At 57.5% G+C, this 115,343-nt stretch carries 99 protein-coding genes, 1 pseudogene and 1 riboswitch (2 of these 101 running past the window's edge); of the genes and pseudogenes, 76 read left to right on the top strand and 24 right to left on the bottom strand.

What is annotated here, in order from left to right; all coding sequences use genetic code 11:
- The 8 genes from PSTEL_RS24755 to PSTEL_RS24720 all read left to right on the top strand — a co-directional run.
- Positions 1-643, top strand: partial view of an NAD(P)-dependent oxidoreductase gene (locus tag PSTEL_RS24755; protein ID WP_052098968.1) — the 3' portion only. The gene continues 749 nt to the left of window position 1, outside the view; the window shows 643 of its 1,392 coding nt (coding positions 750-1,392); the start codon falls outside the window, past its left edge; the stop codon is at positions 641-643.
- 28 nt (positions 644-671) lie between these two features.
- Complete coding sequence (preA, locus tag PSTEL_RS24750) at positions 672-1,961, top strand: NAD-dependent dihydropyrimidine dehydrogenase subunit PreA (RefSeq protein WP_038699504.1); 1,290 nt, start codon at positions 672-674, stop codon at positions 1,959-1,961.
- Between the two features lie 3 nt (positions 1,962-1,964).
- A complete protein-coding gene (gene hydA / locus PSTEL_RS24745) occupies positions 1,965-3,389 on the top strand; it encodes a dihydropyrimidinase (protein WP_038699502.1) in 1,425 nt (474 codons plus the stop codon).
- Positions 3,389-3,622, top strand: coding sequence for a hypothetical protein (locus PSTEL_RS24740; protein WP_038699500.1), 234 nt, complete (start codon positions 3,389-3,391; stop codon positions 3,620-3,622). The genes hydA and PSTEL_RS24740 overlap by 1 nt, the downstream gene beginning before the upstream one ends.
- A 304-nt stretch (positions 3,623-3,926) precedes the next feature.
- A complete protein-coding gene (locus PSTEL_RS24735) occupies positions 3,927-4,724 on the top strand; it encodes a methionine ABC transporter ATP-binding protein (protein ID WP_038699498.1) in 798 nt (265 codons plus the stop codon).
- On the top strand, positions 4,721-5,389 hold the full coding sequence (locus PSTEL_RS24730; protein WP_038699496.1) for a methionine ABC transporter permease: 669 nt from the start codon (positions 4,721-4,723) through the stop codon (positions 5,387-5,389). Before PSTEL_RS24735 ends, PSTEL_RS24730 begins: the two co-directional genes overlap by 4 nt.
- A gap of 95 nt (positions 5,390-5,484) precedes the next feature.
- Positions 5,485-6,366 carry a MetQ/NlpA family ABC transporter substrate-binding protein gene (locus PSTEL_RS24725; RefSeq protein WP_038699494.1) on the top strand — a complete coding sequence of 294 codons (882 nt, stop codon included), beginning with the start codon at positions 5,485-5,487 and terminating at the stop codon, positions 6,364-6,366.
- A 216-nt stretch (positions 6,367-6,582) separates the two neighbouring features.
- Positions 6,583-7,446, top strand: a complete 864-nt coding sequence (locus tag PSTEL_RS24720) for a transglutaminase family protein (RefSeq protein ID WP_038699492.1) — start codon at positions 6,583-6,585, stop codon at positions 7,444-7,446.
- 1 nt (position 7,447) lies between these two features.
- On the opposite strand, the gene PSTEL_RS24715 is transcribed toward PSTEL_RS24720, so the two are convergent.
- Positions 7,448-8,008, bottom strand: a complete 561-nt coding sequence (locus PSTEL_RS24715; protein ID WP_245625025.1) for a GNAT family N-acetyltransferase — start codon at positions 8,006-8,008, stop codon at positions 7,448-7,450.
- 157 nt (positions 8,009-8,165) lie between these two features.
- On the opposite strand from PSTEL_RS24715, the gene PSTEL_RS24710 reads away from it, so the two are divergent.
- Together PSTEL_RS24710 and PSTEL_RS24705 are read left to right on the top strand one after the other, a co-directional pair.
- Entirely contained in the window at positions 8,166-8,762 is a 597-nt protein-coding gene (locus tag PSTEL_RS24710; RefSeq protein ID WP_245625024.1) for a TVP38/TMEM64 family protein, read from the top strand.
- Between the two features lie 5 nt (positions 8,763-8,767).
- Positions 8,768-9,676, top strand: a complete 909-nt coding sequence (locus tag PSTEL_RS24705; protein WP_038699488.1) for an aldo/keto reductase — start codon at positions 8,768-8,770, stop codon at positions 9,674-9,676.
- Between the two features lie 536 nt (positions 9,677-10,212).
- Here the strand turns inward: PSTEL_RS24705 and PSTEL_RS24700 are convergent.
- From PSTEL_RS24700 to PSTEL_RS24685, 4 genes are all read right to left on the bottom strand, one after another.
- Complete coding sequence (locus tag PSTEL_RS24700; protein WP_052099367.1) at positions 10,213-11,730, bottom strand: aminotransferase class V-fold PLP-dependent enzyme; 1,518 nt, start codon at positions 11,728-11,730, stop codon at positions 10,213-10,215.
- Positions 11,731-11,868: 138 nt separating this feature from the next.
- On the bottom strand, positions 11,869-12,345 hold the full coding sequence (locus PSTEL_RS24695) for a DsrE/DsrF/DrsH-like family protein (RefSeq protein ID WP_038699486.1): 477 nt from the start codon (positions 12,343-12,345) through the stop codon (positions 11,869-11,871).
- Positions 12,346-12,633: 288 nt separating this feature from the next.
- Positions 12,634-14,775 (bottom strand): bifunctional diguanylate cyclase/phosphodiesterase, encoded by a 2,142-nt coding sequence (locus PSTEL_RS26545; RefSeq protein ID WP_169744629.1) that lies wholly within the window; start codon positions 14,773-14,775, stop codon positions 12,634-12,636.
- A 188-nt stretch (positions 14,776-14,963) separates the two neighbouring features.
- Positions 14,964-15,632, bottom strand: coding sequence for an acetate uptake transporter (locus PSTEL_RS24685; protein ID WP_084065311.1), 669 nt, complete (start codon positions 15,630-15,632; stop codon positions 14,964-14,966).
- 304 nt (positions 15,633-15,936) lie between these two features.
- On the opposite strand from PSTEL_RS24685, the gene PSTEL_RS24680 reads away from it, so the two are divergent.
- The 5 genes from PSTEL_RS24680 to PSTEL_RS24660 all read left to right on the top strand — a co-directional run bounded on the left by PSTEL_RS24680 (position 15,937) and on the right by PSTEL_RS24660 (position 21,954).
- On the top strand, positions 15,937-16,869 hold the full coding sequence (locus PSTEL_RS24680) for a prenyltransferase (protein ID WP_038699484.1): 933 nt from the start codon (positions 15,937-15,939) through the stop codon (positions 16,867-16,869).
- Between the two features lie 55 nt (positions 16,870-16,924).
- Positions 16,925-17,668 (top strand): DUF6081 family protein, encoded by a 744-nt coding sequence (locus tag PSTEL_RS24675; RefSeq protein ID WP_038699482.1) that lies wholly within the window; start codon positions 16,925-16,927, stop codon positions 17,666-17,668.
- A gap of 13 nt (positions 17,669-17,681) precedes the next feature.
- The gene (gene menA / locus PSTEL_RS24670; protein WP_038699480.1) at positions 17,682-18,635 is read left to right on the top strand and encodes a 1,4-dihydroxy-2-naphthoate polyprenyltransferase; all 954 of its coding nucleotides are present in this window, start codon (positions 17,682-17,684) and stop codon (positions 18,633-18,635) included.
- Positions 18,636-18,707: 72 nt separating this feature from the next.
- Entirely contained in the window at positions 18,708-19,709 is a 1,002-nt protein-coding gene (locus PSTEL_RS24665; protein WP_038699478.1) for a Gfo/Idh/MocA family protein, read from the top strand.
- 199 nt (positions 19,710-19,908) lie between these two features.
- Positions 19,909-21,954, top strand: coding sequence for a putative bifunctional diguanylate cyclase/phosphodiesterase (locus PSTEL_RS24660; RefSeq protein WP_038699476.1), 2,046 nt, complete (start codon positions 19,909-19,911; stop codon positions 21,952-21,954).
- A gap of 76 nt (positions 21,955-22,030) precedes the next feature.
- Here PSTEL_RS24660 and pdxR read toward each other — a convergent pair whose 3' ends face one another.
- Entirely contained in the window at positions 22,031-23,434 is a 1,404-nt protein-coding gene (gene pdxR, locus PSTEL_RS24655; RefSeq protein ID WP_038699474.1) for a MocR-like pyridoxine biosynthesis transcription factor PdxR, read from the bottom strand.
- A gap of 119 nt (positions 23,435-23,553) precedes the next feature.
- Here pdxR and PSTEL_RS24650 point away from each other — a divergent pair, with 119 nt between their 5' ends.
- Positions 23,554-24,525 (top strand): DMT family transporter, encoded by a 972-nt coding sequence (locus PSTEL_RS24650; protein ID WP_052098961.1) that lies wholly within the window; start codon positions 23,554-23,556, stop codon positions 24,523-24,525.
- Positions 24,526-24,620: 95 nt separating this feature from the next.
- On the opposite strand, the gene PSTEL_RS24645 is transcribed toward PSTEL_RS24650, so the two are convergent.
- On the bottom strand, positions 24,621-26,318 hold the full coding sequence (locus PSTEL_RS24645; protein ID WP_038699472.1) for a methyl-accepting chemotaxis protein: 1,698 nt from the start codon (positions 26,316-26,318) through the stop codon (positions 24,621-24,623).
- Between the two features lie 273 nt (positions 26,319-26,591).
- Here PSTEL_RS24645 and PSTEL_RS24640 point away from each other — a divergent pair, with 273 nt between their 5' ends.
- A complete protein-coding gene (locus tag PSTEL_RS24640; protein ID WP_052098959.1) occupies positions 26,592-27,023 on the top strand; it encodes a MarR family winged helix-turn-helix transcriptional regulator in 432 nt (143 codons plus the stop codon).
- Between the two features lie 272 nt (positions 27,024-27,295).
- Here PSTEL_RS24640 and PSTEL_RS24635 read toward each other — a convergent pair whose 3' ends face one another.
- Positions 27,296-29,104: an LTA synthase family protein gene (locus tag PSTEL_RS24635; RefSeq protein ID WP_052099364.1), complete on the bottom strand. Its 1,809-nt coding sequence runs from the start codon at positions 29,102-29,104 to the stop codon at positions 27,296-27,298.
- A gap of 298 nt (positions 29,105-29,402) precedes the next feature.
- Between PSTEL_RS24635 and PSTEL_RS24630 the strand changes: the two genes are divergently transcribed.
- Entirely contained in the window at positions 29,403-31,691 is a 2,289-nt protein-coding gene (locus tag PSTEL_RS24630) for an ATP-dependent DNA helicase (protein WP_038699470.1), read from the top strand.
- A gap of 51 nt (positions 31,692-31,742) precedes the next feature.
- Positions 31,743-32,711, top strand: a complete 969-nt coding sequence (locus PSTEL_RS24625; protein WP_038701628.1) for a Gfo/Idh/MocA family protein — start codon at positions 31,743-31,745, stop codon at positions 32,709-32,711.
- 189 nt (positions 32,712-32,900) lie between these two features.
- Here the strand turns inward: PSTEL_RS24625 and PSTEL_RS24620 are convergent, their stop codons facing one another.
- Both PSTEL_RS24620 and PSTEL_RS24615 read right to left on the bottom strand, forming a co-directional pair.
- Positions 32,901-33,584, bottom strand: coding sequence for a CidB/LrgB family autolysis modulator (locus PSTEL_RS24620; RefSeq protein ID WP_038699468.1), 684 nt, complete (start codon positions 33,582-33,584; stop codon positions 32,901-32,903).
- Positions 33,529-33,951, bottom strand: coding sequence for a CidA/LrgA family holin-like protein (locus PSTEL_RS24615; protein WP_052098956.1), 423 nt, complete (start codon positions 33,949-33,951; stop codon positions 33,529-33,531). The genes PSTEL_RS24620 and PSTEL_RS24615 overlap by 56 nt, the downstream gene beginning before the upstream one ends.
- Before the next feature lie 114 nt (positions 33,952-34,065).
- Between PSTEL_RS24615 and cidR the strand changes: the two genes are divergently transcribed.
- The 6 genes from cidR to PSTEL_RS24585 all read left to right on the top strand — a co-directional run bounded on the left by cidR (position 34,066) and on the right by PSTEL_RS24585 (position 42,214).
- Positions 34,066-34,989: a cidABC operon transcriptional activator CidR gene (gene cidR, locus PSTEL_RS24610; protein WP_038699467.1), complete on the top strand. Its 924-nt coding sequence runs from the start codon at positions 34,066-34,068 to the stop codon at positions 34,987-34,989.
- Positions 34,990-35,068: 79 nt separating this feature from the next.
- The gene (locus tag PSTEL_RS24605; RefSeq protein WP_038699466.1) at positions 35,069-35,335 is read left to right on the top strand and encodes an aspartyl-phosphate phosphatase Spo0E family protein; all 267 of its coding nucleotides are present in this window, start codon (positions 35,069-35,071) and stop codon (positions 35,333-35,335) included.
- Positions 35,336-35,611: 276 nt separating this feature from the next.
- Positions 35,612-36,091, top strand: a complete 480-nt coding sequence (locus PSTEL_RS24600; RefSeq protein WP_038699464.1) for a MarR family winged helix-turn-helix transcriptional regulator — start codon at positions 35,612-35,614, stop codon at positions 36,089-36,091.
- Positions 36,084-37,856, top strand: coding sequence for an ABC transporter ATP-binding protein (locus PSTEL_RS24595; RefSeq protein WP_038699462.1), 1,773 nt, complete (start codon positions 36,084-36,086; stop codon positions 37,854-37,856). The genes PSTEL_RS24600 and PSTEL_RS24595 overlap by 8 nt, the downstream gene beginning before the upstream one ends.
- Positions 37,853-39,748 (top strand): ABC transporter ATP-binding protein, encoded by a 1,896-nt coding sequence (locus tag PSTEL_RS24590; RefSeq protein WP_038699460.1) that lies wholly within the window; start codon positions 37,853-37,855, stop codon positions 39,746-39,748. The genes PSTEL_RS24595 and PSTEL_RS24590 overlap by 4 nt, the downstream gene beginning before the upstream one ends.
- 249 nt (positions 39,749-39,997) lie before the next feature.
- Complete coding sequence (locus tag PSTEL_RS24585; RefSeq protein ID WP_038699458.1) at positions 39,998-42,214, top strand: MMPL family transporter; 2,217 nt, start codon at positions 39,998-40,000, stop codon at positions 42,212-42,214.
- Between the two features lie 303 nt (positions 42,215-42,517).
- On the opposite strand, the gene PSTEL_RS24580 is transcribed toward PSTEL_RS24585, so the two are convergent.
- The 4 genes from PSTEL_RS24580 to PSTEL_RS24565 form a co-directional block, all read right to left on the bottom strand.
- Complete coding sequence (locus PSTEL_RS24580) at positions 42,518-42,829, bottom strand: antibiotic biosynthesis monooxygenase (protein WP_038699456.1); 312 nt, start codon at positions 42,827-42,829, stop codon at positions 42,518-42,520.
- Positions 42,830-42,881: 52 nt separating this feature from the next.
- Complete coding sequence (locus PSTEL_RS24575) at positions 42,882-43,601, bottom strand: 3-ketoacyl-ACP reductase (protein ID WP_038699454.1); 720 nt, start codon at positions 43,599-43,601, stop codon at positions 42,882-42,884.
- A gap of 92 nt (positions 43,602-43,693) precedes the next feature.
- Entirely contained in the window at positions 43,694-45,241 is a 1,548-nt protein-coding gene (locus tag PSTEL_RS24570; RefSeq protein WP_038699452.1) for an FAD-dependent oxidoreductase, read from the bottom strand.
- Positions 45,242-45,686: 445 nt separating this feature from the next.
- The gene (locus PSTEL_RS24565; protein ID WP_169744628.1) at positions 45,687-46,718 is read right to left on the bottom strand and encodes a GGDEF domain-containing protein; all 1,032 of its coding nucleotides are present in this window, start codon (positions 46,716-46,718) and stop codon (positions 45,687-45,689) included.
- 320 nt (positions 46,719-47,038) lie between these two features.
- Here PSTEL_RS24565 and PSTEL_RS24560 point away from each other — a divergent pair, with 320 nt between their 5' ends.
- The 9 genes from PSTEL_RS24560 to PSTEL_RS24520 all read left to right on the top strand — a co-directional run bounded on the left by PSTEL_RS24560 (position 47,039) and on the right by PSTEL_RS24520 (position 57,983).
- Positions 47,039-47,434, top strand: coding sequence for a Fur family transcriptional regulator (locus PSTEL_RS24560; protein ID WP_038699448.1), 396 nt, complete (start codon positions 47,039-47,041; stop codon positions 47,432-47,434).
- Between the two features lie 305 nt (positions 47,435-47,739).
- Positions 47,740-49,824 (top strand): methyl-accepting chemotaxis protein, encoded by a 2,085-nt coding sequence (locus PSTEL_RS24555; protein ID WP_052098954.1) that lies wholly within the window; start codon positions 47,740-47,742, stop codon positions 49,822-49,824.
- Positions 49,825-49,932: 108 nt separating this feature from the next.
- On the top strand, positions 49,933-50,745 hold the full coding sequence (locus tag PSTEL_RS24550; RefSeq protein ID WP_038699446.1) for a uroporphyrinogen-III synthase: 813 nt from the start codon (positions 49,933-49,935) through the stop codon (positions 50,743-50,745).
- 175 nt (positions 50,746-50,920) lie between these two features.
- Complete coding sequence (locus tag PSTEL_RS24545) at positions 50,921-51,565, top strand: ThuA domain-containing protein (RefSeq protein WP_038699444.1); 645 nt, start codon at positions 50,921-50,923, stop codon at positions 51,563-51,565.
- A gap of 86 nt (positions 51,566-51,651) precedes the next feature.
- Positions 51,652-52,020, top strand: a complete 369-nt coding sequence (locus PSTEL_RS24540) for a phasin family protein (RefSeq protein WP_038699442.1) — start codon at positions 51,652-51,654, stop codon at positions 52,018-52,020.
- A 3-nt stretch (positions 52,021-52,023) separates the two neighbouring features.
- Positions 52,024-53,691: an ABC1 kinase family protein gene (locus tag PSTEL_RS24535; protein ID WP_038699440.1), complete on the top strand. Its 1,668-nt coding sequence runs from the start codon at positions 52,024-52,026 to the stop codon at positions 53,689-53,691.
- A 118-nt stretch (positions 53,692-53,809) separates the two neighbouring features.
- Positions 53,810-55,624, top strand: a complete 1,815-nt coding sequence (locus PSTEL_RS24530; protein ID WP_038699439.1) for a DEAD/DEAH box helicase — start codon at positions 53,810-53,812, stop codon at positions 55,622-55,624.
- 268 nt (positions 55,625-55,892) lie between these two features.
- Positions 55,893-56,699 (top strand): M15 family metallopeptidase, encoded by an 807-nt coding sequence (locus PSTEL_RS24525; protein ID WP_038699437.1) that lies wholly within the window; start codon positions 55,893-55,895, stop codon positions 56,697-56,699.
- 258 nt (positions 56,700-56,957) lie between these two features.
- Positions 56,958-57,983, top strand: a complete 1,026-nt coding sequence (locus PSTEL_RS24520; RefSeq protein ID WP_038699435.1) for an LLM class flavin-dependent oxidoreductase — start codon at positions 56,958-56,960, stop codon at positions 57,981-57,983.
- Between the two features lie 308 nt (positions 57,984-58,291).
- On the opposite strand, the gene PSTEL_RS27790 is transcribed toward PSTEL_RS24520, so the two are convergent.
- Entirely contained in the window at positions 58,292-58,555 is a 264-nt protein-coding gene (locus PSTEL_RS27790) for a hypothetical protein (RefSeq protein WP_156995958.1), read from the bottom strand.
- A gap of 300 nt (positions 58,556-58,855) precedes the next feature.
- On the opposite strand from PSTEL_RS27790, the gene PSTEL_RS24515 reads away from it, so the two are divergent.
- The 3 genes from PSTEL_RS24515 to PSTEL_RS24505 all read left to right on the top strand — a co-directional run bounded on the left by PSTEL_RS24515 (position 58,856) and on the right by PSTEL_RS24505 (position 63,417).
- Positions 58,856-60,490, top strand: a complete 1,635-nt coding sequence (locus PSTEL_RS24515) for a formate--tetrahydrofolate ligase (RefSeq protein ID WP_038699433.1) — start codon at positions 58,856-58,858, stop codon at positions 60,488-60,490.
- Positions 60,491-60,845: 355 nt separating this feature from the next.
- Entirely contained in the window at positions 60,846-62,207 is a 1,362-nt protein-coding gene (locus PSTEL_RS24510; RefSeq protein ID WP_038699431.1) for an FAD-dependent oxidoreductase, read from the top strand.
- Between the two features lie 385 nt (positions 62,208-62,592).
- Positions 62,593-63,417, top strand: a complete 825-nt coding sequence (locus tag PSTEL_RS24505) for a formate/nitrite transporter family protein (RefSeq protein WP_038699429.1) — start codon at positions 62,593-62,595, stop codon at positions 63,415-63,417.
- 124 nt (positions 63,418-63,541) lie between these two features.
- On the opposite strand, the pseudogene PSTEL_RS24500 reads toward PSTEL_RS24505, so the two are convergent.
- Positions 63,542-63,893, bottom strand: a pseudogene (locus tag PSTEL_RS24500) (VOC family protein).
- 188 nt (positions 63,894-64,081) lie between these two features.
- On the opposite strand from PSTEL_RS24500, the gene PSTEL_RS24495 reads away from it, so the two are divergent.
- From PSTEL_RS24495 to PSTEL_RS24480, 4 genes are all read left to right on the top strand, one after another.
- Positions 64,082-66,148: a molybdopterin-containing oxidoreductase family protein gene (locus PSTEL_RS24495; RefSeq protein ID WP_038699427.1), complete on the top strand. Its 2,067-nt coding sequence runs from the start codon at positions 64,082-64,084 to the stop codon at positions 66,146-66,148.
- Positions 66,149-66,239: 91 nt separating this feature from the next.
- Positions 66,240-67,460 (top strand): MFS transporter, encoded by a 1,221-nt coding sequence (locus PSTEL_RS24490; RefSeq protein WP_038699425.1) that lies wholly within the window; start codon positions 66,240-66,242, stop codon positions 67,458-67,460.
- Positions 67,461-67,566: 106 nt separating this feature from the next.
- Complete coding sequence (locus PSTEL_RS24485; protein WP_038699423.1) at positions 67,567-68,067, top strand: GNAT family N-acetyltransferase; 501 nt, start codon at positions 67,567-67,569, stop codon at positions 68,065-68,067.
- Positions 68,068-68,098: 31 nt separating this feature from the next.
- Positions 68,099-68,740: an MOSC domain-containing protein gene (locus PSTEL_RS24480; RefSeq protein ID WP_038699421.1), complete on the top strand. Its 642-nt coding sequence runs from the start codon at positions 68,099-68,101 to the stop codon at positions 68,738-68,740.
- Between the two features lie 101 nt (positions 68,741-68,841).
- On the opposite strand, the gene PSTEL_RS24475 is transcribed toward PSTEL_RS24480, so the two are convergent.
- Together PSTEL_RS24475 and PSTEL_RS24470 are read right to left on the bottom strand one after the other, a co-directional pair.
- Positions 68,842-69,390, bottom strand: coding sequence for a GNAT family N-acetyltransferase (locus PSTEL_RS24475; RefSeq protein WP_038699419.1), 549 nt, complete (start codon positions 69,388-69,390; stop codon positions 68,842-68,844).
- A gap of 56 nt (positions 69,391-69,446) precedes the next feature.
- The gene (locus tag PSTEL_RS24470) at positions 69,447-69,698 is read right to left on the bottom strand and encodes a DUF2164 domain-containing protein (protein ID WP_038701622.1); all 252 of its coding nucleotides are present in this window, start codon (positions 69,696-69,698) and stop codon (positions 69,447-69,449) included.
- Between the two features lie 152 nt (positions 69,699-69,850).
- Here PSTEL_RS24470 and PSTEL_RS24465 point away from each other — a divergent pair, with 152 nt between their 5' ends.
- The 5 genes from PSTEL_RS24465 to PSTEL_RS24445 all read left to right on the top strand — a co-directional run bounded on the left by PSTEL_RS24465 (position 69,851) and on the right by PSTEL_RS24445 (position 75,530).
- Positions 69,851-71,536: a glutamine--tRNA ligase/YqeY domain fusion protein gene (locus tag PSTEL_RS24465; RefSeq protein ID WP_038699417.1), complete on the top strand. Its 1,686-nt coding sequence runs from the start codon at positions 69,851-69,853 to the stop codon at positions 71,534-71,536.
- A 312-nt stretch (positions 71,537-71,848) separates the two neighbouring features.
- A complete protein-coding gene (locus tag PSTEL_RS24460; protein WP_038699415.1) occupies positions 71,849-72,367 on the top strand; it encodes a sigma-70 family RNA polymerase sigma factor in 519 nt (172 codons plus the stop codon).
- Between the two features lie 114 nt (positions 72,368-72,481).
- The gene (locus PSTEL_RS24455) at positions 72,482-73,705 is read left to right on the top strand and encodes a hypothetical protein (RefSeq protein ID WP_038699413.1); all 1,224 of its coding nucleotides are present in this window, start codon (positions 72,482-72,484) and stop codon (positions 73,703-73,705) included.
- Positions 73,702-74,646: an ABC transporter ATP-binding protein gene (locus PSTEL_RS24450; protein WP_038699411.1), complete on the top strand. Its 945-nt coding sequence runs from the start codon at positions 73,702-73,704 to the stop codon at positions 74,644-74,646. Before PSTEL_RS24455 ends, PSTEL_RS24450 begins: the two co-directional genes overlap by 4 nt.
- Complete coding sequence (locus tag PSTEL_RS24445) at positions 74,643-75,530, top strand: ABC transporter permease (RefSeq protein WP_038699409.1); 888 nt, start codon at positions 74,643-74,645, stop codon at positions 75,528-75,530. The genes PSTEL_RS24450 and PSTEL_RS24445 overlap by 4 nt, the downstream gene beginning before the upstream one ends.
- A 186-nt stretch (positions 75,531-75,716) precedes the next feature.
- Here PSTEL_RS24445 and PSTEL_RS24440 read toward each other — a convergent pair whose 3' ends face one another.
- A complete protein-coding gene (locus PSTEL_RS24440) occupies positions 75,717-76,940 on the bottom strand; it encodes an MFS transporter (RefSeq protein ID WP_052098948.1) in 1,224 nt (407 codons plus the stop codon).
- A gap of 148 nt (positions 76,941-77,088) precedes the next feature.
- Here PSTEL_RS24440 and mobA point away from each other — a divergent pair, with 148 nt between their 5' ends.
- The 5 genes from mobA (at position 77,089) to PSTEL_RS24415 (ending at position 82,461) form a co-directional block, all read left to right on the top strand.
- On the top strand, positions 77,089-77,745 hold the full coding sequence (gene mobA, locus PSTEL_RS24435) for a molybdenum cofactor guanylyltransferase (protein ID WP_052098945.1): 657 nt from the start codon (positions 77,089-77,091) through the stop codon (positions 77,743-77,745).
- Positions 77,746-77,806: 61 nt separating this feature from the next.
- On the top strand, positions 77,807-79,690 hold the full coding sequence (locus PSTEL_RS24430; protein WP_038699405.1) for an ABC transporter ATP-binding protein: 1,884 nt from the start codon (positions 77,807-77,809) through the stop codon (positions 79,688-79,690).
- On the top strand, positions 79,620-80,294 hold the full coding sequence (locus PSTEL_RS24425; protein ID WP_038699403.1) for a response regulator transcription factor: 675 nt from the start codon (positions 79,620-79,622) through the stop codon (positions 80,292-80,294). Before PSTEL_RS24430 ends, PSTEL_RS24425 begins: the two co-directional genes overlap by 71 nt.
- Positions 80,291-81,346 carry a sensor histidine kinase gene (locus PSTEL_RS24420; RefSeq protein WP_038699401.1) on the top strand — a complete coding sequence of 352 codons (1,056 nt, stop codon included), beginning with the start codon at positions 80,291-80,293 and terminating at the stop codon, positions 81,344-81,346. Before PSTEL_RS24425 ends, PSTEL_RS24420 begins: the two co-directional genes overlap by 4 nt.
- A 158-nt stretch (positions 81,347-81,504) precedes the next feature.
- Entirely contained in the window at positions 81,505-82,461 is a 957-nt protein-coding gene (locus PSTEL_RS24415; RefSeq protein WP_038699399.1) for an alpha/beta fold hydrolase, read from the top strand.
- Between the two features lie 63 nt (positions 82,462-82,524).
- On the opposite strand, the gene PSTEL_RS24410 is transcribed toward PSTEL_RS24415, so the two are convergent.
- Complete coding sequence (locus PSTEL_RS24410; protein ID WP_156995957.1) at positions 82,525-84,039, bottom strand: aminotransferase-like domain-containing protein; 1,515 nt, start codon at positions 84,037-84,039, stop codon at positions 82,525-82,527.
- A 206-nt stretch (positions 84,040-84,245) separates the two neighbouring features.
- Between PSTEL_RS24410 and PSTEL_RS24405 the strand changes: the two genes are divergently transcribed.
- A complete protein-coding gene (locus tag PSTEL_RS24405) occupies positions 84,246-84,872 on the top strand; it encodes a LysE/ArgO family amino acid transporter (protein WP_038699389.1) in 627 nt (208 codons plus the stop codon).
- Here the strand turns inward: PSTEL_RS24405 and moaA are convergent.
- Positions 84,869-85,870, bottom strand: a complete 1,002-nt coding sequence (moaA, locus tag PSTEL_RS24400) for a GTP 3',8-cyclase MoaA (protein WP_038699387.1) — start codon at positions 85,868-85,870, stop codon at positions 84,869-84,871. The two genes, PSTEL_RS24405 and moaA, sit on opposite strands and share 4 nt — an antisense overlap.
- Before the next feature lie 317 nt (positions 85,871-86,187).
- Here moaA and PSTEL_RS24395 point away from each other — a divergent pair, with 317 nt between their 5' ends.
- Positions 86,188-86,880 carry a TorD/DmsD family molecular chaperone gene (locus PSTEL_RS24395; RefSeq protein ID WP_038699385.1) on the top strand — a complete coding sequence of 231 codons (693 nt, stop codon included), beginning with the start codon at positions 86,188-86,190 and terminating at the stop codon, positions 86,878-86,880.
- A gap of 216 nt (positions 86,881-87,096) precedes the next feature.
- Positions 87,097-88,716: a gluconokinase gene (locus PSTEL_RS24390; protein ID WP_038699383.1), complete on the top strand. Its 1,620-nt coding sequence runs from the start codon at positions 87,097-87,099 to the stop codon at positions 88,714-88,716.
- Positions 88,717-88,979: 263 nt separating this feature from the next.
- Here PSTEL_RS24390 and PSTEL_RS24385 read toward each other — a convergent pair whose 3' ends face one another.
- Entirely contained in the window at positions 88,980-92,210 is a 3,231-nt protein-coding gene (locus PSTEL_RS24385; RefSeq protein ID WP_038699381.1) for an efflux RND transporter permease subunit, read from the bottom strand.
- Positions 92,211-92,292: 82 nt separating this feature from the next.
- Positions 92,293-93,204: a TetR/AcrR family transcriptional regulator gene (locus PSTEL_RS24380; RefSeq protein WP_052098940.1), complete on the bottom strand. Its 912-nt coding sequence runs from the start codon at positions 93,202-93,204 to the stop codon at positions 92,293-92,295.
- Between the two features lie 234 nt (positions 93,205-93,438).
- On the opposite strand from PSTEL_RS24380, the gene cls reads away from it, so the two are divergent.
- The 4 genes from cls to ychF all read left to right on the top strand — a co-directional run bounded on the left by cls (position 93,439) and on the right by ychF (position 98,859).
- Positions 93,439-94,947: a cardiolipin synthase gene (gene cls, locus PSTEL_RS24375; RefSeq protein ID WP_038699379.1), complete on the top strand. Its 1,509-nt coding sequence runs from the start codon at positions 93,439-93,441 to the stop codon at positions 94,945-94,947.
- Between the two features lie 179 nt (positions 94,948-95,126).
- On the top strand, positions 95,127-96,197 hold the full coding sequence (fni, locus tag PSTEL_RS24370; protein ID WP_052098938.1) for a type 2 isopentenyl-diphosphate Delta-isomerase: 1,071 nt from the start codon (positions 95,127-95,129) through the stop codon (positions 96,195-96,197).
- Positions 96,198-96,306: 109 nt separating this feature from the next.
- On the top strand, positions 96,307-96,777 hold the full coding sequence (locus PSTEL_RS24365) for a GNAT family N-acetyltransferase (protein ID WP_038699377.1): 471 nt from the start codon (positions 96,307-96,309) through the stop codon (positions 96,775-96,777).
- 981 nt (positions 96,778-97,758) lie between these two features.
- On the top strand, positions 97,759-98,859 hold the full coding sequence (gene ychF / locus PSTEL_RS24360) for a redox-regulated ATPase YchF (protein WP_038699375.1): 1,101 nt from the start codon (positions 97,759-97,761) through the stop codon (positions 98,857-98,859).
- Positions 98,860-98,962: 103 nt separating this feature from the next.
- Here the strand turns inward: ychF and PSTEL_RS27785 are convergent, their stop codons facing one another.
- A complete protein-coding gene (locus tag PSTEL_RS27785; protein WP_156995955.1) occupies positions 98,963-99,271 on the bottom strand; it encodes a hypothetical protein in 309 nt (102 codons plus the stop codon).
- A gap of 105 nt (positions 99,272-99,376) precedes the next feature.
- On the opposite strand from PSTEL_RS27785, the gene prfA reads away from it, so the two are divergent.
- From prfA to atpA, 18 genes are all read left to right on the top strand, one after another.
- Positions 99,377-100,444, top strand: coding sequence for a peptide chain release factor 1 (prfA, locus tag PSTEL_RS24355; RefSeq protein ID WP_038699374.1), 1,068 nt, complete (start codon positions 99,377-99,379; stop codon positions 100,442-100,444).
- A 4-nt stretch (positions 100,445-100,448) separates the two neighbouring features.
- Positions 100,449-101,609: a N5-glutamine methyltransferase family protein gene (locus PSTEL_RS24350; RefSeq protein WP_245625022.1), complete on the top strand. Its 1,161-nt coding sequence runs from the start codon at positions 100,449-100,451 to the stop codon at positions 101,607-101,609.
- Positions 101,610-101,728: 119 nt separating this feature from the next.
- On the top strand, positions 101,729-102,913 hold the full coding sequence (locus PSTEL_RS24345; protein ID WP_038699373.1) for an FtsW/RodA/SpoVE family cell cycle protein: 1,185 nt from the start codon (positions 101,729-101,731) through the stop codon (positions 102,911-102,913).
- Positions 102,914-103,087: 174 nt separating this feature from the next.
- The gene (gene spoIIR, locus PSTEL_RS24340; protein ID WP_084065304.1) at positions 103,088-103,879 is read left to right on the top strand and encodes a stage II sporulation protein R; all 792 of its coding nucleotides are present in this window, start codon (positions 103,088-103,090) and stop codon (positions 103,877-103,879) included.
- Between the two features lie 120 nt (positions 103,880-103,999).
- The gene (locus PSTEL_RS24335; RefSeq protein ID WP_038699371.1) at positions 104,000-105,133 is read left to right on the top strand and encodes an L-threonylcarbamoyladenylate synthase; all 1,134 of its coding nucleotides are present in this window, start codon (positions 104,000-104,002) and stop codon (positions 105,131-105,133) included.
- Positions 105,134-105,405: 272 nt separating this feature from the next.
- The gene (locus tag PSTEL_RS24330) at positions 105,406-105,981 is read left to right on the top strand and encodes a manganese efflux pump MntP (RefSeq protein ID WP_038699370.1); all 576 of its coding nucleotides are present in this window, start codon (positions 105,406-105,408) and stop codon (positions 105,979-105,981) included.
- Positions 105,982-106,022: 41 nt separating this feature from the next.
- Positions 106,023-106,610 (top strand): low molecular weight protein arginine phosphatase, encoded by a 588-nt coding sequence (locus PSTEL_RS24325; RefSeq protein ID WP_038699369.1) that lies wholly within the window; start codon positions 106,023-106,025, stop codon positions 106,608-106,610.
- A gap of 238 nt (positions 106,611-106,848) precedes the next feature.
- Positions 106,849-106,930: riboswitch (ZMP/ZTP riboswitch) on the top strand.
- A gap of 148 nt (positions 106,931-107,078) precedes the next feature.
- Positions 107,079-107,672 carry a TIGR01440 family protein gene (locus tag PSTEL_RS24320; protein WP_038699367.1) on the top strand — a complete coding sequence of 198 codons (594 nt, stop codon included), beginning with the start codon at positions 107,079-107,081 and terminating at the stop codon, positions 107,670-107,672.
- 32 nt (positions 107,673-107,704) lie between these two features.
- Positions 107,705-108,952: a serine hydroxymethyltransferase gene (locus PSTEL_RS24315; protein ID WP_038699365.1), complete on the top strand. Its 1,248-nt coding sequence runs from the start codon at positions 107,705-107,707 to the stop codon at positions 108,950-108,952.
- A gap of 450 nt (positions 108,953-109,402) precedes the next feature.
- The gene (gene upp, locus PSTEL_RS24310; RefSeq protein WP_038699363.1) at positions 109,403-110,032 is read left to right on the top strand and encodes a uracil phosphoribosyltransferase; all 630 of its coding nucleotides are present in this window, start codon (positions 109,403-109,405) and stop codon (positions 110,030-110,032) included.
- Between the two features lie 40 nt (positions 110,033-110,072).
- The gene (wecB, locus tag PSTEL_RS24305) at positions 110,073-111,254 is read left to right on the top strand and encodes a non-hydrolyzing UDP-N-acetylglucosamine 2-epimerase (protein ID WP_038699361.1); all 1,182 of its coding nucleotides are present in this window, start codon (positions 110,073-110,075) and stop codon (positions 111,252-111,254) included.
- Between the two features lie 227 nt (positions 111,255-111,481).
- The gene (locus PSTEL_RS24300; protein WP_235775592.1) at positions 111,482-111,676 is read left to right on the top strand and encodes an AtpZ/AtpI family protein; all 195 of its coding nucleotides are present in this window, start codon (positions 111,482-111,484) and stop codon (positions 111,674-111,676) included.
- Positions 111,669-112,046: an ATP synthase subunit I gene (locus PSTEL_RS24295; RefSeq protein WP_038699357.1), complete on the top strand. Its 378-nt coding sequence runs from the start codon at positions 111,669-111,671 to the stop codon at positions 112,044-112,046. The genes PSTEL_RS24300 and PSTEL_RS24295 overlap by 8 nt, the downstream gene beginning before the upstream one ends.
- A gap of 29 nt (positions 112,047-112,075) precedes the next feature.
- On the top strand, positions 112,076-112,897 hold the full coding sequence (gene atpB, locus PSTEL_RS24290) for a F0F1 ATP synthase subunit A (RefSeq protein WP_038699355.1): 822 nt from the start codon (positions 112,076-112,078) through the stop codon (positions 112,895-112,897).
- A gap of 75 nt (positions 112,898-112,972) precedes the next feature.
- On the top strand, positions 112,973-113,203 hold the full coding sequence (gene atpE, locus PSTEL_RS24285; protein ID WP_038699353.1) for a F0F1 ATP synthase subunit C: 231 nt from the start codon (positions 112,973-112,975) through the stop codon (positions 113,201-113,203).
- 110 nt (positions 113,204-113,313) lie between these two features.
- Entirely contained in the window at positions 113,314-113,802 is a 489-nt protein-coding gene (gene atpF / locus PSTEL_RS24280; RefSeq protein ID WP_038699352.1) for a F0F1 ATP synthase subunit B, read from the top strand.
- Complete coding sequence (locus PSTEL_RS24275) at positions 113,799-114,350, top strand: F0F1 ATP synthase subunit delta (protein WP_038699350.1); 552 nt, start codon at positions 113,799-113,801, stop codon at positions 114,348-114,350. The genes atpF and PSTEL_RS24275 overlap by 4 nt, the downstream gene beginning before the upstream one ends.
- A 12-nt stretch (positions 114,351-114,362) precedes the next feature.
- A protein-coding gene (gene atpA / locus PSTEL_RS24270) for a F0F1 ATP synthase subunit alpha (RefSeq protein WP_038699348.1) crosses the window boundary here: on the top strand, positions 114,363-115,343 show its 5' portion. 531 nt of this gene lie beyond the right edge of the window; only the first 981 of its 1,512 coding nucleotides appear in the window; it begins with the start codon at positions 114,363-114,365; the stop codon falls past the right edge of the window.

Below are 115,343 nucleotides of genomic sequence, written 5' to 3'. Positions count from 1 at the left end.
CATCAAGCTGGTGGAATCGACGAAGACAGGCGTGTCCGACATCCGGCTGCTGGGACAGCGCGTTGCCGTTATCGGCGCGGGCAACACGGCGATTGACGCCGCGACCTGCTCGGTGCGACTCGGCGCAGACAACGTGAAGATGGTCTACCGCCGCACCCGGGAAGAGATGACAGCTTACGACTTCGAGTACGAATTCGCGAAGCAGGAAGGTGTGGAATTCAGCTGGCTGACACTGCCGAAGCGCATTATCGGCGACGATCTGGGCCGCGTGACCGGCCTTGAATGCGTCAGTATGGAGCTGTCCGGCGAGGCGGGAGGCGACGGCAGGCTCAAGCCGGTGCCGATCGAAGGCTCGGAATTCATCATGCCGGTCGACGCTGTCGTACTGGCTATCGGGCAGAAGCGGCATAATAGTCTGATCGAGCATCTGGGTCTCGAACATGACTGGGGCGTCGTCAAGGTAGACTGGGAGACTCACCGCACCTCTGATCCGATGATCTTCGCCGCAGGCGATATCGTATTTGGCTCCGGCAAGGGCGAAGCGATGGTTGTATCCGCTGCACAGCAGGGTAAAATCGCCGCCCACGCGATTGTGAAGCAGTTCATGCCGCAGCAAGGCGGCGTTGTAGGCTCAGCCGTCTAATCTATACCGATCAGGGAGGGAATAACTTATGGCAGATTTGAGTATCGATCTCGCAGGGATCAAGTCGCCCAATCCATTCTGGCTGGCGTCCGCGCCGCCTACCAATACCGGATATCAAGTACAGCGCGCCTTTGAGGCGGGCTGGGGCGGAGCCGTCTGGAAGACGCTCGGCGACCCGATCATCAATACATCTTCCCGCTTCGCAGCCGTCAATTTCAACGGCCAGCGCGTGGCGGGCTTCAACAATATCGAGCTGATTACGGATCGTCCGCTGGATGTGAATCTGAAGGAAATCTACGAGACGAAGAAGCGGTTCCCGAATCATGCGGTGATCGCCTCCCTGATGGTCGAGCCCAAGCAGGAGAAGTGGCATGAAATCGTCAAGCGGGTCGAAGACGTTGGCGTTGACGGTCTGGAGCTGAACTTCGGCTGTCCGCACGGGATGGCGGAGCGCGGCATGGGCGCGGCTTCCGGCCAGCAGCCCGATCTGGTGGAAGCCCAGACGTATTGGGTGAAGGAGGTCGCGAAGACGCCGGTTATCGTGAAGCTGACGCCGAACATCACCGACATTACGGTGGTCGCCCGTCACGCGGTTAAGGGTGGCGCCGACGCGGTCAGCATGATCAACACGATCAACAGTCTGGCCGGCGTGGACATTCATACCTGGAACACCATTCCCCATGTCGGCGGCATGGGAGCCCACGGCGGCTACTGCGGACCGGCCGTCAAGCCGATCGCGCTGAACATGGTCGCGGAATGCGCGCGCAACCTGCAGGTCGGCGTGCCGATCTCCGGCATCGGCGGCATCTCCACCTGGCAGGATGTGGTCGAGTTCATGCTGATGGGCGCGACCGGCATTCAGGTCTGTACCGCCGTCATGCATCACGGCTTCCGGATTGTAGAAGAGATGATCGACGGATTGAACAATTACCTCGACGAGAAGGGCCTGGCTTCCGTCACCGAGCTGATCGGCAAATCGGTGGCCAAGTATTCCAACTGGGGCGATCTTGATCTTAACTATAAAGTTGTCGCCCGCATCAATGAAGACAACTGCATCAATTGCAACAAATGCCATATCGCCTGCGAGGACGCCTCGCATCAATGCATCGACATGCTGACAAGCGCGGACGGCAAAGCGGTTCTGAAGGTTCGCGAGGAGGACTGCGTCGGCTGCAACCTGTGCTCGATCGTCTGTCCGGCTGATGGCGCGATCGATATGGTGCAGATCGACAGCGGCCTTCCGCCGATGACCTGGAATGAGCGTCAGCGCGTCGTCGGCAATCTGAGCGGTTCCTATTCCGAAGCGGAGGTGGTTTGAGGGATGAAGAAGATCATCAAGAATGGAACAGTGGTAACGGCGGCGGATACGTTCACCGGCGATATCGCCATCGAGAACGGAGTTGTTACGGAAATCGGCCTGAACCTGGAGGCGGAGGGCGCCGAAGTGATCGACGCTTCCGGTTGTTATGTCTTCCCTGGCGGCATCGACCCGCATACGCATCTCGATATGCCGTTCGGCGGCACCGTTACGGCGGATGATTTCGAGACCGGAACAATCGCGGCGGCTTACGGCGGCACGACGACGGTCATCGACTTCTGCCTCACCAGCAAGGGCCTGCCGCTTCAGCAGGCGGTGGATACGTGGCATGCGAAGTCCGTGGATAAAGCGGTGATCGACTACAGCTTCCACCTGATGGTGTCGGAGCTGAACGACAAGGTGCTCGGAGAGCTGCCGGAGATCATCGAGAACGAGGGCATCACGTCGCTGAAAGTGTTCATGGCGTACAAGAACACCTTCCAGGCTGACGACGGCACGCTCTACAAAACGCTGCAAGCCGCCAAGAAGGAAGGCGCGCTCGTCATGGTTCATGCCGAGAACGGCGACGTGATCGAATACCTCGTGGATAAGGCGCTGGCCGAAGGCAACACCGATCCGATCTACCATGCGCTGACCCGGCCTCCGGAGCTGGAGGGCGAGGCGACCGGACGCGCAGCTTACTTGACGGAGCTGACCGACTCCCAGCTCTATGTCGTGCATGTCACCTGCGCCGAAGCGGCCTGGAAGATCGAGGAGGCCCGCAAAAAAGGCCTGCGCGTCTACGGCGAGACTTGTCCGCAGTATCTGGTGCTGGATCAGACGGCTCTGGAGAAGCCGAATTTCGAGGGAGCCAAATATGTGTGGTCGCCTCCGCTGCGGGAGCAGTGGAACCAGGATGTGCTGTGGAAATCACTCTGGAACGGCAGTCTTCAGACGATCGGCTCCGACCAATGCTCCTTCAACTTCAAGGGACAGAAGGACCTGGGCCTTGGGGATTTCTCCAAAATCCCGAACGGTGGTCCGACGATCGAGGACCGGTTCACGATTTTGTATTCCGAGGGCGTGGAGAAGGGCCGCATTTCCCTGAACAAGTTCGTGGATGTCATCTCGACGTCCAGTGCCAAGCTGTTCGGCCTGTTCCCGCAAAAGGGCACGATCGCCGTCGGCAGCGACGCCGATATTGTTATTTTCGACCCGAACGTGAAGCGGACGCTTTCCGCAGAAACCCACCATATGAATGTGGACTACAACGCCTTTGAAGGCTTTGAGGTAAAAGGCGAACCGGTCTCCGTGCTGAGCCGGGGCGAGTTCGTCATCAAGGATAAACGGTTCGTCGGCAAGGCGGGAGCAGGCAAATACCTGCAGCGCAAGCGGTTTGGAGCGGCGGGCGCTCTTCCGGCGAAGCCGAAAGCCGAAGGAGTGGTCTGATGTCTGCGTACGATGATTTTCTCAAGGAGAAGCTGGAGATCGATGGACTGCTGTCCCGGGGCTATGCCGTGGATGGCATGCTGGAGACGCTGGACGGCGCCAAGGTGAGGTTTCGTCAGGCGCAGCCAGCGTCTGAAACCGCCGAGCTGTTCCTGCAGACGGCCGACGCGCGGAAATATGTGACGACGCTGGTGTTCGCAGAGCTTCAGGAGAAGGCAGCCAGGGGCGCTTGAGCCTCCGCGATCCCTAATCGCAGGGTCAAGCCGAATATGACTTCCAAAACAATAAAGGCGCGCATCCCTTCAATCGGGATGCGCGCTTTTATTGTGTGGCTGCGAACCGCTGCTTATCGAAGGGGAAAATGAAATTACGGATTGACAGTATCTTGCAACTGCTCTATATTATTAAACATCAATTAAACACATTGAAATAATCAGAATTATGATTGACCAGTTAACTGGAAATCAAGCTGCGAAACCGCCGGAAGACGGGGAAGGCTTGATTTTTTTTATTTTCCCGAAGAAGGAGGGCGGTTCGATGATTACCGTCACCAACCTGAACAAGAGCTATCGGACCCGGGGAGGCGTGGTTCCCGCGCTTCAGGATATCAATCTGCAGATCGAAAAAGGAGAGATCTTCGGCATCATTGGATTCAGCGGCGCCGGCAAGTCCACGCTGATCCGCTGTCTCAACCGGTTGGAGGAGCCCGATTCCGGCACCATTGCGATCAACGGGAAGCCAATCACCGGACTCAAGGAGCGTGAGCTGCGGCTCGCCCGCCGCAAGATCGGCATGATATTTCAGCAGTTTAATTTGTTTGATTCCAAAACGGTCTTTGCGAACGTCGCCTTCCCGCTGAAGACGGCGGGCTATTCGAAGGCCGAGATCGAACGCCGTGTCGGAGAAATTCTCGATCTGGTCGAGCTGGGTGAAAAGGCCGGCAGCTATCCGTCGGAACTGAGCGGCGGCCAGAAGCAGAGAGTCGGCATCGCCAGGGCGCTGGCGGGAGAGCCGGACGTTCTGCTGTCGGATGAGGCGACCTCGGCGCTTGATCCGCAGACCACCTTCTCCATTTTGGAGCTGCTTGGCGACATTAACCGGAGGCTTGGCCTTACCATTGTGCTGATTACCCACGAAATGGATGTGCTGCGGCATATTTGCGGCAGAGCGGCCGTCATTGAAGGGGGGCGGATCGTGGAGAATGTCCCTGTCGACCAATTGTTCTCTCATCCGCAGAGCGATACGGCCCAGCGGTTCGCCGGAATCTTCAATTTCTACAAGAACGGCTACCGCGAAGAGCCAGGGCGGAAGGAAAGAGAGGCGGTGCTGCGATGAGAGATGATGTACCCGGCCTGTTGTGGGAGGGCCTTCGGCAGACGCTGTATATGACCGCATGGTCGTCGGTATTCGCGCTGCTGCTGGGCACTCTGCTCGGCATTACGCTGGTGGTTACGGAAAAAGGAGGAATTCTTGCCGCGCCCGCAGTCAATCGTATCATCGCTACCGCGATCAACGGGGTCCGTTCGGTCCCGTTCATCATTTTGATTGTGCTGCTGCTGCCGTTGTCACGGCTGATTGTAGGCACTACGCTCGGCCCGACAGCGGCGATTGTCTCCCTGTCGATCGGCGCGGCGCCTTTTCTCGGCCGCATCATCGAGAACGCGCTGCGCGAGGTGGAGAACGGAAAGATTGAGGCAGCCAAATCGGTCGGCGCCGGCCCGTTCACCATTATCGGCCGGGTACTGATCCCGGAGGCGCTGCCCGCCCTCATCCGGGGCATGACCATCGCCGTAATCTCCATCACCGAATTCACGGCGGTCGCAGGCGCGATCGGCGCGGGAGGGCTGGGCAGTCTGGCGATCCGCTTCGGGTACCAACGGTTTCGAACCGATATTTTGCTCGGAACAGTTCTGCTTATCATTTTGATTGTTCAAATCGTGCAGTGGTCCGGGGATTTTATCGCCCGTTCCATTGACCGGAAACGCTGCAAGAGCGGTTGATCCGCGGGATCTTGATAGACGCTTAATGCAGCCGATTTTTCCAAACGGGTAGTACTTATTTTTTACATATAATCTAGGGGAGAGAAGGGATTAAGATGAAGAGAAGAGGAAGCTTGTTGCTGGCCGCGGTCATGGTGTTGACGGGGATTTTGGCAGGCTGCGGATCGCAGAACGGAAACGGGGAATCGGCGGCAGCCACCGCGAAGTCCAGTCCGGCAGCGGAAAGCTCGGCAGCAGCCAGTCCGGCCGCAGCCAAGGAGGTAACGCTGAAGGTTGGGGCCTCGGCGGTGCCGCATGCCGAAATTCTGGAGTTCATCAAGCCGAAATTGAAGGAAGAGGGCATTAACCTCGAAGTGGTTGTACTGGATGATGACGGCCAGCTCAATCCGGCGCTGCAGGAGAAGCAAATCGACGCCAACTACTTCCAGCACGTTCCGTACCTGGATTCCATCAAGGGTGAGAAAGGCTATGATTTTGTCGTTACGACCAAGGTGCATGTGGAGCCGATCGGCTTCTACTCCAAAAATCTGAAATTCAAGGATGAGATAAAGGACGGCGCCAAGATCGGCATTCCGAACAACCCGTCCAATGAATACCGGGCGCTCGTACTGCTCCAGCAGCAGGGGCTGATCAAGCTGAAGGACGGCCTAACGACCTACGAGGCTACGCCGAAGGATATCGCCGAGAATCCGCATAAACTGGAGTTCGTTGAAGCGGATGCGGCTACGCTGCCCCGTTCACTGCCTGATCTCGACGGAGCGATCATCAATACCAATGTCGTCCTTGAAGCGGGTATCGATCCCAAGTCGGCGCTGTTCCGTGAAGACGCCAACTCGCCTTACGCGAATGTTGTAGTCGTCCGCAAGGGAGACGAGAACCGTGAGGAAATCAAGAAGCTTGACGAAGCGCTGACAAGTCCTGATGTCAAAAAATTTATCGAGGACAAATACGGCGTGGCTGTTGTTCCCGCATTTTAAGTTGGCGGCACAATTACGCTGAATGAACTCAGAATTCTGTTAACCAAGAGTCCTGCCGACTGCGGCGGGATTCTTTTTTTTGCAAATGAAGAGGTGTGGCGGGCTAATTCCGGCGGGGAAGGGGGAAAATGGCGGTATAACGCTCTATCGGCGTTTGCATGCCGTTCTCCAGTGGGTAATGTACCCTCAGAGTCTTCCAAAGGAGCCCTGCCTGTTATGAAATATGAAATTGTGCATACCAATACCTTTCAGTACGAGACAAAGGTCGATCAGAGCCTGAACACGATCAGGCTGAAGCCTCTGACGGATGAGGTCCAGCGGCTGCTCGTCTACCGGGCGGACATTACGCCGGCCTCGCTAACCCGGGAATATACGGATGTCTGGGGCAACCAGGTGGAGACGTTCTTCATTCCGGAGAAGCATGATTCGCTGGAGGTGAAGACGACTTCGGTTGTCAGTGTGCAGCGGAGCCCTTTTATCCATGAGCTGCGGTATTCGGGGCGGATGCGGGAGATTTTTCATACGGGGCTGTTCCGGCAGCATTATCTGGCCTATCTGAATGAGACCGATTATACGCTTCTGGACAAAAAGCAGGTGAAGGAGGCGGAACGCGTCCTCGGCGAAATGGACAATCCGGTTGCCTATGCGCTGGAAGTGATGAAATACGTCTATGAGACCTTCACTTACAGCGGAGAAGCGACGAATGTGGACACGCAGGCCCGTCAGTCCTTCGACCTGAAGCAGGGCGTCTGCCAGGATCTGGCCCATGTGATGATCGGCATCCTTCGGGCGGCCCGCATTCCGGCCCGGTATGTCAGCGGCTATCTATATGTCGGCGAGGATTCCGCCCTGAAGGGCGATGCCGCGACCCATGCCTGGGTTGAAGTGATGGTGCCGGGCATCGGCTGGATCGGGCTGGACCCGACGAATAATGTGGAGGCGCTCGCCAATCATATTCGCGTCGGAACGGGACGGGATTACGCCGATGTCAGCCCCCTTCAGGGGGTGTACCGGGGTGGCGGCGGCACAATGGAAGTATCCGTGTCGGTGAAGCTTCTGGAGCAGCCGGGCAGTCTATAGTCTATAGCAGCCGCTCGTATTCTTCTCTCAGGATCGACATGATTTGAAGCGACTCGAAGGTATCCTGAACCTTGATGCATTCCCGGAGGATGCCTTCCGCCCGGAATCCGGCGCGCTCATACACATGCTGCGCTCTCGCGTTATGGGTCTTCACATCCAGCCACAGCCGGTGTACGCCCGTATTCTGGAAGAGCCAGTCGCGAAGACTCCGCAGCATCTCGGAGCCGTAGCCCTTGCCCTTCGCTTCTATCGCAATCCGCTTGATGCATACGGACAGATTGGGGTCCCGGAGGCCGGTCACGATCACATAGCCGATGCGTTCGCCGCCGGGTTCCTGGACAATCAGGTGCAGCAGATCGGGATCTGTCAGCGCTTCGTGGTGCTCATCCAGGCTCCACTGCCCGATAAACGGCTTGTTCTCCGGGCTGCTCTCCGCCTCTGCGACAAAAGCCAGGTCGCGCTCTTCCGTTCTCCGCAGGATTAGCCTGGCCGATTCGATCAACACAGGCATGACTATCTCAGGCTCGATTATCTTAAGTTCAATCTTTTCCGATTCAGACATTATAATCACCCACCCTTTACCGAAATTTACATCAGTATAGGGCATAAGTGGCGATCTGTCTCTATCAGGCCATCCGCCTCCCGATCGTGTATAATGAGTGGGATAGAATCGAAACCGAAGAGGGGCGCGGTCTGCCGTTATGTATGCACTGGATATCATGTCTTGGGTTACGGAAGAAAATTTGCGGGACTGGCTGGAGCGATACCGCTCCTTGGGTCCTTTTCCGGGGATCGGACTTACCTTCCTGAAGTCGTTCGTTCCGCCGCTGCCCACCATTGTAATCGTCGGGATGAACGCCGCCGTCTACGGGCTGTGGCTCGGCTTCCTGTATTCCTGGCTGGGTCTTGTGGCGGGCTGCCTGACCGCCTTCCTGATCATCCGGCGCATCGCCTCCCATCACCGTCTGCGGAAATGGGCGGAACGGCCGAAGGTGGCCCGGGGCATGGAATGGGTCCGGCGCAGCGGCTTCAGCTATGTATTCCTGCTCAGCCTGTTCCCGGTCGGGCCGTTTGTCGTCATCAATCTGGCTGCCGGACTCGCCGGCATGCGGCTGCGTCCCTATCTTCTGGCTCTCGCCTCCGGCAAAGCCATAATGGTTCTCGCTGTCTCCTATATCGGCAACGACGCGGGCCGGTTCCTCCGAAACCCGCTGGAGCTGCTGGCTGTCGTCCTGCTTGTGCTGCTGTCGCTGTGGGGCGTCCGGTCGGTGGAGGGGTATTTGTCACGGATCAAATCCATTAAAGAAAGAGGTTGAAGATAATGAAATACCGCAAGCTCGGCAGTACGGAATTGAATGTCTCGGTAATCGGAGTCGGCACCTGGCAGTTCGGCGGCGAATGGGGCAAGGATTTCACGCAGGATGAAGTGGACGCCATGTTCGACAAGGCGGCTGAGCTCGGCATCAACCTTATCGATACGGCGGAATGCTACGGCGACCATCTGTCCGAGAAGCTGATCGGCGGCTACTTGAGCCGGCGCAAGCGGGAAGACTGGATTGTTGCCACGAAGTTCGGTCATCACTTTGACGGACATCTTCAGCGGGAGCAGCTGTGGAGCGCCAGCGATGTTCTGAAGCAGCTCGACGATTCGCTGCGCGCGCTGCAGACAGAGTATGTCGATCTGTACCAGTTCCACTCCGGAACGGACGCCCAGTTCGATAACGACGGGCTATGGACAATGCTGGACAAGCAGAAGCAGGCCGGCAAAATCCGCCATCTCGGCGTCTCCATCAGCACCGCGAACGACGGCGTACATCAGACAAGCGCGGCTCCGGGGATCGGCGCCGAAGCGATCCAGGTCGTCTATAATCGGCTGGACCGGGCGCCGGAGGAGAGACTGTTCCCGCTCGCGGATGAGCATCGCCTCGGCGTGCTTGCCCGCGTACCGCTCGCGAGCGGCTACCTGAGCGGCAAGTACAAGGCCGGCGCGACGTTCGCCGAAGGCGACGTGCGGGCGAACCATGACGCGAAGAAGCGGGAGGAGCAGCTTCGTCTCGTCGCCGAGATTGCGGCTAACGAAGTGCCGCATGGATTGAACATGGCGCAGTGGGCGCTCGGCTGGTGCCTGCAGCATCCGGCGGTGACCAGCGTCATTCCAGGCTGCAAGGATGTGAACCAGGTGATCTCGAACGCGCAGGCGGCCGACCTCGATATGGTAACCGGGGTGTAAATCTGCTGCTGCTGCGTTATGGAACAACGCATAGAAGCCCGCTGATGGAAGGGAGATGTACAGCCTTCCGTCAGCGGGCTTTTTGCCATGCCAATACAGCCGGGTCACGCATGATAACGATTGGAAGTCCCGCAAGAACGCCCTGACGTACTTGTCGGACAGCGCCTGCCGGATAGAGCATGTCGAGCGGCATCTGTGGGCAGGCACCCGTGGACGGCATTTGTCGAGCGGCTGGCATCTGTCGGGCAGGCACCCGTGGACGGCACATGTCGAGCGGCATCTGTGGGCAGGCGCCCGTGGACGGCACATGTCGAGCGGCATCTGTGGGCAGGCACCCGTGAACGGCACATGTCGAGCGGCATCTGTGGGCAGGCGCCCGTGGACGGCACATGTCGAGCGGCATCTGTGGGCAGGCACCCGTGAACGGCATTTGTCGAGCGGCTGGCACCTGTCGGGCGACATCTATGCGGCAGCACCGGTTGGGCAGCGTCAGCCTAGCGGCATCTGTGGTCAGCACCTGCCGGATAGGCAGCTGGCTACAGCTCGAACATCGCCGCTGTCTCCGCTTCCGCTGCGGATATCGTCTCCGCATCTCCCCGGGAATGATGAATCCAGCAGTTCGTCTTCCGGTTATACCGGTACGCGGCCTGCCATTCCGCCTTCCGGCCGATCAGCGTCCGGAGGGCTTCAACGATATAGTCGACCTCCTTCAAGGTCATGACGGGGTGCACGGACACCCGAACCCAGCCCGGCCGCAGCGACTGGTCGCCGGTGCGGATGGCGCTCTCCATCTCAAGAGAGGCCTTCCGGTCGATCGACAGCAGGTAATGGCCGTAGGGGCCGGCACAGGAGCAGCCTCCCCGGGCCTGGATGCCGAAGACGTCGTTCAGCAGGCGGACGACGAGATTATAGTGCATCTCCCGGACGGTGAAGGAGACGATGCCGATCCGATTGGTGGCCTCGCCCTCCAGGACGGTAATGTCCGGGATGCTGCGCAGACCGGCGAGCAGGCGCCCGCCGAGGATGCGCTCGTATGCACCGATCTTGTCTTGGCGCATCTCTTCCTTCAGCCGCAGGCAGAGCGCGGCCTTGATCCGCTGCAGGAAGCCCGGCGTGCCGCCGTCCTCTCTCGCCTCGATTCCGGCGAAATAGCGGGGGCCGTACCACGGGCTTACCCAGGACACCGTGCCTCCGCCGGGCTCGTCGGGGCGGAGGCTTCGGTACAGGCCGGTATCGAATACGAGGATGCCGCTCGTGCCCGGGCCGCCCAGGAACTTGTGCGGCGAGAAGAAGATGGCGTCCAGCTTCTCCTCGGACGCTTCGGGGTGCATGTCGATTTCCGTATACGGCGCGCTCGCCGCGAAATCGACGAAGCATAGTCCGCCGTGGCGGTGCATGACGGCGGCCAGCTTCCGGTACGGCGTCTCGATGCCGGTCACGTTCGAGCATGCGGAGAAGGAGCCGATCTTGAGCCGCCGTCCCCGGTAAGCCTGCAGTGCGGCGTCCAGCTCCCGGGGGTCCGGGGCGCCGCCTTCGCCGGGAGGCAGGACGACCACTTCGCCGATTGTCTCCTGCCAGGGCAGCAGATTGGAATGATGCTCCATATGGGTGACGAAGATAACCGGCCGCTCTTCCGGCGCCAGAACGGCCGGGCTCAGCCACTCGGGCAGCCTGAGCCCGAGCAGACGCTGGAGCTTGTTGACCGCTCCCGTCGTGCCGTTGCCGCATGACAGCAGCACGTCGCGCGGACCCGCGCCCACATGGCGCTTGATGATCGCACCGGCCTCCTCATAGGCCCGGGTCATCGTCATGCCCGTTGCGTTCGCTTCCGTGTGCGGATTACCGACGAGGGGACCGAACCGCTCCAGCATGATCCGCTCGATCGGCTCATACAGACGGCCGCTGGCGGTCCAGTCGGCGTATAGCAGGTTTTTTCTGCCGTATGGGGTCGTAATGGGGTGCCCCAGTCCGACCGTGCGTTCGCGGTATGGGCGAAAATGCGCCTCGAGCCGTTCCTCCGCTTCCAAGGCCGGTACGGGGGTAGAAATAAGCACAGGCAATCCCTCCAGCAAGGTGGTTCCGTTTGCCTCAGTATATGCCGGTGCCTGAAATAGGTTAATGCCCATGCCCAACCCGCCGCAGCTTAAAGAGGCAGTAGAGGGAGCCGCCGCCTCTTTAAGCTGCCTTACGCCTTAGATGAACAACTGCATGTCGCTGTCCAGCGCGTCCTTCAAATAAGCCGCGGCGTCGATGATTTCCACTTCCGGCAGCAGTTCCTCCGGCTTGAAGCCCATGATTTCCACGGACAGCTTGCAGGCGTAGAACTTGATGTTCTTCTTGCGCGCCCCCTTCAGAAAATGAATAAGCTTCGGCGCATCCTGATCCTCGATCATCTCCTCCAGCATCCATTTGCCGAGACCGCTGAAGTTCATGCGGGAGAGCGGCAGCTGCTCCGGTCCCTTCGGCGTTATGACATCCATCAGCTTTTTGTAGATGCTTTTGTCCTCCAGCGTCATTTTTTCGGGGTCCCGGATCAGAAACAGACCCCAGAACGCGAAGAACATCGTCACCTCCACCTCGATATCCCGAGCGCTGTTGGCCAGGATCAGCCCGGCCATCGCCTTGTCGTATTCACCGCTGAACATCAGCAGGTTCATTTTCCGGCTCATATGTCCATCGCCACCTCCGTAACAGAATGACCTTAGTATGAGCCAGCGGAAGAAAGCTATCCCTGCGTACCCTGTTTTTGGGCAGAAAAAAAGACCGTCCGCCAATCATGGCGGTCCGGTCTTTCGGATGACGATCTCATTCCTTGGCGTTCGGCTTCTGGGCACCAGCGCCCTTATTCATCCGATATGCGCTGCTTCCGGCCCTCGGACGGTGACGTTCCTCCAGGGACGAAGCCGCTTTACATTTTCAAGAAGCGGCCCGGCGGCTTAGGGTAACATCCGCCTTCGCTATAGCGAGCCGATCCGGCCGGCTCGTCCATCCGTATGCCGCATGAGCAGCTCCCGGATTTCGTCGGCCGGAAGCGGACGGTAGAACAGGTAGCCCTGCACATTCATGCAGCCGAGCGACATCAGGAAAGCCGCCTGCTCTGTGTTCTCCACCCCTTCGGCGACGAGGTCGTAGCCGAGCTGGGAGGCGACGAATACGATCGACTTGATGATCGTCTCGTCGATGGGGCTTATGCCGATTCCGGTGATGAAGGTGCGGTCGATTTTGATTTTGCTCACGGGAAAATGCTTCAAGTAATTGAGGGACGAGTATTTGGTCCCGAAATCGTCGACCGACACGATAATGCCGCGGTCCCGCATTTCCTGAAGAAGCGGATAGTGCTCTTCCAGGAGAGCGGTGCTCTCCGTGATTTCGAATTCCAGCACTTCGGGCGGAAGTTCGTATTCCTCCAGGATGGACATCAGCCCCGGGAGCAGATTGCGGTTGTAGAACCAGCTGTTCGAGATGTTGATGGAGATGCGCGGGATGTCTAGTCCTTCCTGCTTCCAGTCGGCCAGCTGCCGGCAGACTTCGCGGATGACCCAATCGGTCAGCTGCGTCATCAGCCCGGCTTCCTCGACAGCCGCAATGAAGGCTCCGGGAGGAAGCAGCCCCTTCTCCGGATGATTCCAGCGGATCAGCGACTCCATGCCGGTCAGCCTGCCTGTGGCGGCATGAACCTGCGGCTGGTAGTGAAGGACAAATTCATGCTTTCTCAGAGCGGTAAGCAGGTACTTGCTGATCATCGTCTTCTTCTGAAGCTTCTCGTGAAGCTGCTCATTGAACACGAAGTAGCCCTGCCCGTCCTGGGACTTCGCCTGGTACATCGCCATATCGGCGTATTTCAGCAGATCTTCTTTCTTGGTGGAATGCTCGGGATACAGGGAAATGCCGATGCTTGTGGAGAGGGCCAGATACGTTCCCGAGATCTCCAGCGGCTCCGCCGCGAGGTCAGCCAGCCGCTCGGCTATTTCAGGGATGCGATCCCGGGGAAGATCCTCGAAGAGCATGACGAATTCGTCCCCGCCTGTGCGGGCGAACAGCCGGCAGGGGAGCCGGGCGTCGTGAATCCTTCTGGCCAGAACCCGGATCACCTTGTCTCCGGCGGAGTGGCCAAGCGTATCGTTAATCTCTTTGAACCGGTTGAGATCGAAGAAGAGCAGGGTGAAGGTCTGACCGGGCTCGGCCGTCTGGAGCAGCCGGTCGAACTCCTCCATAAAGAACCTGCGGTTCGGAATTTCCGTCAGGCTGTCATAGTGGGCCAGCTTCTCATAGAGCCGTTCGGAGATTCGCAAATCCTGTGTCCGCATAGTGACGGTATGCTCAAGCTCCCGGCTGAATTTTTTTTGCCGGCTGAGTGAGTACAGGATGGAAATGATAACGGACAGAAAGGCGAGATCGATAAGGAATACGCTGAGAAGCATCCTGCCTTTATTTCCCGGAGTCAAGCTGGTGTGGAGCACCCAGTCCTGGTTGTAGAGATGAACCGGAAGACTGATGAGGGTTCCCCCGCTCTCCGGCCGGGCGCCGAACAAATACGTATTGTCGTCCCGGGTGACATACACCTGGGCGCCGCCGGTCATGAAATGGCTGATAATATCGTCTACCCGCAGCGTTGCGGATACGATGCCGAGAAAGGTGTTGCCTTGGAACAGCGCCTGCCGGATAACGAGACCGTAATCGCCCTGGGCAAGGGTGCGGGGACCGTCGATGGTGATGGCGCGCGAGCGGATGGTCTCCTGGATCAGACCGGGCGAGGCCAGTTCGGGATCGAGCAGCAGGTTTTTGTTATACACAGCTGTATTTCCGGTGAGAGGATACAGATATTTGATAATGCCGCCGGGAGCGACGACGATATTCATCAGGTGATTGGTGCTTCGGTATGCGGTGGACAAATAGCTGTCGATGACAGCAGGCTCCGCGTCGAAGCCAACGGTCTGAATAAAGGAGCTGATGCCGCTGACGATGGACACCCGTTCCTCGATGTTTGAGGTCAGCATAGAGGCCTGGGATAACAAATCGGCCCTGATGGTCCGTATTTCCTGTTTGACTGACAGGGAGTAGTAGTAAAATAGCAGAATTTGAAGCAAGGCGATAAACACAGCAAGGGTAATGAAGGGCTTTTTCCTAAGGAGAGCCATGAACTGCCTCCGATACAATAAACTCGTACTCAATTAATAGTGATTATTATATAGAATGTCTCAAGCGGGCGGGGGCGTCAACAAGATTTTAGCGGCGGAAAATGGAAAGCGGACCGTCTCTTCGAAGAAGGGAGACGATCCGCCATGGACTATTTCTTGAAGATGCGAAGCGGCGCACCCATAGGGAGGAATACCCGCCCGAAATGTGCGTTCAGCACCGAGGCGCCGCAGCCATACAGGGATACGATGCCGATGCACAGCTCCGAAATGGCGGCCAGCTTGTGGAAGGCTTCAGCAGCGATGCCGAAGGAGTCGAAGGTCAGACCCAGGAACAGCAGATCGATCAGTGCAAAAATGAGCAGCAGCACTTTGTTCGCCTCGGTAGCGCCAAGCGTCATGAAGAGCGTGAAGACGAGGTAGCCGAGGAAGACAAAGCCGAGCTGCTTCGGATCGACGGCTTCAGCAAGGGCGGTTCCGAACACGCCGAGCTTGATCAGCCAGCTTCCCGCCATGCCGAACCAGAAGAAGGCGTAAGCGGCGAAGGCGGTCATGCCGAAGGTGTTGTTATGCTTCGCATCCTGAATGCTGGCGAAGAGCTGGGCGAAAGCGCCAAGGAAGACTGCCCAGGGAATCACATAGCTGAGGCCGCTTGTGATTTCAAGCTTTTGCGAGGATGCGACCAGGGTCACGATGGCGAGACCGAACAGGCCGATTGCGCCGGGATCGGCGGTAACGATCTTGACCGGCTGGGCCGCCGGGTGGTGGTTCGTGCCGTCGGCCGTTTTGGCGGAACGGGATGACGAGGGTTGCGATGACATGAACAATAAAGCCTCCATTTTATCAATATTATGATTCCAGTACGCGTTCACGCCTAACAGTAAGGAATTCAACCGCTTCTACAGCGCGAACAGCGTCGCACGAACTCCACAGATTTAGTGTTGCAGGCGTACCAGCAGCTAATCATATCACATCGTCCTGGGCTTGCCTATCCTTGGAATTCTCGTATGCCGTCGAAATTTGGTGGAAATTGTGACATTCGTTCGGAGGGGCGTGTATAATGAGGTAGATTGGAATTATTCTTAACTGGCAGCAGGATAAGGCCTGAAGGAGAGAGTTATGGCAATGAATAAATGGACATTTTTCAAAAAAGCCTCCCGGTTCGGCGTCATTCCTGTAATGATCGTGCCGGTTGTTCTCGGGGCGCTGGGAGCTTTTGTCTGGGAGGATGTGTTTCATCCTTTTTTATTTATCCTCACCTTTATCGGCGCTGCTGCGGCCCACCTGTTCTCCAATATGGTGAATGATCTGTGGGACTATCGCAGCGGCGCGGATATGGAGGCGAAGAATACACCCGGCGTTATTACGACCAATTCAGGCTTCCTGTCCGGCGGGCTGATCTCCGAGCGGAGATTCGCGCTGCTGACCTGGGGGCTGCTTCTGCTTGCCGTTCTATGCGGGGCGGCGCTGGCGTTCTATGCGGGCTGGCAGGTGCTGTGGTTCGTCGCCGGAGGGGCCTTGCTGGCCTATTTCTATGTGGCGCCCCCGCTGCGCTTCGGTTACCGGGGCAAGGGATACAGCGAACTGGCGATTTTCGTCGCGTTCGGCCTGATGCCCGTGCTCGGCTCGTATTTCGTGCAGACCGGGCATTTCGGAATCAAGCCGGTGCTTCTGTCGCTGCCCGTCGGTCTGCTGACGACGCTGCTGCTGTTCAATCACCACTTCCTGCATTGGAGTGCGGACAAGCAGGCCGGCAAGCAGACGCTTGTCGTCGTGCTCGGCGAAGCGCGGGCGCTGGTCTTCTCGCGCATTCTGCTGTACACGGCCTACGTCTCGCTTGTCGTCTGCGTCGGCATCGGGGTGCTGCCTGTCTACGCGCTGCTTGCGCTGCTTACTGCGATTCGGCCGATCGGCGTCTACCGCGGGCTGAAGCGGCATAACGCTTCTCCCGCCTATCTGCCGCTCATGGGCGCTTCGCGGCAAGCGTCGATCCGCTGCGGCACCATTATGGCCGCCGCCCTTCTTATTCAGGGTCTTGTCGGGAACTATTGGAGCTAGCCTGATCGGGAAACATAAATGCTAACTTACATTATACGGAAAGAAGATGAAGACGATGGAAAAGCGGGTTATCGGCGATTTTCATACCATTCTGAATGAAGGCGAGGTTTGGAAGACCGGGGGCTTCGCTCTGCCGGACGGCTCGTTCTGGGCATACCGGGAGCCGAACGCCGTCGTCATCGTGCGCGGCGGCATCCTGTATGTGCGGGCCCCGCTCAGCCGCCAGCACCATCAGGTGCAGATTTTGGACAACGCGAAGCATATGTATTATTCCGCCGAGGAGTTCGACGTTCCCGAGGCGGGTGAAATCTCATTCGAGCTCCAAATACGCGCCCGGACTTCGGGAACGGCGCCGGGGGACCTGTATGACGGCTATGTGTCGCTGAACCTGCTTGATTTCACGACAGGGGCCGCTCTGGACTTCTTCGCCGGCAACGATACGTACGCCACGGTCTACGGCATTCTGCCTTTCCCCGGGGTTACGGTGCCGGAGACGGACCGGACGAAGTATTTCTGCATTTTCAGGGAAGACACAGATTTCAAGCCGCGGGAGTTCAATACGTACAAGATCACCTATCACCGGGGCAAGGACGAGGCGGTATTCTTCCTCAACGGACGCGAGGTGCGCCGGGAGACCGGGATTCCGGTCAAGCTGAACAAGTTCACCGTGGCGCTGGGCATCATGACGGAGAAAGACTTGTCTCCGGAAGGCAGCGTATCGGTGCATGGACAGACCGTGATCGGGGAATGGACGCCGGTTACGATTACAACTTCAACGATTACGACCTCAGAGGAATAGGCCGGGTGAAGCGGTGAATATCAGAAGTTTTCTCAGACTGGTGGAAATCCAGACAAAGGCCGCCAGCATGATTCCATTCGCCCTGGGCACGCTGTACGCGCTGTACCGGTTCCACAGCTTCGATGCCGGGAAGTTCCTGCTCATGCTGGTGTCTCTGCTCAGCTTCGATATGGCGACGACGGCCATCAACAACTATTACGATTTCAAAAAAGCGCAGCGGACTCATGGCTACGGCTATGAGACGCATAATCCCATCGTCCGCCACAAACTGAAAGAGGCCGTAGTTGTCGGCGTCATACTAATTCTGCTGGTCCTTGCGGTGGGCTGCGGCCTGCTGCTTGTGGCCCGGACCGGACTGCTCGTCCTGGCGCTGGGCGGGCTCTCCTTCATGATCGGCATTCTGTATTCCTTCGGCCCGGTGCCGATTTCCCGGATGCCGCTTGGCGAGCTCTTCTCGGGACTCTTCATGGGCTTTGTCATTATCTTCATTTCGGCCTACATTCACGCGGGGGATGCGCTCGCCGTGCTGTCCCTGGACTTGCAGGGAGGCTGGGTGCATTTCGATCTGAACCTGCTTGAGGTTCTCTTCCTGTTCGGGTTCTCGATTCCGGCCGTGCTCTGCATCGCCAACATCATGCTGGCCAACAACATCTGCGATGTGGAGGAAGATATCGAGAACCGGCGTTATACACTCCCGGTCTATATCGGGAAGCCGAATGCGCTGCTGCTGTTTAGCACGCTGTACTATGCCTCTTACGCGGATCTTGTTATCCTGCTCATTCTCGGCGTACATCCGCTGCTACTGCTGCTGGTGCTGCCAACGCTGATTCCCCTGCGCCGCAACCTGGCGAAGTTCGCCGAAAGGCAGGAGAAGGGCGCCACTTTTATTTTGGTGGTGCGGAATTTTATGCTGCTGAATGGTTCCCGGATCGTTGTTCTGCTGATGGCGCTGCTGTTTCGGTTATAGCCTGCCGCCCTTGGACTGGCTTATAATGAAACGGATACATGCAGCCATTGAGATCAGGAAGGAGTGGATGGTATGGCCACAAGGCGCAAACTGAGATTCGGTATTCTGGGCTGTGCCCAGATCGCAACGGGGAGCGTGATTCCTGCAATCGCGGAATCAGAGTCCGCTGTTGTGCAGGCGGTAGCCAGCCGGGGGCTGGACAAGAGCGGGCGCGTAGCGCGCGAGTTCGGCATCAAGAGCGCTTACGGAAGCTATGAGGAGCTGCTGCAGGACCCGGAGGTGGATGCGGTGTATATTCCGCTGCCCAATCATCTGCACCGGCAGTGGGCAATCCGCGCGGCGGAAGCGGGCAAGCATGTGCTGTGCGAGAAGCCGATAGCACTGAATGCCGCAGAGGCGGAGGAGATCGTTCAGGCCTGCCGGAAGGCCGGCGTCCATCTGGCGGAAGCGTTCATGTACCGTCATCATCCGCGATATGAGGAGATCCGAAACGTTCTGCAGTCGGGAGAAATTGGAGAGCTGCGGGCGATCCGGGGATCTTTTACGTATAATGACGCCTCCGACACTTCCAATATCCGGTTCCGTTCCGAGTGGGGCGGAGGATCGCTGTATGATATCGGATGTTACCCGCTTACGGCTGCGCGTATGCTGTTTGATGCCGAGCCGGAAGCCGTTACGGTGCATTCCCTGTTCTCTCCGGATCACGGCAACGTGGACATGATGTCCTCAGGGCTGGTCGAATTCCCGGGAGGCCTGAGTCTGCTGTTCGAATGCGGAATGTGGGCCTATAACCGTCAATTGCTGGAAATCATCGGGACGAAGGGGCTCATCGAGATTCCGATGCCGTTCAACGCCCGGACGGAAGATGCCGGTTTCATTGTCCACGGGGAGAATGGCCGACGAGAGGCTGCCGCGCCCGGCGCCAACCCGTACACCCGGCAGGCCGACCAGTTTGCCGCCGCCGTATTCGGCGAAGCGCCGCCGCTCTATGAGCCGGAGGATGCGATTCAGAACATGAAGCTGCTGGGTGCCTGCCTCGCTTCGGCGACCGGCAGAAGAAGGGTCGAATTGTGAACGTGTTTCTAAATTCCGACATTGCTTTCTGCTGTCCGAAAAAAGGGCACAAGTTCCATTATTTACTTAGACAGCCTATCGGATACAAGGTAGAATAAGCTAACTACTTATATATTGCAGCTTTCCGGCCAAATCGGATAGCGGGCATTTCAACGCAGCGACAATCCAGCCTATAACTAACCGGTAAAGAGGTCGTCCTATGGACCATTTGGGAATCCACTACAATATTTGGATCGTACTGCTGTCGTTCGCGTTAGCGGTCACGGCATCCTATTCCGCGTTGAATCTGATCTGTCAGGTGCCCTCCTCATCCCGGCGGACGCGCAGCCTCTGGCTGCTGTCGAGCGCCTGTGTGCTCGGATGCGGCATCTGGTCCGCGCATTACGTTGGCATGATGGCCAGCCGAATGCCGTTCGATGTTCGCTATACCCCCGGCAGAGCCATTTTGTCCATGATGGTCGGCATTGCCGTCTGTTACCTGGGACTGGCCTTCTGTCTGTCGTCACGCAGAACATTTTGGCGCTATACCGGAGGCGGTCTCCTGCTTGGAGCGGGGATTGCCATTATGCATTATATAGGCATCTATTCCATGGTGATGGAGGCGAGATTCGACTACCAGCTGGCCTTACAAAGCCTGGCTGTGCTGATCGGAGTGGCCGCCTCCTGGATGAGCCTTATGCTGTTTGGAAGATTCAGAGGAACGACCGGCTTCAGCCGCTGGAAGCTGCTCGCCGCGCTGCTGCTTGGGCTGGCGATCGGCGGAATGCATTATACGAGCATGGCGACGAGCCGTTTTACCTATGACAGCTGGCCTGGCACCGAGCCTTCGCTAATTCAGACCGATGTCATACTCCTGCTGGGCGTATCCCTTGTCACGCTGTTTATGTTCGGCATTTCGGGAGGCGCCGTCTTTCTGGACCGGAATGTGCTGGAACGGATGGCTTACAGCGATCCGCTTACCGGGCTGCCGAACCGGCACGGGCTGGAGCGCTACTTCAAGGAATCGTTTCTCGCTGGGAAGTCGGGGGCGGTATTCTTCGTCGATCTGGACCGGTTCAAATCGATCAACGATACGCTTGGTCATGATATCGGCGATATGCTTCTGCAGGAAGTAGCGGAGCGGCTGAGGCAGAGCGTAAGTCCGAAAGGGAATGTATTCCGGCTTGGGGGCGATGAGTTTCTGGTCGCCGAGCCTTACTTCAGCTCCGAGGACGCGGCTGAGGAAGCCCGGCATATTTTGCAGGAGATCAAGAAATCATACAAGATTCAAGGCAACGAGCTCTATGTGACGGCGAGCGTTGGCATCAGCATGGCGCCTGCTCACGGCACGGACCGTTCTTCGCTGATGAAGGCGGCCGATACGGCGCTCTATACTTCCAAGGACTCCGGCAAGAACAAATTCAGCATCTTCGACCAGGAGATGAACCGTCATCAGCTGCGGCGGATGTCGCTGGAGAAGGATTTGCGCAAAGCGCTGGCAAGATCGGAATTCATGGTCGTCTATCAGCCCAAATGGGATTCGCTTATGAACGTGACCGTCGGTCTGGAGGCGCTGCTGCGCTGGAGGCATCCCGAGCACGGCATCATTTCACCCGGCGAGTTCATTCCGATTGCGGAGGAGACGGGACTGATCGTGCCGATCACCTACTGGATGCTGCATGAGGTGTGCAGCCAGAATGTGCTCTGGCATAAGGAGGAGGTCGCCTCCGTCGCTGTATCGATCAACATGTCCGCCCGGATGTTCGAGACGGAAAATTTGTACGAAGTCGTAGAGGAAGCTTTATCGCGTTCAGGATTGCCGCCACATTTCCTGGAGCTGGAGATCACGGAATCCATCGCCATGAACAATATGGAGGAGACGGTCGCCCAGTTGTCCAAGCTTCGCAGTCTTGGCGTAAGAGTATCGCTGGATGATTTCGGTACGGGCTTCTCCTCGCTCGGGAATCTCGATGAAATTCCGGTCAACACACTCAAGATCGATCAGGTCTTCATCCGCAAGAGCAAAATGCATTCCAAAAAAGCGATTATCAGCAACATTATCGCCATCGCGGGCAACCTGAATATGGAGGTTGTCGCAGAAGGCGTGGAGACGCCGGAGCAGATCGAGCTGCTGCAATCACTTGGCTGCCGGGTCATGCAGGGTTATTATTACGGGCGTCCGATGCCCGTGAGTGAGCTGGGACAGTGGTTCACGGAGAATACGGCCGCCATCTATAGCGTGAGGCCGCATTTCACCCATACATAGAAGAGGAAGACCCGAAGCGATCGCTTCGGGTCTTTTTTGCGGCATCACTCAAGCTCATGCTGATACTTACTGCGGCTCAGCCCTCCGCAATCGCGGAATGAATTCGCCGAATACCTTCGGCAATCTCATCCTTCTCCAGATGGCCATAGCCCAGAACCAGCCGTTGACCCGGGATCTGGGAGGCGAAGACCCCCTCCTGCTCGAGAAGCCGGGGGAGAGCGTCTGGCAGCGGGGTACGAAGCTCGACCGTCAGATGCAGTCCGGCTGCCCTTCCGAGAATGCGGTGTTGGTCTGGAAAATGGGTCTCCAGGCTTTCGAGCAGGGCGTTTCGCCGGGCACGGTAAATTTTTCTCATCCGGAAAATATGGGTATGCAGTTTCCTCTCCTCGATGAACCGGGCCAGGGCGATCTGTTCCAGAACGGGCGTATGATAATCGGCCAGCTTCTTCAGCGCTGCAAATCGTTCGAAAAAGGCAGGAGGTATGACTGCGTAGCCGATTCTCAGCGCCGGGAACATCATCTTGCTGAAGGTTCCGATATAGAATACCCGTTCCGGTGCAAGACTCTGAAGCGAATGGGCCGGGGCGCTGTCGAACCGGAACTCGCTGTCATAATCGTCCTCGATGATGAAGCTGCCGGTTTCCCGGGCGTAGCGAATAAGCTCAATCCGCCGCTGGATGGGAAGGATGCCCCCAAGCGGGAACTGGTGGGACGGGGTTACGTAAATCAGGCTGGAACGTCCGGGCCGCGGCAGAGCTTCGGTAACCAGCCCATAGTCGTCCACGGGAACCCCCTGCAGGACCGCTCCCGTGGAGGCAAGGATGGACTTAAGCTCGGCGTTGGTGGGCTCCTCGATCAGGGCTTCATCTCCTGGTTGGAGCAGCAGTCTGGCGGCAAGCTGGATACCCTGAACGGCTCCGCTTGTAATCGCCAGCCCGCCTGCAGGAACGCAGACGCCGCGTGATTGCAGGAGGTAGCGGGATAATGCATCCCGGAGCTGAGGCTCGCCTGCAGGATCTCCATAGCCAAATGCAAGATCCGGCAAATCGAGCGCGGCGGTGCGCAGCAGATCGCCCCACGTCCTGCGGGGAAAATGACCGATTTCAGGCAGTCCGGTTCTGAACGAAATGACAGCCCGCCCTTCACGCCTCCCGGCATCGGGAGAAGCGGTAACAGGAACGGGGGAGGATTGCCTATGCCTATGCCCGGAGAACAGGTCCAAGGGTGCGTCTTTCATAACGGCACCTTGGGCTACATAAGTTCCTGAACCGGACCGGGACGCGAGGAAGCCCTCGGCAAGCAGCAGCTCATAGGCTTCGAGCACCGTATTCCGCGACACGCCGAGTTGGGAGGACAGTTCTCTTGTGGATGGCAGTTTATCGCCAGCCGCAGGCTCGCCGCGAAGGATGCGGGAGCGGATGGCGCCGTAAATTTGTCGGGACAGGGACAGTCCGGAATGCTTGTCGATGGTGATCCACATGGGATGAGAGGCTCCTTCCGCATCAAGTGGTACCCTGAAAATAGAGAATATGCGGTACTGGGAAGAACCGCTTTCGGTCCTTAGAGTATATATCATCTAAGGAGAAAGAGGTGAACGAAATGTATCAACCGGCACCAAGAACCGTGTCGGCTTACGGGGAACTGGGTGCCGCCGCGCTGATCATCGGCAGCTCTGTGACGGCCGGCAAAGTAACGGCCGCGCAGCTTCCTGTCTTTCTGTCGCAGGCCGCCAGTCTTGCAATTGCGCTGCTTGTCCTGCTCCCGCTGGTCTGGATCAGGCATCGGCATGGCGTCTTTAGAGTCAGCCGCCGGGATTTGCTGCTGCTCATTCTTACAGCCTTTGGAGGTATGTTTCTGTTTCGGGTATTCATGCTCTACGGCTTGAGGTATGCCTCCGCCGCAGAGGGTGCTATGATCACAGGGCTGACACCCGCTGCCGTCGCCCTGCTCTCCCGCTGGTTCCTCGGCGAGAGAATATCAGGCAGAGCCGGAACGGGAGTATTGTGCTCGCTGGCCGGAATCGCGGTCATCCAGCTACCGCAGTTTCTTGCGCCTGGAGGGGAGAACCGGCCGGCTTCCCTGACCGGTATGCTGCTGCTGACGGCTGCCGTGGTCTCTGAGGCAGGACTGAGCGTACTTCGCAAAAAGCTGTCTCCCGACGTTCCTTCCCTGCTTGCCGTCGGCTATATTACAGCGTTTGCCCTGCCGATGTTTCTGGCAGGTTCTGCTGTTGAACTTCTGCGCCAGGGCATTCCGGTAATTCATCCGGCAGATGTGGCGTTAGTGGTCTATTACGGCATTTGTGTCACCGCTCTTGCTTATATCCTCTGGTTCCGTGGGGCAGCCAAGGTGACGGGAGGAACGATCGCCGTCTTCACGGCATTAATCCCGGTATGTGCGCTCGGATTGTCCCATTTCGTGCTGGGTGAACCGCTGTATCTACGGCACTTCGCCGGAGCCGGCCTGGTGCTGGCCGGAATTTTGCTGGTCTCCGGCTACGGGAGAAGGCGCGGGAACCCCTGCACTATGGAGACTGGCTCTCCATCTGCCCCAAGAGAACGGAATGCGTAACAATAGACAGGCGGCCCCGGATAACCGGGGCCGCCTGTCTATTGTAGTGCGTATGATTGAACAAGGTGCCGAAGGAAAGGTTTCAGGGTCCTGGATCAAGCTACCTTGAATTGTTCCACCAGCCCGTTGAGCTTGTCCGCCAGCGAGGAGAGGAAGGCGGAGGAAGCTTCGATTTCCTGCATGGCCGCGAGCTGCTCCTGAGAAGTAGCGGACATGCTCTCGGCGCCCTGGGCGGTCTGGTTCGATACGCTGACGGTGCTCTGGATAGCCTCGACGAGGCCGTCTGCAATTTCCGTAAGCTGACGGACTGTATCGGAGATCTCCCTGCTCTGGGATGCCATGCCCGTTACGGCGGATTCGAGTTCCGAGAAAGAGCTGCCTGCGGCGGCTACCATCTCCGTTCCGTGCCCCATCTCCACAGTCGAACGGTTCATGGTCTCCTCGGCGAGATCCATCTGGGCGATGATCAGGCCGAGCAGCTCACCGATCTGCCGGGCTGAATCGCCGGAGCGTTCTGCCAGCTTGCGGACCGAGCCCGCCACAACGGCGAAGCCGCGGCCTTCTTCTCCGGCGCGGGCCGCTTCGATAGCGGCGTTGAGGGCGAGCAGATTCGTCTCCGCTGCGATGCTGGCGATAGTGCCGACGATGCTCTCAATTTCCTTGGAGTGGCCGGCCAGCGTGCCGATGATGCCGGACAGTCCGGCCAGCTGTTCGCTCATGATGGTCATCTGGCTGGTGGTAGAGTCCATCGATTGCCGGCCGAGCCGCGCTTTTTCCGCTCCGCTGACGGCGTCGCTCATCGCCTGATCGGCATTCGCGGCAATCTCTGCGATAAATCGGGACATCTCCTGAACCGACTGATAGCTGCTCTCCAGATGGCGAAGCTGAGCCTGAGCGCCTTCGGCGAGCTCAATGGTTATGTTGACGGAATGTTCTCCGGCACGGTTGGTCTCCTGGGCGCTTGCGGACAACTGCTGGGAAGAGGAAGCGACATGAGCGGAAGTATCGCTGACCTCGGTGATGAGCCGGGTGAGATTCTCCTTCATTTCATGAAAATCACGCGACAGCGTGCCGATTTCATCTTTGCTGTTCAGTACAAGCGACTCCTGCATCAGATCGCCGTGAGCCACATGGTTGACGGACCGGGACAGCTTGGACAGCGGGCTGACCATGCGGCGGATCAGAATATAGGCTGTCAGGATGGCGATAATGAGAATAATGGCACCGATAATAAAGGGCTGCACCAAAATTTGAAGCGTTCTGTCCTGAACGAGTGAACCGTCAAAGTTGATGGCCATGAGAGCGATAATCGGTTTGGTGGGATCATGGTCTTGATAAATAGGGCCGTAGCCGGTCTTAAGCGAGACACCTTCATAGGTGTAGACCTTAGAATAAGTGGAATGCTTCATCGAAGTGATCATCTCTTTATCTTTTTCGCTGAAGTAGAAAGAGTCCCCGGCTTTATAGCCGCGTGCCTGCATATTTTTGTCTGCGGCAAGGATTTTACCATCTAGCGAGAGGATAAAAGCTTCCTTGAAGATCGGTTTATGCCCGGTAATCCAGCCAATACGGTCCTGAATAGCGTTAAGATTGCCGGTATCGCCGGAGGCGAGGGCCGTGATCTGCGAAGGATCGACAAGGCCGGTCGTAATGTTGGCACAGCCTACAAGCTCGATTCCCGCCGCTTCATCCAACTGATTGTAGGCGGCCCGATAACCAAAGAACCCGATGGATGAGCCGACAAGAAGAAGGACGAGCAGCATCATCCATGTTAATTTAGTAGCCAATTTCATACATTTCCCCCATTTTAAATACCAGATTATAGGACAAAAGTCTAATCCAGATTATATCTGAAAGAGGTGGCTTTGGCTGTGTCAAATTATGTTGTCCTCTAAGTATACTAACGGTTTCCGTCAGATTGATTTGAATAGGGTACTAAATTTTTCAGAAAACTTTCATCTTTCAAGTACTTAATTTTTTATTTTTTTTCATAAGCACGCATTGAAGGGGGGCGGCCGCTAGTGGTACGCTAGAAGCAGGACAAAGAAACGGGAGCTGAATCGCAAATGCCGGAACAGATCAACCCGCTGGTGGAGCGGATTGGATTATCGATGTGGCGGGTACAGAAGAGAATTGCTTCGGGAATCGCCTTGAATGTGGAGCTTGGCCTTACATTTCCGCAGTTCTCGCTGCTGAACATGATCGCCCGGGAGGGACGGGCCAGAGTGGTCACGCTTGCGGAGCGTATGGAGGTTAAATCGAGCGCCGTGACGGTTATGCTGGACCGGATGGAAGCGGTCGGACTGGTCCGAAGGGAACAGGATGAGAATGACCGGAGAGCTGTGGTGGTGTCGCTGACCGAGAAAGGCGAAAATGTGCGAAGCGAGGGCCATAGACGTTCGCTCGTTCTGCTTGAAGAGCATCTATCCATTCTCACCCCCGAGGAGCTTGCCCAATTTGCGGATTGCTATGACCTGTTGGATAGACAGAAGCGTTGACGGACGTAGAACGGCCGCTTCTGAAGCAATTATGGAAGCGCTTTAAATTGTTGTGAAAAAGACGATGTCCACCGCCGGACGGGATGAAGCAGCGTGTAATTCTGTAGCCTGTAATTCTGTAGCCTGTAATCTGTAACGTGTAATCCTGTAACCTGTAATCCGGGCATCACTTCCGTCAAAAAAGCCTTCAGTTCCACTAGATGTGGTCCTGAAGGCTTGTTGGAGTTCTGTGTTCAGTCTGTGAAGCCGTCGTCTGTCGCGATGGGCGTCTCTTATTCCGATTTCTTCTCCGGCAATTGGGAGACATAGCTGTCGGACAGCTGGAGCAGGCGAAGCGCCCGGTTATATTCGTCCTCCGTAGCCGCAGGCTGCTTGCTGCTGGTCGCAATCGGATACTGTGTGTTGTCCTCGAAGCTGTTGCCCGGAATCAGCAGGCCGGAGCTTGAGATGAACGATCCGGACGGCAGATAGTAGCGTTCAGGAAGCAGATTGTAAGGCTGGTTCAGAATGTCCTGGCCGAAAAGCAGATGGTTGCCTGTGGAGACGCCGAGCAGATTGGCCGCTGTCGGGAAAATGTCTACTTCGCCCCCGACCTGATCCAGCGTCTGCGGCTGGGCGCCCGTTACGCCGTGAATCATCAGCGGAATATTGGTCATATTCGCATATCCGTAATCATGGCCGTAGATTTCGGTCATCAGTTCCTTGTCGTCGTTGTCGAGGGAATAGATAGGCAGCCCCATATGGTCGCCATAGATCATGATGACACTGTTATCCCACAGGCCAGCGTCTTTCAGCTCCTGCACGAATTGGCCGAACGCGTAATCGGCGTAATTCTGGGCCCGGACATAGTCGCCGACAAAGGTTCCTTCATAGCGTTCCGGAAGCTTCATCTTGTAGTACTTATCCGGAATCGTGAACGGATGATGCGCCGACATGGAAATGACCTGCGCATAGAACGGCTTGCCGCTCTCGCTCATTTCCTTCAGCTTGGCGGTTGTCTTCTTGTAGAGCACTTCGTCGGAAGCTCCAAAGAAGAACGCGTCTTCGTCGCCGAAGTATTGGTGATCATAGTACTTCTGCCAGCCCAGTGAGCTGTACAGCTCACCGCGGTTCCAGAACTCCACATCGTTGACGTGGAAGGTGGCGGTCTGGTAGCCGTTCTCTTCCAGCAGCCGCGGCAGACTCGGCAGCACCTTGTCGACATACATCTGCGTAGCTGCTCCGCGCGGCGGAATGTAGAAGGAGGTGTTGACGACGAATTCGGCGTCAGACGTATTGCCCTGGCCGACCATCTGGTAGAAGTTACGGAAATATAAGCTGTCTTTCATGACGGCGTTCAAATTCGGCGTGATTTCCTGGCCGTCGACTTTAAGTCCGATCAGGAAGTTCTGCAGCGACTCCATCTGCAGGATAATCAGGTTCTTGCCCTTGGCCGCTCCCTGGTACTTCGGGCTTGCCGGCTCCGTAATGCCCTTGGCCTTGTCGATTGCTTCCTGCGTTATATCGCTGGCCTTGACGAGGTCGATTTTCTCCGGTGCGAAAATCGTGTAGGCTTCATAATTAAGAATGCCCATCTCTTCCGCCTTCTTGATTTCGTTCATGCTGGCCTTGTTCGGCAGCACATTGAACAGGCAGAGCGCGAGCGAGGCTGCGAACAGAAGCGAGAATGAGCGCTTGTTGCTGCCCCGTCCGGTGTTGATCTGCTCTTTCTTGAAGTTGCGTCCGTTCCGGGTGAGCAGAAAAAAATAGCCCAGCACGACAACGTCCACGAAAATCAGCAGATAATAAGGGTCCATCAGCGAGAACACGCTGTTCCGGACGGCGGTTACCTGGTTCACCTGCTCAGCCGCATGGTACGTCACAATAACGCCATAGTATTTGAAATACATGATAGCTGTGAAGAAGATCGCGGTGACCAGCAGATTGACTGTCATGTAATACCCGAGCTTGCGCTTGGACGCAAAGCGTTCGATAATGCAGAATAGAGCCCAGGCGAACGGAATTTCCGTCAGCAGCGATTTCCAGGGCAGCGCATTGTCGAAAATGACCCACCAGGCGAGGCATCCTTTGAGGATAAGCATAATGGTAAAAAATATAAATGGTTTGGTAAGCCACCGTTTGATGTTGATTGATGTCACGGTTTCGCCCTCTTTCTTGATATCAGACAAATAAAACGCCATCATAACAAAACTCATTATGCCGTTCTGTAAAGGGAATGTCAAAACCAGCGGCATGAAGCCGAAGCAAGCAGGAGTGTCTGCGAAAAGGACGTATTCGCTTTCACGGCTGGAAATGGACCGAAATGCCCCGAAATGGGGGAAAACGAACTCTGGAACAGCTGCCTATATTATACATATAACCCGAGAGGAGGTGGATTTCATGTCTTCCGCCTTATCGATATCCGTCAGAGCGCTGGTGGAACATGTCTATAAGAGCGGCAGTCTGGAGTCGGGCTTCCGCAGCGCAGCCGCTCTTGTCGAAGGCACGCGCATCCACCAGAGCATACAACGGCAGTATGGCGAGAATGACAAGAAGGAAGTCTATCTCAGCACGGAAATTCCGTGCGGCAGGCTCGTGCTCGCCGTGTTCGGGCGATGCGACGGCCTGCTTCTGTCTCAGGACGGCGGGCTTACCGTCGAGGAGATCAAATCGACCGGAGGGCCGGAGCTGCCGGAAGAGGGGAGAGAGGTGCACTGGGCACAGGCGATGATGTATGCCTATATGATTCTCCTGGAGCAGTCGCTACCCGGGATGAGGGTCCGCCTCACCTACGTGCACACCGGAACGGGGGAGCAGCGGAGCCTCGAACGACAGGTGACCTTTGCGGAAGCGGAGGCTTTCGCTCATGGTACAGTCGCCGCCTACGCACCTTATGCAGCGCTGCTGATTTCCCATGCGGAGCAGAGGGATGAGAGCATCCGGAGGCTGGAGTTTCCGTTCCCGTCCTACCGGACGGGTCAACGCCATTTGGCCGGAGCCGTCTACAAATCGGTTGCGGAGGGCGTCAATCTGTTCGCGCAGGCGCCTACAGGGATCGGCAAGACGATCTCCACGCTGTTCCCATCCATCAAAGCTGTCGGAGAAGGCCTGCTGCAGAGCCTGTTCTATTTGACGGCCAAGACGGTCACCCGGATGGCCGCGCAGGACGCCTTTGCTCTGATGAAGGAGCGCGGCCTGCATATGCACACGGTCACTTTGACGGCGAAGGAGAAGGCCTGCTTCCGGGAAGAGGGGCTTTGCGGCCCGGAGCACTGCCCGTTCGCCGACGGTTATTACGACCGGATTAACGGTGCGCTGATGGATATGCTGGAGGCGGAGACTTTGATGGACCGGAGCGTGCTGGAAGCCTACGCCCGCAAGCATATGGTTTGTCCGTTCGAGCTGTCGCTTGACGCCGCTTACGTCAGCGACGCCGTCATCTGCGACTATAATTATGTATTCGATCCCCGGATCTCGCTGAAGCGGCTTGCGGAAGAACGGAAGAAGAACACCGTTCTGCTCGTCGACGAAGCGCATAATCTGGTGGACCGGGGGAGAGAGATGTTCTCTGCGAGCCTTCGCAAAGCGCCCTTTCTGGACCTGAAACGGCGGTTCAAGGGCCGCAACCGCGCATTAAGCGCGGCTGCTGGAGAGGTGAACGCCTGGTTTATCGCGCTGCGCAAGTCCTGCGGCGAGGGAGGCTCCGGCGTATGGGAGCGCTGCCCGGAGGATCTCCCGGAACTGCTGGAGCGGTTCGCGCATGAGGCCGAGCATGAACTGATCCGCCCTTCCCCGGGAGAACCGGAGGAAGACGGCCTGCTGGATGTCTTCTACGAGGTTCAGGGTATGCTGAGGACCTTCAAGCTCTATGACGAGCGGTATGTGACCTACGCCGAGGCAGGGCGAGGCGATGTCTTCCTCAAGCTGTTCAACCTGGACCCCTCCCATCTGCTGACCCAATCTTCCAAGGGGTTCCGCAGCCGCATTCTGTTCTCGGCCACGCTGTCGCCGATGCATTATTACAGGGATATGCTCGGCGCGGGCGAGGACGATTACAGTCTTGCGGTTCCCTCGCCCTTCGACAGAAGCCAATGGGATGTTGCCGTTCTTCCGGTCTCCACGCGGTATCAGGACCGGGAGGCCTCCGTGGCTCCGCTCTGCCGGGCGCTGGAGGATATGACGTCAAGGAAGGGCAACTATCTGGTGTTCTTTCCGTCCTATCTGTATATGCAGACGGTCTTTGACGCCTTCACTCCCCCGGAGGCCGGCGTCCGCACGCTGATTCAGGGAAGCGGAATGACCGAGGAGGAACGGGAAGCGTTCCTCGCCGCTTTTGCACCGGATCAGGAGGAGACGCTGCTCGGCTTCGCTGTGATGGGCGGCATTTTCTCCGAGGGCATCGATCTGCCGGGGGACCGGCTGAATGGAGTCATGGTCGTCGGCGTCGGCCTGCCCCAGCTCGGCCTGGAGCGGAATCTGCTCCGGGATTATTTTACCTCGCGGAGCAACAATGGCTTTGACTACGCTTACGTCTATCCCGGCATGTGCAAGGTGCTACAGGCGGGAGGAAGGCTGATTCGCAGCGAGTCCGATACGGGGACGATCATCCTGGCCGATGACCGATTTTTGCGCCACCCGTATGACTGGCTGCTTCCGGAAGAATGGAGAGACTACCGGGTGCTGGGCTAAGGCGATATAATTTATGCCAAGAATGAACTTCGGAAATGGAGGGTAATGATGATGACACTGAGCATTGGAATGGTAGGGACAGGCTGGTTCGCGAAGGTTCACGCCGATTTGCTTGCCGGTATGGAGGGTGTGAAGCTGGCGGCCATTTGCGGCACGAGCAAGGACAAGGCCGACGCAATGGCGCGCTCCTACGCGGCGCAGGGTTATGGAGAAATAACGGAGATGCTGGACGCCCATAAGCTGGATGCCGTCTATGTCTGCGTGACGCCGGGGGCGCACGGGGCGATTGAGCGGACGCTGATCCGCCGGGGCATTCCCTTCTTCACCGAGAAGCCGCTTGGGGTGACCACCGAAATACCGGCGAGCCTTCTTCAGGACATCCAGGACAGCGGGCTGCTCACTTCCGTGGGCTATCACTTCCGCTACCAGGAAAATGTGCAGCGACTCAAGAAGCTGCTCTCGGGCGACAAGATCGGCATGGTGGTTGGCCAGTGGATGGGCAGCATGCCGGGGGCGCCGTGGTGGCGCGATCAGGAGAGGTCGGGCGGGCAGTTCACCGAGCAGACAACGCATATCGTGGACCTGCTCCGCTATCTGGCCGGGGAGGTCACAGAGGTCTACGGCATGTTCGGCAACCGGGTCATGCACGAGAAGCATAAGGGCGTTAACGTGGCAGATGTCGGAACCGTATCGCTGAAGCTTGAGAACGGCATCGTGGCCAATATCTCCAACACCTGCGTACTGCCGGGCGAAGTCGGCAAAGTCGGGCTCAGCTTCTACAATGACCGCGGCCTGCTGGACTGGAACCCGCAGCGGCTGCTGGAGACCCGGGAGGGCGAGAGTCAGGAGTATGCCAATACCGGGAATCCTTATGTGACGGAGAGCGAGGCGTTCCTGCAAGCCGTCCGCACAGGGGACCGCAGCGGCATACTGAGCGATTATGCAGACGCTTACCGGACGCTGAAGGTCACCTGTGCCGCCTTCGAGTCGGCCAAGAAGGGAGCGGCGGTGAAGCTGTAACCGCGAACGCGCCATCCGTGTCCATGCCCGGGATTCTTTCTCCCGGGCTTTTGCCGCGCCGTCTCAAGCACCGGCGTCACCCGCCAGCTTACCCGCCGTCTCACCCGCAGTCTCATAAGAAAAAAGACACGCCGCTATGTCGGTTGATAACCGATATATCGAGGTGTCTTCGGCCCAAGCCGGGACGGCCTAGTGGAGGAATACCGCGAGAGCGGCCGGCGCCACGCCAAGCGTTAACAACGCCGTCAGAATCATCGCGATACTGGAAATGGTGCCCGTGAGCGAACTCAGCTCAAAGGCTTTGGAAGTGCCCGTACCATGCGCGGCGGTTCCCAGCGATACACCGCGCGCAATTTCATTGTCAATGCGGAAGAGGCGGTGAATGGACGGTCCCATCAGCGTTCCGAGGATGCCGGTCATGATGACGAATACTGCTGTAATGCTCGGAATGCCTCCGATGCTCTGCGAGATGTTCATCGCGATCGGTGTTGTTACCGAGCGCGGCACCAGGCTGCTGGCCAGATCGTTGCTGAGATGCAGCCATCTGGCCAGCAGAACGGAGGACACGACCGCCGTCACCGTGCCTGTCAGCACGCCGATCCCGATTTCGGCAGCATGCTTCTTGAGCACTTTGAAGTTCTTATGAAGAGGGATTGCAAAGGCGACGGTTGCCGGCTGAAGCAGATCGGTAAGCCATTTGCCTCCCGCATTGTAGGATGTATAGGAGGTCCCTGTCACCAGCAGAAAAGCGATGATTACCAGGGGAGTCACGATCAGCGGAGACAGCAGCATGCTCTTGCGGGCGAAATAGATCTTTTTAGACGCGAGATACACCCCGAGAGTCAGAGCTAGGAACAGCGTTCCGGTCAGCATGATGTCTTCCCTCCTTGGTTTTGTGGATATAGGATGTCAATAATCCTGAGCTTGCGATAACGAGAAAGCTTCCTGCGATAACTACGGACAGCACCCGCAGACCGTCGGTCTCAAGCAGGGAACCGTATTTCATGATGCCGATCGCGGAAGGAATAAAGAACAGCAGCAGCTCGGCCAGCAGCCAGGAAGCTCCGACCTCGATCCAGTTCAGCTTCACGACGCCGGTCTCCAGAAGAATGAACAGTACGGCCATGCCGATAATGCTTCCGGGAATCGGAAGATGCAGCCAAGAGGAAAGGTGACTCATGATCATTGAGAATATAGTCAGCGCACCTACCTGCAGCACTCCAAATAAATATTTTTTCATTAAGGTCCGCCTCCTTTCAAGCTATATTGAAATTTTACATCAATTGTTTTCATAGGTAAAATGAATATATCGAATATTAATCATTCCGTTTATCTATATAGGAGGCGACTGTACATGGATATTCGGCAACTGCAGTATTTCGTGGAGGCGGCCCGGCTTGGCAGCTTCTCCAAAGCGGCCAAAGCGCTGTATATCACTCAGCCTACCGTCAGCAAAATGATCCGGCAGATCGAAGAGGAACTCGGGGCCGATCTGTTCTACCGGGAAGGAAAAAGCGTCAAGCTGACTGATGCCGGCGAGATTTTGCTGGCCAAGGCCCAGAATATCGTCGAGTCCTTTCACAGTCTGTCCTCCGAGCTGGACAGCCTGCGTAAGCTGAAGAAGGGGCATGTCCGGATCGGCCTGCCGCCTATGGTGGGCGCGAACTTCTTCCCTGCGGTCATCGGCCAGTTCCACAGGAAGTACCCGAAGGTGACGATCCGTCTGTATGAGGATGGCGCGAAGAAGGTGGAGAACGACGTGGAGAACGGGATTCTGGACATCGGCATGGCCGTGCTTCCCGTGGATGAGACGAAGTTCCATGTCTTCACATTCGCCGAGGAGCGGCTGGAGCTGCTGGTCCCGGCCGGCCACCGGCTGGAGGGGAGAAAGTCGGTGAGCCTGGCGGAGCTGAAGGAGGAGGAGTTCGTCCTGTTCCAGGAGGATTTCGCACTTCATGACCGGGTGATCGATGCATGCGTGAAGGCAGGCTTTCAGCCGCGGGTTGTATATGAAAGCTCGCAGTGGGATTTGATCGCCCAGATGGTAGCGGCGGGACTCGGTATCGGCCTGCTGCCGCAGACGATCTGCCGGGATATGGACCGTTCCCGCATCTCGATCCTGGCCATGACTGACCCGGTCATTCCCTGGCAGCTCGGCATGATTTGGCGGAAGGACCGGTATTTATCGTTCGCCGCCCGTGAGTGGATCGGCTTCGCCCAGGGTCTTCTCAAGGACAAAGGAGATCCGGGGAAGAAAAAAGTTGATTCATCGACATAATTTTCTTTTTCTGCAAATTATCTTTTTGTGTTCTATGCGTTATAATAGGGGAAGCAGGAATAGAGAGAAGGTGACTAAGGTGCTTCAGAATTCTATTTATCGTAATGAATATATCCATGAATCCCGGGATGAGGAATTGCTGGTGACCATTGAGAGTCTTCGCGGAGAGCTGCTTGAGATTGCTCGCGAACGGAGTCTCAGCGACCGTGCAGTTGTAGAATTAAGTGAGCGCCTGGACCGCTATATTCTGCTTGCCCAACACAAAATGATGGAGAATTTGCGCAGCCGCCAGGGCGGCGGGATTTATGATGGCGAGGCCCCTCCTTCCCGAAGAAGAATGAACTAATCGAATAATCCCCACATATAATCCCTGACCCTTCTGCCGTTACCGGCTGCGGGGTCTTTTTGTGCGCGGACACCTCGAAGTCATCTTAAAAAGATTGTAACAATGAGAGCGGTTTCGAAAATTGACAGAAGTATTTTGCAGAAATATAATTAGGTAGCCTAAATAATACATTGTTTAATTATTTGTGTTGCAAAATAATAGGCATGCTAATGAAATGGAAGGGATGAACAAAGGAATGGAGGGAGTACCATTGGGGTAAAGGACGAGAATAACCGGGTGACGGGGCATAAGCTTTTTGCCGCTCTGCATCAGTTTCATAAAGCGGATTGGAAGCAGAGGTTGGATGGCAACAAGCCAAGCGAAATGACGCTGATGATTTCCCTGGCTCATCATGTCGATCACAGCGAGAATGTACAGGGACTCAAGGTATCCGAGCTCAGCCGTTTTCTGGGTCTCACGCCTCCTACGGTAACTCAATTGATTAACAGTCTTGAAGCCAAAGGAATGGTGCGGCGCGAACCGGATCCTTCGGACCGGCGGGTCGTACGCGTAGCTCTGACCGAACGGGGCATAAGGGTTACGGACAAAGCCAGAAAGCACAGAGATTATGTGCTGGGCAAGCTGGTCGAATTCCTGGGAGAGGAAGACAGCGACCGGCTGGCCGATCTGCTGATAAAGGTTAAGGAATTTATCAGTCAGAATCCGCCGCCCCGGCTTGAAGACTTACCGATGAACGGAGATGACGAAGATGATTAAACTATTCAGACAGTTAAAGCCATACTGGCTGCCGATTACCGCGATTCTTCTGCTGGTGTTCCTCCAGTCGATGGGCGATTTGTACCTGCCTACACTGATGTCGGACATCGTGGATAAGGGCATTGTTCAGGGAGACCGGTCATACATTTGGCAGATCGGCGGATTCATGCTGCTTGTTGCGGGCGGCGGCGCGATCTGCTCGATCGTTGCGAGCTTCCTGTCAGCGCGGGTATCCGTAGGTTTCGGACAGCGGATCCGGTCCCGTGTGTTCAACCATGTAGAGAATTTTACGCTGACCGAGTTCGACAAGCTCGGAACGGCCTCCCTGATTACCCGGACGACGAATGATATCACGCAGGTTCAGACCGTCCTCACGATGATGCTGCGGATGATGGTCGGCGCTCCGATGATGATGATCGGCGGTCTGATTATGGCGGTGTCCGAGGATGCGAAGCTGTCCCTTATTTTCGTAGTGGTGGTCCCGGTGCTCGTGCTGGCCATCGCTTCTGTAGGCATGAGAGGGCTGCCGCTGTTCAAGGCTATTCAGGTCAAGCTGGATAAACTCAACCTTGTGCTCCGCGAGCATCTGGTCGGCATCCGCGTCATTCGCTCCTTCAACCGCACGGAGCATGAGAACAGACGCTTTACCGCGGCCAACCGCGATTTGACGGATACCGCAATCAAGGTTAACAAGATCATGGCGCTGCTGATGCCGATGATGATGTTCGTGATGAACTTTTCCATGATCGCTATCCTGTATTTCGGCGGCATACGCATTGGCAATGGGAACCTGCAGGTCGGCTCGCTGATGGCGTTCATTCAATACGCGATGCAGATCATGTTCTCGCTCGTTATGGTCTCCATGATGTTCGTATTGATTCCGCGGGCATCCGCATCTGCGATCCGGATCAATGAAGTGCTTGATATGGTTCCGGAAATTACCGATCCCGAGGTTAAAGTGTCGGGGCTGAACGAATCGGAGACAGACCTCACCGAGGCAGTGGAATCCGATCAGCCGCTTCGGGGCTATGTGGAATTCAAGGAAGTCTCCTTCTCCTATCCGGGAGCGGAGCAGCCGGCGATTTCGGACATCACGTTCAGCGCGCGCCCCGGCGAAGTCACGGCCATTATCGGCGGTACGGGCTCCGGCAAATCGACGATGCTCAGCCTGATTCCCCGGTTCTACGATGTCGTAGGGGGCCAGGTGCTGGTGGACGGCGTGGATGTCCGTGAAATGACGCAGGAAGAGCTTCGGGCGAAAATCGGCTATGTGCCGCAGAAGGCCGTCCTGTTCACGGGTACTGTCACTGAAAATATCAAGTACGGCAAGGAAGACGCAACCGACGAGGAAGTCCGTCATGCAGCCGAGGTAGCGCAGGCGCTCGATTTCGTCTCCAAGATGAAGGACGGCTTCGATTCGGAGATTGCCCAGGGCGGAGGCAATGTGTCCGGCGGGCAGAAGCAGCGCCTGTCGATTGCGCGGGCTCTTGTGCGGAAACCGGAAATCTATCTGTTCGACGACAGCTTCTCGGCGCTTGACTTCAAGACCGACGCGAAGCTGCGCGCCGCTCTGAAGGGAGAGACAACCGAGTCGACAGTTCTGATTGTCGCCCAGCGGGTCAGCACCGTCATGGACGCCGACCGGATCATCGTGCTGGATGAAGGCCGGATCGCCGGAATCGGCAATCACCGCGAATTGCTTGCAAATAGCGAGGTATACCGCGAGATCGTATCCTCGCAGCTGTCAGAGGAGGAGATCGCATGAGCGAGAACAATCAGGAATTCAAACGCCCCCAGCAGCCGCCGCGCAGAGGTTTCGGACCTGGAGGAGGAGGCCCTCCCGGCATGAGCATGCCGGCTGAGAAGGCCAAGGATTTCAAAGGAACGCTGCGCCGGCTGATCCGCTACCTGCGTCCGAAGCAGATCCAGCTTCTGATCGTGCTGGCTACCGCCATTCTCAGTACGGTGTTCAGCATTTTCAGCCCGAAGGTCATGGGCAAGGCGACAACGAAGCTGTTCGAAGGCGCCGTCGCCATGATGAAGGGTGTCCCGGGAGCTTCCATCGATTGGGGTTATATCAACGAGATTCTGCTGATTCTGGGAGGACTGTATCTGTTCAGCGCCCTGTTCAGCTATATTCAGCAATATGTGATGGCCAGTGTGGCCCAGAGCGTCGTATACACGATGCGCGAGGAGATCAACAGCAAGCTGGAACGGCTGCCGCTCAAATATTTTGACTCCCGGACCCACGGGGAAATTCTCAGCCGGGCCACCAACGACGTGGACAATATCAGCACCACGCTGCAGCAGAGCTTGACCCAGCTGATTACCTCTATCGTCACGATCATCGGCGTGGTCATCATGATGCTGACGATCAGCCCATGGCTTACACTGATTACCATCATTACGCTGCCGCTCAGCTTTGTGGTTATTATGGCCATTACGAAGCGGTCGCAATCGTATTTCGTCGGCCAGCAGAAATCGCTGGGCCAGCTTAACGGCCATGTCGAGGAAATGTATACGGGCCACCGGATCGTCAAGGCGTTCGGTCAGGAGCGCAAATCGCTTCAAGAGTTCGACCGGATTAACGCCGAACTGTATAATTCCGGCTGGCGCGCGCAGTTCATGTCCGGCATTATCATGCCGCTCATGATGTTCATCGGCAACCTGGGCTATGTATTGGTCTGTGTGGTCGGCGGCATATTCGTCACCAAGAAAATGATCGATGTGGGCGATATTCAAGCCTTCATTCAGTATTCCCGCCAGTTCACGATGCCGATCACCCAAACGGCCAACATCGCCAACATCATTCAATCGACAATCGCTTCCGCGGAGCGGGTGTTCGAACTGCTCGACGAGGAAGAGGAAGTGCCGGAAACGGCAGTTTCGTTGCCAGCCTCCGAGGATAAGGGCGCCGTGGAATTCCGCCACGTGAAGTTCGGATACAAGGAGAATGCGCCTCTGATCGAGGATATGAACATTCAAGTCAGCCCCGGACAGACGATCGCGATTGTCGGACCGACCGGCGCAGGCAAAACGACGCTGATCAACCTTCTGATGCGCTTCTACGAGCTGAACGGTGGACAGATTCTGATCGACGGCGTCGATATCACCGACATGAAGCGGAGCGACCTTCGCCGCCGCTTCGGCATGGTGCTTCAGGATACATGGCTCTTTAACGGCACGATTCGCGACAACATCGCCTACGGGCGCGAGGGTGCTTCGGAAGCCGATGTCGTCCGGGCTGCCAAGGCCGCGTATGCGGATCATTTTATCCGCACGCTGCCGCAAGGGTACGATACGATTTTGAATGAAGAAGCCTCCAATATTTCGCAGGGCCAGAAGCAGCTGCTGACGATCGCCCGGGCAATCCTGGCGGACCCGTCGATCCTGATTCTGGACGAAGCGACTAGCAGCGTCGATACGCGGACAGAGGTTCAGATCCAGAAGGCGATGAACACCCTGATGCAGGGACGGACCAGCTTCGTCATCGCCCACCGTCTGTCCACAATCCGCGACGCCGATCTGATTCTGGTGATGAACCACGGAACGGTGATCGAGCAGGGTACGCATGAGGAGCTTCTGGGACAAGGGGGCTTCTACGCCGACCTGTACAACAGCCAGTTCTCCGAGGGCGATCTGCCCGATGTCAGTTAAGCGGCGCTGATAACATAAGCCTGGACGCGCGCAAGCTCGTTCTGGCTTCATACGCAGCATTATGAAGTGAACGCCTCTTCTGCGGCGGCCCTGAAGGGCTGCCCGGGAGAGGCGTTGTTGATTCGGACGGAGCACCTTATTCTGAAGTAATGATTTGCTCTTTAACGGCAGAGCGGGTATGATTAGTTGGAGAAAATGACCCGACGTTCATTTTAATACTATCATCACGTTCAGAAGGGGAGGAAATCGATGAAAGGTTATAGACAATGGGTGGCCGGACGTACCGGGAAATGGGTAACGCTATTGGTCTGGATCATCATCGTCGGCGCATTAAGCGCGATGTGGCCGGCAGTCAATTCGCAGGTAGACAACAATGCCGCCAATTTGCCGGACAGCGCGGCTTCTGTGCAGGCTTCGGCCGTGGCCGAGCGGGAATTCCCGTCGGATGACGGCGTTCCGGCTCTGCTGGTGTGGCACCGTGAGGGCGGTATGAGTGATGAGGACCTGGCTCATATCGGAGCGCTGTATAACAACCTGGCGAAGCAGCCGCCTGCCTATGTCGCCACCGTTCCGCCGCTCGGCCAGCTGCCTCCGCAGGCGCTGAAGGCGGAGCTCTCGCAGGACGGGAGCACGCTGGTTACGCCTCTCCTGTATGACAAGAGCGCGGATAGCGACAAGCTGGGGGACAGCGTATCCGAGCTGAAGGAAATGATCCGGAAGGAGACAGGAACAGACGTCAGCTCGGCGAAGCTGGATAGCGGTGAGCTGACGCTCCGGGTGTCCGGACCCGTCGGCATCTCCATTGACGCCACCGGATTATTCAAGGATGCCGACGTTTCACTGCTGATTGCGACAGTCGTGCTTGTGCTGATCTTCCTGCTTCTGATTTATCGCTCGCCGCTGCTGGCGATTATTCCGCTTGTTGCCGTGGGCTTCGCTTACGGCGTGACCGGTCCGCTGCTCGGCAAGCTGGCGCAGGAGGGCGTGATCACGATTGATTCGCAGGCGGTATCCATTATGACCGTGCTGCTGTTCGGTGCCGGAACGGATTACTGCCTGTTCCTGATCTCCCGCTTCCGTCAACTGCTGCATGAAGAACGGAGCGTCAGCCGTGCGCTGACCCGTGCGCTCGGAAGCTCCTCCGGCGCGATCGCGATGAGCGGCTTCACGGTAGTGCTCGCACTGCTTGCGCTCCTGCTTGCGAAGTACGGAGCCTACCACCGGTTCGCGATTCCGTTCAGCTTATCCATCTTCGTCATGGGCCTGGCGAGCCTGACGCTCGTTCCGGCGCTGCTGGCGATCTTCGGCCGCGCCTCCTTCTTTCCCTTCATTCCGCGCACCGGCGATATGGAGAAGGAACGGGCAGCGGCCAAGGGCAAGCCGGCTCCAAGCCAGAAGCCTTCGCGCAAAGGAAAGATCGGCCGACTCGTCGTATCCCGTCCGTGGACTGTTGTTATCAGTTCTGTGCTCGTGCTCGGCATTCTGGCTTCGTTCTCCGGCGGCATCAAGTTCACTTATGACCTGCTGTCCTCCTTCCCGAAAGACATGGAGTCCAGAGAAGGCTTTGACCTGATCGGCAGCCAATTCTCGCCCGGCGAGCTTGCGCCGGTCACCCTGATGGTCGACACGCAGGGCAAAGTTGCGCCGGAGGATTTGAAGTCGGTGCTGTCCTCGCTGTCCTATGTGGATTCGGTTGCCGATCCGAAATCCGGCGCGAAGAACGCGAATATTAAGTCTTTTGAGATTCTGTTCAAGGCCAATCCTTATTCGCAGGAGGCCATGGATCATATCCCGGCACTGCGGGCGACGGTGGAGCAGGCGCTTGATGAATCGGAGCTGGCGAATCCCGAGGCAAGCATCTGGATCGGCGGCCAGACCGCAACACAGTACGATAACCGGGAAGTCGGCAACCGGGATCAGGATTTGATCATTCCGGTCGTTATCGGTCTGATTGCGCTGCTTCTGCTGCTGTATCTGCGCTCAATCACGGCGATGCTGTATCTGGTGGGTACTGTTATTCTGTCCTTCTTCTCGGCTCTAGGACTGGGCTGGCTGATTCTTCATTACCTGCTCGGGGCCGATGCCATCCAGGGAGCCATCCCGCTGTATTCATTCGTCTTCCTGGTGGCGCTTGGCGAGGACTATAACATCTTTATGATCTCGAATATTTGGAAAAAGAGCCGGAAGATGCCGCTGAAGCAGGCCATCTCCGAAGGCGTCAGCGAGACCGGATCGGTCATCACCTCGGCCGGCCTGATTCTGGCCGGAACCTTCGCCGTGCTGGCGACGCTGCCGATCCAGGTGCTGGTGCAGTTCGGCGTCATCACCGCGCTCGGCGTCCTGCTGGACACCTTTGCGGTGCGGCCGTTCCTGGTGCCCGCGATCACGACGCTGTTCGGGAAGCGGGCCTTCTGGCCGGGACGCCCGAAGGCCGTCCCGGAGGCCGGGGCGGAGAGCGCGGACTGAGTACCGCGCTCTCGCCCGGCACAGCCAAGAACCCCAGGTTCCGCAATTGATGCGGAGCCTGGGGTTCTTAGCATTCCGGCGGCCTGTGCGCCGCCGGATTTGCGGGCCCGGACGGGCAGAGCCGTCCGGGCTTGTGGCACGCGCAGCGCGGACTGCTGCTGCGCGTGTAGAGCCGCCGGGGCCTTGCGCGAAGCCCCGGCGAGCGGACCCGCCCATAGCCAAGCCGGCGCTGCAGCAGGCTTGGCTATTCACGCGGGTCCGCGCTTATGCCGGGGCTGCCGTTGCCGCCCCGGCGTAGACCGCTTACTCGCCCGGAGAGACGCGGGCGAGTAGCTCATATTTATCCAACGAAGCTCCGAGGATGTCATCGTTCTTCCCGGCACCGCGATGGGACTGGCGGAACGCCTCGCTCGATGTCCAGCCCTTGAACGCCTCTTCATTTTCCCAGACAGTGCAGATTTTCAATTCCTCCGCTCCATCCTTTGGAGCGCCGTGCCATACTTCCAGGCGGACGAAGCCGGGCATTGTCTGTACCCCGCCGTTTCCCGTGAAGCGCCCGGCCAGCGCTGCTCCGGCGCCTTCCTTCACTTTGATCGTGTTCGTGACTACCAGCATGTTATCAGCTCCTCAAGGTGATGGTGATGGGATTCCGGCGTCAGGCATTTGACTATTGCGGATTGGTCGTCCAGATTCCGGCGGTCTTGACGAACACGCGGTCCGGCAGCTTGAGCGCAGCCAGCGCGAGTTCGGCAACATCCTCCGGCTGCATCATCCGGTCCTCGTCCCCGATCGGCAGTCCCGCATTCTCGGCGAGCGGGGTGTTGACCGTGCTCGGCGTAAGCGCGACGACCCGGATATTGGATTTGCGCACTTCCTGCGCCAGCGCTTCCGTGAAGCCCATCAGCGCGAACTTGGACGCGCAGTAAGCGGAGCCTGTGGCGAATCCGCGTTCTCCCGCAGTGGAGGATATATTGATAATGTTGCCGCTCTTTCGCTCGATCATCGAGGGCAGCGCGGCATGGGTAACATAATAGGTTCCGAACAGATTGATATCGATATGCCGCTTCCATACCTCGGGGTCCATCTCTGCAACGGTGCCGAAGGTCGCCACGCCGGCATTGTTGACTAACACGTCGAACGTACCCAGCTCGCTTTGAAGCGCGGCTACTGCCTGCTCGGCTGCTTCCCGGATCGAAATGTCTGCCACTGCTACGCTGACCTTCACATCATATTCCTGGGCAATGGCGGCTTTCAGCGCCTCCAGATCCGCAGCCGTCCGCGAGATCAATCCCAGATTAGCGCCCTCCTTGGCCAGCGCCAACGCCAGAGCCTTGCCGATACCTTTGCCGGCACCTGTAATGACAGCCGTTTTTCCTCGAAGTTCCATCGATCCAATCTCTCCTTCATGAATTAGTAGTGGGTTTAAGCTGTTTATTCTTGTGTCTTCCGCCTGTTGTCCTATGCTGGCCTAAGGTGGGCTTATGGCTCCACCTTGGCCAGCGGTTCGACTGCCGGTCCCTCCAGCACTTCGCCGTCATAGGAGTAGCGGGAGCCGTGGCAGGGGCAGTCCCAGGAACGTTCGCTCGCGTTCCATTCGCATTCGCATCCCATGTGCGTGCAGGTCCGGTCCACCAGATGGAGGCCGCCCTCGGGGTCTTTGTAGGCACCGACGCGTTTGCCGTCATGGCGGACCACCGCACCTTCGCCTGGATGAAGCTCTTCCAGTTTCCTGCGGGTGAATTCCACTTTGCCTTCCACAAGCTCTTTCGCTACGTTCAGGTTCTGCGCAAGGAAGTTTCGGATGCCGGGATTTGCCTTGAAACGGGACGGATCATAGAGCTCCGTGTACGGATTGCGCCTGCGCATGATCTGGTCGGCGATGAGCCTGGCTGCCAGGGTGCCGCTTGTCATCCCCCACTTCGCGAAGCCTGTGGCCACATAGATCTCCTTGTCATCGGACATTTGGCCGATATAGGGGACCTGGTCCACCGTTACGAGATCCTGGGCTGACCAGCGGAAGGGAATGGACCGGATGCCCAGGAGCTCCCCGGCGAATACCTCCAAATTCTCGAAATGGCCGAATGTGCACTTGCTCTGTCCGGTTTTGTGGTTCTCGCCCCCTGCGATAACGAGCCGCTTGCCTTCCCATTCGACCGCCCGGAGAGAGCGCTTCGGTCCTCCGGCACTCAGGTACATGCCGCCTTCATAATCCGTTTCGGGTTCGAAGGCCAGCGCATAGGAGCGCTCGGCGTGAAGGCGCGAGAAGTACAGATGGCCGCCGTCGTAGAAAGGAAAATGGGAAGCCGAGACCGCATGCCGGCACTTGATCCGGTGCTCGCCGCGCTCGGTGAACAGCGTGAGTCCGCCGTCACTTTCCACTTTTTCGGCAATAACCGTATGCTCATAGACGATTCCGCCTTTATCCAGAACCTTCTGCAGCAGCCCCTTTAAATATTCGAGAGGATGAAAGCGGGCCTGCCCCGGAAGCTTGATTGCTCCGCCAACCTGCATGGGCAGAGACACATAGTCAACCCATTCGCCGGGAAGGCCAAGCTTGCGGTAAGCCTCGAATTCCTCTGTCAGGCTCTTCAGCGTCTTGTCGTCGCCGAGAGGACTGTACAGATAGGCGTCCTCACGCCGTATTCCACAGGATAGGCCGAGTTTCTCCGCTGTTTGCAGAATCCACTCCATCCCTTCGCTGTTCGAACGGAAGTAAGCCAGCGCCTGTTCTTCTCCGAAATGCTTCACAAGCGTATCGTAGATCAGTCCGTGCTGGGCCGTAATCTTGGCGGTTGTGAAGCCTGTCGTGCCGGTCAGCAGCTTGTCTCCTTCAAGGATCGTGACCTTATAGCCGGCCTCCGTCAGCAGGTAAGCCGTTGTTATACCGGTGATCCCGCCGCCGACGATGGCTACCTCGGTCGTATGATCCTCTGCCAGTCTTGGAAAAGACGGCAGCTCCGTTGTTTCTCTCCATAGCGATCTGGGCAGCTTCGGCAGACTTTCCGGCCATTTATTCTCCGGGTCCATCCCGTTTCCTCCTTCATTATACAGTCATCATTTCATTTATTACCACTGAAGCGGGAATAGAAACTTGGGGTGTACTTCATGAATTGAAGCGGAAGACGCCAATCTGCAGGAAGGACTTGAAACGGCAGTGGAGAGAGGGGGATGGTGATGAAAGGTTCTTGCGGCGGCTCCGAAACAGCCAGGGAGCGAATTATGAAGAGACCGGGCAGCTTCTCCGCAGCTTCTCCGGCGGGTTTCCGGATTATCGGCAAAGGCGGTTAAATGAGGTAGCGGGCCGCATCTGTCCGAGGTCGGACGTGCCCGTGCCGATGAACGATATGTTCGGCTGTATGTGCCCGGTGATGTTACATTCCGTTGGATCAGTGCCGATAATGATACCAAGCCTTTATACAACCCTGTACGATTCTTGATATCGTTACGCCTCGGATTATGACCTTGAATCTGTTCAGTAATCGGCGGTGCACACTTTGTTTCTGCCCGCATTTTTGGCGGCATACAATGCTTTGTCTGCGTATTGGAAGAGCAGGGCTCCGTCAGGGTCCTGAATGCTCTCCGGATAGGAAGCCGCTCCGACTGAAATGGTAATGTGGATTTTCTTGCCGGCAGGGAGCGTGAAGTTGACGCCGTCTACTGCCGCACGGATTCGTTCCGCAGCTTTCTGCGCCTGATACAGCGGACAATCCGGAAGGATGACGGTGAATTCCTCTCCGCCGTTCCGGGACACGATATCGTAGGTCCGGGAAATGCTCGAGAGACGGCGGGCGAACTCCTTCAGGATCGCGTCCCCCGCAGGGTGGCCGTAGGTGTCGTTGATCTGCTTGAAATGATCGATATCAATGGCGAGAAGCGACAGGCACTCTCCCCGGCGTTCGGCGCGGGCAATCTCCGTATCCAGATGCCGGTGAAACTGGCGGAGGTTATTCAGGCTGGTCAGGTAGTCGGTCGTAGCGTTCAGCTCAAGCTGGGTATAGAGGTCGTTCGAGCGGTAAATATATTCGGCGACATAGTAGATGGCAAGACCGGCGGCAACCGTGACGGCGAACTGCAGCGGGTAAAAGTCCATAACAAGCCGGATATCCCCCAGGTTGTTCACAAGCGTCACCAGGGTAATGCCAAGACAGAGCAAATTGCTGACGGTTACCTTGCGAAGACGCGACCACGGAAGCAGGGAGATCCAGCAGCATAAGAGGCCGCCAATCAGCAGGGAAACCGCGGCTGAGATCGAATTATAGGAAGCCCCGTATATTAGGATGCGGCTAACGGACAATAGCATGGTGCAGATCAGTCCGGGAAGCCAGCCGATATACGACGAAATCAGCACGATGGTCAGATGTCTAAGATTCGCGTAGGTGTCCGGGCCGACCGGAAACGAATAGCTCATCAAGACGATGCCGAAGCATCCGAAGAGCAGTCCCGCACTGACGCGGGTAATCCTGCTGACGGAATGTCCGGCGATATTGTATTTTTTGGACAGCATCCCCGAAAGAAACAGAAACGTAACGAGGATGCAGAAATTAGCGAAAAGGCTGTTCAGTAGTTCGATTATCAACATAGGAAAATCTTGAGCTCCTCTGCCCAATATGGCTTGGACGTAATCAGTTGCGGTTCGAGTCTATTTTATCGGAATTTACAGTAAAAGTGTTGACGTTTTTTGTCGAATTGGATCGAAATATTGGCGATTTTTCGGATTGCCGCTTGTTTTCGGGTTCCTTTTATTAGGAATGACTCGACCGGATTGACCGGAACACACAAACGATTTATACTTGATCTAAAAATAAAATAGTTAGGATGATTGATGTGAGACATATAAACCTGACTTCACAGCGTCAAGCTGTCTATAATATTGTCCGTGATTCCCATGACCATCCAACCGCCTCCGATGTGATGAACCGTCTCGTCGAGAAAGGACATAACCTTGCTTATGGAACCGTGTACAACTCCCTCCGCTATTTGACTGACAAGCAACTGATCCGCGAACTGAAGCTGGGCGAAGCAGCGAGCCGTTACGATGCCCGGATGGATGAGCACCAGCATATCATCTGTGAGGTGTGCGGAGCCGTCGACGAGGTCATGACGCATGTGCCGGAGCCCTGGATGGATTCGGTCGCGAAAGAGACCGGGTACAGCATCGGCCATGCGCATGTCGTCTTCAGCGGCGTATGCCCATCCTGCCGCAGCAAAGTAGTGAACTAAGTCCCGCCCCGAAGGCGGAACAGAGCGATCTGGAACAACGAAACGAATAGCTGAATCGAAAGGCGTCTCCTTCACAGGCAAGAACGAAGGAGGCGTCTTTATGCTGTTTTGCACAATATAAAGTAAAAAAATGGCTGATAGGTGCCGATATACTGATATACCTTATGTATGCGACCGTATCTCCCTAGTACGCCTGCGGCACTGATGCTGTAAGTTTAAGAAGCGTTGCCCGCGATCCAGCAGGTCTGACTCCCATATTCTTAGGCGTGTACACAAGGGTAACAGAAAGAAATGGGGGATTGGAAATGCCTGAACCAAAGAAGAAGGCGCGCCTGAATATGCGTACCAAGCTGGCGGTGACGTACCTGATTGTGCTGCTCATCCCTAGCCTTGTCGTCGCGGGTCTTACCTTCAGGTCTGCAAGCGCCAACCTGGGCGCCCAACTGGCTGGAAGTGCCCGTGAGAGCGTGGAGACGGTCAATGAGATCGTCGATAATAATATGGCCTCCAAAATCAATGACGTCAAATATTTCGTCGACGCACTCTCATCCGCCACAGTCAACAGCGATCCGAACGGATCGGGCTATGAAGAGCTGAAAGGCAGGCTGAAGGAATATGCCGCCATGCATCCCGATGTGCTGAACGTATACGTGGGGACCAAGCAGGGCAACGTTGTTACTTCGTCGGACGAATCGCTGCCTGCGGGCTTTGACCTGCGGACCGAAGCCTCCTATGTGAACGCCGTCAAGAAGGGACAGGGCGTCGTCATTTCCCCGGTATCCCAGAATGAACACAAAGAAACGGTCGTCTCTATATCCTCCGTTCTGAAGGATGGGGACGGTGTATTTGTCATGCAGCTCAACCTGAAGCAGCTTGCGGAGCTGGTCGACATGAACGTTGGCAAGAGGGGATACATTTTCATTATAGACAGCAGCAAGAGGTTCGTCGTACACCCGATAGAGACGGTCGGCAAGGAAGCGGAGCAGGCTTTTTTCCTGAAAATGTTCGACAAGGATTCCGCCACCTTCGATTATACATATAACGGAGTTCCCAAAGAGATGACCTATCTGATCAATAAGGCGACGGGCTGGAGAATCGCCGGCACCATCGACAAGAGTGAAATCTCGGAAGCCTCGGTGGAAGTCCGGAACACAGTTATCATCGTGCTCACTTTGTCCGTTCTGCTCGCGCTGGTGCTGATCGTCTTCATGATCCGCTCGCTTCTGAAACCGATCCGCCGGCTCGGACAGGCAACCGAGGTCATCAGCCGTGGCGATCTCTCCCAGGATATCGGCTCATTTGGAAATGATGAAATCGGCGAGCTGGCCGCGAACTTCAAGGCGATGGTCACGAGTCTTAGAGAGATGATTATCGGCGTTCGGGAAATGACCGACAATGTTTCCTCCTCGGCAGCAGAGCTGACTGCAGGCGCGGAACAGACGACCAAAGCCATCGAGCATGTCACCGTGGCGATTCAGGAAGTGGCGGCCGGAGGCGAGCGTCAGCTGAAGAGTGCGGCGCGCGGCGTGGAAGGCACTTCGGCCACCACGGCGGAAGTGGCGAACCTGTCGAACTACATGAACGAGGTGTCCCTGGTGATGGGGAAGACCACGGACACGGCGGTGTCAGGCAACGACGCTGTAATAATGGTTGTCGATAAAATCAACGGCATCCATGAAACGGTTGAGCAGCTAAGCACGGTGATCGGGACCCTGAACGAGCGGGGTGAACGCATCGGCGGGATTGTCGAGCTGATCATGGGCATCGCCCGCCAGACCAATCTGCTGGCTCTTAACGCTTCTATTGAAGCCGCACGTGCCGGCGAACAGGGCCGGGGCTTCGCAGTCGTCGCGGCAGAGGTTCGCAAGCTGGCTGAGCAATCCGAGAAATCGGCCAGTGAAATCGCTGATGTGATCCAGGCCATCCACAGTGAAATGAAGGAAGCGTCGGCACTGATGGACGACGCCAAGGAGAAAGTGTCGGATGGCGTTATAGCCGTCGACACCAGCGGCCGTTCTTTCTCTCGGATCCGCAAGGCGGTCAAGGGAGCTGCGGACAAGATCGAAGCCATGAGCCAAGGCGTCCGCACTCTGTCGGCGGAAGCCGACGGCATGGGGGCGGCGATGGAGGAGATCGGTCTGGTCTCCCGGGAGACGGCCGCCAATACGGAGATGATCTCGGCAGCGGCGGAGGAACAGTTGGCCTCGGTCGAGGAGATTGCCTCGTCATCCGCGGATCTCAGCCGTCTGGCGGACGAGCTTCAGGCGCTGGTCAGCCGGTTCAAGCTGTATTCGGATGAACAGTTCGAAGCTCCTGGTGAGCCAGCCGTCCGGACCGAAGATGACGCCCATTCCGGTGAAGACGGATCGTCTTCCGGAATCGCAAGCTAAATATCTCCCGGCCCTGCCCGAAAAGGCGGGGCCGGTCTTTTCTTACGGGCACTCTTGCAAGTATACTGAGAATCAACTACAGCGAAGAGAAGAGGGAGGAGCCGCGACATGGCAGATCAATTACAAGGAGTCATCATCGCTCTTGCCGGTCCGAGAAAATCGGAAGAGCTGGCCAAGCTGGTGACCAATATGGGTGGAACGGCACTGCTGCGGCCCGCTCAAGGAACGGTCTTTCTGGATGGGGAGGAGCTTCGCCGGGATCTTGCGGCCTGGATCGCCGATCCGCCGGACTGGAGCATTCTGACGACCGGCATGGGGCTTGACGCTCTGTTCGAGTCGGCGGCCGGGATGGGGCTTGAGGAGAAGTTTCGGGAGGTTCTGGCAGGATCGAGAATTGCCGCCAGGGGTTACAAGACCGTGAACGCCCTGAAGAAACGTGGGCTTGTTCCGGCAGTGAGAGACGATGACGGAAGCACCTCGGGTCTCATCAGAGGCCTTGAGGCTTATGATCTCAGAGGCGCCAGAGCTGTGCTGCAGCTTCACGGCGATCCCGCGCCGAGGCTGAACGCCTGGCTGCAGGAAGCGGGAGCCTCCGTTCAGCAGATTCTTCCCTACAAGCATCTCCCGCCCGAGGAGGAGAGCCTTGCGCTGCTTCTGGAAGAGATTATTCAGGGCAAAGTGGATGCCGTCACCTTTACGAGCGCGCCGCAAATCCGGTTTCTGGCGGAATATGCGGAGAGCCGGGGCATGCTGCCCGCCATGCTTGAAGCATTTGAGACTTCCGTGCTTGCGGTATCGGTCGGCAAGGTGACCGCCGATTCACTGAAGGAAGCGGGGATCAGCCGCATCGTCGTGCCGGAGCAGGAGCGGATGGGCAGCATGATTGTGGAGCTTGGCCGCTATCTCGCGGCGCGGCAGTAGCAGCCGGATTCTCAGGCAGACACAGGGAGCATTTCCGACCGGGTATTCGGGAGGGAATGCTCTTTGGCATGGCGGGAGGCGCGGCCAATATGCAGGCTTACATGGACATCCGGCACCATTTTCCTTACAATAAAGGCAGCAATACTGGATTCGACGCACAAGGAGGACTCCTTTTATGGATAAAAGAAAATGTCTGCTGCTGGGTGAGTATACACATCCCCGCTTTCATCCGCTTCAGGGAGTGGATAAGCAGATTACCCATGTTCTGAATGAATTAATGACTGTCCAGTGTACGGAAAATAAAAAAATGATGCTGGCCGAGAATCTCGGCAGCTATGATCTGTGCATCGCCTACAATGAGCTGTGGAACGAGTCTGTCTCCCCGCAGCAGGCGTCGGGCCTGCTGAGTTATGTGTCGGGCGGCGGCGGACTTATCGTTGTACATACCGGTCTCTCGCTCGCGAACCGTTATGAGCTCGCCCAGTTGATCGGAGCCAAATTTACGGGCCATCCCCCGTACACGCCCCTGCAATTCCGGGTGCTGGCGCATGATCATGACATTATGGAGGGCGTTGAGGATTTTGCGCTGGAGGAAGAGCCTTACCGGTATGAGTTCGATCCCTTCACCGAGAAGACGGTTCTGATGGAGTACGAAGCGGACGGCGAAACCTGGCCTGCGGCCTGGTGTCACAGCTACGGGCTGGGACGGGTAGTGTATCTCATGCCGGGTCATCACGAGCCTTCGTTCCGTCACCCGGAAGTGCGCAAGCTCCTGCTTCAGGCCGCCACCTGGGCGGCGCGGATTCCGCACGTTCAATAAGTTCACCTGTTTTTGTTGTTCCCCACAGCTTGGGGTATAATTTACCCGTTGCCTGCTATTAACGGATACTCTAGGAGGAAAAGATGATGAGCGATTTGTTTAAGAAAGCTATCTCTTTGGGCGTAGGTCTCACCGTTGTCAGCAAGGAAAAGATAGAGAAGGCTGTAGACGAGCTTGTGAAGCGGGGCGAGGTTGCACCCTCCGAATCGCGCGCGCTTGTCGACCGGCTGATCGAGCGGGGCGAAGAGGAACGGAGCGCCTTCAAAACGGCTGTCCAGGAACAGGTGCAGCGCGTGCTGAAGGAGCTGGATGTTCCGGTTAAGAGCGATGTCGCCGCACTGGAAGAACGGATCGCCGTACTGGAACGCCGTCTGGCAGAGCTGGAGGGAATTTCGCGCCTGGAGGGCACGTACTCCGCCAGCGACGACCGCCTGCCGGATTCCGGCGCGGATTGAGGAATGGTTCGGATCAGACATGCCGGACGCTACCGGACGATCGCCATGGCGCTGATGCGTCATGGCTTCGGCTATATGGTAGAGGAATTGGGACTGTACCGGGTGCTCTCGCTCCCCCGCCGGCTTGTGACGCAGGAGGAGCACTCGGGACGAAGCCTCGGGGAACGGATTCGCCTCGTCCTGGAGGATTTGGGGCCGACCTTCGTCAAGCTCGGCCAACTGGCCAGCACCCGGTCCGATCTGCTCCCGGAGCCGATCATTCAGGAACTGGTCAAGCTGCAGGACCATGTTCCGCCTTTCCCCCCGGATACGGCCCGGCATATTCTGGAGCAGGAGCTTGGTCTGACTCTCGAAGAGGTGTTCGAATCCTTCGAAGCGGACCCTCTTGCGGCGGCCTCCATCGGCCAGGTACACCGTGGCGTGCTCCACGGCGGCCAGGCTGTGGCCATCAAAATTCAGCGGCCCGGAGTGACGCGAATCATGACCCGGGACCTGGAAATTCTCCGTGATCTGGCGGCGCTTGCCGAGAGGCGTATGGCCTGGGCAAGACAGTATGGCATTTACCGGATGACGGAGGAATTCTCCAGATCCCTTCTCAGCGAACTGGATTACACCCAGGAGGGGCGGAACGCAGAGCGGATCGCACAGCAGCTGGCGGATAATAAATCGGTCTATATTCCGGCAATCTATTGGGAGTACTCCTCCTCCCGGGTGCTGACCATGGAATACGTGCAGGGCATTACGCTGAACCGCCGGGAGGCGCTGCTTAGCCAGGGAATAAGTCTGAAGGATACGGCCGAACGGCTGGTGGATATGATGCTGCGGCAGATTTTTATCGACGGCTTCTTTCATGCCGATCCCCATCCCGGGAATGTGATGGTTACCCGTGAAGGCAAAATCGCGCTGATTGATTTCGGAATGGTGGGGCGTCTCAACGAGGAGACGAAGGATCATTTGTCGAGCCTCATCATCGCGCTGATGCGCCGGAATACGGATGCAATGGTCCGGGCGATTCTCCGCCTCGGGGTAGTCCCGGAGGAAGCGAACCGTTCGGAAATATATGAGGATGTAGACCGGCTGAGGGAGGATTACTACGACGTCCCGTTCAGCCAGGTCAGCATCGGACGGGCTCTGAACGATTTGTTCGCGGTAGCGCAGCGCCACCATCTGGTCGTTCCGGCGGAGCTGACGCTGCTCGGAAAGACGATGCTGACCCTGGAGGGCGTGGTCACGGACCTCGATCCCGGCTTCAGCATCATCCAGATGGCTGAGCCTTTCGGCCGGAAGCTGGTGAAGCAGCGCTTCAGCGGCGGACGGCTTCAGCGCAAGCTGGTCGGCGGGGTGGCGGAGATCGCAGAAAGCCTCATCGAGCTGCCGGGACAGGCCCGCCAGCTGTCGGAGCTGATCGGCAAAGGCAAGCTGAAGGTGGAGGTCGGCGTTCCCGAAGTCCAGAACCTGCTCCGCAAGCTGGACCGGATCGGGAATCGGCTGTCGTTCAGCATTGTGCTGCTGTCGTTCAGCATTATCATGGTCGGTCTTATCATCGGCTCGTCACTGCGGCGGGACCCTTCGATGATTTGGAATTTCCCGACCGTCGAGATCGGCTCGGTTATCGCGCTGCTGATGTTTTTGTGGCTGCTGTATTCGATTTTTAAATCGGGAAGGTTCTAGCTCCCTGCGGGCCAAACAATATAACATAACCGATTAGGGCGGAAGAACTCCGGCAGGAGTTGTTCCGCTTTTATGTCGGACGAAACGTTACTACACATGAAAGAAGAAGGTGATAAGAATGCCAGGATTTAAAGAGTTGGGGGTTTCGGAAGAGTTGACCGGGATTCTTCGGGGGCAGGGCATTGCACAGCCTACTCCCGTGCAGGCGGAGGCGATTCCGCCGCTGGTCCAGGGACTGGACGTGATTGCAAGAGCGAAGACGGGAACGGGAAAGACATTGGCGTTCCTGCTGCCGATTCTCGATAAAATCAGGCCGGAGCGGCCGTTTCCGCAGGCGTTGATCCTTGCTCCTACGCGGGAGCTGGCGCTTCAGATTACAGAGGAAGCGCGCAAGCTGACCGAGAAGAGCGATATCAAGATCCTGGCCGTATACGGCGGACAGGATGTGGAGAAGCAGCTGCGCAAGCTGGAAGGCGGCCGGCATCTGATTATCGGAACGCCGGGAAGACTGCTCGATCACATGCGCCGCGAGACGCTAAGCTTGGGCGGCGTCACGATGCTTGTGCTCGATGAAGCAGATCAGATGCTTCACATGGGCTTCCTGGACGAGGTGGAGAGCATCATTACGGCAGTGCCTTCGCGGCGCCAGACGATGCTGTTCTCGGCGACGATGCCTGATCCGATCAAGCGGCTGGCATCAAGCTATATGCGCCAGCCGATCGACATCGTGATCAAGAGCGGCTCGCCGATTCCGCTGGACAACATCCGCCAGCAGGTCGTCGAATGTACGGACCGCGCCAAGGAAGAGGCGCTGAAAGCGCTGATTGAACGGGATCGGCCGTACCTGGCGATTATTTTCTGCCGGACGAAGCGGCGGGTGTCGAAGCTGAACGAAGCGCTGCAGGAAGCGGGCTATGACTGCGACGAGCTGCATGGCGATCTGTCGCAGAACAAGCGGGAGGCTGTCATGAAGACGTTCCGCGAGGCGAAGCTGCAGCTGCTGGTCGCCACAGATGTCGCCGCCCGGGGCCTTGATGTCGAGGGCGTGACGCATGTGTTCAACTACGACATGCCGCTCGACGTCGACAGCTACATCCACCGCATCGGCCGCACGGGCCGTGCGGGCGGCAAGGGGCTGGCGATCACCTTCGCTTCGCCGCGCGACCGCGCGGGACTCGAGATGATCGAGAAGGGCATTTCGCAGCGCCTGGAACGGCGCCGCTACGAGAAGGGCGAACTCGGCGAGGCCGCATTCGCCACTCCCAGCGCGGCACGCGCCAAGACCGCGCCGGAGACGGCGCGCGGCGGACGCGGTTCCCGCGCAGGCGGAGCTGCCGCCGGCGGCCGATCGCAGCGCGGCGGCGCGGCAGCGGGCGGCCGGGGCAGGGAATCCGGCCGCAGGGACGATCGCGGCCGGGAAGCTGGCGGCCGTGGCAGTGCGGTAGCTGGCGGCGGGAGCAGGGAATCCGGCCGCAGGGACGATCGCGGCCGGGAAGCTGGAGGCCGTGGCGGTGCGGTAGCTGGCGGCGGGAGCAGGGAGTCCGGCCGCAGGGACGATCGCGGCCGGGAAGCTGGAGGCCGCGGCAGTGCGGTAGCTGGCGGCGGGAGCAGGGAGTCCGGCCGCAGGGACGATCGCGGCCGGGAAGCAGGCGGCCGTGGCGGTGCGGTAGCTGGCGGCGGGCGCGTCAAGGACGCCGCCGGCCGGAGCGGCGCGCCCGCGTGGCAGGGGCGCCAGGAGAATGCGCCGTCCCGCGCCCAGGGCGGGGCGGGCAAAGGCGGCCCGCGGGCCGGTGCAGGCAAGAGCGGCCGGCAGGCAGGCGGACGCGGGAAGGATGCCGGGCGCAGCGGCGGCGGGTACGGCAGTGGAGGGCGCGGCGCGGGAAGCGGTTCGGCGGGCCGTGGAGGCGGCTCCCGTGGTTCACGCGGCAGGTAGTCTGTGGCAGCAATAGCACGCTGCATCAGTATCTTCCGCTGCTACAGGAAGACGGTTTTGAGGCCGTCCTTACTGGAAAGTTGAGGAATTTCACGGGCGGCTGAAACTTTTGCCGCCTTAATGCTGTCTATATGCTGTACAAGCAGTACCGGGTCAGTGCGTCTGCAATACGAAATTATGGAAATCAAGCGAATTTTTTTTCACGGAACATCAAGAGTTGATCCCATACTTTTGGACGTGAACGCGCACGGGTTGAGGAGGAAATGCAATGCGAGGCAAATGGTGGGTTCCCCTGCTGCTGCTGGTTGTAATCGCGGCAGGCTGGGCAATAGGCCGGTATACGGCGCCGTCTCCTTCCGCCGGTGGTTCGGCGGCGACGGAGCAGCAGGAATTGAACGGCGGAACGTCTACGGCTGCGCCCGGTTCCGAAGTCTCTCCGGCCCCTTCACCTTCCGGAGCACCCGGTGGCAATGAAGTCCGGCAAGCCGATACGGAGCCCGACAGCATCGGCGTTATCGTGAACAAGCAGTATGGACTGGAGGAAGGCTATAAGCCGGAGGATCTCGTATATCCGAACGTGCCGTTTATTTTCAAGGAGAAAATCGAGAAGCGCATGCTCCGCAAGGAAGCCGCTGCGGCTCTGGAAGAGATGTTCGCCGGAGCGGAGAAGGACGGCGTCTATCTGGCCGGTGTCTCCGGCTACCGTTCTGAAGCGACGCAGACGGTGCTCTTCGACAATTACGTGAAGCGGGACGGCGAGGAGAAGGCGCGCACTTACAGCGCGGTCCCGGGTCATAGCGAGCACCAGACGGGGCTGGCGATCGACCTGTCCGGACGGGACGGCAAATGCGCGGCGGAGAGCTGCTTCGCCGGAACGAAGGAGGCGGACTGGCTGGCGCAGCATGCGCCGGAGTACGGCTTCATCATCCGCTACCCGGAAGGCAAAGAGGCCATAACCGGCTATATGTACGAGGCCTGGCATGTCCGCTATGTCGGCAAGGAGCTTGCCCGTACGCTTACGGAGAAGGGTCTTACGCTGGAGGAATATTATAACGCCGTGCCGGTATCGAAGTAGGCTCCCGCTAACAGGCTTTTTCGAGCTTTTTGGGAGCACATTATCATGCGGTGCCTGGAAGGGGACTTTTGCTGTTCGTGAGCGAAAGTCCCTTTTTTGCGTTGTGGCGGATAGGCCTGTTCCCCAAAAACTTCCGGCGGGTCCGCCCACCCCAAAAAAACGGCTGAGTAAGCGCACTATAGGGAGAATGGATATTCTGTGGAAAATGCGCCGGAACACTGGTACGCTTGAGGAAAAAGGCGGAAGGATGGCTTGACGATGTTAAAACTCAGCGTGCTGGACCAATCTCCGGTCTCGGAGGGAAGCTCGGCGGCGGAGGCGCTCCGCCAGACGGTGGCTCTGGCAAAGGAGGCAGAGCGCCTCGGTTACACCCGCTTCTGGGTCGCGGAACATCACGGAGCTTCCGGGCTTGCCGGATCGAGCCCGGAGATCCTTGCGGCGCATGTGGCGGCCGTAACCTCCTCCATTAGAGTCGGCGCCGGAGGCGTTCTGTTGCCGCATTACAGCCCCTACAAGGTCGCCGAGAACTTCCGCGTGCTGGAGGCGCTTCATCCCGGGCGGATCGACCTTGGCATTGGCCGCTCGGCCGGAGGCGGCGCCCTGGCCGTGCGGGCGCTGCGGGAGCACCGGCGCGAGGAGCCGGATGATTTCGCCAGGCAGCTAGACGACCTGGCTGTATATACGCAAGGGATGGCGCCTGGAGGCCACCGGTTCGCAGGGCTGGAGGCATCGCCGGACGCAGACTCCGCGCCGCAGCTCTGGCTGCTCGGCGCAAGCCCCGGAAGCGCACGACTGGCGGCCGAGCGGGGAATGGGGCTGGCCTATGCCCGCTTTATCGCTCCGCACGGAGAGGCTGAAGCGATGGCCGAATACCAGGCCCGCTACCTGCCATCCTCCGCCGCACCGCGTCCTGCCGTGCTGGTGGCCCTGTTCGCGGTCTGCGCGGAGACTGCGGAAGAGGCGGAGCGGCTGGCCTTAAGCTCGGACCTGGCGGCTGTGCTGCTGGCGCGGGATCATGCTTCTTCGCCTACACCTTCGCCGGAACGCGCAGCGTCCTATCCGTACACGCCGTTCGACCGGCAGCTGATCCGGGAGAACCGCGAGCATCTGCTGATCGGTTCGCCGCCGGAAATCCGGGAACGGCTGGAGGCGATCGGCAGCGCCTGCAGCTGCGAGGAAATTATGATTGCGACGGTGACGCATTCTTTTGAGGACAAGCTGAGGTCATACCGGCTGATTGCCGAAGCCTGCAGACTTCAGTCCCGGTCTATCCCGCAGTCTTAAAATTCGCCGTGGTTCACATTAGCGGCCAAGCGGGATAAAATACAAAGTGAAACGTAAAAGCACGGTTCCGGTCGGTAGTCTGGACGCACGGCCTGACAGAATCGCGGGCGGCGGCACCGCGCGCTGCTTCAGGCGCACGCTGCCATTGTATGACAGTGGTCGACCACCACATGGTCTCCGCACCATTTCAGATCAGGCCGTGTCAGTAACCTTCCCCCTCGGGATGTCCGTCGTTTCGTATTTCTTGGCAGAGGGGGAATACCGGATGAAATTAACGGTATTTTACGAAGCGCCCTTTTGGGTAGGCATTAAGGATTGCTGGATCGGCTGCTGCAGGCAAGCAGCAGCGGGTATTCCAGCGAATTCTCGACCGGCGTTCCGGTCAGGGCGAACCGGCACATGGCCCGAAGCGACTTCTGCCTTGTCGGTGTACGCGGGGTTACCGGAACAGGCGGTCCGGATAGCGGCTTCGAACCGCTGTAATCGTACCGCCTCCCCACCCCGCTGCATCTGCTGCTGTTCAGATTCACCGCAGCCAGCGCCATGGTACCCGGGTGGACTATGGCCGGCAAGCTGTTCAGACCGAACCGAGAGGGAATGCCTGCGCTGGACCGCTTAATCCGGCGCAGACAGCTTCGGCTGGAGCCCCTGTGAACATGGGGATTTTGTTCTTCGTTCGCAGGTGATTTTTTTCACGATTAGAGCAGGTTATGGAATGAAAGCGGCGGCGAAGTCTGAAAATAAGGCTTGACGCTTTTCAAAGACCTTGTATCCTGAAATAGAGTCTGATGTACGGCGCGGTCACAAGTAGGGAACCCCGCACGGGTGCATGCGGAATACAAGGATAATTTGCAGGAGGTAGTTCTACAGGCATGAGGTTAATAACGGAAATAGCGGCGGAGACGGGAATCGGCGAGGAACATCTGGAGCTCTACGGTAAATACAAGGCGAAGCTGGCTCCGTCGCTCTGGCAGGAATTGAAGGACCGCCCTAACGGGAAGCTGGTGCTGGTGACGGCTGTCAATCCGACGCCGGCGGGCGAGGGCAAGACACTGACGACGATCGGACTGGCCCAGGCGATGAACAAGGCGGGAGTGAAGACGGTAGCGGCTCTTCGGGAGCCTTCTCTGGGGCCTTGCCTCGGAATGAAGGGGGGAGCGACGGGCAGCGGCAAGGCGCAGATCGTGCCTGCGGATGATATCAATCTGCATTTTACCGGGGATATTCATGCGGTAACCTCGGCGCATAATCTGCTGTCCGCCATGATCGACAATCATATTTTCCAGGGCAATGAGCTGAATCTGGACCCTCAACGTATTGTCTGGAAAAGGGTGCTGGATATGAATGACCGCAGCCTGCGGAATATCGTCACAGGTCTTGGGGACGGCAACGGCGTCGTCCGGGAGAGCGGATTCCAGATTACTACGGCTTCGGAAATCATGGCCGTGCTGTGTCTATGCAGCGATCTGTCCGATCTGAAGGCGAGACTAGGACGGATGCTGGTCGGTTACGATCGGGAAGGGAAGCCGGTCACGGCGGACCGCCTGAATGCGGTGGAGGCCATGAGCGCACTGCTGAAGGAAGCGGTGAAGCCGAATCTGGTGCAGACGCTGGAAGGCACGCCGGTTATCGTTCACGGCGGACCATTCGCCAACATCGCCCATGGCTGCAGCAGTGTGATCGGTACCCGGTACGCCCTGAAGCTCGGTGAAGTCGTCGTTACGGAAGCGGGCTTCGGCGCCGATCTTGGAGCGGAGAAGTTCATGGACATTAAATGCCGCCAGGCGGGGCTTGCGCCAAGCGCAGCCGTGCTGGTGGTAACGGTGAAGGCGCTCAAGTACAACGGTGGAATCCCGAAGGGAGAGCTGTACGCGCCTAACCGCGCGGCGCTGCTGGCCGGACTTGCGAATATGGAGCGGCATATCGAGAACCTGCGCAAATTCGGGGTTCCTGTGCTGGTCGCCCTGAACCATTTTGAAGGAGACAGTGAAGCCGAAGTCCAGGCGATTATCGACGCCTGCCGGCGTCTTGGCGTGTCGGCCGCGATCTCCAAAGCCTGGGCCGAAGGCGGTGCCGGAGGTCTGGAGCTTGCGGAAGAGCTGAAGAAGCTGCTTGACCGCGAAAGCGCTGCGGAGTTCGCTCCGCTGTATGAGGACCAGCTTGATATTCCATCGAAGATCGGCAAGATCGTCAAGGAAATCTACCGCGGCGCGGAGGTCGCCTTCAGCCCTGCGGCCAAACGCAGCCTTGCACTGATTGAGCGGCTCGGACTCGGCGAGCTTCAAGTCTGCATGGCGAAGACGCCGTATTCGTTCTCCGATCAGCCGAGGCTGCTGGGCGCTCCGGAAGGCTTCACGGTCCAGGTTCGGGACATCACCCTGTCCCTTGGCGCAGGATTCGCCGTCGTCATCACCGGCAGCATCGTGACGATGCCGGGTCTCCCCGTCAAGCCGGCCGCCGAAGAGCTGCGGATCGATGAGGACGGGGTGCTGACCGGCCTGGCTTAAATAGCGCTGCTCAGCACTCATATCGCTCAAGTACTTCCCCCGGTTCCTCTGGAATCGGGTTTTTAGCGTTTCCGGGCCGGCCTTTATTCCCTGATTCTGACGGACATAAGCCGTTCTCTGGCGGGAAAGATAAGGATAAATCGGCCGAAACAACCGGTAAAGGAAGCGGTGCGCACCGTTTTGCAGCGATGAATCACTTTTGCCAAGAATGTCACTTAAAATTTAAAATTGTGAATATTGGGTTAACTCGGGTGCAAAAGGGTTGAAATGTGATATAAATCACAATATAATGACTATATAAAGTGAAATAAATCACATAAATATTGAAATATCCATTTTGGAGGAGGAAGAAATCATGAAAGTCGTTGTTATAGGTTGCACCCATGCAGGAACCGCCGCCATCGTGAATACCGCCCAGCTCTACCCGGATGCTGAAATTACTGTATACGAACGGAACGACAATATCTCTTTTCTCTCCTGCGGCATTGCGCTGTATGTGGGAGGAGTGGTAAAAGACCCCCAAGGCCTGTTCTATTCTTCGCCGGAGAAGCTGGCGGAACTGGGAGTCAAGACGAACATGCTGCATGAAGTCACCTCCGTTGATACCAAGAGCAAAACGCTGCGTGCCCGCAATCTGAAGACCGGAGAGGAATTCGGCGATTCGTACGACAAGCTGATTGTCACTACGGGATCATGGCCGATCGTTCCGAAGCTTGAGGGCATGGAGCTTGAAAATATCGTATTGTCCAAAAACTATCGCCATTCGAACACGATCATCGAGAAAGCCGAGCAGGCCAAACGCATCACCGTGGTCGGCGCCGGTTATATCGGAATCGAGCTGGTTGAAGCGTTCCAGCAGAACGGCAAGGAAGTGACGCTGATTGATGCGGAAGACCGGATTCTGAGCAAATACCTGGATCCCGAGTTTACGGCACCGATTGAACAGTCCCTGAAGGATCACGGCATTGATCTGGCACTTGGGGAAAAGGTCAGCTCCTTCAAGGGAGAGGACGGCAAAGTGACGACCGTAGTGACCGATAAAGGCGAATACAAGGCCGACCTCGTCATTCTCTGCATCGGCTTCCGTCCGAACACCGAGCTGCTGAAGGGTCAGGTCGACATGCTGGCCAATGGAGCGATCATCGTCGACAACTATATGCGCACCAGCGCTGCGGACGTATTTGCGGCAGGCGACAGCTGCGCCATCCACTACAACCCGACCGGCAAGAAAGCCTACATTCCGCTCGCTACCAACGCGGTCCGCATGGGAACTCTGATCGCCCGCAACCTGGTCAGCCAGAGTATCCCGTATATGGGAACGCAGGGCACTTCGGGCATCAAGATTTATGAAGACAACATTGCCGGCACCGGATTGACCGAAGCTGCTGCGCTTCACGAAGGCATTGATGCCGAAGCGGTGCTGGTGAAGGATAACTACCGTCCGGAGTTTATGCCTACATTTGAAGAAGTGCTGCTCAAAGTCGTCTACGAGCGCGCAACCCGCCGCATTCTCGGCGCCCAGATCATGTCGAAGGCGGATCTGACGCAGTCGATCAACACGATTTCGGTATGCATTCAGAACCAAATGACGGTCGATCAGCTGGCATTCGTCGATTTCTTCTTCCAGCCGCATTACAACAAGCCGTGGAACTTCCTGAATACGGCAGGCCTTCAGGCGCTGCCGAAGACGGCGGTGAAAGAGACGGTACAAGCGTAACGACGGTACAAGCGCAGCGTCACTGCGGGAGAACGTTCCCTGCCGGTGAGGCATGAGTTTCGAAGGGATATATTGAAGCGGAATACAACGCAAGACTGGAGAACCGGGGCCGGAAGGCCCCGGTTTTTTGTCGTTATAGGGACTGCCGCTCTTTGGTGATGCTATCCAGCCTAGACCCGGAAAATTAGCGGAGGCCGCAGCGTATTAAATATTATAATTTTACATTTTAAGGAAGAGGTGAAAAGTTTGCAAACTGGGTGAAAAAATTCACTAGCCTCTTTCCATGAGTGATATTTGTCACGTTATTGTCCGTAGTAACGCGATAAAATGAGGCAGTAGGGTTAATAGAAAAAATTTAAAGTATTTTGTGAAGGAGACAGAAACCATGGCTTATAACAAACCACAGCAAATAGCCGAAGTGACGGTGGAGAACGGAATCAAGAAGGCTCACAACCCTCTGCTCGCCGTGCTCATTCTCGGCTTTCTGGGAGGAGCGTTCATCGCTCTCGGATATTTGCTTGATATTCGCGTCATTGCCAGCGCGCCGAAGGAATGGGGTTCGATCGCGTCCTTTATCGGAGCGGCCTTGTTCCCGGTTGGCCTGATTCTCGTGCTGCTGGCGGGCGGCGAGCTGCTGACCGGCAATATGATGGCCGTCCCGCTCGCTTTTATGTCCAAGAAGATTACCTTCGCCGAAACGATCAAGAATCTCGTGCTTATTACGATCAGCAACTTTGTGGGGGCTTTGTTCGTCGCCTACTTCTTCGGCCATGTCGTCGGTCTGACGGCCGACGGCGTCTATCTTGATAAACTCGTAGACCTGGCGCAGCACAAGCTGGATGCCACCTTCCTGCAGGCGTTCGTATCGGGTATCGGCTGTAACTGGCTCGTAGCTTTGGCGGTATGGCTGTCCTACGGCGCCGACAACTTCAGCGGCAAAATCCTCGGCATCTGGTTCCCGACCATGGCGTTCGTTGCCATCGGATTCCAGCACGTTGTGGCTAATATGTTCCTGATTCCGGCCGCCATCTTCGAAGGCCATTTCAGCTGGGGCGAATACTTCGGCAATTTCGCTCCGGTATGGCTCGGCAATCTGGTGGGCGGCGCTCTGTTCGTGGCTGGCGCCTACTTCAACGCCTATCTGCGCAAGACTCCTGCCGCAGTTCAGTCGATCGACAGCGCGGCTGCCGGCGTGAAGAAGCACGCTTAAGGTCATCTGCTCCGCATGTTCCGAATAGCAATTACGAAGGGTACGGCTCCAAACGGAGTGGTACTCTTTTTTTATGAAAATAGATCTTAAGCTAACTTATAGCACTCGGGGGAAATGAGTTGATTTAATAGTCATAAAAAATCATATGTGCTTTATCGTCTTTGTCATATGAAAGCCTATCCTGAAGCGTACCCGTATGAAATTCAAATTTATGCCCATCAGGATCAGTGAAATAAATGGACCTTTTATCCTTCTCATCCCTTATACGACCTGGGAGAACATTTACGCCTAATACTTCGAGCTTTACGTGGAATACCTTCTTCCACATTTAACGCAAGCCATAATCCGTTCAAATCAAAATAAGCCAACTTCCTACCTTTTACTAATAACTTTGCATCAAATACATCTTCGTAGAACTGAATGGATGGATAGTATGCAGATAGAGCGTGATGAGACAAAAAAAACGCCGTCATCATTGGCGGCCCGGGGGAACGAAACCGTCAAGAGGTGCGGCGGGAAAATAGGGAGTATTTCATGCTTGTTATTACCCTGCGCGTTATCCTGCGAATCATGAGTCTCTAAAAGGGTTTGGTCTTTTCTTTGAAAATATGCGACTATAAAATAGTAACAAACACAGACTGACCGCATATGGAGGACTGCAAGCATGAGAGAAGTGAAGAACGGCGTATTCCCGGCGGTGTGCCCGCTGGATTGTCCCGACACTTGCGGACTTCTTGTTCATAAGAAAGACGGCAAAATCGTAAAGGTAACAGGGAATCCGGAGCATCCGGTAACCCGGGGAGCCATCTGCAACAAGGTACGGCACATGGCGGAGCGCGTCCATCACCCGGAGCGGCTGACAACGCCTATGCGCCGGGTAGGTCCTAAGGGAGAAGGCCGTTTCGAGCCGGTCTCCTGGGATGAGGCGATCGCCGAAATCGCCGGAACCTTCTCCCGGCTGTCGGAGGAATACGGGCCGGAGAGCATTCTGCCCTACAGCTTCTACGGCAATATGGGCATACTCAGTGTTGAAGGCATGGACCGGCGTTTCTTCAACGCGCTCGGAGCAAGCCGGCTGGAGCAGACGATCTGCAACTCCGCCGGAAGTGCGGGCTGGAAATATACGATGGGCTTCGGCGGCGGAACGAGTCCCGAGGACATCGTGAATGCCGATCTGATCCTCGTATGGGGCGGCAATATCGTCAGCACCAACATGCATCAGGTTGTACTCGCCGAGCAGGCGCGGAAGAAAGGGGCCAAGGTGGTCGTGATCGACGTTCACCGGAACCGGACCGCCCAGTGGGGAGACTGGTTCCTGCCGCTATATCCCGGAACGGATGCGGCACTTGCCCTTGGCATTATGCATATTCTGTTCCGCGACAGGCTGACGGACGATAGCTTCCTGGCCGCTTACACAACCGGACATGAAGAGCTGAGAGAGCAGGCGAAGGAATACACGCCGGAAGCAGTAGCCGAGATAACGGGCATTCCGGCTGCCGATATCGAGCGTCTGGCCCGGATGTACGGGGAAGCAGCGGTGTCCTACATTCATATCGGCAACGGACTGCAGCATCACGATAACGGCGGCATGTCGGTGCGCACCATTTCCTGCCTGCCGGCGCTGACCGGACAATGGCTCAAGACCGGAGGGGGCGCGTACAAGTCCAACGGTGCCTATGCCGCAATGAACGCTCGCGCTCTGGAGCGTCCCGACCTGCGTCCGAACCCGCGGGCGCGCAGCATCAACATGAACCGGATCGGAGAAGCGCTGGAAATGACGGAGCAGCCGATAAAAGCTCTGTTCGTCTACTGCAGTAATCCGCTTGTCGTCGCACCCGATCTGGAGCGGGTGAAGCGCGGCTTTGAACGGGAGGACCTGTTCACGGTCGTGCATGATTTATTCCTGACCGATACGGCGAAATACGCCGATCTGGTGCTGCCGGCAACCTCAACCTTCGAGAATACCGATCTGTACAGCTCTTACTGGCATCATTATGTCCAGCTTCAGGAGCCGGTACTGGAACCGCCGGGAGACTGCAAGAGCAACTTTGAAGTATTCGCTCTCCTTGGACAAGCTATGGGCTTCGATGATGGGGCGTTCCGCGCAACGGAGGAAGACATGATCCGGGAAGCGCTGAATTATCCGCGCAATCCCTATCTGCACGGTGTGACGCTGGAACGGTTGAAGGAAGAGCGGTTCGTGAAGCTGGATATGTCCCCCAAAGCCAATTACCTGGAGCGCTTAACGACGCCTTCCGGCACAATCGAGCTCTTCTCACGGGCGATGGAAAATGCGGGCCTGCCTCCGCTTCCGGCCTATTCGCCGCTTGTCGAAGGTTATGACGGACTGCGGCGGCCTTCTTCGGAGGAGAAGTATCCGCTGATGTTCATTTCACCGCCCAATCACAACTTCCTGAACTCCACCTTCGCCAATACCGGGAAGCATCAAGCTCTGGAGAAGCGGCCGACGCTGCAAATTCATCCGGAGGATGCGGAGGCGCGCGGCATCGAGGACGGCGATGAGGTCAAGGTATACAATGACCGGGGCTCCATTGAGGTGTGGGCTTCGGTGTCTGACAGGATGCTTCCGGGAACCGTCATCAGCCAGGGGCTGTGGTGGGAAGGGAAGGACCGTCCGCAGCGGAGCAATGTGCTCACTCCGGACAGGCTGAGCGATATGGGGAAAGGGGCGACCTTTTTCTCCACCACGGTGCAGGTGAGGCCGCGTTAATGCGGCAGTGCAAAGGCTTGCCCGATACATCGGTTAAACGTAATACTATAGTGAATTAGTGACATATAGATTACAGGGGATGTATGGGCAGATGAGGTTTTTGGACAACTATCCTAGAGAAGTCAAAGTATTTCTAATCGCAAGTCTGATTAACGCAACCGGCAGTTCCTTGATGTGGCCGCTGGTGACAATGTATGTATTCGATGAGCTGGGACGCAGCATGACGGATGCGGGATTCGTGATCCTGATTCAGTCGCTCGGCGGTATTCTGGGGCAGCTGCTGGGCGGGTCGCTGTATCACAAGGTTGGCGTCAACCGGCTGATTGTCGGCTCGCTGGCGGTCAACGCTCTGACGCTGTTCGCACTCCCGGCTGCAAGCGCGAACTGGACCGCTTTTATCGTTACAATGGGGCTTATGGGACTGTTCAACGCGCTGTCCATGCCTGCGATTCAGGCGTTTGTCGGCTTTCGCTTCGCCTCGCAGCGGGCCCAGCTGTTCAATATTATTTATGTGGCCAACAATATCGGGGTAGCGGTCGGTACGGCGCTGAGCGGCTTCCTCGCCGATATTTCCTATATGCTGAGCTTTGTGCTGAACGGCGCGACCTCCGCTGTTTTTGCGGCTTTTTTCTTTGTGTATCTGAGACGGGTCGGCGGCTCGTCGGGTCCGATTCCGGCTGATGCCCGGAGGGGACCATCACGCCAGGAGTCGAACTGGAAGCTGATGCTGAATACACGCATTTATCTGTTCATGGCGCTGGGTTCGCTGTTTCTGCTGATCGGCAACTCGATCTGGAACACGGGAGTTTCGCCATTCATTATTTCGGAAGGACTGCCGAAGAAATATTATGGCTTTCTATGGACGCTTAACGGGGTGCTGATCTTTGCCGCCCAGCCGCTGGTCTCGCTTATCCGGCGCCGCTTCGCGGCGGAGCCCGCGTCGCAGATGACGGCCAGCGCGATTTTTTACCTGCTCGGTTATGTGGTCATCCTGACCGTTCCAAGCTACGGGGGCATGCTGTGTGCCATGATCCTGACAACGCTTGGGGAGATGCTGATTTCGCCGGCGCAGCCGGCGTTTATCTCCGAGCATGCCGGCCGGAACGCGCCCTTCTACCTGGGCCTGTCCGGCGGCATCGGCGCCGTCGGCCGGGTGCTGGGTCCTCTGTTCATGGGCAGCCTGTTCGATGAGGGCGGTCTTGCTCCGACCGCATGGCTGGCCTGCGCGATGGCGGTGCTGTCGGTCGGATTCTTCGTCATTAATGCATACGGCATCCGCCGCCGTCCGGCGGCCGAGGAGCCTGCTGCATAAAAGTCTTAAAGGCTTTTGCAAATGAGCGGGGGCTGGGGGACAAGTGCGATCCCGCCTCTCCGCAATCGTTCGCAGAAGCTGTTCAAATGCAAGGGGGAACTGACCAATGTTTCGAACAGACACGGAACCGCTGCTGATCCGTCCGTCCGAATTCCGCGACGTCCGTGAGCTCATCACGCTGGACCATCTGATCTGGAACGAGGATACCGCTCCCGCGGCTCTCTCCTGGCGCTCCAGCGAGGAATATTTGCTGCATGCGCCGCCCGGCTCCCAGCTAGTGGCGCTCAAAGGCGGCTCGCTATGCGGTTATCTGGGCTTCGGATGTCCTACCAGCCACCGATGCAACCGGCATGTCTACGAGATCTACATAGCCGTTCATCCCGACTGGCAGCGGCAGGGAGTCGGCAGCTCCCTGATCGAAGCGATGAAGAAGCTGGCGGCGGAGGCAGATGTGCGCAAGCTGAGACTTCGCGCGCTGTCCTGTAATGTGCAGGCGCTGGCCTTCTACCGGAAATGCGGATTTACCGAGGAGGGCCGGCTGCGTGAGGAATTCTACCTGGCGGGCCGCTATGTGGACGAGGTATTCATGAGCTATAGGCTTGTGTAGAAACGAACGGACAGCAGAGAGGAGATCAATCGTGAATATTCAGTCCTTGAATGTAGGAATGCCTGTTGAAGTGTCGTACCGGGATAAGCCGCTCCAAACCGGCATCTACAAAGTTCCGGTATCGGGACCGCTGCCTCTGACCGCCGCCGGGCTGGCAGGAGATGGACAGGCCGATCTCGTCAACCACGGCGGGCCGGACAAGGCCGTATGCGTGTATCCTTCGGAGCATTACGCCTATTGGGAAAGCTGGCTCGGCCGGAAGCTGGACCCTGCGGCCTTCGGGGAGAACGCCACTACCTCCGGCCTTCGGGAGACGGAGGTATGCATCGGCGATATTTATGAAATCGGCACCGCGCTTGTGCAGGTGAGCCAGCCCCGCTATCCATGCTTCAAGCTCTCGCAGAAGCACGGGCCGGACGACATGCCGGCAGAGGTGCTGAAGACGGGCTACAGCGGCTTCTATCTCCGCGTGCTGCGGGAAGGCGAAATCGCCGCCGGCTCCGAGGTGATCAAAGTGGCGTCCGGCGAGGCGAATGCAACGATCGCGCGGGTGCTGCACCTTATGGGAGCGGGACGCGGCGACAAGGAGGGCCTTCGTGAAATGCTTGACGTAGAGGCCTTGGCGTCAGGCATCCGCGATTCGTTCCGCAAACGGCTAGAAGAGGCGCAGTAGGCTGACCGCCGCCTGAGCGCCTCGCTTCGCTCATTTCACGTCTTCCCCTTTCGTACAGGGCGAGTCCGGTTCGCTTCAGGCGGCTCTCCCTGACATTCCTCCTACCGCAGCATATTCCACTCCCTGCGCAGCATGCCGTACACGGCATGGTGAACATACCCTGACGGCAGCTTCTCCGCCTCCCGGACAATACCTTCGAGCACAAAGCCAAGGCGTTCCGGAATGGCCCGGCTGGAGAGATTCTCCGTCGCGCAGCGAATCTCCACACGGTTCAGCTCCATTTCCAGCATGGCATAATCGATGAAGACCCGGCATGCGCTCGTCATATAGCCCTTGCCCTCATAGCCCTGTCCAAGCCAGTAGCCGATGCCGACCGAGCGGTTATGCCAGTCGACCTCGTGGAAGCCGATAATGCCCGCAAGCTGCTCGCGAATCCATAGCCCTGCGGTAAAGCCGCCATTCTCGCTGCCCTGCTTGAGGGCGCTTTTGATGAAGCTGGCCATATGGGCGGGCTCCGTTACGCCATCCACCCAGGGCAGCCAGCGCCGGAGCCGGGCTCTCGACTGCTCCACCAATTGAAACAGAGGTCCGGCCTGCTCCGACGCCAGCGGTTTCAATACAAGCTCATCATCGATGACAAAATGAAACAAGCTGACGCCCCCTTGAAATCATGTTTATCTCTTCAAACGCCGCAAGTGTCCGTGCGCTATCTTCGTTTGATTTTCCATTCCAGCGCGTATATATCCTCTTCGAGGCCCTGCATCCGCTGTACCGCAAGTGTCCGGCAATCGCTGAGCGCCTGGTTGTACACGGCAGGTCCAAGCTCTCCCATGAAGAATTCCAGCATGTTGTCGGCTGCAAGGCGTCCGATACTCTCTCCTCGCTCAAGCTCGAAATATTCCTGAATATGATCCAGTACTGCCTCGCGCTGATCCTGCGGCATTTTGACCGGTTTCATCCCAACCTCCCCTTTCTGCATTCATGCTACTCCATCCCCCGCCGGGAAGTCAAAGCACTTGTCCAGTACGGTGGAATCCCATTTTATTGAACATTAACTGCGTAACGGGTATATTAAGAAGACCAGACTTAAAGTAGGAAAGGTTGATTGCTGTGGAGAAACCGAACACCCCCTCCAATTTCATTAAAAATATCATCAACGAAGATCTCAGCTCCGGCAAGGTAAAAGAGGTTATCACCCGCTTTCCTCCCGAGCCGAACGGATACCTGCATATCGGACATGCCAAGGCGATCTGGATCAACTTCACGCTGGCGGCCGAGTTCGGCGGCAAGACGAATCTGCGGTTCGACGACACGAATCCGCTGAAGGAAGATACGGAGTACGTCAAATCGATTGAGGAAGATGTCAAGTGGCTCGGATATGAATGGGAAAATCTCCGCTTCGCCTCCGACTATTTCGGCGAAATGTACGAACGCGCGGAGCTGCTCATCAAGAAGGGCAAGGCGTACGTGGACGACCTCAGCGCAGATGAAATCCGCGAGCTTCGCGGCACGCTTACGGAGCCGGGCAAGAACAGTCCGTACCGGGAACGCAGCGTGGAGGAGAACCTGGATCTGTTCCGGCGCATGAAGGCCGGCGAGTTCAAGGACGGCGAGAAGGTGCTGCGCGCCAAGATCGACATGGCTTCACCGAACATCAACCTTCGCGATCCCGTGCTCTATCGCATTGCCAGAGCCCATCACCATAACACGGGCGACGCCTGGTGCATCTATCCGATGTACACGTATGCGCATCCGCTGGAGGATGCCATCGAAGGCATCACGCATTCACTCTGTTCGCTGGAGTTCGAGGATCAGCGCCCCTTCTATGACTGGGTAATCGCCGAATGCGAAATGCCGGCAGTGCCGCATCAATACGAATTCGGCCGCCTCAACCTGGCCCAGACGGTGACAAGCAAGCGCAAGCTGAAGCTGCTTGTGGACGAAGGCCATGTGGACGGCTGGGACGATCCGCGGATGCCGACCATTTCCGGTCTGCGCCGCCGGGGCTACACGCCGGAAGCGATCCGCAATTTCGTGTTCGAGACGGGCATTTCGAAGAGCCAGGGTCTGGTCGACCTCGGCATGCTGGAGCATTTCATCCGCGAGGATCTGAAGCTGAAGGCGCCGCGCACGATGTCGGTGCTTCGTCCGCTCAAGGTCGTCATCACGAACTATCCGGAAGGCAAGACCGAGTGGTTTGAGGCGGAGAACAATATCGAGAACGAGGAAATGGGCGTCCGCCAGATTCCGTTCTCCCGTGAAATCTACATTGAACGGGACGATTTCATGGAGAACCCGCCGAAGAAGTTCTTCCGTCTGTTCCCGGGCAACGAGGTGCGGCTGAAATATGCTTACTTCATTACCTGCAACGAAGTGATCAAAGACGAGAACGGCGAAGTCGTCGAGCTGCGCTGTACCTACGATCCGGAGACGAAGACAAGCACCCGGAAGGTTAAGGGCACGCTTCACTGGATCGACGCGCAGCATGCCGTTCCAGCCGAATTCCGGCTGTATGAGCCGCTCATTCTGGCCGATGAGCCGGAAGGCGAGGGCGTGGAGAATGAAGGCGAAGGCAAGCCGGAGCCGACCTTCCTCGACCAGCTCAATCCGAATTCGATTGAGATTCTGCAGGGATTTGTGGAGCCTGGGCTCAAAGACAGCAAGCCGCAGGACAAGTTCCAGTTCTTCCGTCACGGCTATTTCAATGTCGACAGCCGGTACTCGGCTCCAGGCAAGCCGGTGTTCAATCTGATCGTCAAGCTTAAGAGCTCCTATCAGCCGCCCAAGGAAAGCTGAGAATCGCGGACTGCTGCGGAAGGACACAGCTGAACAAGCTTCTCTCATAAAGGAAAGGAATCCCTGCATCAGTGCGGCAGGAAGAACCCTCCAGCTTACTGGCGCCGGCGCCTTGCCGGCGCCGGTTTGTTTATTCCGCCGCTTCCGTCCCCGCCACATTACCGAAACGATGCTCGCTAAGCTCCCCCATGATCTACCCGGCTGCCGTGAACCGGTAGCCGGGCGAAGGATCAGTTTTTTTATTCCAGCCTGATACAAAACCCACTTCCCGGCCGTCTAATTAACAGCTGCAGCTAGAGAGGAGGAACAATCTTGGGATTTCCGGAATCTTCCCTGTTCAAACAAATCTTTTACGAATACTATCCTGGAGTGCTCCGCAAGCTGGCCGCGCTGCTGCGTGACGAAGCGGTCGCGGAGGATCTCGCACAGGAGACGTTCCTGAGGCTGTATAGACAACCGCCCGACAATCTGGAGGCTCCCGGCGCCTGGCTGCACCGGGTAAGCACTCGTCTTGCTTATGACTATATGGGACGGGCGGCGAGAGAACGCGAATTGGCCGAACAGAGTGAGCGGGAGCAGCCGGCAGGCGGTTCCTCGCCGTCGGGCGAGGAGGAATGGATGCGGCAGCTGGACCAGGAGGAGGTCCGGCATTGGCTGGACGGACTGGATGAGCGGGACCGCAAGGCTCTGCTGCTTCGTTATTCCGGTTACAGCTATGCCGAAATCGCCGAAGAGCTGTCTGTGCGGCCGCAGATCATGGGCACATTGCTGTCACGGGCGACGGAGCGTCTGCGCCGCCAGGCTGCGGATGCGGGAGTGGAACTTCACTGACAGGGATGGCCCTGCGGGACATAAAAGGAAATGCTGGACCAGAGCGTGCGGGATCGCACTTCTGACAAGCGGTATCGGCCGCACATAGATCAGGCATAAGGAGGCTTATCGCAGATGACGACATCAGATTGTGAATTTGAAATGACGGACGCAGGTGTCACCGACAAGGCGTGGGAGCGGATAAGACAGACACTGGAGCGGGAGCCGGCTTCCGCAGCATGGGAAGCGCTGGAACGGCGGGCCATGGAAGCTGGACAGGAAGGGCTGCGGGCGGAGCAAGCCGTTTATCCGGCTCCAGCGGAGGAACTAGTGAAGGCGGATGCTGCCGGAGAGATGCCGCGGGACCTGCGGCTTCAAGCGGACAGCCGCCTGGCTTCCGGCGAAGCGGCTGCCGTGAGCGGACCCGCCGCCGTAATGAAGAAGGAAGAAGCGCCTGCCGCAGCGCGCCGCGTAAGAAAGGGGCGGATGCGCCGCTGGACGGCAGCCGCAGTAGTCGCGGCGACTGTGCTGGCCGTAACCGTTACCCCGGCCGGAAGCAAGGCGCTGGCATCGATTCTCGGCACCTTCCGGATGGAGAAGGTGACCGAGGTGAACCAAGCCGATATGGAGCAGCTGTTCAACAGTGTCTTCCAGTCGGGCGTCACGGACGAGCAGATCAACCGGTACGGGGAATTCCGGGTGAAGACCGGCACCCAGAGCGGCGGATACAGCCGCGATCAGGCGGAGGCCTTGACCGGCGTGAAGCTGCTGCCGGAGTCGCAGGCGGGTGACGGTGATACGTTCTATGTCTCGGCGGACTCGGAGATTTCCCTTAAGCTGAATGTGAAGGAAATCAATAAGACGATGAGGCAGCTTGGAGCCACGAAGCTGTTCCCGTCCTCGGTTGACGGAAAGGAGGTCACGCTCGTTACCGAACCGGCTGTGAACTATATGGTCAAGCTGGACGGCATTGGCGAAGGCGTTCAAATATCGCAGATGAAAGCGCCGAAGGTCAAGGTCGATCCTTCCGTTGATGTCCAGGATGCGCTGGACACCGTGCTGCAATTCCCGCTGCTGCCGGAAGCGCTGCGCAACAGCCTTAGCGCCGGCAACCTGCTGGAGAACGGAGAGCTTCCGCTTCCCGTCATGACGGAGGGGCAATCGGCACGGCTTGAGATTGATGGAGTTCCCGTCATTTTGACCGAAAATTCGTATGGTGACCATTATCATTCCTGGAATGCGATCTGGGTTAAGGATGGCATCATGACGACAGCTACGGTATCCAACGGCTCCGGCGGTCAAGCTGAGCAAATCGGCCAGGCGTTCCGCGACAAACTAGGGGAGCTGGTCGAGCCGTGATCGCGATCAAAACGGAGGGGCTGACGAAGCGGTATCCGAATGGCCGCGGCTGCAGCGACATCCATATTGAAGTAAGGGAAGGGGAAGCCTTCGGCTTCCTCGGTCCCAACGGCGCAGGCAAGAGCACCTGCGTTAAAATGCTTGTCGGCCTGACCTTCCCTACGGAAGGCCGGGCTTCGCTGTTTGGAGAGCCGATCGGCAGTCTGGCGGCCCGGCGTATGATCGGCTACCTGCCGGAGCTGTACCGGTATCAGGAATGGCTGACCGGACGCGAGGTGGTCGAGCTGCATGCAAGGTTGTGCGGCCTGTCCCGGGAGGAAATCACCCGCCGTGTGCCGGAGATGCTGGACAAAGTCGGCATCGGCCTGCGTTCGCGCGACCGGGTGAAGCATTATTCGAAGGGAATGCAGCAGCGGCTGGGCCTCGCCTGCGCGCTGGTCGGCGATCCTCGCATTCTGTTCCTTGATGAGCCGTCTTCGGCCATGGACCCGATCGGCCGGGGCGACGTTCGGCGGTTGATGAGAGAACTGAAGGAGCGGGGGATCACGATCTTCCTGAATTCCCATCTCATGGAGGATGTCGAAATGCTGTGCGACCGGGTAGCGCTGCTGAACGACGGCAAGATTCTCAGTCAGGGAACGGTGGACGAGGTGCTGCGGAAGTCTCCGGTATGGCGGCTTCGTGTCGGCGGCTGGGAACCGCGCCTGCTGGAATGGCTGCGGGAGGAGACCGGGCTGAAGATTGTCATGTCCGGGGCGCAGGCAGACGGAGCGGCGGTGCTGGAAGCGGAGATCGTGGATGAAGAGCAGGCCGGCTGGCTGCATCATTTGCTGATCGAACAAGGCGTTATCCTGTACGAAAGCGCCCGGGCCCAGACACGGCTGGAGGAATGGTTCGTCACTGAGCTGGCCGGCAAGAACCACAGGGGGGAACGGGCATGAATATCATTTGGAAAATGACCTGGAAGGAGCTGCTTCGCAAAAGAGTGCTGACTCTGACGCTCATCCTGACTGCCGTCTTCCTGATCACATTCTGGTTCATCGCGTCGACGATCGGCAGAGAGTTTGGCGCCGGCCTCCCGGCGGATGATCCAGGGAGGCTGATTGAGCGGTATGGGGGCGGCCTGTTCGTGCTTGGACTCGGTTTCTTCTTCGGCACCTTTGTCGTGGCGTTTCTGTCGATCTTCAGCTCCTCTTCCTCTGTGTCCGGGGAGGCGGAGATCGGTGTGATGCAGGCACTCCTGCCCCGGCCGCTTCCGCGCTGGAAATGGTATCTGGGCCGCTGGCTTGGATATGTCAGCTTCTGCATGCTGTATGCGCTGCTGCTGTTCGCCTCGATTTTGCTGATATCATCCTTCCACGTCGCCGTTCCGCGTGATCCGCAGTCGCTGCTGCTCGCTTATCTGCTGTATGCGCTTCTCGTTCCGCTGCTCGTTAGCGTCTCGATGCTGGGTTCGACATTCCTGTCATCGATCGGCAACGGTGTACTGATGACGATGCTGTACGGCGCAGGCTGGCTGGGCGGAATGATCGAGAAAGTATCGAGCCAGTTCGCTTCGCTTAAGGAAGGCGCGTTCGCAACGCTGAACCAGATATCGGGTCTGCTCATGCTCGTTATGCCAACAGACGGGGTGCAGCGGATGATGCTGGATCGGCTGTTCAACCTGTCAGGCATCCAGGAAATGGCTGGATTCGGAATGGACAGCATGCTGTCCGTGTTCGGCGTCGGGAACGCACCGTCTCCGGCATTTCTGGCGTATACGCTGATTTACACGGGCGTGATGCTAGGGCTCGGCCTATGGCGTTTTCAGAGCAAGGACCTGTAGAAATATGTTAAGATTGGGATAACCGCGTGAGGAAAATGCGGGCGGTCAGGCGGCGATGAAGGCGCATGAGAAGCCCTGATTAGGTGTCAAATCAAACAGGGTGGACCGCTCTGGCCAATTGGCCTGGCAGTCCACCCTGCTATGGTTTAAACGGCTGCGCCGCGTGTGAGACGACTTTGGGCTGACTCAGGGTTCTTCGTCTTCCGCTTCTTCATTCCCGGCCGAGACCGGCCGGTAGCTGCCGCTCTTGACGAACAGCCACATCGCGCCATACCCCAGCGCGCCGATCAAGGCGAGAAAGAGGCAGAATTCGTACATGCTCTGGGCGCCGAGATAGTGAAACAGCCAGCCGCCGAGAATGCCGCCAATCATGCCCGAAATGCCGCCCCAGGATAAGGTGAACAGCATCTGGCCCGAAGAACGGACGGGGGCCGGCACGAACAGCATGGTCAGCTGGGTTCCAACGAAGAAGAATCCGCCGAACGTAACGGAATGCAGAATTTGAATGAATGCAACCTCCAGCGGAGTGGTGGACCGGGCCATCAGCCACCAGCGGAGAACGAAAAGGACGCTGACCAGGGCCAGCCAGCCGAGCAGGGTCGCAATATTGCGGCGCAGGTATCGGCTGCACAGCCAGAAGACGCCGAACTCCAGAATCGACGAGAGAAATACGGCCAGTCCGACCATCGTCTTCGATCCGCCCATGTCATTGATATACAACGGCATGAAGGTCGTGTTGATCGTATTCGGAATCGAGACGAGAACACCGAACAGGATGAACACCAGAAAGTACGGATTTCCGAGTACGAGCCGGAAGCCCCGGAACGGGTTCGGTGACGTCAGGGCGGGCTGCTGCAGCTTTGGCAGAAAGGCAAGCGACAGCATGGCCAGGGCCAGCATGCCGGCGAACAGGTACGACAGGACCGGCACACCGGCTGCCTGCACGATCGGGCCTGCAGCGATGGCTGTGATTGCCCATCCGAGCGAACCCCACAGCCGCAGGGAGCCGAACCGCCGGGCGTCTCCTTCCGTGTAGCTCAGCACGAGCGTGTTGCTCTGGGCGAACAGCGGGGTCTGGCAGAAGTAGAACAGAATCATCGCGATATAGATTGTTTCGTATGTATTAGCCCGGAAAATGAGCAGGGAGAACAGCAGCGTTCCGGCCAGCATCAGCAGCACGATAACCCTGATATTCTGAGAGCGTTCCGTCCACATTCCCCAGAACGGATTGGCGGCGATCGAGACGAACGGGCCGATGGACAGCAAGAGCCCGATCTCCATTTTGTTCATGCCGACATCCTGAAGGTAGAGCTGAAAGTAACTGGTGAATAACACCATGGTGCCGTACACAAGAAAATTGAACCATTTTAGCGATCCAAAGGTAGATAGAACTCGGTTATTTGCCTGCAATGAGATGCTCTCCTCCTGCAAATGCCTTTCATTGAATCAGGACCGGCGTTGCCGCCGCTATCTTCACTGTATCATGTGTTGAAAAGGGATACAAACCAGCAAAATGGGATTTTTCCGGTAAAATAGGAATTTTGGAGGGGATTGGGACTTGCTCGGACATCATACAGGTGAAAAACAACAGCCGCCCTTCATTGCGGGCATCGTGCTGGCCGGGGGGCAGTCGTCGCGGATGGGGACCGACAAGGCGATGCTGGATATCGGCGGAATGCCGTCGATTTCCCGGGCCGCCGGGGCGCTGCGGAGCGTCGCAGCGCAGGTCGTCATCGCCTGCGGGGAGAAGGAGCGGGAGGAGTACCGCTTCCTGAACCTTCCGCAGGCGCCGGATCGCTTCCCGGGCTGCGGCCCGCTGGCGGGCATTCATGCCGGGATGATGCACTCGCCCGCGGAGTGGTACGCAGCGGTTGCATGCGATCTGCCGTTTGTTACGGCGGATTTTCTGCGCTGCATGATAGCGCGCGCGGCAGCGGACACGGCAGCGGGAAGCGGCGGGCCGCAGGCTGTTCTGCCGGTGTCGGCGGAAGGGCGGCTTCAGCCGCTCCTGGGGCTGTATCGCCGGGACGCGCTGCCGTTCCTTGAAGAAGCGCTTGCCGCAGGCCGATTCAAGGTCATGGACTGGCTCCGGAATTTGGACGTCCGGCAGGTGCCGGAGTCCCTGTGTTCAGGCGCCCGGAGAGATCACCCCTCACCGCTGCTTAATATGAACACTCTGGAGGACTACCGGAAGGCGGGGGATTTTCGAGTTTAAATCCAGTTTACAGGGAAGGTGTATGTTGTCCTTATACTTGTGAAGAAGGGAATGAACTTCAATGGCCAAGGCCGATCCGAAATCCCGGGACGTTAAGTCCCTTCGTCCTTTTCTGAAGCTGCTCAAGGAGACGAGGCCTCCCTACGGTCTGCTTGTCCTTGCGATAACGCTCAGCGTGATCTCCACGCTGGTCTCTCTCGTGATTCCGATGTTCACCAAGGGGCTGGTCGACGGCTTCGCGCTGTCTTCGATCAGCGGACTGCAGATTGCCGGCATAGCCGGCGCTTTTATCGCCCAGACGATCGCAGCTGGCGTCTCGGTCTACCTGCTGAATTACGCCGGCCAGAAGATGGTGGCGGGGCTTCGGGAGCGGCTGTGGCGCAAGCTGCTGCTGCTGCCGGTCTCCTATTACAACGACAGCCGTACAGGCGAAAGCGTCAGCCGGATGACGAACGATACGGGAATTATCAAAACGCTTGTCTCGGAGCATGCCGCCAGCCTGTTCACCGGACTGATTTCGATCGTCGGCTCGGTGTCGGTGCTCTTTTATCTCAATTGGAAAATGACGCTCGTCCTGTTCACCGTGCTGCCGCTGTCCGCGCTCATTCTTGTGCCGCTCGGCCGGATGATGTACCGGATCTCGAAGGGCATGCAGGATGAGACGGCGTCATTCACGGCCAACCTGAGCGGTGTGCTGTCGGAGATCCGGCTGGTCAAGGCGTCCGGGGCGGAGGAACGGGAATATGAGTCCGGCAGAGCCAGCATTGGCAGACTGCTCGCCTTCGGCATCAGGGAGGGCAAGGTCGGCGCCTGGATCAGCCCGCTCGTCTCCCTCGTCTTCATGATGCTGCTTGTCGTCATTATCGGCTACGGCGGGATGCAGGTGTCAAGCGGAGCCTTGACGGCCGGAGAACTGGTCGCGTTCATTCTGTACCTGATCCAGATCGTTATGCCGCTGACGCAGCTGACGACCTTTTTCACCCAGATTCAGAAGGCGATGGGCGCATCGGAACGGATTATGGAGACGCTGGATCATCAAGAAGAGCACTACGAAGGGAAGGAAGCAGAGGACGGGGGAAATCTCCCGATCACGCTTGCGAACGTCGTCTTTGGCTACAAAAGCGAGGAGCCCGTCCTGCGCGACGTAAGCTGCGAAATTCGTCCGGGCGAGGTGACCGCGATTGTCGGGCCGAGCGGCGGAGGAAAGACGACCCTGTTCGGATTGCTGGAGCGTTTCTATGAGCCGCTTGCGGGAAGCATTGCGCTAGGCGGCACGTCGATCAACGATTTCTCCCTGTCCTCCTGGCGGGGGAGCATCGGGTATGTCTCCCAGGAGAGTCCGCTGCTTGCCGGAACAGTCGCAGAGAATCTCACCTACGGCCTGGACCGGGAGATCAGCCCGGAGGAAATGAAGCGGGCAGCCGCTATGGCGTATGCCGACGCTTTTATCGAAGAGCTGCCGAACGGCTACAATACCGATGTCGGGGAGCGGGGCGTGAAGCTGTCCGGCGGCCAGCGGCAGCGGATCGCCATCGCCCGGGCGCTGCTGCGCGATCCGAAGATTCTGATGCTGGATGAGGCGACCTCAAGCCTGGACAGCAAGTCCGAGGCCGTCGTGCAGAAGGCTCTGTCCAATCTGATGCGGGGACGGACGACACTGGTGATCGCCCACCGGTTGTCCACGGTCGTGAATGCCGATCAGATTCTGTTCATGGAGAAAGGCAAGATTACGGGCAGAGGCAAGCATGAGGAGCTGCTGCGGGAACATGAGCTGTACCGGGAATTCGCGCTCCAGCAGCTGCAGGTGGCGGGACCGGACGATGCGGCCGGTTCCGATGCGGCGGAGCTTGACAAGAGAGAGGAGGACACCGGCCATGGCCAAAATTCTGGTAGTGGACGACGATCCGCACATCCGCGAGTTGGCGGCCGTCTTTTTGAAGGCTGAGGGGATGGAGGTATTCGAGGCGGCCGACGGCAGGGAGGCCCTCGATTTCCTGATGGACCAGACGGTTGATATGGTCATCCTCGATATCATGATGCCGAATGTGGACGGATGGGAGCTGACCCGGGAGCTGAGGCGCGAATCCGATCTGCCGCTGCTCATGCTGACCGCGAAAGGCGAAACCTCACAGATCGTCAAGGGCTTCGAGCTTGGCACGGACGATTATCTGGTCAAGCCGTTCGAGCCGCCGGTGCTGCTCGCCCGGGTGAAGGCGCTGCTCAAGCGATACCAGATATCTTCGGCGCAGAGCGTGACTGTAGGCAGGCTGAAGATGAACCGCAAAACGTATGAAATTCAGAGCGAGGAAGGCGTTCTGACGCTGCCGCTCAAGGAATACGAGCTGCTGTTCAAGCTGGCGAGCTATCCGGGGCAGACGCTGACGCGCGAGAGATTGATCGAAGAGATTTGGGGCTATGACTTTGAGGGCAATGAGCGCACGCTGGACGTGCATATCAACCGGCTGCGCGAGCGGTTCCCGGGCGAACGGTACGGCTTCGTGATCCGCACGGTCAGAGGGCTGGGCTACCGCCTGGAGGGAACCGAATGAAGAAGCTGGTTATGGTTCTTAAGGCCGTGCTGGGAATGGCGGTTATCTTCACGGTATTAACGGGTACATGGACGGCGGGATACTTCATCATGCATGCTCTTTATCGGCATTATGGGGCGCCGTCCTCCAAATACGTCTCTCAGCTTCTGACGGTGCTGCTCGGATTCCTGATCGTGCTTCTGATCGGCGGGGTGTTCTCCTTGATCGGCCGCGGCAGGGAACGGGCCTTCTACATCCCGGTCCTGGAGGCGATTCGGCGTATTGCCAAAGGCGATTTCTCCGTAGTTGTGGAGAACACAGAGCGTTACGGCCAGTTCGGCGAGCTGGTGGAAGGAATCAATGAGATGGCCAGCGAGCTGAGCCGGATGGAGACGATGCGGCAGGATTTCATTTCGAACGTCTCCCATGAAATCCAGTCGCCGCTGACGTCGATCCGGGGCTTCGCCCAGGCGCTGCGCAGCGAAGGGATCAGCCCGGAGGACCGGGAGCATTACCTGGACATTATCGAGTCCGAGAGCGCGCGGCTGTCCGGTCTCAGCGACAGTCTGTTGAAGCTGTCGGTGCTGGAGGGCGACAGTTCTCCGCCGGAGAGAAAGCTGTACAGGCTGGACCGCCAGCTCCGCAGCCGGATTCTGGCGTGCGAGCCGCAGTGGATAGGAAAGGGAATCGAGGTCGAGGCGGAGCTGGAAGAGCTGTGGGTGACGGGAGCGGAGGATCTGCTCGGCCAGGTTTGGAGCAATCTGCTGCATAACAGCGTTAAATTCACGCCAAAGGACGGATTGATCACGGTTACGGCCCGGCAGAGCGGCCGGAACATCGAGGTGAAGGTCGCCGATACGGGGGTCGGGATATCCGAAGAGGATCTGCCCCGTATTTTCGAGCGGTTCTACAAAGCCGACAAAGCGCGCAGCGCCGGCGGGGGAGGCAGCGGTCTTGGACTCTCCCTCGTGAAGAAGATCGTGGAGCTTCATGGAGGGACAGTCGCCGCCGAGAGCCGGCCCGGCGAAGGAACGGGGGTCACGGTCACGCTGCCGGGCGAGCCGGTGGGGTAAGGGAGAGCGGTTACCCGCTCTTCATCTACATGGGGGCCGAGATCCGAAAGCCGTAAATAAGTTGTGCGCTAAATAGGAAATTAGGGCATGGGTTTTTCTCTTTTTTGTTGAAAATATTTTCCCTATCATGTGGGGAGAGTGAAGAAGAGAGGTGACCTATGACCCTGATTCGTCCTTCAGAGAAGGTACTTCGTGCAACGATCTCTGTGCTTGGATTTCCGATGACCGTAATTCAAGCCGTTTTATCCATGCGTTCACTGCATAAACATAAAGCTCCGGGGGAGATCATTTCAATTGGCGGGCGCAGCCTTCATGCCATTGTGAGTGGAAGGGGCGATAGCATATTACCGACGATTATATTGGAATCGGGAATGGGCGGAAGTGCCTTGGATTGGTCATTGGTTCAACCTGCACTGGCTAAATATACGAGAGTTGTGGCCTATGACCGGGCCGGATTCGGTTGGAGCACCCAGACTATGGAGGAACCAACCTGTGCCAATTATGTTCAGGATTTAAGGAGGCTTCTTGCCCAAAAAAAGCTGGAACCTCCATACCTGCTCGTCGGTCATTCATTTGGCGGGCTGATCATGAGGCTGTTCGCTTCCCAATATCCGGAGGAGGTATCCGGGCTGGTTCTTGTAGATTCAACTCATGAAAAGAGATATATAGAGTCACATTTCAATCATTCAAGAAGGCAGGAGCAGCTGCGATATCAAAAAAGACTAAGGCTCGGATTTTTATTATCACCCATAGGATTGACCCGCATTATGAAGCAGCATATCGGGACGGGAAAATTGCCTCCCGCTATTCAAAACAAAGTGACCGCTTCAGGATATAGGAATCATGCATACAAAGCTGCCTATTTGGAATTTCTGCATACTTCTGTAAGCGCCGATCAGATCATCGAATCGAGCCCTTTGAGGCCTGACATGCCCGTCATGGTATTGACCGCCGGGAGGCAAAATGAGGCATGGAAAGAGTCGCAGAGGGAACTTCTGCAATTAACGGACCAAACCCGGCAGAGGATCATAGAGGATAGCTGGCATTCGATCCCAATTCATAAACCGCAGGCCGTTGTGCAATCCGTATTGGGCCTGCTATACAGAGCGGATTGAAGCGGCGTGCCTGTCTCCGGCTGGCTGGTTGTGTTGGAATCGCCTACTTACAACCGGCAGGCGTCATACCTGACCGCCGAACTGGCGGATCACCTCCGCCAGCCGGGCGATCCCACGCTCGAGCTCGGCCGGGGAAGCGTATGAGAAGGACAGGCGCAGATGCCGGCTGTCGGAGCGGTCGTACAGATCGCCTGTGTTGAGCAGCAGCCCTTCGGCCAGCGCCGCGTGAAACAGCTTCGGCAGCGGCAGCGGATGCTTCAGCCGGAGCCATACATAGAATCCGCCGGAAGGGCGGTTCCAGGAAGCCAGTCCGGCAAAATGCCTCTCCAAGAGAGCCAGCAGCAGATCGCGCCGCTCCCGCAGCTTCATGCGCAGCGTTTCCGTATGCCGGTCGTGGAGACCCTTCTCCAGCCAAATGGCAGCAGCCTGCTGGGACAGGGAGCTTGCCCCGTAATCGGTCTGCATCTTGATGTCGGCCAGCCGCTGGATGACGGGCTCGGGCCCGGCGATCCAGCCGATCCGCAGCCCGGGGCTGGCCGATTTGGACAGCGTGCCGAGATGGAGCACGCGTCCGCTCCGGTCCATCGCTTTCAATGGCGGGGGTGGCGGGGCATCCAGCCACAGCTCTTGATAGGCTCCGTCCTCCAGAACGGGAAGCCCGAGAGCGTCAGTCTTCTCCATGAGCTGCTGTCTGCGTTCCAGATCCATCACAATCCCGGTGGGATTGTGAAAGGATGGGATCGTATACAGCAGCGCCGCCCCGGTGCGGGCTGCCGCCGGCTCCAGTTCTTCCGGGATCAGGCCCCGGTCGTCCATCGCCAGGCCGTGCAGCCGGACGCCGGCCGATTGAAAGGCGTGGATGGAGTACAGGTATGAAGGCTTCTCCAGTACAATGGACGAGCCCTTGGGGAGCAGGCCGAGCGAGATCAGCTGGAAGCCCTGAAGCGCTCCGGACAGGATCAGGATGGAGGACGGACCAGCGTTAATGCCGCTGCGCGCCAGCTCCGCGCTGACCGCCCGGCGGAGCCGGAGGCTGCCGAGCGGCTCCTCATACGGCAGCGGCAGCGGGCCTTGCGCCAGTTCCGCCATCACGGCGGCCATTTCCGTTCCGGGCAGCAGGTCCGGGCCCGGCTCTCCCGTGCCGAGCCGGATCAGCCCGGGGCTGAACTCCAGGCGGTTGATCGCCTGGATGGCCGGCAGGTTCGGGTAATGCCGGCCTTCCTCCACGTAGGCGAGCCAGCTTCCCCGGCCTCCTTCGCCGTTCCCGGGCCGGGTCACGGCCGTTCCGCCGCCGTGTCTGCCCTCGATGAGGCCGGACTCCGCGAGCAAGCCAAGCGCGGCGACTACCGTGCTGCGGTTGACGCCAAGCTCTCTCGCCAGCGTGCGCTGCGGCGGGAGCTTCGTGCCCGGCGGCCAGCTGCCGCTGCCGATTTTGCCCCGGATATAGGCGGCGATCTGCCTATAGAGAGGAACCGGCCCGGAGAGGTCGGGAGTCCAGTCCGGCAACGGGCCGGGACATTCTCTACCGTTTGAGCTTTCATTATCCGGAAGCTCCGGAAGCGGAAATCTGGGGGACATGGGATCACTGCTCCTTCGCGGCTGAGTTCTGCGTATTATTGCCTTCAGTATAGCATAGCAAAAGACGGCCGCCCGGCTTGGTTGGGCGGCCGTCTTCAGTTTTGGATGGTCACGGCTCGGGCCGGCAGGCGGTATGATCGGTAAAGATCATATTCGCAGGCCTTTCGCCGCTCCGGCAGCGGCGGGCCAAGGAGGAACAGCAGGCAATGACAGAAGCAATCATTCACGGGATGATATTGGCCATCGGCCTCATTCTGCCGCTTGGCGCGCAGAATATTTTTGTATTCAACCAGGGAGCAGCCCAGCCCGCCGTTCTCAGGGCGCTGCCAGCTGTGCTGACGGCAGCCGTATGCGATACGCTGTTGATTACGGCATCGGTAGGGGGCATATCGCTGGCCGTTCTGGCACTGAAAGGGCTGACGCCGATTCTGTATGGAGTTGGTGCCGTCTTCCTGACGGTCATGGGCTGGAAAATATGGCGGGGCGGCTTCTCCGGAAGCCAGGCCGCTGCGCTGCCGCCGAGGGGACAGGCGCTCTACGCGCTGTCGGTGTCGCTGCTCAATCCCCACGCCCTGATGGACACCGTGGGCGTCATCGGGACGAGCTCGCTCCAGTACGCCGGCTGGGAGCGCTGGACCTTCGCGGGGGCCGCTGCCCTCGTCTCCTGGGCCTGGTTCGCGGCTCTGGCCGCGGCGGGCCGGATGCTGGGAGCAGCCGACCCTTCGGGCAGGCTGCTCCGTTGTATGAATGTTATCTCCGCGCTGCTGCTGTGGGGCATGGCGGTTATGATGCTGCTTCGCCTGCTTCGCCTGCTGCGCCTGGCGGCGGGTTAACCGCCGATCTGCGACATGCGGCGGGCGGTCGGGGTATGGCTCTGCGCTTTCTTCTCAAGCGCCAGAGCCATTTCGTGATTATGGGGCTTGCCGGCGAGCGCCTTGCGGAACAGCGCGCGGACGGCTTCGGGGTCGTCCGCCAGGGGGCGGACATTATATTCGTCCGACCAGTACAGACAGGCCTTGATATGGCCGTCCGCCGTCAGGCGAAGCCGGTTGCAGTTGTCGCAGAAATGCTCGCTGACGGGATGGATCAGGCCGAAGGTGCCCTGGGCCCCGGCCACGCGGCGGTCCTGGGACGGTCCTCCGCCTGCCGACGAATGGGCCGGCTCGGTCTCCCAGCCGGCTTCCCGGCATGCCTCCAGCACCCGCTCAAGCGGCAGATAGGTCTGCCGCCAGGTGTCGGTCGCGCTGCCGATCGGCATATATTCAATGAACCGCACATTCAGCGGGTTGTTCAGGGTCAGGGCGACAAAGTCTTTGATTTCGTCGTCGTTGATGCCTTTCATCAACACAACATTGAGCTTGATCGGTGATAGACCGGCCGCCTGGGCGGCTTCGATGCCCTTCAGCACCTTCGCCACCTCACCGCCCCGGGTAATCATGGCGAACCGTTCCTGGCGGAGCGAGTCGATGCTGATATTCACCCGGGAGAGCCCGGCGGCTTTAAGGGATGCCGCCTTGCCGGGGAGCAGCAGTCCGTTCGTCGTCAGGGAGAGATCCTCGATGCCCGGAATGCCGGCCAGCATCTCGACAAGGCGTTCCAGATCGCGGCGCACCAGGGGCTCGCCGCCGGTCAGCCGGATTTTGCGCAGTCCGGCGGGAGCGAGCGCCTTCACGATCGAGGCGATTTCTTCATAGCTCAGAATTTCGTCATGAGGCTGGAATTGCATGCCTTCCGCCGGCATGCAATAAATACAGCGCAAATTGCAGCGGTCCGTGACCGATATCCGCATATAGTCGTGAACGCGTCCAAAAGGGTCTGTCAGCAGTTCCATGGCGATGGCACCCCTTTCGCTGGGCATACTGTTGTTATGATTATTTAAAATTTTATGATTTTAGCGGTTCGCCGTCAATTGCTAGACAAGACAGCGATTCTCTTATCTTAACATGAGGCAGGATAAGGGATGGGAAGAATTTGACGGTAATGCGACAATTGGGGAGAAACTTCATAAAATGCTCAAAAAAAGCGCTTACAATTTGGGGTATAATAAAAACGCAAAAGGCTGATAACTTTTAATTATCGCCTGCAACGAGTACAATAAGGATGGCCGCAGCCAGTCTGCGCGCCGACAATCCGAAGGAGGACTTCCCAATGACCATGATGACCATTCCTTCCCTGAATGTTCCCGACGCCTTTGGCCGCTGGCTGGAAACCAGGGGTTTCATATATCAGCTGTTCGCCGATTTCCTCGGCAGAAGACCGACTCTGTCCCTGATTGCCCAGTGGAGCCGCAACCGGCAGATCGCCAAGGGCGCCGAAATTTGGGATGCCGGGCGCGAAGTGAAATCGTATCTGTGCGGACGGAAGCCCCAGGAGCTTGTTGAGCTGTGCGAGAAGGAAGGCGTAGAGTACGACCGTCTGATGAAGGATGGGACCCTGATGGGCGTTCAGCCGAGAGAGGCCGCCCTGATCGGCGAGTCGGAGGCGTTCAGCAATGTGTTGTCCTGCCTGTACGCTTCGGCCGGCATCGTATTCAAGAAATGCGGGGACGAGTCGGATGACCATATTGCCATCGAACTTGAATTCATGAACGAACTGCATGAGCGCATGCTTTTTAACAGCTTCTCGGCGAGAAGTGCGCTGGAGCTGCTGAACGTGCAGGAGAGCTTCCTGCAGGAGCATCTGCTTCAGTGGACGCCTGAGTTCTGCAAGCATCTGGACGAAGCGACGGACAGCCCGCTGTACCGGGGGCTTGCCCGGATGCTGAAGGAATTCCTGCCGTACGATCTGCACATGCTTCAAGCCTGGAGATCGTCCATGGAGAGCGCCGCTGCGGCGGTATGACCGTCTGCGTCTGATTGTTATCCAATAGAAACCGCAAGCCTTTCTTCCTCGGGGAAGAAGGGCTTTTTGCTGTCACTGAGGCGGGATAGAGATGCCCTCTGTCGCTTACTCTTGCTGCCCGGTCGCAGAAGCTCGATCTACAAGTTTCCCATATCTGTTTCCATGGGAGCGCCTGATGCGGGTATAATGGTGGCAGAACTGGTGAGGGGGAAGGATATGGGGCTTTTTGTCGGCTTGGATATCGGAACGACCAGTACTAAAGTTTTTATGTACGAACGGAATGGTAAAATACGCGGCTCCGGCAAAGCCGGCTATTCGCTTCTCGTACCCGAGCCGGGAAGGGCGGAGCAGCGTCCGGAAGACATTATGTCGGCTGTTGCGGAGGCGTTCCGTCAGGCGATGAAGAACGCATCCGTCAAGCCGGGCGATATTGAGGCGGTAGGTGTCAGCACGGCGATGCACAGCCTGATGGCGGTGGACGGGGAAGGCAAGCCTCTGACCGAGCTGATTACATGGGCGGACAACCGCAGCGCTCCCCAACTGGAGAGGCTCAAGGAGAGCGGAGAAGCAGAGGAATTGTACAAACTGACCGGTACGCCGGTTCATCCGATGTCACCGCTCTGCAAGCTGCTGTGGTGGAAGGAGAACAAGCCAGGGCTGTTTGAGAAGGCGGCTAAATTCATTTCGATCAAAGAGTATTTGCTGCACCACCTCTTCGGGGTGTATGCCATCGATGTGTCTCTCGCTGCGGCTACAGGACTGCTGGAGGTCAGCGGAACAGACTGGTCGGAACGTGCCCTGAAACTGGCCGGCATCGGCAGAGAACGGCTCAGCCGAATCGTTCCGGTGACCGAGGTTCTGCGCGGGATGAACCCGGAAATGGCGGAAAGCTGCGGGCTGTCGCCGGATACGCCCTGGGTTGTCGGGGCGAGCGACGGCGCACTGGCGAACATTGGCTCCGGCGCGGCGGGCCTTGGCCGGACCGCTGTGACGATCGGAACCAGCGGCGCGGTGCGGCGGTTCGCGTCCGAGCCGCTGATCGATCCGCAGGGCCGGACGTTCTGCTATGCTTTTGACGAGAAGCGCTGGCTCATCGGGGGGCCGACGAACAACGGCGGGATTGCGCTGCGCTGGTTCAAGGAGCAGTTCTTGGACGGGGCTCCGTCAGGCGCGGGGGCGGACTCCCGCTTCCGGGGCCAGCCGGAGAGAAGGCAGCGGCGCGGCCGGAACCATGTCGTGATCGGGCCCGGCAAGCAGGGCTACGCCAAAGACGGCCCTCAGACATTCGATGAACTGATCGGAATGGCAATGACAGTGCCGGCCGGCGCGGACGGCCTGGTGTTCCTGCCTTATCTGACCGGCGAACGCGCGCCATATTGGGACCCGGATGCGCGCGGCGTCTTCGCCGGCGCGGGGCTGCATCACGGGCGGGCCCACTTCGCCCGCGCTGTGCTCGAAGGCGTGCTGCTTGCGGTGAAAGGCGTGACTGAGACGCTGAAGGAGCTGGCCGGACCGCCTGAACGGCTGCTTGCTTCGGGCGGCTTCGCCTCCTCGGCAGCCTGGACCGGCCTGCTGGCTGACATAGCGGGCGTCCGAGTTGATGTGCCGGACAGCTACGAGGCTTCCGCCTACGGAGCCGCGCTGGTGGCGATGAAGGCGCTTGGGGCTGTGGATTCGCTGGAGCAGGCCGACGAACACATCGGAATCATCCGAAGCCACGCTCCGAATGAGGCGAACCGGGCGGTGTACGAGAAGCTGTACCCGCTGTTCAAGGACCTGTACTGGCGGCTGGAGCCTCTCTTCCCGCAGCTGGCCTCCATGCAGGTGCGCGGCTAACGGGTTCTCCAGGCAAGCGCATCGACTCACGGATTTCAGATAAAACGCAAATAAGCCCATCTTCGCCGCTGGCGAAGATGGGCTTATTGTTATAGAAGCGCGAACTGAGGCTCCGACAGAGAACGGACCGTAAACCGCAGCTCCGGCCGGAGCATTAGCTGCGAAGCCTGTAATCTTGTGGGGAGGACGCCGGTTCCGTCCGGAATGAATGCCCTCCCTGCACGAAAGGGGTCTTACCAGTTTGCTAGCGTGCCTTCGCGTTCCTAGTCTTCCACCCGCTTGCGGCGGAACTTCATCAGGAACTCGTATACGACAGGCACGACGACGAGCGTCAGCAGCGTGGAGCTGATCAGGCCGCCGATAACCGTGACGCCGAGTCCCTTGGAGATGATGCCGGCACTATTCTCAAGACCTGCGACGAGCGGGAGCAGAGCTCCGATCGTGGCGAGCGCGGTCATCAGGATCGGCCGCAGACGGGTGCCGCCCGCTTCAAGCAGCGCTTCGCGGGTTGACAGGCCCTCGCGTTCCTTGTGGATAACGCGGTCGATCAGCACGATGGCGTTGGTGACGACAATGCCGATCAGCATGAGCGCGCCCATGAGCGCGGACACGTTCAGCGTCTCGCCCGCGATCAGCAGGGCGACGAGTCCGCCGATGATCGTGAACGGCAGCGAGAACAGAATCGCGAACGGCGCGAGTCCGCCGCCGAAGGTTACCACGAGCACGAAGTAGACGATCGCGATCGCTGCAGCCATTGCGATGCCGAGCTGGCCGAAGGTATCGTTAATCTGCTCTGTAACGCCGCCGAACGTTACCGTGACGCCGTCCGGCAGCTTCATAGCGTCCACCTTGTCCTTGACGGCATTCGAGGCGCTGCCGACATCGCTTGATGTGATTTCCGCAGTGACGCTTACCATCATTTTGCCGTCCATGCGGGTGATGGAATCCGGCGAGGTGCCTTCCTCGATCTTAGCGACATCGCCGATGCGGACCGGAATGCCAAGCGGAGAAGTCAGTGTGGCATCCTCCATCTGCTGGATGCTGCTGTACGTCTCTTTATCGGATTCGATGTAGACGTTATAGTTCTTGTCGTCGACCTGTATCTCGGTCAATACGGGACGAGTGCCCGAAGAACTCAGCTTCATGGCGATCTGCCCCGCCGTAAGGCCGAGTGAGCTCAGCTTCTGCTGATCGGCGACGATGGTATATTGTCCGTAAGACTCGCTCAAGCTTGTCTCCGCGTCTTTGAAATTCTTCGTATCCTGCTTGACGGTGTCCAGAATCTGGTCGGCCACCGGCTTGATCTGTTCGAGCGAGTCGCCGAATACATTGACGGTCAGAGAGCTGCCGCCGAGCCCGCCGCCTGCCATGCTGGACATGTCGCCCCAGGTGCCATCCGGCACTTCCTTCTGGAGTCCTTTGATCAGTTGCTCTTTGACCTTGTCGAATTCGGGAGTGTCACTGTCATAAGTGACGTAGAACAGGCCCGACTTGCTTCCGCCGCCCATGCCCATCATTCCGCCGCCGCCGATCGAATATTGCATCTGATCGACATGCTCCTGGTTCAGGATGTATTTCTCGGCCTTCAGGCCGAGCGCCTTCACGTCTTCCAGCGTCTGTCCGGCCTTCGGCGAGAAGGTCAGCGTAACGTTCTTCTCTTCCTGTGAAGGCAGGAAGCTGACGCCGATCGGCTTGATCAGGAACAGGCTGCCTACGAGCAGCAGTACCGCCGTACCGAAGGTGATCAGCTTGTGAGATAAGCACCAGTTCAGAATGCGGCGGTATCCGGCCGCCATCCGGCCCGGCTTCTCGCCGTGATCATTTTTGGATTTAAGCCCGTTCCGGAAGAGCGAGTGCGCAAGCGCCGGAACGAGGGTGACCGCCACGACGAGGGAGGCGAGCAGGGAGAAGACCATGGTCAGCGCGAACGGCAGGAACAGTTCGCCGACCATGCCGCTTACGAAAGCGAGCGGCAGGAATACTGCGATTGTGACGATCGTGGAGGACATGATCGGCACGAACATTTCACGCGTCGCCGCGCTGATCAGCTCGCGGCCGCGCAGATTCTCGCCGCTTAACGTAAGCCGGCGGTAAATATTCTCGATGACGACGATGGAGTCGTCGACAACGCGCCCGATTGCGACGGTCATCGCGCCGAGCGTCATCATATTCAATGTGATGTCCATCTGCCGCAGGCACAGAACCGCGATCAGGAGCGACAGCGGAATCGAAATGATGGAAATGATAGTAGAGCGGATATTCCGCAGGAAGAGCAGAATAATCAGCACGGCGAACAGGGCGCCGAAGACCGCCTTGGACAGCATGGTGTGCACGGAGTCTTGAATCGGCTTGCCTTGGTCGAGCAGCACGGTCAGATCCACGTCCTTATACTGCTCTTTCAGCTTGTCTACTTCATCCTTGACCTTGTTCACCACTTCAACGGTGTTGGCATCGTTCGCCTTGATAATCTGGATGCCGATGGAATCCTTGCCGTTGGTGCGGGAAATGGAATCAGACTGTCCGGTCACTTCAATTGTGGCCAGCTCGGACAGCTTGACGGTTGGCAGGCCCAAGCTGGCGGCCGCTCCCGTTCCGGCTCCGGCGGCCGTTCCAGCGTTACCGCCTGCCGCCGCGCCCGTAGCGCCGCTCGCAGCTGCACCTGCTCCCGCCGCGCCTGCGCCACTCATGCCTTGGCCCGCCGCACCTGCGGCCTGCCCGGCATTGCCTGCGCCCGCACCGGCTCCGACCGGCGTATACGGGATGGCGACGTTCTTGAGATCGTCGATATTCGTAATGTTGCCGTCAACCGCTACGGCCTTCTCGGACTGTTCCATCTCGAACAGGCCGAGCGGCACATGGATCGAGGAACCCTGGATAATGCCCTTAACGGTGTCTTCAGTCAGCCCGTACTGTTTCAGCTTGTCCGGATTGAACTTCAGCGTCACTTCCTTGACGTATTGGCCGGCTACAGATACGGAGGCTACGCCGTCCAAATCCTCCAGCGCCGGGCTGATGTCATTCTCCGCAATCCGGGTCAGGCTCTCCAGATCCTGCTGGCTGCTGCTCGCCAGACTGAGGGAGATGACCGGCAGGGAGCTGAGGCTGAACCGGGTAATCTGCGGCTTCTGGACATCGTCCGGAAGCGTTACCTCATTCAGTGCTTCGCGGACGGCCGCTGTGGCGTTGTCCAGATTGGTGCCGTACTCGAACTCAATGGTGATGTTCGAGGCGTTCTCCATGGACGTCGAGTTCAGCGTCTTGATGCCGTCCACGTTGCGCAGCCGCTGCTCCAGCGGCTTGGTGACGTCGTTCACGACACCTTCCGGAGCCGCGCCCGGATAGATGGTTGTGATGTTGAGATAGGGAATGCTGATATTGGGCAGCGTCTCCTGCTTCATGGTCAGTCCGCTGTACAGGCCGGCGAACACAACGATAAGGGTCAGCAGCCAGATTGCGAACTTGTTCCGCAGCGAGAAATTAATAATGCTTTTCATGCGGTACGGTAACACTCCTTCCAGTTAATCTTTTTTTGTCTAAAGCTCTACTGCTACCTACGTGTACGATGACGGTTTGGTCTCACCTCCGCTTCGAAAGAATGGGGCTTTCATATGGAGTAATATGGATTTCAAGCTCCGAAGCAAGGGTGCTCAGCCCGGGACATGACTGAAGATTGAGCAGCATGCCCTTGATGATCGCTCTTCGCGGCTGAACGCTCAGCAGCTCGCTTTCCAGAATGGACAGCGACTCCCGGATGTCGCCGCGAGCTTCCGGCGTAAGGTCGGGAAGGCCCGCTGCCGCCTCTTTGATTTGCCGGATCAGATGAAACGGATTGCTTCGCGCATCGTCCTCATCCGTGGAGATCAGCGAGGTCAGCATATCGGCGGACAAAAGCGGATCGGGCCGGGATGCCAGCAGCCCCGCTGCGGCGATATCGAGCGTCCGGATCAGATGATCGGCCGATTGCGCCGGCGTAAGCGGGGACCCCGGGTGAAAAATCACCCGGATATACGATTCGATCATCCCCTGCGCGAGCATCCACAGCTCTCCTGTATAGGGAAGAATATCCGATCCGTATACCGACTCCAGCCGGCGCTCGAACTGGCGGATCAGCGGCACGAATACCCGGCATAGCCAGGCCGGCGGTTCCGAAGGATCGCTCTCCGCGATATCCCGCACGACCCGCTGGAGGAATTCGCGCAGTTCGTACATGTGGGTGAGCAGAGCCTCCACCTGGCTGCGCAGCTTATCCTTCGGAGACAGGCTGGTCTCCTGCTCAAGGGCGAGCAAAGGATCGCGGATCTTGCGGAAACAGTGCAGATAGACGCTCTCTTCCAGCTCCTCTTTCGATTTGAACAAGAGATACAGGCTTCCTTTAGAAATGCCGCATCGCTCGGCGATCTCCTGCATGGACGTGGACGAAGCTCCTTTTTGGGCGAACAGTTCCATGGCCGTCTTGATGATCTCAATTTTTCGATCGGCAGATTTCACTGGATAAGGAACTCCTTTTCAATATTATTGACTTATCGGTTCTCATATTGACTGCCAAGTCAAATGTGATTATAGTATAATTTCTCCGGGGATACAAACGTAGCCGAAGAGGTTACAGTTTTGACTTATTTGCAATTTTGAACAGGGTTTGAGTAGGAAGAGGACAGGCTTTCATGTACAATATATTTTGACATTTCAGTGAGTTTTTTGTCGGAGAAAAGGTAGGATGCCCTAATGAGAAGAGGAATTCAGTCGATCGTCATTATTGCTGCTCTGCTTGCTTTTTATTATTTCGGCTTTGGCATTTTCGGCAGCACCGGGGGGACGATCATCAGTATTTTTTCGACGTTGACGGTGGTTTCGATCAGTCTGGCGATTTTTATGGAGAACCGGAACCCGTCGACGACGATGGCCTGGATTCTGCTCTTGGCCCTGATCCCGGTCGTGGGCCTTGTGTTCTACTTTCTGTTTGGGCAAAATGTATTCAAACGGCGCAAGTATGATAAAAAAGCCCAGCGCGACCTTATGGCCTACGAGCGGATCGAGAATGACGCGCTGCGAATGCATCAGGACTGGTCAAGCTTCAATTCTTCCCAGCGGAAGCTGCTCGGCATGTCGCAGAGGCTGGCGCGGACGCCGATCTCCTTCACGTCGGAGACGCGGGTGCTCACCAATGGAGAGGAGACCTTCGGAACGCTTTTGCTCGAGCTTCGTCAAGCGCAGCACCATATTCATATGGAGTATTATATTTTCCGCGACGACGAGATTGGCACGCGAATCCAGCAGATTCTGATCGAGAAAGCGCGGTCGGGCGTCAAGGTGCGTTTCATGTACGACGCCGTTGGCAGCCTGCAGCTCTCCAAACGTTTCCTGAACGAGCTGTCGAATGCGGGCGTGAAGGTGGCGGCGTACGGAACGTCGCGGACTTTTTTCTCCAGCCGGGTGAACTACCGGAATCACCGCAAAATCGTCGTGATCGACGGAGACGTCGGCTTCATGGGCGGTCTGAACGTGGGGGACGAGTACCTCAGCCGGAGCAAAACGTACGGGTTCTGGCGGGATACTCATATGCTTGTGCGAGGCGAAGCGGTGCGGACAATGCAAATTATTTTTCTGCAGGACTGGATGCACACGACGGGAGAGCGGATTCTGGAGCAGGATTACCTGTCGCCTCAGCTGCGCTACACCTCGGGAGAAGGGGCGGTGCAGATTATCGCCAGCGGACCGGACAACGAGCGCCGGTCGCTCAAAAATATCTTCTTCGCCATGATCACCGCAGCCGAGAAATCGGTGTGGATCGCGACGCCGTATTTTATCCCGGATGAGGACATCTACACGGCGCTGCGGGTTGCCGCCCTTTCCGGCCTCGATGTGCGCCTGCTGTTCCCGGGCAAGCCGGACAAGTGGATTCCGTTCCTGGCTTCTCACTCCTATTTCCCGATGCTGCTGGAAGCGGGTGTCCAGATTTACGAGTATGAAAAAGGCTTCATCCATTCCAAGCTGCTCATCATCGACGGCGAAATCGCCACGATCGGGACAGCCAACATGGATATGCGGAGCTTCCATCTTAATTTCGAAGTCAACGCACTGCTGCTGAAGACGGAGAGCGTCCAGCGCATCGTGTCGGACTTCGAACGGGATCTGCAGTCCACCTCGCTCATCATTCACGAGAAGTTTATGAACAAGAAATTTCTGGTCCGTCTCCTGGAATCGGGAGCCCGCCTCATGTCTCCGCTGCTGTAGGGCGAGCGGAAGCCATAAAGAACGCCGAAGGAACGCTGCGCCGCAGCCGTTTGTTCGGCGTTTCCTTTTGTGGGGCATGGCGCTGGGGGACTGTGCCTGGAATGACAAGGCCTGCATATTCCGCTTGCGCGATGTGTTATAATGTACTCTGCACAGAGTCAAGGACGGGAGGAAGCATCATGAATCAATTGCCGCACGGCGTCGGCGGCGAGGCCGAGACGAACGCTCCCGTTACGGGCGAGCGCAAAATCGAGCATGTCCGCTTATGTCTGAACGAAGACGTGGCGGGCCGGGGCGTGACCGCAGGCTTCGAGCGCTGGCGCTTCCGCCATAACGCGCTGCCTGAGGTGGATTTCGGCAGCATCACGCTGCGGACCTCTTTTCTTGGGCGCAGCCTGCGCACGCCGCTGCTCATCAGCTCGATGACCGGCGGCAGTCCCGCGACCGGCGGGATTAACGCCCGGCTGGCGGCGTCGGCCCAGCGGCGCGGCTGGGCGCTCGGCGTCGGCTCGGTCCGGGCCGCCGTGGAGTGCCCTGAGCTGACCGCGACCTTCCGTGTCCGGGACTATGCGCCGGATATTCCGGTCATCGCCAATCTGGGCGCGGTACAGCTCTCGCTCGGATACGGCGTAGATGAGTGCCGGCGGGCGGTTGATATCGCCGGGGCCGATTGGCTTGTGCTGCACCTGAACGGCCTTCAGGAGGTGTTCCAGCCGGAAGGCGATACGGCGTTCGGCGGTCTGCTGGACCGGATCGGGCAGGTGTGCCGCAGTCTGGACGTGCCGGTGGGCATCAAGGAAGTCGGCTGGGGCATCGACGGCGATACGGCGCAGAGGCTCTATGATGCCGGCGCCGCCTTCATCGACGTGGCCGGAGCGGGGGGAACCTCGTGGAGCCAGGTCGAGAAGTTCCGCAGCCCTGATCCGGTGAAGCGGGCCGCGGCCGAAGCATTCGCGGACTGGGGCATTCCGACGGCCGAGTGCATTGCGGACGTCCGCGCCGCCTCGCCGAACGGTGCGCTGATCGGCAGCGGCGGGCTGCATAGCGGCGTCGATGCAGCGAAGGCGTTGGCGCTTGGCGCAGATTTGGCCGGATTCGGCCGTAAGCTGCTGGGCCCGGCCGTGGAATCGGAGGAGGCGCTGGAAGCGAAGCTTGCGCAGACCGAGCTGGAGCTTCGGACGGCGATGTTCGGCATCGGTGCCTCCTCCGTTGATGAGCTGCGGGGAACGCCACGGCTGGTTCGCATTTAGGCTGCCATACAGCCATCAGACGGCCGCTGTGCGAGGGGATTTGGCGAAGCGGCATTGGCCGCATTTTTCCCGCAGGCAGGTATGATCACGAAAATAAGGAAGGAATACAATGATAAAACTGGTTCAAATGGATGAAGCGACATTCCAATTTTTCCTCAGACAGTCCACAAATGACTTTGCCGAAGAGAAGGTCAAATCCGGCGACTGGGAGCCGGACAACGCGCTGAAGCAATCCAAGGAAGCGATGACTGGGTTTCTGCCGTCAGGGCTTCAGACGGATGGCGCGTATCTGTACTCCGTTGTGGAAGAGGAGAGCGAAACGGCGGTTGGCTACATCTGGTTCAATGTGACGGAGGGCCGCCGCGGACGCGAAGCCTTTATATACGATATTTATATTTTCGAGCCTTATCAGGGCAGAGGCTATGGCAAACAGGCCATGCAGGCGCTGGACGAGAAGGCGCGCTCCATGAATGTAAGCAAGATCGGGCTGCATGTGTTCGGACAGAATCAGCGCGCTTTTCAGCTGTATACCAAAATGGGCTACGGCGTCACAGACATTACAATGTCCAAAGAGCTATAGTCCAGCATATATGCGATAACGGATGCGGTTGATGAAGGGCGCAGCCGTTATTTTTTTGCGATAAAAAGGGTTGACGTGTGGACGAGGAGATTATTTGTCCATGTGATGCGCTGCGCTGCGCGTGATGTGCGGGATGTGCGGGATGTGTAGGTTGTAGGTTATGTGAGATGCGCGGGTCGTGCGGGATGTGTGAGGCAGATTTAAGGAATTTAAGGAATCGGCATTTCCGGACATTTTATAAGAAGAAATAAGCGGAGGACCGGCGTGTTTGCTGTGGAGTCCATGATATGAGGACAAATGGCGATAAGTGTCTTTTAAAAGGTGGACACGGGAGGAATAAGCGAGGTTGCCAAGGTGTTCTCTATATATAGATCGGATGGCTGGTGTTCCTCTATATATTGTGATATTTGAAGCATTTCGGCAAAGTGGGAGCTATGTCTCGTCTGAGGAGAAGTGTCCACTATTTGAAAGACATTTTTCATGAATTTGTCCTTACAGATTGGACATTTGGTTCGTTGATGCAACAGGTGGAGCTCTAGCAGACAGCTGATCAGGGATACCAGCTTTGATATGCGGTCTGGGAAATATGACGACAAACAGCCAGAATGCAGTGGATGAAATACGATGCTGCGGCTTGCAAGGAAAATGTCGGGATGTAGATGCTGATATGTTGGGATGCAATGGATGAAATGTAATGTTGCAGATGACGGAATGCCAGGATGCAGTGGATGAAATGTCGTGTTGCAGATGATGGGATGTCAGGTTACTGTAGGTGAACTGTCGGGCAGCGGATAAAATGCAGCGAACGCGGGAGTGCGTGCATTGCGGCGGAATCTGCTCTATCAGGCGGAGACGCTGCGGTTTGATTGTGCTGTGGGAGCGGTTAAGGGCGTTGTTGCCGGACTTTTTGTTCTAATATATAATGGGTTAGATCGCAGGGCTAAATTGGTCAATTAATGAAAAATGGGAGTTGTCATATAAATGGCTTTGAAAGCGGGTATCGTGGGTCTGCCTAACGTGGGCAAATCGACGCTGTTTAACGCAATTACGCAGGCGGGCGCGGAGTCCGCGAACTATCCTTTCTGCACGATCGACCCCAATGTCGGCGTGGTTGAGGTTCCGGACGAGCGTCTCGATAAGCTGACGGAGCTGGTTGTACCGAACAAAACGGTGCCGACGGCGTTTGAATTCGTGGACATCGCGGGACTGGTGCGCGGCGCGAGCAAGGGCGAAGGTCTCGGCAACAAATTCCTGGCGCATATCCGCGAGGTGGACGCGATTGTTCATGTCGTGCGGTGTTTTGAAGACGAGAATGTCACGCATGTGGACGGCAAGGTCAACCCGATCAGCGACATCCAGACGATCAACCTGGAGCTGATTCTGGCGGACGTGGAGAGCGTGGAGAAGCGGATCGACCGTTCCCGTAAAAACATGAAGGGCGGCAACAAGCAGTACACCCAGGAAGTCGAAGTGCTGGAACGCATCAAGGATGCTCTTTATGAGGATATGCCGGCCCGCAGCGTAGAGCTGTCTGATGAAGAGAAGGTGATCGTTCGCGACCTGCATCTTTTGACGATGAAGCCGGTACTGTACGCTGCCAATGTAGGCGAGGATGAAGTATCGACTGCCGAGGAGAATCCTTATGTGAAGCAGGTCCGTGAATTCGCCGCCGCTGAGAATGCGGAAGTAGTGCCGATCAGCGCCAAGGTGGAAGCGGAAATTGCCGAGCTGGAAGGCGAAGACAAAGCCATGTTCCTGGAAGAGCTCGGTCTGCAGGAATCCGGCCTGAACCGTCTGATCAAAGCAGCTTACAAGCTGCTGGGGCTGTACACGTATTTCACGGCGGGTGTGCAGGAAGTTCGCGCCTGGACGATCCGCAAAGGAACGAAGGCTCCCGGAGCCGCGGGTGTCATCCACTCCGATTTCGAGCGCGGCTTCATCCGTGCCGAGGTCGTCGCTTACGATGATCTGATCTCAGCCGGTTCGATGAACGGCGCCAAGGAACGCGGCCAGCTGCGTCTGGAAGGCAAGGACTACGTCGTACAGGACGGCGACATTATGCATTTCCGCTTCAACGTGTAATTTTTTGTCCCGGAGCTTCGGTTGGCAAGGATGCTTATGCTGGTTAACGTCCCGTTCAGAAATATCATTCATGCATGAGTTATAATGTCACCCGTCTCCGGGCTTAAACGCCGGGCCACTTCGCAGAGTAAGAGAAGCTGCGGGGTGGCTTTTTGCGTATCTGCGGCAGTTCGGTACTGGCAGGCGGCGATATGGCGGTAGCGGTGTGGCACTCTTGAGTATCTGCGGTGTTCTTGCATATCTTCGGCTGTGCGGTGATGTCGGGAGCAATCGGCGATTTGGCAATGCGATATGGCGATGATAAAAAAGGTGCGAGTCGGCGAAGAACGAGGGTGCTTTTGACCCCGGCATAACGCGAACTGCGGAGGAACGGCTCTGAAACGTGTGCTAGCACGACGATCTCCTCATCCATTCCTTACAGGCGACCTGCATGTAGCCAAATCGGCCGGTTCGTGATATAATATAAAGTCGTGAATCTGTATTATCTTTTAAAAATGATCTAAAGAGGTGAACTCCCTTGTTGGACCGATTGCAATCTCTGGCGGACCGCTATGAGAAACTCAGTGAACTGCTTTGCGATCCGGATGTTGCAAGCGATAGTAAGAAACTGAGGGACTATTCCAAAGAACAATCCGACTTGCAGCCCGCTTTTGAGGCTTATACCGAATATAAGAATGTCATGGAAGAACTGGATGCCGCCAAGCTGATGCAGGGCGAGAAGCTGGACGACGAAATGCGTGAGATGGTCAAGATGGAAATCGACGACCTGTCACGCCGTCAGATCGAGCTGGAGGAGAAGATCCGCATTCTGCTGCTGCCCAAGGATCCGAATGATGACAAGAACGTGATCGTGGAAATCCGCGGCGCCGCCGGCGGCGACGAAGCGGCTCTGTTCGCGTCCGATCTGTACCGGATGTACACCCGCTATGCGGATACGCAGGGCTGGCGCATTGAACTGATGGACGCCAATACGAACGACCTGGGCGGCTTCAAGGAAGTTATCTTCATGATCAACGGCCGGGGCGCTTACAGCAAAATGAAATACGAAAGCGGCGCACACCGCGTACAGCGCATTCCGACGACGGAATCCGGCGGCCGCATCCACACTTCGACTTCGACGGTGGCGGTTATGCCGGAAGCTGAGGAAGTCGACATCGAAATTCTCGACAAGGATATCCGTGTCGATACGTTCTGCTCCAGCGGTGCGGGCGGACAGTCCGTCAACACGACGAAATCCGCCGTGCGCGTGACGCATATTCCGACCGGCATTGTGGCGACCTGCCAGGACGGCAAGTCGCAGAACTCGAACAAGGAGAAGGCGCTGCAAGTGCTGCGCGCCCGCATCTCCGACATGATGCGCCAGGAAGAGGAAGCCAAATACGCCGGAGAGCGCAAGAGCAAGGTCGGCACCGGCGACCGCAGCGAACGCATCCGGACGTACAATTTCCCGCAGAGCCGGGTAACAGACCATCGGATCGGTCTGACGCTGCACCGCCTCGACTCCGTCATGAACGGTGAAATCGAAGAGATTATTTCGGCGCTCTCCATCGCGGAACAGGCCGAGCTGCTGGAAAAAGGAGAATAATGCTTTGGAAATGAGCGCATATTTCATGCCGCCGGTGCAAAGCATCCGGGAAGCCTTTGCGAAGGCTTCTTCTTTTTTGGGCGAGGCCGGAGTCAGCGAGCCACAGCGCAGCGCCCAGCTTCTGCTGGAGCATGTGCTGGGCTTGTCCGGCGCGGCCTATTATATGGCGCTGGCCGACCCGTTCCCGCAGAATAAGCGGGAAGCATGGGAGCATGCCGTCAGCCGCCGCGCTTCGGGCGAGCCGGTGCAGTATATTACCGGGGAGCAGGAATTCTACGGCCGAAGCTTCGAGGTGACGCCGGATGTGCTGATCCCCCGGCCGGAGACCGAGCTGCTGGTGGAGGCGGTGCTGAAGTACGCCGCCGAGCTGTGGCCGGACGGGAAGCCGGGGATCGATGCCGGAGATCCCGGGGACAGCCGGAGCGAAGGCGAAGGGGCTTCCTCCGGGGCGGCAGGCGGCGGAAGAGACGGCGTACCCGGAAGTGAAGGCGGAGCGGAACTGGATACCGAGGGCGACCCGACGCAAGCTAGTTCAGGGTCGGGCCAGGCCGTCGCAGGCGATGCCACGCTGTCCGGGGCGGTAGTCCCGCCCGTACAGATCAGAACCGGCTCCAGCGACATGCCGGTCTCCCGGCCTGAGGAGGCCGGGGCCTCCCGCCGCTTGACCGCGGTAGACATCGGCGCGGGCAGCGGCGCCATTTCCGTCACGCTGGCCGCGGAAGCGCCGGCGTGGCGGGTGCTGGCCGGCGACATCTCGCCGGCGGCACTGGCTGTGGCCGGCCGCAACGCGGAGCGTCTCGGCGCGGCCGTAGAGCTGCGGCTCGGCGACCTGCTCGAGCCGTTCAAGGGCTTGGAGACGGATATTCTCGTCTCCAACCCGCCCTATATACCCGGCGGCGATATCGCCGGGCTCCAGCGGGAGGTGCGCGAGCATGAGCCGCTCACCGCGCTGGACGGCGGCGAGGACGGGCTCGATCCGTACCGCCGCATGATGGAGCAGCTTGCGCTGCTCGCGGCGCCGCCCCGGCTCGTCGGCTTCGAGCTCGGGCTCGGACAGGCGGAAGCGGTAGCCGGGCTGCTGAGAGAGGCCGGACACTGGGATGAGATCGTCACCGTCCCCGATCTGGCGGGCATTCCGCGCCATGTGCTGGGCATCGCCCGGTAAATGGACGCCGCCTGATTCTGGATTGGTATTTTTCCGCCCTATCTCTTACAATAAAGACAGCGGTTAGGATGATAACAGCCGCCGATTGAAAGCTAGTACAATAATAGGGAGGCAGGGCATTGCTCCAGAAGTTAAAAAAGGTTGACGGCGTCATTGTAATTGTTCTTCTGATGCTGATGGCGATCTGCATGCTCGCTATTTACAGTGTGACGCATGGCAGATCGACGGATGGGTTTCATCTCAAGATGCTCAAGTTTTATATTTTAGGGTTCATCGCTTTCTTTGGACTATTGCTGGTAGACTACCGTCTGCTGATTAAATATGCCACCTATATTTATATAGCCGGCATCGGGGTGCTGGTGCTGGTCAGCTTCGTCGGCGCAACGCAGAACGGAGCTAAGGGCTGGATCAAATTCGGAGGCTTCAGCCTGCAGCCTGCGGAAATGTTCAAACTGATGCTGATTCTATTTCTGGCGTCATTGCTCGTCCGAAAGAACAAGCAGAAGCTTAAGTTCTGGCGGGATGTCATTCCGCTCGGGCTGCTGACGCTGCTGCCGTTCGCTATCGTCATTTCACAGAATGACCTCGGCAACGCGCTCAGCTATGTCATTATATTGGCGGGGCTGCTGTGGATCGGCAATATCAAGTTCAGCCACGCTCTGATCACGGTCGTTCTCGTCGGAGGGGTCACGTTCGCCGGTATTTATAGCTATATTAATTATCATGACAAAGCGGTTGAGCTTCTGCAGAAGCTGCCGGGACGCGATCACCTGATCAGCCGGTTCGATCCATGGCTTGTTCCGGACCTGGCCTCCTCCGATGCAAGCTATCAGACGCGGAACGCCAAGCTCGGAATCGCCTCGGGCGGCATGAGCGGTGAGGGGTATTTGAAGGGCAGCACGGTTCAGAACAATCTTGTTCCTTACACGTATGCGGACTCAATCTTCGTGCAGATTGCGGAGGAATTCGGATTTATGGGTTCCGCCATCCTGCTGCTGCTATACTTCATTCTGATTCACCGGATGATTCTGATTGCCATTGAATGCAAGGACAGGGGCGGGCCGTTCATTATCGTCGGTATTGTGGCGATGCTGCTGTATCAGATTTTTGAAAATATCGGAGCCTTTATCGGGCTGATGCCGCTGACCGGGATTACCCTTCCTTTTATCAGCTATGGCGGAACGTCGCTGCTGATCAACATGGCCAGCATCGGCATCGCGATGAGCGTCAAGCTGCACGGCCAGGAAGTCGAGGAGGACCTCCCGTCGGCTACTTATACCGGCAAGCCGGCGAGTCAGCGTTAAGCTGGGCTTGGATCTTCGGCACCGGGTGATAATTCGGGTGTATTTGGAGAAGCCGCGGACTTCCTTGAGGAGACTGCGGCTTCTTTTTTTTGATAATCCGATAGATTCATAGGTTTGGAGAATCCCTTTCCCGGACATACTGGGAATCAGAAGGACGCGGAGGGGGAGAGGGAAATGAAGCACGATGAACGGCAGTCCGCAGATGCTCTGCGGAGACTGGTTAAGCATACTGCTATTATGATTAGTATTTTAATGATGATTATGATGTCTTGGGAAAGTCAAAAGACCGACGCCGCCGTAGGGGGCGGGCCAATTCCCGAGCAGTCGATACGCCTGCGCATTCTGGCCAACTCGGACAGCGCCGGGGACCAGCTGGTGAAGCGCCAGATCCGGGACCGGGTGGTAGAGGAGATGAACGGCTGGGTGGCGAAGCTGGAAAATCCGCAAAGCCTGGATCAGGCCAGAGCGGTCATCCGGGAGCATCTGCCGGAGCTTGAGAAGCTGGTGGGACAAGAACTCGACAAGCGGGGGCTTGCTTACGGGTATAAAGTGGAGCTGGGCGTCGTTCCATTTCCGACCAAGCTGTATGGCGGAACCGTCTACCCGGCGGGCGATTATGAGGCGCTGCGGATTACGCTGGGTGCCGGGGAGGGACAGAATTGGTGGTGCGTGCTGTTCCCGCCGCTCTGCTTCATAGATGCCGGATCGGGTGACGCGGCGGCCAAACCGGCGGGTGAATCGAAGGTGGTCCAGACTTCAGCGAAATCGGGCAAAGGTGAAAATGGCGCCGATAGCAAAGGTTCGGACTCGGCGGCAGGTACGCAAAACAGCGGGAGCGCCGTCACAAACGACTCGAACGGCTCGGGACAAAGCGGAAGCGAAGCTTCCGCCCAGCCAAAGGTTCGCTTCTTCGTCTGGGATTTCCTGAAGAGCGTCCTGGGATGGTTCCGGTCGCTGTTCGCTTAAAATCTATGGTTTTGCGTTAGGGTATGGTACTATTTTCATATTGGACAGGGCGGCTCCACAAGGTGGGGCCGCCTGCTGTTGAATCGAGATTCGAAATGAAGTGACCGGAGGCATGACAAGATGGAGACAAAGGTGTGGAAGCTGAACTCCGCCGACGATGAGGCGGAGCAGTGGCGCGCGAACGCTGCCGATCTCGCGGCGCTGGAGGAGGCTGCGGAGATGCTGAGGGAAGGGCGGACTGTCGCCTTCCCGACAGAGACGGTGTATGGGCTGGGAGCTGACGCCCGCCTTACGGAGGCGGTCGAGGCGATTTTCGAGGCGAAGGGCAGGCCGTCCGATAATCCCCTGATCGTTCACATCGCGGACCGGGCGCTGCTGGCCGAACTGGTTGCGGAGGTGCCGGAAGAAGCGCGGGCACTGATGGACGCCTATTGGCCGGGACCCTTGACCATTGTGCTGCCCGTTCGTCCTGGCGCCGTGTCGCCCCGCGTGACGGCGGGTCTTGATACGGTCGGCATCCGGATGCCCGACCATCCCGTGGCGCTGGCGCTGCTGAAGGCCGCCGGCTGCCCCGTCGCTGCGCCCAGCGCCAACCGCTCCGGCCGGCCGAGCCCGACGCTGGCCGCCCATGTGCTGGACGATCTCGCGGGGCGGATCGGCGGCGTGATCGACGGCGGCGCTTCCGGCGTCGGTCTGGAATCGACCGTCGTGCAGGTGCAGCAAGGCGGGAGGATTACCGTGCTGCGGCCGGGCGGCGTCACGGCGCAGCAGCTGTCGGCCGCGGCCGGGGGAGCGCCGGTCACTGGCGCCGACGCGGCGGCCGACTTCACGCCTCCGGATCAGGCGGAGGCGGGGGGCAATGGCCCGGCGCCGCGTGCGCCGGGCATGAAATACGCGCACTACGCGCCGCGGGGCACGCTTAGCGTCGTGACGGGTTCTTCGCCGGAGCGCGCGGCGAAGAGGGCGGCCGCGCTGCTCGCGGAAGCCCGGGCGCGCGGCGAAGTCACGGGACTGATGCTCTTTGAGGAGCATCGGTCCCTGTACCCGGACGGCGCGGCTTCCTGCGTCGTCTCGCTGGGGCCCTTGGCCTCGCCAGAGCAGGCCGCGCATTCCCTGTACGCTGCTCTCCGGGAATTTGATGAGGCCGGGGCCGGCTATATTTTGTCCGAGGCTTGCCCCGATACCGGCCTCGGCTCCGCCATTATGAACCGGCTGATGAAGGCCGCTGCCGGTCGGGTTATTGACGCGGACTGATCGTTGAGGCCGTCGCCAGTCGGCTCATTGACACGGACTGATCGCGTCGGCCGCTGCCGGACGGCTCATTGACGCGGACTGGACGCATCAGCCGCCGCCGGCTGCCACACGCCACCTCATTTTTTGATCGGGATGAAGGTGAATCCCCACTTGCCGTTTCCATGCGACATCCGCCGGGCCGCGCCTCTGTTTTGTCCAAACCCTGGAATGATTGTCCGCCCCCCCGCATATCGTGTCTTGTACAGATAACGGGAAGCATGGGAGGGTTCATCATGGGCGTGGCGGAGGTACAGACCGGTGCAGGCCAGATTCTTACGATTGCCATCATGGCCTTTGCGCTAGGGCTGGATGCTTTTTCGCTGGGTGTCGGAATCGGAATGAAGGGCATCCGCCTTTTGCATGTGCTGCAGATGAGTCTTATGGTCGCTTTTTTTCATGTCCTGATGCCTCTGCTTGGTCTGGTTACCGGAAGTTATGTGGGTCATCTGCTGGGAAGAGTGTCCGGAGTCGCTGCAGGCGGGCTGCTCGTCGCGCTGGGCGTGCATATGGTCATCAACTCTTTCCGCACGGCTGATAATACGGAGATGAGAGGCTTTGATCACCGCACGCTATGGGGTATGCTGCTGATTTCGTTGAGCGTCAGCATCGATTCGTTCTCGGTCGGCGTGTCGCTCGGCGTCTTTGTGAGCCATGTGCTGCTGACGGTGCTGGCTTTTGGAGCCTGCGGCGGCATGATGTCGATCTCCGGACTGCTGCTCGGCAGACGCGTCGGCCGGGGGATGGGTGAATATGGGGAGGCGATTGGCGGAGCCATTCTGCTGGGGTTTGGCTTGCTGTTCATCTTCTGATACAATAGCGGCAAACGATAAATCCCATGGAGGTGATCTGCATGCTTCATATTTTGTTCATCTGCACAGGCAATACCTGCCGCAGTCCGATGGCCGAGGGACTTCTGCGCAAGCTGGCGGCCGAGCGGGGAGTCAAACTGGAGGTGCGGTCCGCCGGGGTGTCCGCAATCGCCGGGACGTCGATGTCCAGACACGCGGCGGGCATACTGCGGGATGAAGGCATCACGGACAACATTACATCCTCCCAGCTGTCGGCCGATCTGCTGAACTGGGCGGATCTGGTGCTGACGCTCACCCAGAGCCACAAGCGGCATGTACTGCACTATTATCCTTCTGCCGTTACGAAGACCCATACTCTTAAAGAGTATGTTCAGGATGAAGACGCGGTGCGGCGCGATCTGGAAGAGCTGGACAGCCTCTATGCCGGTACGGAGCTTGCGGCCTCGCTGGGGCAAGAGCCTAAGGCGGCTGATCTGGAGCGGATTATCGAAATCCGCCAGCGCATTCCGAGCACGGATATCATGGACCCCTTCGGCGGAAGCCGGGAGGACTATGAATACGCCGCTGCCGAAATTCGCTCTTCGCTGCACAGACTGCTGGATAAGCTGGAAGCTCTTCGCTTACAATAATAAAAGCGGGATGTTCCCGCCGGAGGTATAGCCGGAAGCAGGCAGTTGCAGTAGTATGGCAGGGTTTCGCTCGGAAATAATTTGAGCATGACCAGCTGCGCGTTCAACAGGGATTTCCGATTTTTCGGTAACGCCCAGCGTCTGGAAGATGCTCTAGGCATTTATCCTTAATGTCAGGTATTTACCCCCAAACGGTTGATTTTCGCCTAATGATGATTTAAGATATAGACAAAACTAACGGTCCGGGTGTAACTGGCGACAAATGTGGATCAACCACGATGGAGCACCTGGATAAACGGCCGGTCGCCTGGGCGAAAGAGCAAATCCGCAGCTGCCTGCGGACTGCTCTTTTTTGTTTGAATAAGGCGCTTTTTTATTGAAGGATGCGTCTTCCGGATTCTCTGTTGACGGTGGGTGTCGCGTTTGGCTTGCCGGTTTTGGCATTCTGGACTTTAAGGAGGTACCACGGTGAAAGATAACGGAACAGGCGCGGAGCAATCCCTTGCCGATCAGACTTTCCTCGTGCTTAAGGAGCTGGCTGAGGCAGGAAAGGTCGGGCAGGGAAAAGTGCTCGTTATTGGAGGCAGCACCAGCGAAGTAGCGGGTGCACGCATCGGAACGAGCGGCGCGCTGGAGGTGGCCGAACAGCTGCTGGCCGGTGTCCGGAAGGCGGCTGAAGAGTTTGGATTCACCCCCGTCTATCAGTGCTGCGAGCATCTCAACCGGGCGATTGTCATGGAGCGCGCGGTGCTCGAACGTTATGGCCTAAGCGAGGTGTCAGCGGTGCCGATTCCCGGAGCAGGAGGCTCGCTGGGGGCCGCGGCCTATAACTCGATGGACGATCCGGTGTTGGCCGAAAGTGTACAAGCCCATGCCGGAATCGACATCGGAGAAACACTGATTGGCATGCACCTCCGCCGTGTGGCGGTGCCATTCCGTCCTTCGCTGCGCTACATCGGAGAGGCCCGAGTCAATGCGGCTTATACCCGGCCGCCGCTGATCGGCGGCGAGCGGGCGGTCTATGCGAAGAAGGAGACAAGCGGTTCTCGGTTATGTGATTAATTTCTACTATAATTAGGGAGGAATCAAGTAAAATGGAACAACTGCGCAAGAGCGACCCTGAAGTGCTAAAGGCAATGGGACTGGAACTGAAACGCCAGAAGGCGAATATCGAGCTGATCGCTTCGGAGAATATCGTCAGTGAAGCCGTTATGGAAGCTATGGGCTCCGTCCTCACGAATAAATATGCCGAAGGCTATCCTGGCAAGCGCTACTACGGCGGCTGTGAGGATGTTGACATCGTTGAGAATCTTGCCCGTGACCGTGCGAAGCAGCTGTTCGGAGCAGACCACGTCAATGTGCAGCCGCATTCCGGAGCGCAGGCGAATATGGCCGTGTATCTGGCCGCCCTCAATCCTGGCGATACTGTGCTCGGCATGAACCTGGCCCACGGCGGCCATCTGACGCACGGCAGCCCGGTTAACGCTTCCGGCCTCCTGTACAATTTCGTCGCTTACGGCGTACAAGAAGATACCTTCCTGATTGACTATGACGAAGTGCGCAAGGCTGCCTTCAAGCATCGTCCGAGACTGATTGTTGCGGGAGCGAGCGCTTATCCGCGTACGATCGACTTCGAAGCGCTGGCTTCCATAGCAAATGATATCGGCGCGCTTTTCATGGTGGATATGGCGCATATCGCCGGCCTCGTTGCCGCAGGCGCTCATCCGAGCCCTGTGCCGCATGCGCATTTTGTAACGACGACAACCCATAAGACGCTTCGCGGACCGCGCGGCGGCATGATCATGTGCAAGCAGCCATGGGCCGCAGCCATCGACAAGGCTGTATTCCCGGGCTCCCAGGGCGGACCGCTGATGCATGTCATCGCAGCCAAGGCTGTCTCATTCGGTGAAGCGCTGCAACCATCCTTCAAGACATATGCGGAAAATGTAGTGAAGAACGCCAAGGTGCTGGCCGAGACGCTGTCCGGCGAAGGCATCAACATTGTGTCGGGCGGCACCGACAACCATATGATGCTCGTGGATACGCGCAACCTGAACATTACGGGCAAAGACGCCGAGAAGGTACTCGACTCCATCGGTATTACCGTCAACAAGAATGCCATTCCGTTTGATCCGACGAGCCCGTTCGTCACGAGCGGTATCCGTATCGGTACACCTGCTGTAACTTCCCGCGGCATGGACGAGCAAGCTATGACCGAAATCGGCAGCATCATCGCTTTGGTTCTGAAGAATCCGAAGGATGAAGCGTCGCTGAAAGACGCTGCCGTTCGGGTCGCTTCCCTGACGGAACGCTTTCCGATTTATCCGGAGCTTCAGTACTAAGAAGAATCGCGGCGAGCGGCTGTTCGCTGTAAGGCCCCCATATGTCCGCTTTCGGTCATATGGGGGCCTTTTTAGCATGTTTATGCACAGAATCGGATGTAACAGAATGTTCACAAAAAAGAGGTACCTGTCACGCTGGAAAGCGTATGAAAAGGTATCGAATGTTCATGCATTTTTCAAGAAAAGGCGTGAAAATATTGTGAAAAGTATGCAATAAATGAAAACGGGGAAGACAAAACATGAATGAACTTCCGGGAATGGAAGGAACCCCTCATAATCCGGAGCAAAGTCCAGTACGTCCGGGACTTCGGGACTGGTCTCGCCTCCATTTCTGCACGTTTGTTCTTAGTGAAAAGCGCTCACGGTGATGATATAATAGACAGGATTTAGCCGTGAAGGAAGAGATTCGTCTGCGGTCTGGACAAGACTTACAACTCGGAGGGACAATGAATGGGAAAACTGGTAATATGCGATCATCCTTTGATCCAGCACAAATTGACTTTCATACGCGATGAGCGGACCAATACGAAGGAATTTCGAGAGCATGTAGACGAAGTGGCTACTTTGATGGCGTACGAGATTACGCGGGATATCCCTTTGGAGACGATTACCGTTCAGACCCCGGTTGCCGAAACGGAGAGCAAGGTCATTTCCGGCAGAATGCTGGGGCTCATTCCGATTCTTCGGGCGGGACTCGGCATGCTGGAAGGCGTCCTGAAGCTGCTGCCTGCGGCGAAGGTTGGTCATGTCGGCCTGTTCCGCGACCCGGAGACCCTGCAGCCCGTAGAGTACTATATCAAGCTGCCTACGGATGTGCAGGAGCGTGAACTGATTGTCATTGATCCGATGCTGGCTACCGGAGGCTCCGCTATCGCAGCCATCACGTCCCTGAAGAACCGGGGCTGTACCCAGATTAAAATGATGAATCTGATCGCCGCTCCGGAGGGCGTCGCCGCCGTTCAGGAGGCTCACCCCGATGTCGATATTTACGTTGCGGCGCTTGACTCGCACCTCAATGACCACGGATATATCGTACCGGGGCTTGGTGATGCCGGCGACCGGCTGTACGGAACCAAATAATTCGAAGACAGAAGGCAACGCAGAAGAAAGGACAGGGGATATGTCAAAGATTAAGGTAATGACGATATTCGGGGTAAGACCCGAGGCGATCAAGATGGCGCCGCTTGTTCTTGAGCTTCAGAAGCATTCCGAGCATATCGAGTCGATTGTATGCGTAACGGCGCAGCACCGCGAACTATTGGACCAGGTGCTCGAAGTGTTCAAGATTGTGCCGGACTATGATCTGGATGTCATGAAGAACCGCCAGACACTGAATGAAATCAGTATCCGCGTGCTCGAAGGACTGGAACCGGTTCTGCGAGAGGCGAAGCCTGACCTGGTTCTGGTTCACGGTGATACGCTGACCACCTTCCTCGCCAGCTACGCTTCCTTCCTGCAGCAAATCCAGGTTGGACATGTTGAAGCCGGACTCCGGACATGGAACAAGCTGTCCCCGTATCCGGAGGAGATGAACCGTCAATTGACCGGTGTTCTGGCCGATCTGCACTTTGCTCCGACCGACTGGTCAGCAGGCAATTTGAGACATGAAAACAAAAAAGAATCAAGTGTTTATATCACAGGCAATACCGTGACCGATGTGTTTCAATATACCGTACAGCCGGGCTACCGGCATCCTGTACTGGATTGGGCACAAGGAAAAAGGCTAATTTTGATGACGGCGCACCGCAGGGAATCCCAAGGCGAACCGCACCGTCATATTTTCCGTGCCGTGAAACGCATTGCTGATGAGTTCGAAGATGTGGCCATCTGTTATCCCGTACATCCGAGTCCGGCCGTGAAGGAACCGGCATACGAGATATTGGGCAATCATCCCCGAATCAAGCTGATCGATCCGCTGGATGTCGTGGACTTGCATAATTTCTATCCGCATACTCACCTGATTTTGACTGATTCCGGCGGTTTGCAGGAAGAAGCTCCCTCATTCGGAGTTCCTGTTCTCGTGCTGCGCGATACCACGGAGCGCCCGGAAGGCATCGAGGCCGGAACGTTGGAACTGGTTGGTACGGACGAGGAGAAGGTGTATCAACGGACACATGCGTTGTTGACTGATCAGGACCTCTATCAGTCAATGAGCCGGGCCGCCAACCCGTACGGAGATGGCCGAGCATCGGGACGAATTGTCGATGCGATTCTGCATCACTTCGGAGTTAATCAAGAGCGTCCGGAGCAATTTCACAGAATGTTCACAGATACTAAAAAAGTGTCAGAAGCCAATCTGTAAAAAGGTTTTCAAAAAGCGTACAGTAAAACTGTCCGGTTTATCTGGATTTGTAACGTTTTGCTGTGATTATTTTCATAGTTACAACTGTGTTTGACCCGGTTTTGGCTACGTTGACAAACTCTTGTAACATTCAGTAAAATGAATTGGAATTCCAAGGGTGGGATACTATGAAACAGCCGGAACAACCTAATAATGGAGACCGAAACACGGGAAGATCTCTACAGGCAATGGGACTTGTGACAGCGATTGGTGTCGATCTTGCCGGCTGTACGCTGGGCGGCTATTACCTTGGGAACTGGCTTGGAGACAAGTGGGGCAATCCCGGACTCTGGATTGGCGCAGGCGTTCTCTTCGGCATGTTGTCGGGAGCGTTGAGCATTGTTTCCATAATCAAAAAGGTGATGAGGGACAACAATGAATGACACTTCCAAGCTGAACAAGTTAATGTTTATGACAATCATGGGGATCATTGCCGTCTGCTTCATTATTGCGGAGATCATGCCCCATAGGCGCACGGTCTTTCACGGGATCGTTCTCGGTGCTTCTGTTAGTTGTCTCAATGTGTTGTACATGGCTTACAAGGTTCGGAAAATTACAAACGCCGCCGCCGGAGGAAGCAAGAAAGGGGCGACCCTCGGATTCGGCGTCAGAGTAGCTACCTCCATTCTCGCGATTGTGCTTGCACTGGAATACCCTCACTATTTCAATGAACTCGCCGTTTGTGCGAGTCTGGTGGCGGGACAGTTCATGCTCTTTATCGTAGGATTTATTATGGTGTTAAATGAGGATTGAACCTTGCTGCTGAGAAAGGGGTGAGAAACATGATACATGAATCACCGATCATTGAACTGGGCGGGCTTAGATTCGACCTGTCCATCATCTTGATGCTAGTTGTAACCTGCACTATCGTATTTGTTATCGCCCGTCTGGCAACGCGCAATCTGTCTGTTGAGAATCCGGGCAAAATGCAGAACTTTATGGAATGGGTCGTCGAATTCGTTCAAGGCCTGATTTCAAGCACTATGGATTTGAAAAAGGGCAAGCCATTTCTTTCACTGGGAATGACGCTCATCATGTTTATTTTTGTCGGCAATATGCTCGGACTTCCCTTCGGGATCGTGACCGAGTATACGGATGCCAGCAAGGCCCATATTTTTGGCCATGAAATCGTGTCCGTAACCGAGAAGATTCATGATGAACAAGTGGCTAACCCTGGAGAAGAGGTTGAAGTCGGAGTCGCCTGGTGGAAATCACCGACGGCTGACGCGTCCGTATCCATGGGATTGGCGGGAATGATCTTCGTACTCGTTCATTTCTTGGGCATAACGCGCAACACGAAGGGCTATTTCAAGCATTACCTACAGCCTTTCGCCTTCTTCTTGCCCATCAATCTGATCGAGCAGTTCTCTAAGCTGCTGACGCACGGCATGCGTCTATTCGGCAATATCTTTGCCGGCGAGGTACTGATATCAGTCCTTATTACGCTGGGGTCAAGCAGTATTGTTGGAGCAGTTGCTTCAGTACCGCTATTGATGATCTGGCAGGGCTTCAGTATATTTGTCGGTTCGATCCAGGCGTTCGTCTTCACCATTCTGACGTTCGTGTACATTTCGCAAGCGATTGATACGCATGAAGAGCACTAATTCCGGACGGAAACGCTTCGGCGTCCGTCTTGAAATAAACACCAACATTACACATCTCTAAGGAGGATTTATCAAATGGGAGTTATGGCATACATCGCGGCTGCAATCGCGGTAGGTTTGGGCGCTCTTGGCGCCGGTATCGGTAACGGTCTGATCGTAAGTAAAACGGTAGAAGGTATCGCCCGTCAGCCTGAAGCTAAGTCCACGCTGCAGACAACAATGTTTATCGGTGTAGGTCTGGTCGAAGCCCTGCCGATTATCGGTGTCGTTCTTGCCTTCATTTTCTACGCAAACGCTGGAGCATAATCCAAATTCCAAAGACATGGCGGGGAAGGCCACGGCCCTCCGCGCTTTCTTTTTGGCTCAAGATCTGTCCACTGGGTGGATAATGAAGTTACCGGAAAGGAGTGACCCACGTGCATTTTTCATTCACATCTCTCGTCCTGGCGCTGATCGCTTTCCTGATCTTGTATTTCCTGCTCAACAAGTATGCTTTCGGACCTTTGTTCTCCGTCATGGAGAAACGCCGCGAGCTTGTCCTGCAGCAGATTAACGAAGCTTCGCAGACTCGGGAGCAGGCGGTCGCTTATGTAGAAGAGCAGAAGCAGGCGCTCCAGGATGCGCGCAAGGAAGCTTACGACATCATCGAGCAATCCAGACAGACGAGTACGAAGCAAACCGAACAGCTCCTCGAGCAGGCCAAGTCGGAAGCGGCCCGCATCAAGGAAGAAGCTGTACGCGATATTCAGAACGAGAAGAACAAAGCCGTCGAGGCGCTGCGCAGCGAGCTCGGTTCGGCTTCCGTCAAAATCGCATCCAAGCTGCTTGAGAAGGAAGTCAGCTCGGACGCCGCGCAGGAGGAACTCGTTGATCAATACCTCAAAGAGGTTGGGGGCAGATCATGAGTCAGGATGCGGTAGTTGCCAAGAGATACGCGAAGGCTTTGTTCGAGGTAGCCTTGGAGGAGAACAAGACGCTGGAAGTGGAAGAGGAGCTGAAGGCTCTCGTATCCGCGCTGGCATCCGATTCCGACCTCGGCCGGTTCATCAGCACCCCGAAAATCTCCGGGGAAGACAAGCTGGCCGTGCTCAAGAAGGCGCTGGAAGGCAAACTGTCGAGTGTTGTGATCAATACGCTTGAGCTCCTGGTGGAGCGCGGCAGAATGAGCATCCTGGCCGAACTTCTGGACAGCTATATCAAGATCGAAGGCGAGAGCCTTGGCCTCGCCGACGCTACCGTGTACTCCACATTTGAACTGGACGAACGGGAGCTTAACGCTGTTGCCGAAGAGTTCGGCGCCTTGTCCGGCCGCAAGATCCGTGCAACGAATGTTATCGACAAGAGCCTGCTCGGGGGGCTTAAGGTTGTTATCGGCGACACGCTGTATGACGGCAGCCTCTCCGGCAAGCTGGAACGTCTGGAAAAATCCTTTAACGATAAGCACAGAAGATAGGGGTGAGCGTACTTGAGCATCAGACCTGAAGAAATCAGCACTTTGATTAAAAGTCAGATCGAGCAGTATAAATCCGATATAGAAGTAGCCGAAATCGGAACCGTTATTCAAGTCGGCGACGGGATCGCCCGTGTATACGGTCTGGAAAATGCAATGGCCGGCGAGCTGCTGGAGTTCTCCAACGGAGTCGTAGGCATGGCGCTCAATTTGGAAGAAAGCAACGTCGGTGTTGTAATCCTCGGCGAGTACACTGAAATCCGTGAAGGCGACCAGGTGAAGCGTACGGGACGCATCATGCAGGTTCCTGTAGGCGAAGCTCTTCTGGGACGCGTCGTGAACCCGCTTGGTCAGCCGCTGGACGGCAAAGGTCCGATTGAAACGACGGAATTCCGTCCGGTCGAGAACAACGCTCCTGGCGTTATCGATCGTAAGTCGGTACATGAGCCAATGCAGACTGGTCTGAAAGCCATCGACTCGATGGTTCCGATCGGCCGCGGACAGCGCGAGCTGATTATCGGTGACCGTCAAACCGGTAAAACCGCGATCGCGATCGACGCGATCATCAACCAAAAGGGCAACGGCATGAAATGTATCTACGTTGCCATCGGACAAAAACAATCCACAGTAGCACAGGTTGTCGAAACGCTGCGCCGCCACGGCGCGCTTGATTACACGATCGTCGTTACCGCTTCGGCTTCCGAGCCGTCGCCGTTGCTCTATATCGCTCCGTATGCGGGCTGCGCAATGGGCGAGTACTTCATGTACAAGGGCGAGCACGTTCTCGTTATCTACGATGACTTGTCCAAGCAAGCTGCGGCTTACCGCGAACTGTCCCTGCTGCTCCGCCGTCCTCCGGGCCGTGAAGCATTCCCAGGCGACGTCTTCTATCTGCATTCCCGCCTTCTGGAACGCGCAGCCAAGCTGAGCGACGCACTCGGCGGCGGTTCGCTGACGGCTCTGCCGTTCATCGAAACCCAGGCTTCCGACGTATCG

Origin of the sequence: Paenibacillus stellifer (assembly GCF_000758685.1) — a bacterium.
Lineage (GTDB): Bacteria > Bacillota > Bacilli > Paenibacillales > Paenibacillaceae > Paenibacillus_AQ > Paenibacillus_AQ stellifer.
This window is presented reverse-complemented; position numbering and strand designations above follow the sequence as displayed.

What these genes read in the sequence shown, in the direction of transcription:
- PSTEL_RS24550 (WP_038699446.1), top strand. Translation starts at nt 49,933, where the DNA reads ATGGCAGATCAATTACAAGGAGTCATCATCGCTCTTGCCGGTCCGAGA.
- wecB (WP_038699361.1), top strand. Translation starts at nt 110,073, where the DNA reads ATGTCAAAGATTAAGGTAATGACGATATTCGGGGTAAGACCCGAGGCG.
- PSTEL_RS24640 (WP_052098959.1), top strand. Translation starts at nt 26,592, where the DNA reads ATGCCGGAACAGATCAACCCGCTGGTGGAGCGGATTGGATTATCGATG.
- PSTEL_RS24575 (WP_038699454.1), bottom strand. Translation starts at nt 43,601, where the DNA reads ATGGAACTTCGAGGAAAAACGGCTGTCATTACAGGTGCCGGCAAAGGT.
- PSTEL_RS24505 (WP_038699429.1), top strand. Translation starts at nt 62,593, where the DNA reads ATGGCTTATAACAAACCACAGCAAATAGCCGAAGTGACGGTGGAGAAC.
- PSTEL_RS24705 (WP_038699488.1), top strand. Translation starts at nt 8,768, where the DNA reads ATGAAATACCGCAAGCTCGGCAGTACGGAATTGAATGTCTCGGTAATC.
- PSTEL_RS24695 (WP_038699486.1), bottom strand. Translation starts at nt 12,345, where the DNA reads ATGAGCCGGAAAATGAACCTGCTGATGTTCAGCGGTGAATACGACAAG.
- PSTEL_RS24685 (WP_084065311.1), bottom strand. Translation starts at nt 15,632, where the DNA reads ATGTCATCGCAACCCTCGTCATCCCGTTCCGCCAAAACGGCCGACGGC.
- PSTEL_RS24730 (WP_038699496.1), top strand. Translation starts at nt 4,721, where the DNA reads ATGAGAGATGATGTACCCGGCCTGTTGTGGGAGGGCCTTCGGCAGACG.
- PSTEL_RS24485 (WP_038699423.1), top strand. Translation starts at nt 67,567, where the DNA reads ATGTTTCGAACAGACACGGAACCGCTGCTGATCCGTCCGTCCGAATTC.
- PSTEL_RS24520 (WP_038699435.1), top strand. Translation starts at nt 56,958, where the DNA reads ATGTTAAAACTCAGCGTGCTGGACCAATCTCCGGTCTCGGAGGGAAGC.
- PSTEL_RS24535 (WP_038699440.1), top strand. Translation starts at nt 52,024, where the DNA reads ATGGTTCGGATCAGACATGCCGGACGCTACCGGACGATCGCCATGGCG.
- PSTEL_RS24275 (WP_038699350.1), top strand. Translation starts at nt 113,799, where the DNA reads ATGAGTCAGGATGCGGTAGTTGCCAAGAGATACGCGAAGGCTTTGTTC.
- PSTEL_RS24735 (WP_038699498.1), top strand. Translation starts at nt 3,927, where the DNA reads ATGATTACCGTCACCAACCTGAACAAGAGCTATCGGACCCGGGGAGGC.
- PSTEL_RS24580 (WP_038699456.1), bottom strand. Translation starts at nt 42,829, where the DNA reads ATGCTGGTAGTCACGAACACGATCAAAGTGAAGGAAGGCGCCGGAGCA.
- PSTEL_RS24680 (WP_038699484.1), top strand. Translation starts at nt 15,937, where the DNA reads ATGAATAAATGGACATTTTTCAAAAAAGCCTCCCGGTTCGGCGTCATT.
- PSTEL_RS24405 (WP_038699389.1), top strand. Translation starts at nt 84,246, where the DNA reads ATGACAGAAGCAATCATTCACGGGATGATATTGGCCATCGGCCTCATT.
- PSTEL_RS24315 (WP_038699365.1), top strand. Translation starts at nt 107,705, where the DNA reads ATGGAACAACTGCGCAAGAGCGACCCTGAAGTGCTAAAGGCAATGGGA.
- PSTEL_RS24455 (WP_038699413.1), top strand. Translation starts at nt 72,482, where the DNA reads ATGACGACATCAGATTGTGAATTTGAAATGACGGACGCAGGTGTCACC.
- PSTEL_RS24710 (WP_245625024.1), top strand. Translation starts at nt 8,166, where the DNA reads ATGTCTTGGGTTACGGAAGAAAATTTGCGGGACTGGCTGGAGCGATAC.
- pdxR (WP_038699474.1), bottom strand. Translation starts at nt 23,434, where the DNA reads ATGTGGATCACCATCGACAAGCATTCCGGACTGTCCCTGTCCCGACAA.
- PSTEL_RS24425 (WP_038699403.1), top strand. Translation starts at nt 79,620, where the DNA reads ATGGCCAAAATTCTGGTAGTGGACGACGATCCGCACATCCGCGAGTTG.
- PSTEL_RS24595 (WP_038699462.1), top strand. Translation starts at nt 36,084, where the DNA reads ATGATTAAACTATTCAGACAGTTAAAGCCATACTGGCTGCCGATTACC.
- atpE (WP_038699353.1), top strand. Translation starts at nt 112,973, where the DNA reads ATGGGAGTTATGGCATACATCGCGGCTGCAATCGCGGTAGGTTTGGGC.
- PSTEL_RS24395 (WP_038699385.1), top strand. Translation starts at nt 86,188, where the DNA reads ATGACCATGATGACCATTCCTTCCCTGAATGTTCCCGACGCCTTTGGC.
- PSTEL_RS24725 (WP_038699494.1), top strand. Translation starts at nt 5,485, where the DNA reads ATGAAGAGAAGAGGAAGCTTGTTGCTGGCCGCGGTCATGGTGTTGACG.
- PSTEL_RS24675 (WP_038699482.1), top strand. Translation starts at nt 16,925, where the DNA reads ATGGAAAAGCGGGTTATCGGCGATTTTCATACCATTCTGAATGAAGGC.
- PSTEL_RS24590 (WP_038699460.1), top strand. Translation starts at nt 37,853, where the DNA reads ATGAGCGAGAACAATCAGGAATTCAAACGCCCCCAGCAGCCGCCGCGC.
- preA (WP_038699504.1), top strand. Translation starts at nt 672, where the DNA reads ATGGCAGATTTGAGTATCGATCTCGCAGGGATCAAGTCGCCCAATCCA.
- PSTEL_RS24335 (WP_038699371.1), top strand. Translation starts at nt 104,000, where the DNA reads ATGGAGACAAAGGTGTGGAAGCTGAACTCCGCCGACGATGAGGCGGAG.
- PSTEL_RS24325 (WP_038699369.1), top strand. Translation starts at nt 106,023, where the DNA reads ATGCTTCATATTTTGTTCATCTGCACAGGCAATACCTGCCGCAGTCCG.
- PSTEL_RS24665 (WP_038699478.1), top strand. Translation starts at nt 18,708, where the DNA reads ATGGCCACAAGGCGCAAACTGAGATTCGGTATTCTGGGCTGTGCCCAG.
- PSTEL_RS24570 (WP_038699452.1), bottom strand. Translation starts at nt 45,241, where the DNA reads ATGGACCCGGAGAATAAATGGCCGGAAAGTCTGCCGAAGCTGCCCAGA.
- moaA (WP_038699387.1), bottom strand. Translation starts at nt 85,870, where the DNA reads ATGGAACTGCTGACAGACCCTTTTGGACGCGTTCACGACTATATGCGG.
- PSTEL_RS24445 (WP_038699409.1), top strand. Translation starts at nt 74,643, where the DNA reads ATGAATATCATTTGGAAAATGACCTGGAAGGAGCTGCTTCGCAAAAGA.
- PSTEL_RS24615 (WP_052098956.1), bottom strand. Translation starts at nt 33,951, where the DNA reads ATGAAAAAATATTTATTTGGAGTGCTGCAGGTAGGTGCGCTGACTATA.
- ychF (WP_038699375.1), top strand. Translation starts at nt 97,759, where the DNA reads ATGGCTTTGAAAGCGGGTATCGTGGGTCTGCCTAACGTGGGCAAATCG.
- PSTEL_RS24495 (WP_038699427.1), top strand. Translation starts at nt 64,082, where the DNA reads ATGAGAGAAGTGAAGAACGGCGTATTCCCGGCGGTGTGCCCGCTGGAT.
- PSTEL_RS24390 (WP_038699383.1), top strand. Translation starts at nt 87,097, where the DNA reads ATGGGGCTTTTTGTCGGCTTGGATATCGGAACGACCAGTACTAAAGTT.
- PSTEL_RS24385 (WP_038699381.1), bottom strand. Translation starts at nt 92,210, where the DNA reads ATGAAAAGCATTATTAATTTCTCGCTGCGGAACAAGTTCGCAATCTGG.
- PSTEL_RS24300 (WP_235775592.1), top strand. Translation starts at nt 111,482, where the DNA reads ATGGGACTTGTGACAGCGATTGGTGTCGATCTTGCCGGCTGTACGCTG.
- PSTEL_RS24490 (WP_038699425.1), top strand. Translation starts at nt 66,240, where the DNA reads ATGAGGTTTTTGGACAACTATCCTAGAGAAGTCAAAGTATTTCTAATC.
- PSTEL_RS24410 (WP_156995957.1), bottom strand. Translation starts at nt 84,039, where the DNA reads ATGTCCCCCAGATTTCCGCTTCCGGAGCTTCCGGATAATGAAAGCTCA.
- PSTEL_RS24715 (WP_245625025.1), bottom strand. Translation starts at nt 8,008, where the DNA reads ATGTCTGAATCGGAAAAGATTGAACTTAAGATAATCGAGCCTGAGATA.
- PSTEL_RS24525 (WP_038699437.1), top strand. Translation starts at nt 55,893, where the DNA reads ATGCGAGGCAAATGGTGGGTTCCCCTGCTGCTGCTGGTTGTAATCGCG.
- PSTEL_RS24720 (WP_038699492.1), top strand. Translation starts at nt 6,583, where the DNA reads ATGAAATATGAAATTGTGCATACCAATACCTTTCAGTACGAGACAAAG.
- PSTEL_RS24330 (WP_038699370.1), top strand. Translation starts at nt 105,406, where the DNA reads ATGGGCGTGGCGGAGGTACAGACCGGTGCAGGCCAGATTCTTACGATT.
- PSTEL_RS24660 (WP_038699476.1), top strand. Translation starts at nt 19,909, where the DNA reads ATGGACCATTTGGGAATCCACTACAATATTTGGATCGTACTGCTGTCG.
- PSTEL_RS24470 (WP_038701622.1), bottom strand. Translation starts at nt 69,698, where the DNA reads ATGAAACCGGTCAAAATGCCGCAGGATCAGCGCGAGGCAGTACTGGAT.
- atpB (WP_038699355.1), top strand. Translation starts at nt 112,076, where the DNA reads ATGATACATGAATCACCGATCATTGAACTGGGCGGGCTTAGATTCGAC.
- PSTEL_RS27785 (WP_156995955.1), bottom strand. Translation starts at nt 99,271, where the DNA reads ATGGATGAGGAGATCGTCGTGCTAGCACACGTTTCAGAGCCGTTCCTC.
- PSTEL_RS24565 (WP_169744628.1), bottom strand. Translation starts at nt 46,718, where the DNA reads ATGCTGTCCAAAAAATACAATATCGCCGGACATTCCGTCAGCAGGATT.
- cls (WP_038699379.1), top strand. Translation starts at nt 93,439, where the DNA reads ATGAGAAGAGGAATTCAGTCGATCGTCATTATTGCTGCTCTGCTTGCT.
- spoIIR (WP_084065304.1), top strand. Translation starts at nt 103,088, where the DNA reads ATGAAGCACGATGAACGGCAGTCCGCAGATGCTCTGCGGAGACTGGTT.
- PSTEL_RS24545 (WP_038699444.1), top strand. Translation starts at nt 50,921, where the DNA reads ATGGATAAAAGAAAATGTCTGCTGCTGGGTGAGTATACACATCCCCGC.
- PSTEL_RS24585 (WP_038699458.1), top strand. Translation starts at nt 39,998, where the DNA reads ATGAAAGGTTATAGACAATGGGTGGCCGGACGTACCGGGAAATGGGTA.
- PSTEL_RS24420 (WP_038699401.1), top strand. Translation starts at nt 80,291, where the DNA reads ATGAAGAAGCTGGTTATGGTTCTTAAGGCCGTGCTGGGAATGGCGGTT.
- PSTEL_RS24635 (WP_052099364.1), bottom strand. Translation starts at nt 29,104, where the DNA reads ATGCTTATCCTCAAAGGATGCCTCGCCTGGTGGGTCATTTTCGACAAT.
- PSTEL_RS24650 (WP_052098961.1), top strand. Translation starts at nt 23,554, where the DNA reads ATGTATCAACCGGCACCAAGAACCGTGTCGGCTTACGGGGAACTGGGT.
- PSTEL_RS24740 (WP_038699500.1), top strand. Translation starts at nt 3,389, where the DNA reads ATGTCTGCGTACGATGATTTTCTCAAGGAGAAGCTGGAGATCGATGGA.
- PSTEL_RS24415 (WP_038699399.1), top strand. Translation starts at nt 81,505, where the DNA reads ATGACCCTGATTCGTCCTTCAGAGAAGGTACTTCGTGCAACGATCTCT.
- PSTEL_RS24630 (WP_038699470.1), top strand. Translation starts at nt 29,403, where the DNA reads ATGTCTTCCGCCTTATCGATATCCGTCAGAGCGCTGGTGGAACATGTC.
- PSTEL_RS24540 (WP_038699442.1), top strand. Translation starts at nt 51,652, where the DNA reads ATGAGCGATTTGTTTAAGAAAGCTATCTCTTTGGGCGTAGGTCTCACC.
- PSTEL_RS24645 (WP_038699472.1), bottom strand. Translation starts at nt 26,318, where the DNA reads ATGAAATTGGCTACTAAATTAACATGGATGATGCTGCTCGTCCTTCTT.
- PSTEL_RS24510 (WP_038699431.1), top strand. Translation starts at nt 60,846, where the DNA reads ATGAAAGTCGTTGTTATAGGTTGCACCCATGCAGGAACCGCCGCCATC.
- PSTEL_RS24430 (WP_038699405.1), top strand. Translation starts at nt 77,807, where the DNA reads ATGGCCAAGGCCGATCCGAAATCCCGGGACGTTAAGTCCCTTCGTCCT.
- fni (WP_052098938.1), top strand. Translation starts at nt 95,127, where the DNA reads ATGAATCAATTGCCGCACGGCGTCGGCGGCGAGGCCGAGACGAACGCT.
- PSTEL_RS24295 (WP_038699357.1), top strand. Translation starts at nt 111,669, where the DNA reads ATGAATGACACTTCCAAGCTGAACAAGTTAATGTTTATGACAATCATG.
- PSTEL_RS24530 (WP_038699439.1), top strand. Translation starts at nt 53,810, where the DNA reads ATGCCAGGATTTAAAGAGTTGGGGGTTTCGGAAGAGTTGACCGGGATT.
- cidR (WP_038699467.1), top strand. Translation starts at nt 34,066, where the DNA reads ATGGATATTCGGCAACTGCAGTATTTCGTGGAGGCGGCCCGGCTTGGC.
- PSTEL_RS24515 (WP_038699433.1), top strand. Translation starts at nt 58,856, where the DNA reads ATGAGGTTAATAACGGAAATAGCGGCGGAGACGGGAATCGGCGAGGAA.
- hydA (WP_038699502.1), top strand. Translation starts at nt 1,965, where the DNA reads ATGAAGAAGATCATCAAGAATGGAACAGTGGTAACGGCGGCGGATACG.
- PSTEL_RS24555 (WP_052098954.1), top strand. Translation starts at nt 47,740, where the DNA reads ATGCCTGAACCAAAGAAGAAGGCGCGCCTGAATATGCGTACCAAGCTG.
- PSTEL_RS24625 (WP_038701628.1), top strand. Translation starts at nt 31,743, where the DNA reads ATGACACTGAGCATTGGAATGGTAGGGACAGGCTGGTTCGCGAAGGTT.
- PSTEL_RS24620 (WP_038699468.1), bottom strand. Translation starts at nt 33,584, where the DNA reads ATGCTGACCGGAACGCTGTTCCTAGCTCTGACTCTCGGGGTGTATCTC.
- upp (WP_038699363.1), top strand. Translation starts at nt 109,403, where the DNA reads ATGGGAAAACTGGTAATATGCGATCATCCTTTGATCCAGCACAAATTG.
- PSTEL_RS24365 (WP_038699377.1), top strand. Translation starts at nt 96,307, where the DNA reads ATGATAAAACTGGTTCAAATGGATGAAGCGACATTCCAATTTTTCCTC.